General features: G+C 64.0%; 99 protein-coding genes, 1 tRNA gene, 1 other RNA gene and 5 pseudogenes (2 of these 106 cut by a window edge). 38 read left to right on the top strand and 68 right to left on the bottom strand.

Going from position 1 to position 115343, the window contains the following annotated elements; all coding sequences use genetic code 11:
• A protein-coding gene (locus XH88_RS17090) for a hypothetical protein (protein ID WP_271669456.1) crosses the window boundary here: on the top strand, positions 1 to 826 show its 3' portion. The gene continues 701 nt to the left of window position 1, outside the view; only the last 826 of its 1527 coding nucleotides appear in the window; its start codon lies beyond the left edge, outside the window; it ends in the stop codon at positions 824 to 826.
• A 229-nt stretch (positions 827 to 1055) separates the two neighbouring features.
• Here XH88_RS17090 and XH88_RS17085 read toward each other — a convergent pair.
• The 5 genes from XH88_RS17085 to XH88_RS17065 form a co-directional block, all read right to left on the bottom strand.
• Positions 1056 to 1131, bottom strand: a tRNA-Lys gene (locus tag XH88_RS17085).
• A 167-nt stretch (positions 1132 to 1298) separates the two neighbouring features.
• Positions 1299 to 1883: a Spy/CpxP family protein refolding chaperone gene (locus XH88_RS17080; RefSeq protein WP_271669455.1), complete on the bottom strand. Its 585-nt coding sequence runs from the start codon at positions 1881 to 1883 to the stop codon at positions 1299 to 1301.
• Positions 1884 to 2076: 193 nt separating this feature from the next.
• Entirely contained in the window at positions 2077 to 3078 is a 1002-nt protein-coding gene (locus XH88_RS17075; protein WP_271669454.1) for a TRAP transporter substrate-binding protein, read from the bottom strand.
• Between the two features lie 203 nt (positions 3079 to 3281).
• Positions 3282 to 4844 (bottom strand): 2-isopropylmalate synthase, encoded by a 1563-nt coding sequence (locus XH88_RS17070; RefSeq protein WP_271669453.1) that lies wholly within the window; start codon positions 4842 to 4844, stop codon positions 3282 to 3284.
• 548 nt (positions 4845 to 5392) lie between these two features.
• The gene (locus XH88_RS17065; protein WP_271669452.1) at positions 5393 to 5641 is read right to left on the bottom strand and encodes a hypothetical protein; all 249 of its coding nucleotides are present in this window, start codon (positions 5639 to 5641) and stop codon (positions 5393 to 5395) included.
• 317 nt (positions 5642 to 5958) lie between these two features.
• On the opposite strand from XH88_RS17065, the gene XH88_RS17060 reads away from it, so the two are divergent.
• The 9 genes from XH88_RS17060 to XH88_RS17020 all read left to right on the top strand — a co-directional run bounded on the left by XH88_RS17060 (position 5959) and on the right by XH88_RS17020 (position 15774).
• Positions 5959 to 7161 (top strand): SMP-30/gluconolactonase/LRE family protein, encoded by a 1203-nt coding sequence (locus tag XH88_RS17060; RefSeq protein WP_271669451.1) that lies wholly within the window; start codon positions 5959 to 5961, stop codon positions 7159 to 7161.
• 93 nt (positions 7162 to 7254) lie between these two features.
• Positions 7255 to 7998 (top strand): 3-deoxy-manno-octulosonate cytidylyltransferase, encoded by a 744-nt coding sequence (locus XH88_RS17055; RefSeq protein ID WP_271669450.1) that lies wholly within the window; start codon positions 7255 to 7257, stop codon positions 7996 to 7998.
• The gene (locus XH88_RS17050; protein ID WP_271669449.1) at positions 7995 to 8609 is read left to right on the top strand and encodes a glutathione S-transferase family protein; all 615 of its coding nucleotides are present in this window, start codon (positions 7995 to 7997) and stop codon (positions 8607 to 8609) included. Before XH88_RS17055 ends, XH88_RS17050 begins: the two co-directional genes overlap by 4 nt.
• A gap of 208 nt (positions 8610 to 8817) precedes the next feature.
• Entirely contained in the window at positions 8818 to 10062 is a 1245-nt protein-coding gene (locus XH88_RS17045; protein ID WP_271669448.1) for an ABC transporter substrate-binding protein, read from the top strand.
• A gap of 86 nt (positions 10063 to 10148) precedes the next feature.
• On the top strand, positions 10149 to 11024 hold the full coding sequence (locus XH88_RS17040) for a branched-chain amino acid ABC transporter permease (RefSeq protein ID WP_271669447.1): 876 nt from the start codon (positions 10149 to 10151) through the stop codon (positions 11022 to 11024).
• A 1-nt stretch (position 11025) separates the two neighbouring features.
• Positions 11026 to 11952, top strand: a complete 927-nt coding sequence (locus tag XH88_RS17035) for a branched-chain amino acid ABC transporter permease (RefSeq protein WP_092299436.1) — start codon at positions 11026 to 11028, stop codon at positions 11950 to 11952.
• Positions 11952 to 13433 (top strand): ATP-binding cassette domain-containing protein, encoded by a 1482-nt coding sequence (locus tag XH88_RS17030; RefSeq protein WP_271669446.1) that lies wholly within the window; start codon positions 11952 to 11954, stop codon positions 13431 to 13433. Before XH88_RS17035 ends, XH88_RS17030 begins: the two co-directional genes overlap by 1 nt.
• A 40-nt stretch (positions 13434 to 13473) precedes the next feature.
• Complete coding sequence (locus tag XH88_RS17025; protein ID WP_271669445.1) at positions 13474 to 14709, top strand: ABC transporter substrate-binding protein; 1236 nt, start codon at positions 13474 to 13476, stop codon at positions 14707 to 14709.
• Between the two features lie 165 nt (positions 14710 to 14874).
• On the top strand, positions 14875 to 15774 hold the full coding sequence (locus XH88_RS17020; protein ID WP_271669444.1) for an SMP-30/gluconolactonase/LRE family protein: 900 nt from the start codon (positions 14875 to 14877) through the stop codon (positions 15772 to 15774).
• Here XH88_RS17020 and XH88_RS17015 read toward each other — a convergent pair.
• The 4 genes from XH88_RS17015 to XH88_RS17000 form a co-directional block, all read right to left on the bottom strand.
• Entirely contained in the window at positions 15771 to 16730 is a 960-nt protein-coding gene (locus XH88_RS17015; protein ID WP_271669443.1) for an ABC transporter permease, read from the bottom strand. The two genes, XH88_RS17020 and XH88_RS17015, sit on opposite strands and share 4 nt — an antisense overlap.
• Positions 16727 to 17839: an ABC transporter permease gene (locus XH88_RS17010; RefSeq protein ID WP_271669442.1), complete on the bottom strand. Its 1113-nt coding sequence runs from the start codon at positions 17837 to 17839 to the stop codon at positions 16727 to 16729. The genes XH88_RS17015 and XH88_RS17010 overlap by 4 nt, the downstream gene beginning before the upstream one ends.
• Positions 17832 to 19379: a sugar ABC transporter ATP-binding protein gene (locus XH88_RS17005; RefSeq protein ID WP_271669441.1), complete on the bottom strand. Its 1548-nt coding sequence runs from the start codon at positions 19377 to 19379 to the stop codon at positions 17832 to 17834. The genes XH88_RS17010 and XH88_RS17005 overlap by 8 nt, the downstream gene beginning before the upstream one ends.
• A gap of 65 nt (positions 19380 to 19444) precedes the next feature.
• Positions 19445 to 20575, bottom strand: a complete 1131-nt coding sequence (locus tag XH88_RS17000) for a sugar ABC transporter substrate-binding protein (RefSeq protein WP_271669440.1) — start codon at positions 20573 to 20575, stop codon at positions 19445 to 19447.
• Between the two features lie 453 nt (positions 20576 to 21028).
• Between XH88_RS17000 and XH88_RS16995 the strand changes: the two genes are divergently transcribed.
• Complete coding sequence (locus XH88_RS16995) at positions 21029 to 22339, top strand: ABC transporter substrate-binding protein (protein WP_271669439.1); 1311 nt, start codon at positions 21029 to 21031, stop codon at positions 22337 to 22339.
• 136 nt (positions 22340 to 22475) lie between these two features.
• Here the strand turns inward: XH88_RS16995 and XH88_RS16990 are convergent, their stop codons facing one another.
• The 4 genes from XH88_RS16990 to XH88_RS16975 form a co-directional block, all read right to left on the bottom strand.
• The gene (locus tag XH88_RS16990; protein ID WP_271669438.1) at positions 22476 to 23645 is read right to left on the bottom strand and encodes a Gfo/Idh/MocA family protein; all 1170 of its coding nucleotides are present in this window, start codon (positions 23643 to 23645) and stop codon (positions 22476 to 22478) included.
• 42 nt (positions 23646 to 23687) lie between these two features.
• Entirely contained in the window at positions 23688 to 24002 is a 315-nt protein-coding gene (locus XH88_RS16985; protein ID WP_271670366.1) for a septal ring lytic transglycosylase RlpA family protein, read from the bottom strand.
• 101 nt (positions 24003 to 24103) lie between these two features.
• Positions 24104 to 24949, bottom strand: a complete 846-nt coding sequence (locus XH88_RS16980) for a CmcJ/NvfI family oxidoreductase (protein ID WP_271669437.1) — start codon at positions 24947 to 24949, stop codon at positions 24104 to 24106.
• Positions 24950 to 25291: 342 nt separating this feature from the next.
• Positions 25292 to 25696, bottom strand: a complete 405-nt coding sequence (locus tag XH88_RS16975; protein WP_271669436.1) for a hypothetical protein — start codon at positions 25694 to 25696, stop codon at positions 25292 to 25294.
• A 363-nt stretch (positions 25697 to 26059) separates the two neighbouring features.
• Between XH88_RS16975 and glgC the strand changes: the two genes are divergently transcribed.
• Genes glgC through XH88_RS16960 form a run of 3 tightly spaced genes read left to right on the top strand, consistent with a single transcriptional unit; the run spans position 26060 to position 29067 of the window.
• Positions 26060 to 27322: a glucose-1-phosphate adenylyltransferase gene (gene glgC, locus XH88_RS16970; RefSeq protein WP_271669435.1), complete on the top strand. Its 1263-nt coding sequence runs from the start codon at positions 26060 to 26062 to the stop codon at positions 27320 to 27322.
• Entirely contained in the window at positions 27319 to 28770 is a 1452-nt protein-coding gene (glgA, locus tag XH88_RS16965; RefSeq protein ID WP_271669434.1) for a glycogen synthase GlgA, read from the top strand. The genes glgC and glgA overlap by 4 nt, the downstream gene beginning before the upstream one ends.
• Positions 28771 to 28806: 36 nt before the next feature.
• Positions 28807 to 29067: a SemiSWEET transporter gene (locus tag XH88_RS16960; protein ID WP_271669433.1), complete on the top strand. Its 261-nt coding sequence runs from the start codon at positions 28807 to 28809 to the stop codon at positions 29065 to 29067.
• A gap of 47 nt (positions 29068 to 29114) precedes the next feature.
• Here XH88_RS16960 and XH88_RS16955 read toward each other — a convergent pair whose 3' ends face one another.
• Positions 29115 to 29909, bottom strand: coding sequence for a DODA-type extradiol aromatic ring-opening family dioxygenase (locus XH88_RS16955; RefSeq protein WP_271669432.1), 795 nt, complete (start codon positions 29907 to 29909; stop codon positions 29115 to 29117).
• A 157-nt stretch (positions 29910 to 30066) separates the two neighbouring features.
• Here XH88_RS16955 and XH88_RS16950 point away from each other — a divergent pair, with 157 nt between their 5' ends.
• Entirely contained in the window at positions 30067 to 30246 is a 180-nt protein-coding gene (locus XH88_RS16950) for a hypothetical protein (protein WP_092299540.1), read from the top strand.
• Positions 30247 to 30253: 7 nt separating this feature from the next.
• On the opposite strand, the gene XH88_RS16945 is transcribed toward XH88_RS16950, so the two are convergent.
• Together XH88_RS16945 and XH88_RS16940 are read right to left on the bottom strand one after the other, a co-directional pair.
• A complete protein-coding gene (locus XH88_RS16945; RefSeq protein ID WP_271669431.1) occupies positions 30254 to 31723 on the bottom strand; it encodes a carboxylesterase/lipase family protein in 1470 nt (489 codons plus the stop codon).
• Between the two features lie 97 nt (positions 31724 to 31820).
• The gene (locus XH88_RS16940; protein ID WP_333909251.1) at positions 31821 to 32069 is read right to left on the bottom strand and encodes a hypothetical protein; all 249 of its coding nucleotides are present in this window, start codon (positions 32067 to 32069) and stop codon (positions 31821 to 31823) included.
• A gap of 190 nt (positions 32070 to 32259) precedes the next feature.
• Between XH88_RS16940 and XH88_RS16935 the strand changes: the two genes are divergently transcribed.
• From XH88_RS16935 to XH88_RS16925, 3 genes are all read left to right on the top strand, one after another.
• Entirely contained in the window at positions 32260 to 34947 is a 2688-nt protein-coding gene (locus tag XH88_RS16935; protein ID WP_271669429.1) for a flavin-containing monooxygenase, read from the top strand.
• 133 nt (positions 34948 to 35080) lie between these two features.
• Complete coding sequence (locus XH88_RS16930) at positions 35081 to 35356, top strand: hypothetical protein (protein WP_271669428.1); 276 nt, start codon at positions 35081 to 35083, stop codon at positions 35354 to 35356.
• Positions 35357 to 35484: 128 nt separating this feature from the next.
• The gene (locus XH88_RS16925) at positions 35485 to 35790 is read left to right on the top strand and encodes a hypothetical protein (protein WP_271669427.1); all 306 of its coding nucleotides are present in this window, start codon (positions 35485 to 35487) and stop codon (positions 35788 to 35790) included.
• Between the two features lie 269 nt (positions 35791 to 36059).
• Here XH88_RS16925 and XH88_RS16920 read toward each other — a convergent pair whose 3' ends face one another.
• The 4 genes from XH88_RS16920 to XH88_RS16905 all read right to left on the bottom strand — a co-directional run bounded on the left by XH88_RS16920 (position 36060) and on the right by XH88_RS16905 (position 39530).
• On the bottom strand, positions 36060 to 36215 hold the full coding sequence (locus XH88_RS16920) for a hypothetical protein (RefSeq protein WP_271669426.1): 156 nt from the start codon (positions 36213 to 36215) through the stop codon (positions 36060 to 36062).
• A gap of 91 nt (positions 36216 to 36306) precedes the next feature.
• Positions 36307 to 36831: a septal ring lytic transglycosylase RlpA family protein gene (locus XH88_RS16915; RefSeq protein WP_271669425.1), complete on the bottom strand. Its 525-nt coding sequence runs from the start codon at positions 36829 to 36831 to the stop codon at positions 36307 to 36309.
• Between the two features lie 604 nt (positions 36832 to 37435).
• Positions 37436 to 37828: a BlaI/MecI/CopY family transcriptional regulator gene (locus XH88_RS16910; protein WP_271669424.1), complete on the bottom strand. Its 393-nt coding sequence runs from the start codon at positions 37826 to 37828 to the stop codon at positions 37436 to 37438.
• Positions 37829 to 37994: 166 nt separating this feature from the next.
• Complete coding sequence (locus tag XH88_RS16905) at positions 37995 to 39530, bottom strand: winged helix-turn-helix domain-containing tetratricopeptide repeat protein (RefSeq protein WP_271669423.1); 1536 nt, start codon at positions 39528 to 39530, stop codon at positions 37995 to 37997.
• A 121-nt stretch (positions 39531 to 39651) separates the two neighbouring features.
• Here XH88_RS16905 and XH88_RS16900 point away from each other — a divergent pair, with 121 nt between their 5' ends.
• Positions 39652 to 40098, top strand: coding sequence for a cupin domain-containing protein (locus XH88_RS16900; protein ID WP_271669422.1), 447 nt, complete (start codon positions 39652 to 39654; stop codon positions 40096 to 40098).
• 229 nt (positions 40099 to 40327) lie between these two features.
• On the opposite strand, the gene XH88_RS16895 is transcribed toward XH88_RS16900, so the two are convergent.
• The 10 genes and pseudogenes from XH88_RS16895 to XH88_RS16850 all read right to left on the bottom strand — a co-directional run bounded on the left by XH88_RS16895 (position 40328) and on the right by XH88_RS16850 (position 51798).
• Complete coding sequence (locus XH88_RS16895) at positions 40328 to 41980, bottom strand: NAD-dependent malic enzyme (RefSeq protein WP_271669421.1); 1653 nt, start codon at positions 41978 to 41980, stop codon at positions 40328 to 40330.
• Between the two features lie 266 nt (positions 41981 to 42246).
• A pseudogene (locus tag XH88_RS16890) lies at positions 42247 to 42615 on the bottom strand (tripartite tricarboxylate transporter substrate-binding protein); the annotation flags it as partial.
• A 12-nt stretch (positions 42616 to 42627) separates the two neighbouring features.
• Positions 42628 to 44958 carry a mechanosensitive ion channel domain-containing protein gene (locus XH88_RS16885; RefSeq protein ID WP_271669420.1) on the bottom strand — a complete coding sequence of 777 codons (2331 nt, stop codon included), beginning with the start codon at positions 44956 to 44958 and terminating at the stop codon, positions 42628 to 42630.
• Between the two features lie 559 nt (positions 44959 to 45517).
• A complete protein-coding gene (locus XH88_RS16880) occupies positions 45518 to 46477 on the bottom strand; it encodes a polyphosphate kinase 2 family protein (protein ID WP_271669419.1) in 960 nt (319 codons plus the stop codon).
• Positions 46437 to 47456, bottom strand: coding sequence for a branched-chain amino acid ABC transporter permease (locus XH88_RS16875; RefSeq protein WP_271669418.1), 1020 nt, complete (start codon positions 47454 to 47456; stop codon positions 46437 to 46439). The genes XH88_RS16880 and XH88_RS16875 overlap by 41 nt, the downstream gene beginning before the upstream one ends.
• Positions 47453 to 48334, bottom strand: coding sequence for a branched-chain amino acid ABC transporter permease (locus XH88_RS16870; RefSeq protein WP_271669417.1), 882 nt, complete (start codon positions 48332 to 48334; stop codon positions 47453 to 47455). Before XH88_RS16870 ends, XH88_RS16875 begins: the two co-directional genes overlap by 4 nt.
• A 4-nt stretch (positions 48335 to 48338) precedes the next feature.
• Positions 48339 to 49043, bottom strand: a complete 705-nt coding sequence (locus XH88_RS16865; RefSeq protein WP_271669416.1) for an ABC transporter ATP-binding protein — start codon at positions 49041 to 49043, stop codon at positions 48339 to 48341.
• Entirely contained in the window at positions 49043 to 49816 is a 774-nt protein-coding gene (locus XH88_RS16860) for an ABC transporter ATP-binding protein (protein WP_271669415.1), read from the bottom strand. The genes XH88_RS16865 and XH88_RS16860 overlap by 1 nt, the downstream gene beginning before the upstream one ends.
• 222 nt (positions 49817 to 50038) lie before the next feature.
• Positions 50039 to 50743 carry an NUDIX hydrolase gene (locus tag XH88_RS16855; protein WP_271669414.1) on the bottom strand — a complete coding sequence of 235 codons (705 nt, stop codon included), beginning with the start codon at positions 50741 to 50743 and terminating at the stop codon, positions 50039 to 50041.
• A gap of 29 nt (positions 50744 to 50772) precedes the next feature.
• A complete protein-coding gene (locus XH88_RS16850) occupies positions 50773 to 51798 on the bottom strand; it encodes an ABC transporter substrate-binding protein (protein WP_271669413.1) in 1026 nt (341 codons plus the stop codon).
• 139 nt (positions 51799 to 51937) lie between these two features.
• On the opposite strand from XH88_RS16850, the gene XH88_RS16845 reads away from it, so the two are divergent.
• On the top strand, positions 51938 to 52387 hold the full coding sequence (locus XH88_RS16845; RefSeq protein WP_271669412.1) for a cupin domain-containing protein: 450 nt from the start codon (positions 51938 to 51940) through the stop codon (positions 52385 to 52387).
• Between the two features lie 45 nt (positions 52388 to 52432).
• Here XH88_RS16845 and XH88_RS16840 read toward each other — a convergent pair whose 3' ends face one another.
• Both XH88_RS16840 and XH88_RS16835 read right to left on the bottom strand, forming a co-directional pair.
• A complete protein-coding gene (locus tag XH88_RS16840) occupies positions 52433 to 53218 on the bottom strand; it encodes an ABC transporter permease (protein ID WP_271669411.1) in 786 nt (261 codons plus the stop codon).
• On the bottom strand, positions 53218 to 54036 hold the full coding sequence (locus XH88_RS16835) for an ABC transporter ATP-binding protein (RefSeq protein WP_271669410.1): 819 nt from the start codon (positions 54034 to 54036) through the stop codon (positions 53218 to 53220). The genes XH88_RS16840 and XH88_RS16835 overlap by 1 nt, the downstream gene beginning before the upstream one ends.
• A gap of 134 nt (positions 54037 to 54170) precedes the next feature.
• On the opposite strand from XH88_RS16835, the gene XH88_RS16830 reads away from it, so the two are divergent.
• Both XH88_RS16830 and XH88_RS16825 read left to right on the top strand, forming a co-directional pair.
• On the top strand, positions 54171 to 54953 hold the full coding sequence (locus tag XH88_RS16830) for an ATP-binding cassette domain-containing protein (RefSeq protein WP_271669409.1): 783 nt from the start codon (positions 54171 to 54173) through the stop codon (positions 54951 to 54953).
• Positions 54950 to 56509, top strand: coding sequence for an ABC transporter permease/substrate-binding protein (locus tag XH88_RS16825; RefSeq protein ID WP_271669408.1), 1560 nt, complete (start codon positions 54950 to 54952; stop codon positions 56507 to 56509). The genes XH88_RS16830 and XH88_RS16825 overlap by 4 nt, the downstream gene beginning before the upstream one ends.
• Before the next feature lie 87 nt (positions 56510 to 56596).
• Here XH88_RS16825 and XH88_RS16820 read toward each other — a convergent pair whose 3' ends face one another.
• The 5 genes from XH88_RS16820 to XH88_RS16800 form a co-directional block, all read right to left on the bottom strand.
• The gene (locus tag XH88_RS16820) at positions 56597 to 57559 is read right to left on the bottom strand and encodes an ABC transporter permease (RefSeq protein WP_271669407.1); all 963 of its coding nucleotides are present in this window, start codon (positions 57557 to 57559) and stop codon (positions 56597 to 56599) included.
• Positions 57549 to 58535 (bottom strand): ABC transporter ATP-binding protein, encoded by a 987-nt coding sequence (locus tag XH88_RS16815; protein ID WP_271669406.1) that lies wholly within the window; start codon positions 58533 to 58535, stop codon positions 57549 to 57551. Before XH88_RS16815 ends, XH88_RS16820 begins: the two co-directional genes overlap by 11 nt.
• Complete coding sequence (locus tag XH88_RS16810; protein WP_271669405.1) at positions 58532 to 59698, bottom strand: COG1470 family protein; 1167 nt, start codon at positions 59696 to 59698, stop codon at positions 58532 to 58534. The genes XH88_RS16815 and XH88_RS16810 overlap by 4 nt, the downstream gene beginning before the upstream one ends.
• Positions 59699 to 59921: 223 nt before the next feature.
• On the bottom strand, positions 59922 to 61634 hold the full coding sequence (locus tag XH88_RS16805; protein ID WP_271669404.1) for a sulfatase-like hydrolase/transferase: 1713 nt from the start codon (positions 61632 to 61634) through the stop codon (positions 59922 to 59924).
• Between the two features lie 195 nt (positions 61635 to 61829).
• Entirely contained in the window at positions 61830 to 62399 is a 570-nt protein-coding gene (locus XH88_RS16800) for a TetR/AcrR family transcriptional regulator (RefSeq protein WP_271669403.1), read from the bottom strand.
• Between the two features lie 191 nt (positions 62400 to 62590).
• Here XH88_RS16800 and XH88_RS16795 point away from each other — a divergent pair, with 191 nt between their 5' ends.
• Positions 62591 to 63211 (top strand): hypothetical protein, encoded by a 621-nt coding sequence (locus tag XH88_RS16795; protein ID WP_271669402.1) that lies wholly within the window; start codon positions 62591 to 62593, stop codon positions 63209 to 63211.
• Positions 63212 to 63682: 471 nt separating this feature from the next.
• Here XH88_RS16795 and ilvC read toward each other — a convergent pair whose 3' ends face one another.
• The 7 genes from ilvC to miaA all read right to left on the bottom strand — a co-directional run bounded on the left by ilvC (position 63683) and on the right by miaA (position 70680).
• Entirely contained in the window at positions 63683 to 64702 is a 1020-nt protein-coding gene (gene ilvC / locus XH88_RS16790; RefSeq protein WP_014493068.1) for a ketol-acid reductoisomerase, read from the bottom strand.
• A gap of 132 nt (positions 64703 to 64834) precedes the next feature.
• Positions 64835 to 65437 carry a LysE family translocator gene (locus tag XH88_RS16785; protein WP_271669401.1) on the bottom strand — a complete coding sequence of 201 codons (603 nt, stop codon included), beginning with the start codon at positions 65435 to 65437 and terminating at the stop codon, positions 64835 to 64837.
• A 7-nt stretch (positions 65438 to 65444) separates the two neighbouring features.
• Positions 65445 to 66320, bottom strand: coding sequence for an EamA family transporter (locus XH88_RS16780; RefSeq protein WP_271669400.1), 876 nt, complete (start codon positions 66318 to 66320; stop codon positions 65445 to 65447).
• A gap of 46 nt (positions 66321 to 66366) precedes the next feature.
• The gene (locus XH88_RS16775) at positions 66367 to 67062 is read right to left on the bottom strand and encodes a class I SAM-dependent methyltransferase (RefSeq protein WP_271669399.1); all 696 of its coding nucleotides are present in this window, start codon (positions 67060 to 67062) and stop codon (positions 66367 to 66369) included.
• A gap of 3 nt (positions 67063 to 67065) precedes the next feature.
• A complete protein-coding gene (ilvN, locus tag XH88_RS16770) occupies positions 67066 to 67608 on the bottom strand; it encodes an acetolactate synthase small subunit (RefSeq protein ID WP_271669398.1) in 543 nt (180 codons plus the stop codon).
• 25 nt (positions 67609 to 67633) lie between these two features.
• Positions 67634 to 69409, bottom strand: a complete 1776-nt coding sequence (locus XH88_RS16765; RefSeq protein WP_271669397.1) for an acetolactate synthase 3 large subunit — start codon at positions 69407 to 69409, stop codon at positions 67634 to 67636.
• Positions 69410 to 69738: 329 nt separating this feature from the next.
• Positions 69739 to 70680, bottom strand: coding sequence for a tRNA (adenosine(37)-N6)-dimethylallyltransferase MiaA (gene miaA / locus XH88_RS16760; RefSeq protein ID WP_271669396.1), 942 nt, complete (start codon positions 70678 to 70680; stop codon positions 69739 to 69741).
• Positions 70681 to 70691: 11 nt separating this feature from the next.
• Here miaA and serB point away from each other — a divergent pair, with 11 nt between their 5' ends.
• Positions 70692 to 71597, top strand: a complete 906-nt coding sequence (gene serB / locus XH88_RS16755; protein WP_271669395.1) for a phosphoserine phosphatase SerB — start codon at positions 70692 to 70694, stop codon at positions 71595 to 71597.
• Between the two features lie 140 nt (positions 71598 to 71737).
• Here the strand turns inward: serB and XH88_RS16750 are convergent, their stop codons facing one another.
• From XH88_RS16750 to XH88_RS16700, 11 genes and pseudogenes are all read right to left on the bottom strand, one after another.
• Positions 71738 to 73243 carry a Do family serine endopeptidase gene (locus tag XH88_RS16750; protein ID WP_271669394.1) on the bottom strand — a complete coding sequence of 502 codons (1506 nt, stop codon included), beginning with the start codon at positions 73241 to 73243 and terminating at the stop codon, positions 71738 to 71740.
• Between the two features lie 144 nt (positions 73244 to 73387).
• Positions 73388 to 73594, bottom strand: coding sequence for a DUF2065 domain-containing protein (locus XH88_RS16745; protein WP_271669393.1), 207 nt, complete (start codon positions 73592 to 73594; stop codon positions 73388 to 73390).
• A 71-nt stretch (positions 73595 to 73665) separates the two neighbouring features.
• Positions 73666 to 74562 carry a protease modulator HflC gene (hflC, locus tag XH88_RS16740; protein WP_271669392.1) on the bottom strand — a complete coding sequence of 299 codons (897 nt, stop codon included), beginning with the start codon at positions 74560 to 74562 and terminating at the stop codon, positions 73666 to 73668.
• Positions 74559 to 75695, bottom strand: a complete 1137-nt coding sequence (gene hflK, locus XH88_RS16735; RefSeq protein WP_271669391.1) for an FtsH protease activity modulator HflK — start codon at positions 75693 to 75695, stop codon at positions 74559 to 74561. The genes hflC and hflK overlap by 4 nt, the downstream gene beginning before the upstream one ends.
• Before the next feature lie 160 nt (positions 75696 to 75855).
• Entirely contained in the window at positions 75856 to 76371 is a 516-nt protein-coding gene (locus XH88_RS16730; RefSeq protein ID WP_271669390.1) for a dihydrofolate reductase, read from the bottom strand.
• Complete coding sequence (locus XH88_RS16725; protein WP_271669389.1) at positions 76371 to 76856, bottom strand: GNAT family N-acetyltransferase; 486 nt, start codon at positions 76854 to 76856, stop codon at positions 76371 to 76373. The genes XH88_RS16730 and XH88_RS16725 overlap by 1 nt, the downstream gene beginning before the upstream one ends.
• Positions 76857 to 76861: 5 nt before the next feature.
• Entirely contained in the window at positions 76862 to 77656 is a 795-nt protein-coding gene (locus XH88_RS16720) for a thymidylate synthase (protein WP_271669388.1), read from the bottom strand.
• Positions 77657 to 77866: 210 nt separating this feature from the next.
• Entirely contained in the window at positions 77867 to 79381 is a 1515-nt protein-coding gene (locus tag XH88_RS16715) for a tripartite tricarboxylate transporter permease (protein WP_271669387.1), read from the bottom strand.
• Between the two features lie 7 nt (positions 79382 to 79388).
• Complete coding sequence (locus XH88_RS16710) at positions 79389 to 80150, bottom strand: tripartite tricarboxylate transporter TctB family protein (RefSeq protein ID WP_271669386.1); 762 nt, start codon at positions 80148 to 80150, stop codon at positions 79389 to 79391.
• Between the two features lie 94 nt (positions 80151 to 80244).
• Positions 80245 to 80774: pseudogene (locus XH88_RS16705) on the bottom strand (chromate transporter).
• Positions 80771 to 81384 (bottom strand): annotated as a pseudogene (locus XH88_RS16700) (chromate transporter). Before XH88_RS16700 ends, XH88_RS16705 begins: the two co-directional pseudogenes overlap by 4 nt.
• A gap of 96 nt (positions 81385 to 81480) precedes the next feature.
• On the opposite strand from XH88_RS16700, the gene ssrA reads away from it, so the two are divergent.
• The 10 genes from ssrA (at position 81481) to XH88_RS16650 (ending at position 88632) form a co-directional block, all read left to right on the top strand.
• Positions 81481 to 81847: a transfer-messenger RNA gene (ssrA, locus tag XH88_RS16695) on the top strand.
• A 115-nt stretch (positions 81848 to 81962) separates the two neighbouring features.
• The gene (locus tag XH88_RS16690; RefSeq protein ID WP_271669385.1) at positions 81963 to 82481 is read left to right on the top strand and encodes an SspB family protein; all 519 of its coding nucleotides are present in this window, start codon (positions 81963 to 81965) and stop codon (positions 82479 to 82481) included.
• 89 nt (positions 82482 to 82570) lie between these two features.
• Positions 82571 to 84001: a class II fumarate hydratase gene (fumC, locus tag XH88_RS16685; RefSeq protein ID WP_271669384.1), complete on the top strand. Its 1431-nt coding sequence runs from the start codon at positions 82571 to 82573 to the stop codon at positions 83999 to 84001.
• A 280-nt stretch (positions 84002 to 84281) separates the two neighbouring features.
• A complete protein-coding gene (locus XH88_RS16680) occupies positions 84282 to 84470 on the top strand; it encodes a DUF4169 family protein (RefSeq protein WP_271669383.1) in 189 nt (62 codons plus the stop codon).
• Positions 84467 to 84721 carry a ribbon-helix-helix domain-containing protein gene (locus XH88_RS16675; protein ID WP_254141780.1) on the top strand — a complete coding sequence of 85 codons (255 nt, stop codon included), beginning with the start codon at positions 84467 to 84469 and terminating at the stop codon, positions 84719 to 84721. Before XH88_RS16680 ends, XH88_RS16675 begins: the two co-directional genes overlap by 4 nt.
• Positions 84722 to 84834: 113 nt before the next feature.
• On the top strand, positions 84835 to 85110 hold the full coding sequence (locus XH88_RS16670; RefSeq protein WP_271669382.1) for a FeoA family protein: 276 nt from the start codon (positions 84835 to 84837) through the stop codon (positions 85108 to 85110).
• A gap of 23 nt (positions 85111 to 85133) precedes the next feature.
• The gene (feoB, locus tag XH88_RS16665) at positions 85134 to 87005 is read left to right on the top strand and encodes a ferrous iron transporter B (RefSeq protein ID WP_271669381.1); all 1872 of its coding nucleotides are present in this window, start codon (positions 85134 to 85136) and stop codon (positions 87003 to 87005) included.
• A 216-nt stretch (positions 87006 to 87221) separates the two neighbouring features.
• Positions 87222 to 87725: a GNAT family N-acetyltransferase gene (locus XH88_RS16660; protein ID WP_271670365.1), complete on the top strand. Its 504-nt coding sequence runs from the start codon at positions 87222 to 87224 to the stop codon at positions 87723 to 87725.
• A gap of 192 nt (positions 87726 to 87917) precedes the next feature.
• Positions 87918 to 88148: a hypothetical protein gene (locus XH88_RS16655; RefSeq protein WP_271669380.1), complete on the top strand. Its 231-nt coding sequence runs from the start codon at positions 87918 to 87920 to the stop codon at positions 88146 to 88148.
• Positions 88149 to 88269: 121 nt separating this feature from the next.
• Positions 88270 to 88632, top strand: a complete 363-nt coding sequence (locus XH88_RS16650) for a hypothetical protein (RefSeq protein ID WP_271669379.1) — start codon at positions 88270 to 88272, stop codon at positions 88630 to 88632.
• A gap of 154 nt (positions 88633 to 88786) precedes the next feature.
• Here XH88_RS16650 and XH88_RS16645 read toward each other — a convergent pair whose 3' ends face one another.
• The gene (locus XH88_RS16645) at positions 88787 to 89323 is read right to left on the bottom strand and encodes a sterol desaturase family protein (RefSeq protein ID WP_271669378.1); all 537 of its coding nucleotides are present in this window, start codon (positions 89321 to 89323) and stop codon (positions 88787 to 88789) included.
• The gene (locus tag XH88_RS16640) at positions 89314 to 92688 is read right to left on the bottom strand and encodes an AAA family ATPase (RefSeq protein WP_271669377.1); all 3375 of its coding nucleotides are present in this window, start codon (positions 92686 to 92688) and stop codon (positions 89314 to 89316) included. Before XH88_RS16640 ends, XH88_RS16645 begins: the two co-directional genes overlap by 10 nt.
• Before the next feature lie 160 nt (positions 92689 to 92848).
• Between XH88_RS16640 and XH88_RS16635 the strand changes: the two genes are divergently transcribed.
• Positions 92849 to 93688, top strand: a complete 840-nt coding sequence (locus XH88_RS16635) for a class I SAM-dependent methyltransferase (protein WP_271669376.1) — start codon at positions 92849 to 92851, stop codon at positions 93686 to 93688.
• A gap of 9 nt (positions 93689 to 93697) precedes the next feature.
• On the opposite strand, the gene XH88_RS16630 is transcribed toward XH88_RS16635, so the two are convergent.
• From XH88_RS16630 to XH88_RS16610, 5 genes are all read right to left on the bottom strand, one after another.
• Positions 93698 to 95317 carry a di-heme-cytochrome C peroxidase gene (locus XH88_RS16630; RefSeq protein ID WP_271669375.1) on the bottom strand — a complete coding sequence of 540 codons (1620 nt, stop codon included), beginning with the start codon at positions 95315 to 95317 and terminating at the stop codon, positions 93698 to 93700.
• 443 nt (positions 95318 to 95760) lie between these two features.
• The gene (locus XH88_RS16625; RefSeq protein ID WP_271669374.1) at positions 95761 to 96006 is read right to left on the bottom strand and encodes a hypothetical protein; all 246 of its coding nucleotides are present in this window, start codon (positions 96004 to 96006) and stop codon (positions 95761 to 95763) included.
• A 25-nt stretch (positions 96007 to 96031) separates the two neighbouring features.
• Positions 96032 to 97156 (bottom strand): DUF2336 domain-containing protein, encoded by a 1125-nt coding sequence (locus XH88_RS16620; protein ID WP_271669373.1) that lies wholly within the window; start codon positions 97154 to 97156, stop codon positions 96032 to 96034.
• Between the two features lie 228 nt (positions 97157 to 97384).
• Positions 97385 to 101011 (bottom strand): AsmA family protein, encoded by a 3627-nt coding sequence (locus tag XH88_RS16615; RefSeq protein ID WP_271669372.1) that lies wholly within the window; start codon positions 101009 to 101011, stop codon positions 97385 to 97387.
• Between the two features lie 143 nt (positions 101012 to 101154).
• Positions 101155 to 102384: a cytochrome P450 gene (locus tag XH88_RS16610; protein ID WP_271669371.1), complete on the bottom strand. Its 1230-nt coding sequence runs from the start codon at positions 102382 to 102384 to the stop codon at positions 101155 to 101157.
• A gap of 131 nt (positions 102385 to 102515) precedes the next feature.
• Here XH88_RS16610 and XH88_RS16605 point away from each other — a divergent pair, with 131 nt between their 5' ends.
• Together XH88_RS16605 and XH88_RS16600 are read left to right on the top strand one after the other, a co-directional pair.
• Positions 102516 to 103127, top strand: a complete 612-nt coding sequence (locus XH88_RS16605; RefSeq protein WP_271669370.1) for a TetR/AcrR family transcriptional regulator — start codon at positions 102516 to 102518, stop codon at positions 103125 to 103127.
• Positions 103128 to 103225: 98 nt separating this feature from the next.
• Positions 103226 to 103675, top strand: a complete 450-nt coding sequence (locus XH88_RS16600) for an ester cyclase (protein ID WP_271669369.1) — start codon at positions 103226 to 103228, stop codon at positions 103673 to 103675.
• 88 nt (positions 103676 to 103763) lie between these two features.
• On the opposite strand, the pseudogene XH88_RS16595 reads toward XH88_RS16600, so the two are convergent.
• From XH88_RS16595 to XH88_RS16585, 3 genes and pseudogenes are all read right to left on the bottom strand, one after another.
• Positions 103764 to 106348, bottom strand: a pseudogene (locus tag XH88_RS16595) (EAL domain-containing protein).
• A 158-nt stretch (positions 106349 to 106506) separates the two neighbouring features.
• Entirely contained in the window at positions 106507 to 107799 is a 1293-nt protein-coding gene (locus XH88_RS16590; RefSeq protein WP_271669368.1) for an MFS transporter, read from the bottom strand.
• 120 nt (positions 107800 to 107919) lie between these two features.
• Positions 107920 to 110349, bottom strand: coding sequence for a bifunctional diguanylate cyclase/phosphodiesterase (locus tag XH88_RS16585; RefSeq protein ID WP_271669367.1), 2430 nt, complete (start codon positions 110347 to 110349; stop codon positions 107920 to 107922).
• A 281-nt stretch (positions 110350 to 110630) separates the two neighbouring features.
• Here XH88_RS16585 and XH88_RS16580 point away from each other — a divergent pair, with 281 nt between their 5' ends.
• A complete protein-coding gene (locus XH88_RS16580) occupies positions 110631 to 111797 on the top strand; it encodes an ABC transporter substrate-binding protein (protein WP_271669366.1) in 1167 nt (388 codons plus the stop codon).
• A 7-nt stretch (positions 111798 to 111804) separates the two neighbouring features.
• On the opposite strand, the gene XH88_RS16575 is transcribed toward XH88_RS16580, so the two are convergent.
• The 3 genes and pseudogenes from XH88_RS16575 to dctP all read right to left on the bottom strand — a co-directional run.
• Positions 111805 to 112782, bottom strand: coding sequence for an NAD(P)-dependent oxidoreductase (locus XH88_RS16575; RefSeq protein WP_271669365.1), 978 nt, complete (start codon positions 112780 to 112782; stop codon positions 111805 to 111807).
• A gap of 12 nt (positions 112783 to 112794) precedes the next feature.
• Entirely contained in the window at positions 112795 to 114648 is a 1854-nt protein-coding gene (locus XH88_RS16570) for a TRAP transporter large permease (RefSeq protein ID WP_271670364.1), read from the bottom strand.
• A gap of 22 nt (positions 114649 to 114670) precedes the next feature.
• Positions 114671 to 115343: pseudogene (gene dctP, locus XH88_RS39065) on the bottom strand (TRAP transporter substrate-binding protein DctP); it runs 351 nt beyond the window's last position.

The raw sequence follows: 115343 nt of genomic DNA, 5'->3' as shown, positions 1-115343 counted from the left end.
TGCAGCCGATGCAATCGAACGGCCTTCGATTGGTGACAGCTTCTATCTTGCCCTGTTCACCGGGCAGCGCCAGACCGATCGTCTGATCATGCGTGACGAGGGTGACGTCGAGGGACGGCACGCGTTCCGGCAAAGCAAGACTGGCGAACTCGTCGACATCAAGGAGGCGCCACAACTTAGCGCAAGGCTAAGCGCTTCGCGCGCCAGGATAAAGGCGCTCAAGCTGCGGCTTCAGCTTGAGACAGTACCGCTCGAACTTGTCATCAACGAGGACAATGGCGAGCCATATGACGAGAGCACCTATCGCCATTGGGTATCAACCGCGCGGGCCGTCGCCGTCTTCGGCTTTCTCGCAAGTCATACCGCGCGTCAGGCGGTCGTCCGCGCTGAGCGGCTGACCTCCGAACTGATCAATACCGTCGACACACTGTTCGCGCCTTTCTCACTCGATTCAGAAAACAAAGCGAAACGGGCCCGCGCGGTCGATCAGCGCGCGGGTGCATTGGCGCGATGGCTGGATGCGCAGGCAACGCGCGACAGCAATGGGGAGACGGCGGCGTGGCGCCTGAAGCCCTGCCCGTCGCTAATGTTTGTCAATGTGGCCGGCGAACTCGACCAGAAACACGACCAGGACCTGCGCGATACTTGTGTGATGCTGCTTGATCGCGCCGGCTGCGACCTGCTGACCATCTGCGACATCACCGGGCACTCGTATCGAAGCGCGCAAACCATCGTGAAGCATTACCGCGCCCGAAATGCCGATCGCGCCGACGCCGGCATCGACCGGCTCGAATTGCAGGTACGCAAGGAAGGGATGAAGGGCTGACTGCGGGACCGGCCGAACCTCGTTCGGCGACAGCCCGTGTGCTCTGTTTATGTCGGTGATACCCTCGCCGGTTGCAACCGTCTCCTACAAAGTGCCACAAAGAACATTCAGAGAACGATACAGACTCGTCGCACGGCGTGCGACGTGCGACCACAAAAAGCGTCGCACGAGACCCGGTTTGTTCTGTCGTAAAAATGAAAAAAGCCCTTGCGGGCCAATCCCTTGAGAGTGGTGGGCGCACCAGGGCTCGAACCTGGGACCCGCTGATTAAGAGTCAGCTGCTCTACCAACTGAGCTATGCGCCCGAAAGGCGGTCAATGCCTTGCGAGGCCGGTCGTTTAGCAAAGCGATCCGGGTCTGGCAAGCGATGTGGCGCATGTTTTCCAAGGTTCTTCCACAGCCCCGGAAATGCGAAAAGCCGCTGGATTCCAGCGGCTTCTCCAGGGTTGATACCTGCAAAATCCCGGGCGGCTCAAAGCCGCCCCTCCCGATCCGGGCCGTCATCGCGGTCGCCGCCGCGGAAGTGGTCCATGCCACGCTCCATCATGCGGTCCATGCCGCGCTCCATGAAGTGGTGGCGCGGGCCGTCCTCGCCGTCGCCGAACGGGCCGCGGTGGCGGGTCAGCACCGCGAGACGGCGCTTCTGGCCGTCATCGAGGGTCTTGTAGAGCGGGTCGGCGGCGTCCGCGATCTTCTTCAGCGCCGCTGAGCTCGCAGCCATGTCGTCGGCACGCTGGCGCAGGCGGGCGACCGGATCGTCAGGCTTGTCGGCGTCAGCAGGAGCGACGTTCATCCGCGCATTGGCACGGTCGATGCGCAGCTTGGCGAAATCACGCACGGCGGCTTCGACCGGCGGCCACAGCTTCTCCTGATCGGCGTTGAGCTTCAGCCCGGCATGGACGGCGGCGATCCGCGCGTCGACGAAGGCGGCGCGGTCTTCCGGGTTCATCCGCATGTGGTGGAAGTGCTCCATCCACGGACGATGAAATTGGGCGTAGACCGCGCCCGAGCCGGCGATGCTGAGCACGGCAATGGCGGCGATGGTGAACTTCCTCATGAGAACCTCCTCTGGAAGGATGTTCCGAAGATGGGCGCCGGCGGGCTGACGTGCAACTTACAACTTGGACAGACAGGACGATCTTACGAAGATGTAACGCTCGATTTTACCTCCAGCCGCAACCGGAAATCATTCGCAACAAAAAAGCTTCCGTGCAGCCCGCGCGGAAGCCTTCATTCATCGTCCGTAAAGATCAGTTCGTCGTGCTTTTGGCTTGCTTCTGGAATTCGTCGATCAGCGGCTGGCCGACGCGGCTTGCGGCGTCCTTGTAGACCGGCTCCATCGCCTTGCGCATCGCCTCGTCCTGCTCCGGCGTGAGCTTGATGATCTCGCTCTTGCCGCTCTTCTTGATCTCGGCGAGCGCGTCCTCGTTCTCCTTCTGCGACTGCGCGTTGTTGAAGTCGGTCGCTTCCTTCATCGCCTTCGACAGCTCGTCGCGGATGTCGGCCGGCAGATCGTCCCAGAACTTCTTGTTCACGATCACGACGTAGCCGATGTAGCCGTGATTGGTCTCGGTGATGTACTTCTGCACCTCGTGCATCTTCTGGGTATAGATGTTCGACCAGGTGTTCTCCTGGCCATCGACCACCCCGGTCTGCAGCGCCTGGTAGACCTCAGAGAACGCCATCACCTGCGGCAGCGAGCCGAGCGCCTTGAACTGCGCCTGCAGCACGCGCGAGGACTGGATGCGGAATTTGACACCCTGGTAGTCGGCTGGCGCGATCAGCTTCTTGTTGGCGCTCATCTGCTTGAAGCCGTTGTCCCAATAGGCGAGCCCGGTGATGCCCTTCGGTTCGAGCAGCTTGAGCAGCCTGGCCCCAAGCGGGCCTTCCGTGACCTTCCGCAGCGTCTTCAAATCAGGGAGGATGTAGGGCAGATCGAACACCTCGAACTCGCGAATGCCGAGCGGACCGAATTTCGAGTTGGACGGCGCCAGCATCTGCACGCTGCCGAGCTGCAACGCCTCGAGCTCTTCCTTGTCCTTGTACAGCGTCGAGTTCGGATAGACCTCGACCTTGACCCTGCCGTTCGTGTACTTCTCGGCGAGCTCCTTGAATTTCTCGGACGCCTTGCCCTTCGGCGTGTCGGTCGCGACGACATGGCTGAATTTGATGATGATCGGGTCGGCGCTGGCTGGGCCGGCAAGGCCAAATGCCAGTGCGGCGACGGACGCCGCGATCGCGAAGGTGCGCATGATGTCTCCCTTGTTGTTGTTTTGGGCAGCCCAACACGGCCGCCTATCCTCTAGCCGGAAACATCAATAGCGGCTCACGCATCGAGCCGCTATCGGTCGTTAGCAGGGCAGCTATTCATGTGAACGCCGCTGCGCTCCTCTCCCGCTCTTGTCCGCTGAAGCCTTGGCGAAGGCGGATGCGGGAGAGGCGAAGCAGGCAACCGTCAGCTCGCCGCAGCGGTCGTCACGGTGTCGCGCTGGCGCTTCATGACGATCTTGTTGAGCGCGCCGAGATAGGCTTTTGCCGAGGCGACCAGCGTATCCGGATCCGCCGCGCGGGCCGTCATCGAACGGCCGTCCTGCGACAGCCGCACCGACACTTCCGCCTGCGCGTCGGTGCCTTCGGTGACCGCATGGACCTGGTACAGCTCGAGCTTGGCCTCGTGCGGGACGAGGCGCTTGATGCAGTTGAACACCGCATCCACTGGACCGTTGCCCTCGGCCTCCTCGATCTTGGTCTGGCCGTCGACGTCGAGCTTCATGGTCGCGCGCTGCGGGCCATGGGTGCCGGCGATCACGGTCAGCGAGGTCAGCTTGATGCGGTCGTGCGAGGCCGCCATCTCCTCGTCGACCAGCGCCTCGATGTCCTCGTCGTAGATGTCCTTCTTGCGGTCGGCGAGCGCCTTCATCCGCGTAAACGCATCTTCCAGCTGATTCGGACCGAGCTTGTAGCCCATCTCCTCCAGCTTGTGCACGAAGGCATGGCGGCCGGAATGCTTGCCCAGCACCAGCGAGGACTGCTTCAGCCCGACCATCTCCGGCCGCATGATCTCGTAGGTCGAAGCATCCTTCAGCACGCCGTCCTGGTGGATGCCGCTCTCATGCGCGAACGCATTCCGGCCGACGATGGCCTTGTTGTACTGAACGGGAAACGAGGTCGCCGCCGATACCAGCTTCGAGGCGCGGGTCAGCTGCGTGGTGTCGATCCTGTTCCAGTACGGAAATTTGTCGTTGCGCACGTTGATCGCCATCACGATCTCTTCGAGCGCGGCGTTGCCGGCGCGCTCGCCGATGCCGTTGATGGTGCACTCGACCTGGCGCGCGCCACCGACGACGCCCGCCAGAGAGTTCGCAACGGCCATGCCGAGGTCGTTATGGCAGTGCACGGAGAACACGGCCTTGTCGGAGTTCGGCACCCGCTCGATCAGCGTCTTCATGAAATGGGTGTATTCCTCCGGCACCGTGTAGCCGACGGTGTCGGGGATGTTCACCGTGGTGGCGCCGGCCTTGATGACGGCCTCGACGATGCGGCACAGATAGTCCATCTCGCTGCGGGTACCGTCCTCGGCCGACCACTCGACGTCGTCGATCTGGTTGCGGGCGCGCGCGACCATGGCGACCGAGGTCTCGATCACCTGCTCCGGGGTCTTGTTCAGCTTCACCCGCATGTGCAGCGGCGAGGTCGCGATCACGGTGTGGACGCGGCCGCGCTTGGCGAACTTCACGGCTTCGGCGCAGCGGTCGATGTCGGCCGGGTGGGCCCGTGACAGGCCGGCGATGATCGAGTTCTTGGAGCGGCGGGCGATCTCGCTCACCGCCTGGAAGTCGCCTTCGGAGGTGATCGGGAAGCCGGCCTCGATGACGTCCACGCCCATATCGTCCAGGAGTTCGGCGACCTCGAGCTTCTCCTCGAAGGTCATGGTGGCGCCGGGGCACTGTTCGCCGTCGCGCAGCGTGGTGTCGAAAATGATGACGCGGTCCTTATCGGACTTGTTCGCGGGGGCCATTATCAGATTTCCTTTTGAGCTTTCGCGCCGTCAGTCTTAAGGGCGCTTGAGGTGTCCGGTGATCTCGACCAACCCCTGAGTGCCCAGGCGCGTGGCGCCCAGCCGGCCCTCAGGGGCAAGTAAGAAGAAGGCCGCCAAGAAGGAGGGTGGGCAACAGCGCGGCCGGGATCGTGGCGGCGGCCAGAGCCACCTCCCCCGAAATCCCATCGATTTGGCCGCGAATCAGCATTACCAGACCCTTTTGAGCCCCAAATCCTCGGTCAAAACCGTTGACGGTTGGTTGCCGGGAAGGCTCAGCGCGTCGTTTCTAGACGAGAAACGGCCGCAACCGCAACGCCAAAAGATGGTCAGAGGGGCTGACCTGATTGGCGTGCGGCACGCCCTCCCGCTTCGCCGGATCAGGATGGACGAGCCACGCGACAATCCAGATTTCGGGAAAGTGGAAATGTCTTGCGACGAAGCGACTGACCTTGCGGGTGGGTGTTCTGCCCGTCGGCAATGCAAGGGATTGTGCCGCTCGCAGCCGGGTCACGAAGGATCGAGACCGCCTACCCCGCGCGACGCAAGCGCGCTCTACTTTCCCAGCGATCCAGCATCTGGCCGAGTTCACCGACGGCGCGGGATGGCGTCTCATTGGTGTTGGCGGGGACCGTAGGGCTGAGCCAGTCCGGCTGGGTGTAGCCGCTTGAGCGGCGCGCCGCGGCACGCCGTCTGCGCGACTTCAGATCGCGCGTCAAATAGCCGGCCGCATAGGCGATCCCGAGCAACACGATCAATGTGATGATGCCTTGTACCATTGGCAGCAACCTCTCTCCCAGGTTTTCTGCGCAGCAATAGGGGCAAGGTCAAGGCTTGACAGGGTCTAAAGTGGGGCCCGGTTAAACCTCGCCGAACGAGGCGAATTGTCGCCTCATGCACAGCTGAACAGCCATGCGCAAATGTCCCGACATCATACGTGACATCACTCAGCTGGCGCAGAACGAATTTGGCAACATCAAGGAAATCGCGCGGAGAGGCTGCAAGTCTAGCGCTCGCAACCAGCCGCAGACCGGACTAACCTTTGCTTTGCTCGGCCGGATCAACCGGCCAGCCGAACAAGACTGGGAGGACGCGAATGACACGCCAACAGCAGCGTGAGCAGGAGCTTGCGCTTTCACGACGGACGCTGGTTCAGGGCCTCGCGCTCGGTGCCGCAGCGACGATGGCCGGAACGGGCACCGCGCTGGCCCAGACCGGTCCCGCTGCGCCACCGACGACGATCACGACACCCCCGCGCGACTTCAGTCCGCGCGGCGCGCCGACCACCTATTTCTGGGACCCCGACATCATCGCCGTCGATCCTTCCTTCAACAATCTTGCCCAGCCCAACACCGCGATCAAGCGGCTCTACACCGGCGTGCTCTGGGCCGAAGGTCCGGCATGGAGCGCACAAGGCCGCTATCTCTTGTGGAGCGACATTCCCAACAACAGGCAGATGCGCTGGAGCGAGGATGATGGCCACGTCAGCGTGTTCCGCGCGCCGTCGAACTACAGCAACGGCAATTCATTCGACTTCCAGGGCCGCCAGCTCTCCTGCGAGCATCTGACGCGGCGGGTGACACGCTACGAGAACGACGGTACCGCCACCGTGTTGTGCGACAATTACAACGGCAAGAAGCTGAACTCGCCGAACGACGTCGTCGCGCATCCCGACGGCAGCTATTGGTTCACCGATCCGCCCTATGGCGGGCAGCTCTACGAAGGCGAGCCCGATTCGGGCGGCAAGCTCAATCCCAGGATGGGGCAGCCGGCCGACTTCATGCCGAAGAAGCGCGAACTGCCGACCAATTGCTATCGCATCGACCCCTCGGGCCGCGTCGATCTCGTCGTCAGCGAGGACCAGGTGCCCGACCCGAACGGCCTGTGCTTCTCGCCTGACTACAAGAAGCTGTACGTCGTCTCGACCGGCAAGGGCCCGGGCGACACCGGCCCCGGCGGCAAGGGCGATGTCTTCGTGTTCGATGTCGGCAGCGACAACAAGCTATCGAACCAGAAGAGGTTCAGCGACTTCATGATCGACGGCGTGAAGTGCGGGCCTGACGGCGTGCGCTGCGACGTCAACGGCAATGTCTGGGCATCCAGCAATGCCGGCCGCGCCGTCGGCTATAATGGCGTGACGGTTTGGTCGCCGGAGGGCAAACTGCTCGGCCGCATTCGCCTGCCGGAAGTCTGCGGCAACATCACCTTCGGCGGCCCCAAGCGCAACCGCCTGTTCATGGCCGCGAGCCAGTCGCTCTACGCAGTGTACACCGCGACGCAGGGGGCGGGTCCGGGCTGAGCGGCCCGCGATCGAATTGCGACGAGGCGCCAGCGTGTCCCGCTGGCGCCTTTGACTTGCCAGCCAAACCGGCTCTTCACGAAGAGGGTTCCAATGCGTCCGATCGTCATCATACCGACCCGGCTGGGTTCGACCAGGCTCCCAGGCAAGGCGCTGACGGAGATCAACGGTCAGCCAATGATCGCCCACGTTTGGCGAAGCGGTCTCGAGGCCGACATCGGCCCCGTCGTCGTCGCCTGTGGAGATCAGGCGATCGTGGATGTCATAGCCGGCCTGGGCGGCCACGCGGTCCTGACTGACCCGAACCTCCCGACGGGGTCCGATCGCGCGTACGCGGCGTTGCAGCGGACCGACGCGGACGCGGCATATGATGTCGTCATCGTACTTCAGGGCGACCTGCCGACCATCGATCCGGCGACCATACGGGCGACGATGGAGCCGTTGTCCCGGCATGCCGATTGTTCGATCGCGACGCTCGCCACCGAGATCGAGGATCCCATCGAGCTCCAGGCACCCAGCGTCGTGAAGATCGCCCTTGCGATCCAGCCGGGAGAGACCGTCGGTCGCGCGGTCTATTTCAGCAGGGCCGTGATCCCCTCGGGCGTCGGCAAGCACTATCATCACGTCGGCATGTACACCTATCGCCGTGAGGCGCTGGCGAAATATGTCGACTTGCCGCGGGGCGTCCTCGAGCAGCGCGAAAGCCTCGAACAGCTCCGAGCAATCGAGCACGGCATGCGGATGGACGCCAAGGTGATCGAGACCGAGCCGCTCGGGGTGGACACGCTGGCCGATCTCGAGCGCGCCCGCGAGCTTTTGGCGGCGAGAGTGCCATGAAACTGTACTACGCGCCGGGCACGATATCGCTTATGCCCCATGTCGCCTTGCTTGAGAGCGGCCTTTGCTTTGTCGCCGTAAGAGTCGATGAGGCCAGCAAGAAGATGGCGGATGGTGGAGACTACAGGGCCATCAACCCGCTGGGCTACGTGCCGGCTTTACTGCTCGATGACGGCAGCTTGCTTCTGGAGGCCGCTGCAATCGCGCAGTACATCGCGGACCGCGACTCGACCGGAGGCCTCGCGCCACCGCCTGGAACCATCGAGCGGGCAAGACTTCAAGCCTGGTTGAACTTCCTGTCCAGCGAGCTACACAAGGGAGGCCTTGGTCCATTGTTTTACGCAGGACTGGACGAACCAGCGAAGAATGTTTTCCGGGAACGCCTGAAGGAACGCTTCGCCTTCATCGAGCAGCATCTGTCGACACGTGAATATCTGCTGGGCAAGGACTACTCGATTGCCGACGTCGGCTTGTATGCGATGATGGGCTGGACGTCTCGTGTCGGGTTCGATATGCGCGCCTACCCGCACCTGATCACACATCACGCGCGGATCGCGGATCGCGATGCCGTCCGTGAAGTTCATCGGGTTGAATGCTCGATTCCGGCGTGAACACGCTCCTGGCAGATCGGCCCTGTTCCAAGAGCCAGTGCATGCCTGACCTGCCGAAATAAACCAGCACTGCCCGGTCTTTGCGCAAGCGCTAGACTTTAGTCCCCATCGTACAATCCTGAATACAGTTTTGCTTGCCGAGGATTCTCTCCCCGTTATAGTCGCGGCCCAATAGCTCAAAGAAGCTTGGTTCAAGGGAGAGAACAAAATGATTAAACCACTCTCTGGTGTATTGCGAATTGCGTTTGGTGCGGCCGCGACGGCCGTATCGCTGGCAGCCTCAGGTGCGGCCTTTGCCGCCGATCCGCTTCGGATCGGCGTGATCGCGGAAGCGCAGGCGATTGCCGGCGCGTCGATCCCTCAAGCGGCTCAGCTCGCCGCTGACGAGATCAATGCCGCCGGCGGCGTCGATGGCCGCAAGATCGAGATCATCTCCTACGACAACCACTCCTCCTCCGCCGACTCGGTGCGCGCCTTCCAGCGCGCGGTGAACGAGGACAAGGTCAATGCGGTTATCGCCAGCTACATCAGCGAGGTGGTGCTGGCGCTGGAGCCCTGGGCGGCGCGGCTGAAGACGCCGTTCGTGACGCCGGGTGCGGCCTCCAACGAGATCAGCAAGAGCGTCCATGCCGACTACGAGAAGAACAAGTACACCTTCCACGGCTACCTGACCTCGGCGGCGCTGGCGCTTTCGGTCTGCGATGCCGCAAAGGACCTCCTCGTCGACAAGCTGCACATGAAGTCGGCCGTGATCATGAGCGAGGACGCCGCCTGGACCAAGCCGCTCGACATCGGCTACGAGGAATGCCTCCCCAAGATCGGGCTGAAGGTGCTGGACCACATCCGCTTCTCGCCCGACACCACCGACTTCACCCCGATCTTCAACAAGATCGAGGGTGCCAAGCCCGACGTGATCATCACCGGCATCTCCCATGTCGGCGTGCAGCCGACGGTGCAGTGGAAGAACCAGCAGGTGCCGATCCCGATGTTCGGCATCTCCTCGCAGGCCACCAACGAGACCTTCGGCAAGGACACCAACCAGGCCGCCGAAGGCGTGCTCTATCAGGGCGTCTCGGGACCCGGCGTCGCGGTCACGCCGAAGTCGGTGCCGTTCGCCGAAAATTTCAGAAAGAAGTTCGGTAACTACCCGTCCTATGCCGGCTACACCGCCTATGACGAGGTCTATTACATCGCCGACGCGGTGAAGCGCGCCGGCTCGAGCGATGCCGACAAGCTGGTCGATGCGCTGGAGAAGACCGACTGGGAAGGTACGATCGGGCGCGTCCAGTTCTACGGCAAGGACGATCCGTTCACGCACTCGCTCAAATACGGCAAGGGCCTGATCACCGGGCTGATGCTGCAATGGCAGGACGGCAAGCAGAGCGCGGTCTGGCCCAAGGACGTCGCCAAGGTCGAGATCAAGTTCCCGAGCTTCATCAAGCTCTCGAACTAGCCGGAACAACTCCCGGGACCACCTCCCGGGAGTTTCCGCATGCGGCGTACGCAGCACCTTCCCTCACAGCGGCAGTCCCGACATAGATGCGAGCTTTCCAGATTCTGATCGATGGCTTTGCCATCAGCGCTCTCTACGCTCTCGGCGCCACCGGCTTCACGCTGATCTTCGGCGTCTCCGGGGTGCTCAACCTTTCCCACGGTGCCATCATGGTGGCGGCGGCGGTGGCGGCCTGGGCCGCCGCCAGCATCCTTGGCGTCGGCACCTACGCCGGCGCGTTGATCGGCGTCGGGGTTGCGCTACTCACGGCGTTTGCCACTTACTTCGCGGTGGTGAAGCCGATCCAGGACTCGCGGCGCATCCCGAATGAGGAGAAGGAGATCTTCGTCCTGACGGGAACGCTGCTCTGGGGCATCATGATCCAGGAGCTGATCGCCTATTTCTTCACCAACAACGCCAAGACGGTGCTGCCGATCGTCGAGGGCGTGGTCGACATCCTCGGCGTCCGCACGCCGAGCAACGAGATTTTTACTGCGATCGTGTGCTGCCTCGTGATCGCACTGCTATGGCTGCTGGTGAACCGCACCCGCACCGGCAAGGCGGTGCTGGCGGCCTCGATGAACCCGCGCGGCGTGACGCTGCTCGGGCTCGAGCTTACCAACATCTATATCGTTGTGTGGGCGATCTACGGCATTCTGGCCGGCATCGCCGGCGTGCTGCTCGGCATGTTCCTTGGCGTCAGCTCCTACAGCGTCGGGCCGCTGACCGCGAGCGCGTTCTCGATCGTGGTGCTCGGCGGGCTCGGCAGTGTCTCCGGCTCGCTGATTGCGGCCTTCGTGGTCGGCTATTTGGAAACACTGACGGCCTATCTGGTCTCGCCGGCCTATCGCACCATTCCAGCGCTGCTGCTGCTCGTGTTCGTGATGTATATCCGGCCGCAGGGCCTGCTGGGGAGGCGCTGAGATGGCCGGTTTCTTCACCTCGCGCCTGTTCTTCGTCTCGCTGGCGCTCGTCATCATCGCAGCGACGCTGCCGCTTTATGTCTCCGGCTATGTGCTCGGGCTCCTCACCGTCGCCTTCTATTTCGGCGTGTTCGCGATGGCCTGGGACCTCTTGTTCGGCTTTGCGGGCGAAGTGAATTTCGGCCCGACCTTCCTGATCGGCGTCGGCGCCTATACCGCCGGCATCCTCAATGCCCAGTTCGGCTGGTCGGTCTATCTCTGCATCGTGCTCGGCGCGCTCGCCTCCGTCATCGCGGGGCTCGTGCTGGCGCTCCCGGCGCTACGCGTACGGGGGCCTTACTTCGGCCTGACCACGCTGGTCGCGGTGCTGATGCTGCAGAACTTCGTGGTCGTGTTCGCTGATCTGACCGGCGGCGAGATCGGCCTCACCATCCCCGACGTCATCACCATCAATGCCGGCGCCAATTACTGGATCGCGCTCGGCTTCATGACGATCTCGGCCGCGATCCTTTACGGCCTGTCGCAATCGCCCGTCGGCCTCGTGCTGCAGGCGAGCGGCCAGGATCCCGTGCAGGCCGGCGCGCTCGGTTTCAACATCGTCAAGCATAAGCTTGCCGCTTTCATCGTCAGCGCGTTCTTCTCGGGGCTGTCAGGTGCGCTGCTGGTGTTCTACTTCGGCACCGCTTCGGTCGGCACCGTCGTCGACGTAGCAGTCGGCGTCAACGTCATCGTCTCGGCCGTGCTCGGTGGCCGGCGCACCGTGCTCGGCGCCGCGCTGGGCGCGATCTTCCTGATCGTGGCCGGCGAATTCCTGCGCCCGACCGGCGAGCTTGCGACCTTCATCGTCTCGGCGGTCGCCCTCCTCGTCGTCCTGTTCTTCCCCGGCGGCTTCTTAGGGGCGGCCCTCTCGCGCGAGGCTCGCTCGTAATGGATCAGCGGCTTTCAAACCGGCCCGTGCTCGAAGTCCGCGGCCTGACCAAGCGCTTTGGCGGCTTGACCGCGGTGAAGAATCTCGGGTTCGACGTCAATGGCGGCGAGATCTTCGGCCTGATCGGGCCGAACGGCTCGGGCAAGTCCACCGCGATGAAGAGCGTGATGGGCATCGAGCGCCCGACCGCGGGCGAAGTCGTCTTCGAGGGCGAGAATGTCGCGGGCCTTCCCGCGCACAAGATCGCGCGCAAGGGCTTTGGCATGGTGTTCCAGCACTCGCGGCCGCTGAACCGGCAGACCGTGCTGGAGAACATCATGGTGGCGCTGCTGCCGGACAGCCTGTTCATGCTGTTTCCGGACAAGGCGCTGGTCGAGCGCGCCAAATGGATCGCCGACCGCGTCGGCCTCGGCAGCGTCATGAACCGCCGCCCGCCGACGCTGCCCTTCGCCGATTTGCGCCGACTCGAGCTTGCCAAGGCGATCGCGCGCGATCCGAAAGTCGTGCTGGTGGACGAGCCTTTCGCCGGCCTCACCCGCGCCGAGGTCGACGTCTTCTCCGACCTGATCCGCAGCTTCCGCGACGAGGGCCGGGCGGTGATGCTGGTCGATCACAACGTCAAGAGCGTCGCCGCCCTGGTCGACCGCGTGCTTGCCATGTATCTCGGCGAGGAGATCGTCACCGGCAAAGCCGACGAAGTCATGAAGAACGAGACCGTGCGGCGGGTCTATCTCGGCGGCGCTATCGAGACCCATGCGCGGCCCGAGACCAGCTTCAAGGACAAGGTGCCGCTGCTCCAGGTCGAGAATGTCAGCGTGCACTATGGCAAGGCACAGGCGCTGGAGAACGTCTCGATCCACATCCATGAGGGCGAGTTCGTCTCCATCGTCGGCCTCAACGGCGCCGGCAAGACCACGCTGTTCAACACCATCTCCGGCTTCCTGCCTTACACCGGCGAGATCATGCGCGGCGGCAAAAAGCTGCGTGGCACGAGCCCTGCCAAGATCGCCCGCAGCGGCATCGTGCAGTGTCCGGAATCGCGCGAGCTGTTCGGCGAGATGACGGTGCGGGAAAACCTCGATCTCGGCGGCCAGCATCTCGATGACGACAAGCGCGCCACGCAGCTCACCTGGCTGTTCGAGCTGTTTCCGATCCTGAAAGAGCGGCAGGGACAGTTGGCGCAGACGCTGTCCGGCGGCGAACAGCAGATGCTGGCGATCGGGCGCGCCCTGATGATGCAGCCGCAGATCCTGATCCTGGACGAGCCGACGCTGGGGCTTGCGCCCGTCATTCTCGAACTGCTCTCCAACGCGCTGGAAAAGCTGCGCCAGACCACCTCGATCACGGTGCTGCTCGGCGAGCAGAACGTCACTTTCGCGCTGCCGCATGCCGACCGCGTCTATGTGCTGGAGCACGCCAGGATCGTCTGGGAAGGCGACCCGGCCCGCTTCGCTAGCGAAGCCGGCGCCGATTTTCTGTGAGTCCATAAAAGCAACAACAAGCATAGAAAGGGAAACGACCATGCGACCTTCAGTTCTCAGCGGCAGCTTCCTCGCCTCCGCGCTGGCGCTCTGCCTCGCCGCGCCCGCCTGCGCGCAGTCGAACGACCCGATCAAGATCGGCGTCATCGCCGAGGTGCAGTCGATCGCAGGTGCGGCAACCCCGGGCGGCGCACAGATCGCCGCCGATGAGATCAACGCCAAGGGCGGCATTCTCGGCCGCAAGGTCGAGATCGTCACCTATGACAACAAGAGCTCCTCGGCCGATTCCGTGCGGGCCTTCCAGCGCGCCGTGAGCGAGGACAAGGTCTCCGCGGTGATCGCGAGCTACATCTCCGAGGTCGTGCTGGCGCTCGAGCCCTGGGCGGCGCGGCTGAAGATGCCGCTGATCACGCCCGGCGCCGCCTCCAACGAGATCACGAAGGCGATCCACAACGACTATGAGAAGAACAAATACACATTCCACGGCTACCTGACCTCGGCCGCACAGGCTCAGCTCGTCTGCGACGCGGCCAAGGATCTCCTCGTCGACAAGCTCAAGTTCAAGACGGTTGCGATCATGAGCGAGGACGCGGCCTGGACCAAGCCGCTCGACGTCGGTTACGAGGCCTGCCTGCCCAAGGCGGGCCTCAAGGTCGTCGAGCACGTGCGCTTCTCACCTGACACCACCGACTTCACGCCGATCTTCAACAACATCGAAGGCAAGAAGCCCGACGTGATCGTCACCGGCATCTCCCATGTCGGCGTGCAACCGACGGTGCAGTGGAAGAACCAGCAGGTGCCGGTGCCGATGTTCGGCATCAGCGCGCAAGCGCTGAGCCCGACCTTCTGGAAGGACACCAACGGGGCGGCCGACGGCGTGCCCTCGCTCGCCGTCGCGACGCCCGACGTTGCCGTGACCTCGAAGACCAAGCCGTTCGCCGCCGCGTTCAAGGCCAAGTTCGGCACGCCGCCGGCCTATACCGGCTACACCGCCTATGACGACGTCTACATCATTACCGACGCCATCAAGCGCGCCGGCTCGACCGACCCCGACAAGATGGTCACTGAACTCGAGAAGACCGACTACGAGGGCACGATCGGCAAGATTCAGTTCTACGGCAAAAACGACGAGTTCACCCATGGCATCAAGTCCGGCCCCGGCTTCGTCACCGGGCTCGTCTTCCAGTGGCAGGACGAGAAGCAGGTCGTGGTCTGGCCCGCGAAGATTGCGGAAGGCAAGCTGAAGTTTCCGAACTTCGTGAAGCTGTCGCAGTAAGAAGCGGAAATACACCGTCGCAAAACGTGTGTGATGCCCGGGCCCGTCCCGGGCATTTCGCTTTGCACCCTTGAAGCGAAGCACGCTTGCAAATCCGGCAGGGTTGATCACAGTAGGGATCGCACGCAGGCAGCTCCAAGAATCTGCGGCCATCACGGAGGACGCATGCTCCCCTATGTCGTTCACGACCCCCGCTTCGAGCGGTTGGTCATCGGCCATGTCAATCTCGAAAAGCTCTTCACCGGCTGCCGCTGGGCCGAAGGTCCCGCCTATTTTCCGGCCGGGCGCTACCTCATCTGGTCCGACATCCCGAACAACCGGATGATGCGCTTCGACGAGACCGACGGATCGGTGTCTGTGTTCCGCTCGCCGAGTTTCAATTCCAACGGCAACACCACCGACCGCCAGGGACGACTGGTCAGTTGCGAGCATTTCATGCGGCGCGTCACCCGCACCGAGCATGACGGCTCGATCACCGTACTGGCGGATGCGTTCGAGGGTCGGCGGCTGAATTCGCCCAATGACGTCGTGGTCAAATCGGACAATTCGATCTGGTTCTCGGATCCGACCTACGGCATCGACAGCGACTATGAGGGGCAGCAAAGCCCGTCCGAGATCGGCGCCTCCAACGTCTACCGCATCGACGGCAGCACCAAGGCGATCACGCGCGTCGTATCCGACCGGGTGCAGCCCAACGGGCTCGCCTTCTCGCCTGACGAAACCAGGCTCTACGTCGCCGACACCGGCGCGACGCATGTCCGCGGGCTGCCGCCGACGATCTGGTCCTATGAGGTCAAGGGACAATCCGTCGGGGAAGCCTCGCTGTTCGCGACGTGCCCGGACGGGCTCTACGACGGCTTTCGCGTCGACGTCCATGGCAACATCTGGACGTCGGCGGGCCGCAGCGTATTCTGCTACGCGCCCGACGGCACGCATCTCGGCACGGTCCCGATCGGCGAGATCGTCGCCAATGTCTGCTTCGGCGGTCCACGGCGCAACCGCCTCTACATCTGCGGGCAGACCTCGCTGTATTCGATCTATCTCAACACGCGCGCGGCGGTTTAGCTCGTCACGCGCTCGCCGCGGCCGTAGACCAGCAGCATGAAGATGATGACGAGGCCATAGATCACCTGACGGCCAGCCTCGGGCATGTCCATGATCGAGAGCACGCTGTTGAGCAGCACGATCAGCACGACGCCGATCAGCGTGCCGAGATAGCGGCCGCGGCCGCCGAGGATGTTGGTGCCGCCGATCACGACCGCCGCGATCGACGGCAGCAGATAGGCATCGCCCATGCCCTGATACGCCTTGGTGGAATAACCTGCGAGCAGGACGCCCGCGAGCGCGGCGGCGAGACCGCACAGGACGAAACAGATCACGGTGATACGACGCGTATCGACGCCCGCCAGGTACGCCGCTGCCTCCTTGTTGCCGATGGCATAGATGTAGCGGCCGAGCGCGGTGCGCTGGAGCATGACAGCGACCAGCACCGACACGGCAGCCCACACGAACAGGGCGTTGGGGATGCCGAGCGTGCGATCGCCGGCAAGCATCCGCATCAGGTCGGTGGCGGCGGTCTGCGGCGCATAGCCGCCGGTGTGCGCGACCATCAGGCCGCGCATCACCGCGTTGACGCCGAGGGTGAAGATCATCGAGGGTACGCGCAGATACGCGACTCCGATGCCATTGATGAGACCGACCAAGAGGCCAACGCCGAGCCCGACCGGAATAGCGAGCGGTCCGCCGACCGAGGTTGCCATCATGGCGGCCGCGGCGAGCGTCCACGGCACCGACAGGTCGATCTGGGCGATCAGGATCACCATCATCATCCCGGCGGCGACGATGCCGAGGAACGCGCCGATCTGAAGCTGTTGCAACAAATAGGTCGGCGACAACAGCGGTGCGCTGCCGAAGCGGGCAAAGGTATAGATCGTGCCGGCAACGAGGATGACGAGGATGAACAGGGCGGCGATCAGGATCGGGCGGTCGTCGCGCGAGAGGCTGAGGGAGGCCGAACTCATCGAAACAGCTCCAGCGTATTCTTGACGCGCAGCACGCCGAGCGCGCCGATGCTGACCGCCGCCAGCAGGATCAGCCCCTCGAACAACGGCTGCAACAGCGGCGCGATGTCGAAGATGCGGAAGAAGAACGAGATGACGCGCAGCACCATGGCGCCGAAGATCGAGCCGATCGCGCTGCCGGTGCCCCCTAGCAGCGATGTTCCGCCGATGACGACGGAGGCGATGGAGTTGAGCGTGTAGGCGCCGGCCTGCGGGATGTCGGCATTGCCTGAGGAGGTCTGGATGGCGAGGAACAGGCCGCCACAGCCGGCAAAGAAGCCGGCGAGCGTGAAGGCCGCGATCTTGGCGCGGTCGATCGGCAGGCCCGACATGTAGGCGGCGCCCTCGGCCGAACCGACCGCATAGACGGCGCGGCCGAGCACCGAGCGGCGGAACGGCACCCAGACCAGCAGCGCGATCAGGATGAGCAGCACGAACGGCACCGGGATCCAGGCCACTGGCGCAAACCAGCTCGCGGCGCCGTCATCGAAGATATGAACGGTCGCGGCAAAGTCTCCGAGCGAATTGGTCATCGCCCAGTTGAGATCCTCGTCGATCTTGCCGCCCGGCGTCGGCCGCAGGAACAGCGCGATGCCGATATAGACCGCGCCGGTCGCGAGCGTCGCGATGATCGGCTGGATGCGTCCATAGACGACGATGCAGCCATTGATGAAGCCGGCCAGCGTGCCGGTCGCAAGGCACACGACGATCCCGAGCAGGATGCCGCTCACCCCACCCGGAAAGGAGCCAAGGCCGAGTTGCAGGCCGAAGATGTCGAGATGCAGCGGCGTGCCGTCTGCGGCCCCCGTGAGCAGATAGCTCGCGAAACACCCCACCATGGTCATGACGGCGCCGACGGAGAGATCAAGGCCCGACGCCAGCACCGGAACGGTCTGGGCCATCGCCAGCATGGCGAGCGCGAAGATCTCGTCGCCGTTCTGCACCAGAACCGCCGACGAGAAGCCCCTGGGGTGGGCGAAATTGTAGAGCAGATAGAGAATGGAAAACAGCAGAACAGCGGTGACGATGCCGATGTTCTGGCGAAGCCTGATGGCGATATCGTCAAGCATGGGCGGCTCCGGGAGCGTCCGCCGTCGCCGCGTCGATGTTCAGCGCGCTCGCGATGATGTTGGTCTCGGTCAGCTCGTCACCTTCAAGCTCGCGCACGATGCGGCCGTCATACATGATCGCCACCCTGTCGCAGCAGCCGATGAGCTCGTCATAGTCCGTCGAGTAGAACAGGATGGCGGCGCCCTGGTCGGCGAGCTCGCGCATCAAGCGGTACAGCTCCTGCTTGGTGCCGACGTCGATGCCGCGCGTGGGATCGTTGAGCAGGATGATCCGTGGATCGGTCATCAGCCATTTGGCGAGAACGACCTTCTGCTGGTTGCCGCCGGAGAGCGTGGAGACCGCGTCGCCCGGCGCGCCGATCTTGATCTGCAGCCGCGCGATGGCGCGCTTGATCGCCTCGTTCTCGCGCGCGCGGTCGACCAGAGGTCCCCTCGAGATCGCGTCGAGCGAGGCGATCACCAGATTGTCCGCGATCGACATCGGCAGCATCAGGCCCTCGGTCTTGCGGTCCTCCGGCACCAGCGCGATGCCGACCGATTTCGCCGCCGCGGGCGAAGCCGGGCGAATCTCACGGCCTTCGACCGTGATTTGCCCGGAGACGCCGCGCAACACGCCGAACAGCGCCAGCAGCAGCGACTTTTGCCCCTGGCCGTCGAGCCCGCCGAGGCCGACGATCTCGCCGGCGCTGACGCGCAGCGAGATCCGATCGAGGCGCCTGTCCCAGCTCAGATTCTCGATGGCGAGCATCGGCCTCAGTGATCCGCGCGCGGGCTTGGGCGGGTACTGGGCCGCGATATCGCGCCCGATCATGAGCTGAACGATATCGGCGGTCGAGCGCCGGCCCTTGTCGAACGTCTCGATATGGCGTCCGTTGCGAAACACGGAGGCGCGGTCGGCGAGCGCCTCGACCTCGTGCATCCGGTGCGAGATGTAGAGAATGGCAACGCCCTCGGCCTTGAGCCGCGCCAGCATCGCGTACACCTTCTCGACGTCCGCGCTGGTGAGCGCCGATGTGGCTTCGTCGAGGATCAGAAGCTGCGGCTTCTTGCCGAGCGCCTTGGCGATCTCCACCACCTGGCGGCGCGACAGCGGCAGGTCGCGCACGCGCATCAGCGGGTTGACGTCCTCGCAACCGATCTCGGCCAGCAGCTGCTCGGCACGGCGACGTTGCGCCCGCGCGTCGATGAGGCCGAAGCGACGCGGCGGCGCGGCGATCGAGATGTTGTCCGCGACCGAGAGGTCGGGCATCAGCGAGAGCTCCTGGAAGATGCAGACCACGCCGGCGGCATTGGCCGCCGACGGCGTTGCGAAGCTCACCTGGCTTCCGCCGAGGCGCATGGTGCCGCTATCGGGCTGGACGACGCCGGCGATGATCTTGATCAGCGTCGACTTGCCGGCGCCGTTCTCGCCCAGCACCGCATGGATCTTGCCGCGCTCGCAGGCGAAGTCGACGCCTTCGAGCGCGCGCACGCCGGCGTAGCGCTTGGAAATTCCTGACAGCGTGAGGAAGGCAGATCGAGTCAGGGCAGCATCCGGCATGGCGGGGGCTCACGCAGCGGCGGCCCGGCCAAGGCCGGGCCGCAATCGGGACATCCGAAGTGTGGTCACTGCGTATTCTTTTCGCTCTGCGACATGATCTCCGGTGCCGTGAAGTTGACGCCGCAGGGCGTGAACTGGTTCGGCGCAAAGAAGTTTGCGTTGAGGTCCGGCCAGTAATTGACGCCGGGCTTCAGGTCCTTGTAGGTCGCAACCGGAATCGGGATCGAGATGAGCTGCGGCATGACGTTGCCCTGCAACGCAGAAATCGCCGCCTTGGTGGCGATCGCGACCAGCGCCGGCGACTGGCCGTAGGACATCCCCTTGAGGCCGTCCTTGGCGTGATCGGCGATCTGCTTGCGGTACTCGTTCTCGCCCTCGCCCGACATCGGCACAAAGGGGTGCTTCGCCGCCATCAAGGCCTGGACCGTGCCATCGGAGCCGCCCTGCGTGAAGATGCCGTCGAAATGGCCGTGCACGGCGAGCGCGTCCGCCGTCACCTTCTGCGAGGTGCCGGTGTCCCAATTGCCGACCACTTCGGTGATCTTGAAGCTGTTGCCCGGCGCCTCCATGACCTCGCGGAAGCCGAGATGCCGGTCGCGATCGACCGAATTGCCGGGCAGGCCTCGGACCTCGAGGATGTCGCCGCTCTTCTTGCCGCTCTCGTCGATGAGCCACTTCGCCGACATCCGGCCCATTTCCTTCTGGTCCTCGTTGACCATCATCACCTTGTCGGTATCGAGGATGTTGTCGAAGGGCACCACGACGACATTGTTCTTGTCGGCGAGGCGGATGATGCGGTCGAAGCCATCGGGCGCCACCGCGATGGTGACGATGGCGTCAAAGCCCTGATTGATGAAGTCCTCCATCGCACCGAGTTGCGCTGCAACATCGGTGCCGGTCGACACGACCTTGAACTCCTTGATGTTCTCCTTGATGCCCGGCTGCGCGGCGAAGGCCTTGGCTGTCTTCACCATCTGGATGCGCCAGGTGTTGCCGACGAAACCGTTGACGAGCGCAATCTTGTAAGGGCCGGCCTTCTTGGGCCACTGGAAGAACTTGGTCTGGGACGACCAGGGCTTGAAGCATGCGGGATCGGCGCCCGGGCCGGACACGACCTTCGGCCCGGCCAGGGCACAGACCGGAGACAGCAACAGGCCGACGCAAGCCAGCCCCGCCAAACGAAGCGTCCACACCATATCTCTTCTCCTGAGCTCTTGTGTTCCACCCTTAACGCGGCGCGATCGCCAAGCCGGGAATTGGGCTTCCCGTGCAATTTGCCCGGCTAGGATGGCACGCGGCCTCTGATGCGCACAAGCCGAATTCGGGTGTACGTCCGACCTGCAGCGAACGCTGAGGGAGCAAAACCATCACAATTGCGGGAGACGATGTGGCGTCGCGATGAGAGCCGAAAACATACGCGTCACAAGCGGATGTTCGCGTCCGGCCTGATGCAGGGCGATCGAATGATTGCGAACCAAGGGACCGGCAGCGCAAAAAAATGAGACTCAGGGAAAAATGCCGATGCGACCATGGACGGCTGCGCGTCCGAATTGCCTGGTGCGGCGCATGTTGACTTTCATGCACGGCCTCCAAATACTCGCCGAAAAAATAAGGCCAGTCGCAAACGACCGTTCGGAGGGAGGGATAGGATGCCGACTTCACGCAGGCAGCTGCTGAAGGGTACGGCGGCTGCCGCCGCCACATTCAGCCTCGATTGGACCCGGGCCCAGGCGCAAGCCGAGAATTTGCGCATCGGCCTGATCTACGATCTCACCGGACCATTCGCGGCGGGCGGTTCGGTCGCCTCCTCGGTCGGCGCGCAGATCGCCATCGATCTCGTCAACGAGAAGGGCGGCATCGGCGGCAAGACCAAGATCGTGCCCGTCGCCGCCGACTCCCAGAGCAAGGCGGATGTCGCCATCAACGAGGCCGAGCGGCTGATCAGCCAGGAAAAGATCGACATCATCGACGGGGTCTATTCCAGCGCCCATGCAGTGCCGATGGCGGCGAAGGTCGAGCAGCAGAAGAAGATCCTCTGGATCACGACCGCGGTGTCGACCGCCGTGTTCAAGGACAAGAACCTGCAATATGTGTTTCGCGCGCAGATCCACTCGGATCAATACGGACAGGCGTTCGCCGGCTTCCTCACCGAGCACGCGAAGGCCAAGCTCGGCACGGAGCCCAAGGACGTCAAGGTCGCGCTGATCCACGAGGATGGCCCCTATGGCGTCGGCGTCGCCGCGGCCGACGAGGCCTATGCCAAGGAGGCCGGCATCCAGGTCGTGCTGCGCGAGGGCTATTCGGCCTCCGCGCCCGATCTTTCCGTGCTTGTGACCAAGCTCAAGCGCGCCAAGGTCGATGTGATCTCGCACGCCGGCTACAATCCCGACATCACCCTGTTCCTGCGCCAGGCGCGCGAGAGCGGACTTCGGTTCAAGATGCTGTTCGGCGCCGGCGCCGGCTACAGCCAACTCGACAAGTTGCGCGCGACCTTCGGCGCCGACATCGACCATTTCTGCAATATCGATCCGGTCCCGGCGCAGCTGCTCGATCCGTCCAAGCTCGCGCCCGGTATGGGCGATCTGATCAACGCGATGGTCACGCGCTACAAGGCCAGGACCGGGGCGACCGACGTGCCGCCGCACTGCTCGATGGGCTTCAACCAGACCTGGGTGCTGCTCAACAACGTGCTGCCGGTGGCCAAGGAGAAGTACGGCAGCTTCGAGCCGGACGCCATTCGCAAGGCCGCACTCGACGTCGACATCCCCGCGGGCGGCACCATCCAGGGCTACGGCGTGAAGTTCTTCCCGCCGGGCACGCCGCTCTCCGGCCAGAACGAACGTTCGACGCCGGTGGTGATGCAGAACGCTGGCGAGCACATCTCGGTGGTGTGGCCGACCAACATCCGCACGCAGGATCCGGTGTTTCCGCTGCCGAAGGGATCGACCTACGGGGCGTGAGGCGCGGTTCTTCGCCCCGCTTGTGGACTCTCCGCAAACTCCCCTGTCACCAACCCAGCGGAGACTCCTCCCTCACCCCAACCCTCTCTCCGCAAGCGGGGCGAGCGCTGAAGCAGCTCATCTGCGACTCTGGCCACTACAGCACTACCCTTCGCCCCTCTTCCGCCGCCCAGTATCCGGCGTAATTGACCTTGATCGTCTCGCAAGCGAGCGCAAGGTCCGACAGCGGCTGCCGTCCGGTCGCGGCGCATTCCATGAAATCCTGAATCTCCTGCAGATAGCCGCGCGTCCACTCCTCCTCGAGGCAGACATATTGCCACCCGGTTTTGCGGTCGACCTTCTCAGTGATGTAGACCGGAGCCAGTTTCTCCTCGCTCGTCTGGTAGCTCATCAGATGATTGTTCGGGGTAATATTGGCGAACAACGAGCCACCTGAGGTATAGGTCTCGATCAGATTGCGCACACCGCCCATGATCATGTCGCCGGAGAACACGGTGGCCTTGGTGCCGTCGGAGAAGGTTGCAGTCAGCGTGCCCCAGTCCTCGACGTCGACAGGATTGGCCTTGATGTAGCTGCGCTCCTCCGGCTTGAGGCAGGCGGTGACGTTGCCGACATCGCCGGTGACGCTGGCGACATGGATCCTCTCCCCTCGCGCGCGCGCCTCGACCTGCTTGAGATAGAGCACGGCCGAGAGCGGATGGCAGCCCATTCGGATCAACGAGCCACCGCCGGTCATCGCCCATTGCGCGGCGTGCGCCGCATGCGAGCCGGAATGGCTCTCCTCGCCCTTCATGAACAGGATCTTGTCTTTCGTCGCCTTGAGGATCTCGGCGGTCTTGGTCACCGCTGGCGCGTAAATCCAGTCCTCGGCATACATGAAGAGCTTTCCGGTGCGCTCGATTGCGGCGCGGGTGGCGTCCATCTCCTCGAGCACGCGTTCGTACATCAGCGCCTTCGGCACGTGCTTGCCGATCGGCTGCCCGTCGCCGTGACGGCCGAAATAGCCGGCAAAGGGCTTTTCACAGATGACGTGCTTGCCGGCCTGCATGGCTGCCACGATCATCTCGGCATGCAGATTGGGCGGCGTGCAGATGTCGACGACGTCAAGCGCGCCGTCGGCGATCAGTTCAGCGAAGCTGCGATAGACGCGCGGGATGCCATGCCGGGCGGCGAATTCGACCACGTGCTCGCCGCGCGCGGCAACAGCCGCAACCTCGACGTCCACGCCGTAGACGCGCCGCAACGCATACATATGCAGCTCCGACACGAAGCCGCAGCCGACGAGTCCGACCCTGATCCTGGCCATAGCGCCCCCTTCTTTTGAGGGCACTATAGCGCGGCGACGGAGCTATTCCACCGAGACGCGCACCACGCCGGCGCTCATCATACCGAGCGCGCGGGCGGCGGGCACCGAGAGATCGACGATGCGGCCGCGGATGAAGGGACCGCGATCATTGACGCGACATTGGATCGAGCGCCCGCCGTAGGAGACTTTCAGAACACTGCCGAACGGTCGCGTTCGGTGGGCGCAGGTCATCCCGCCGCCTTTGCCGGCTTTGCCGTATCCATAATATGAAGCAAGTCCGCTTTCAGCGTTGGCGACAGAAATTGCAGAAAGCGAGAAACTGGTCAGACAAAACAAGAGTGTCCGCTGCGCTCGCACGGCACCGCTCCCCGGTTGGCCCTGCCCGCGCTGCAACGTCGCTGGTTCCCTTTGGTTCCCGCGCACTGCCGGGCAATGCCCGGCTGTGCCATCACACATTGTTACTGTTTGTGAAAAACCAGCGTGCGGACCTCGATGCTCTCGCGCGGCTGCGCATCGGGAGGCGTGGTTGGATCGACGAAGGCCGTGTGAGGCCCGAAGCGCGTGCGGCCGTCGGTTGCCGAGTCATAGCATTTGATCAGCAGAGCCTCGTCCCGCGTCATCTCCGGGAAATAGAACCAGCGATGATCAGGATTGTATTTCACCGAGTAGGTCTCGCCGCGACGATTGGGATAGATCAGGTCGGAGGCGACGAGATCCTCGGGCGCGACCGTCGTGCCGTCGGCCATGGCGAGCGGCGAGTCCTGCAGGGGACCGCGGATCGGCCGCCAGAGATTGATGACCTGAACGCGGCCCTTGAGCAGCTCATCCGCCTCGTCGGGCAGATGCTCGCGCACGCGGTTGGCGCCCGAGACAGCGGTCTGGTCGACATGCACGCGCGTCGCAGGCTGACGGGGCCCTGCGCCGCGAATGTCGGCGGCACCCTCGACGCGCTTGCGCACGGTGTGGTCGAAGATGACGACACGATCGGCCTTCAGCGTCGCGCGCAGGAAAGCTTCGACGGCGGGATAGTAGACGGAGCGGATTTCCGCGTCGTTGTAAAAGTCCTTCACCCTGATGGGATGACGCACCAGCGCAAAGCCTTCGCGGTCGAGCGAGAAGTTCTGGGCGATCAATCGCGCATCAAAAATCGGCACCAGATGCGGCTCCGGCAGCGAGGTGCTCTTGGCCTCACCCGGCGGTGGATCGAAGGCGTAGGTGCGCGGTTTGCCCGACATCGGCGCGAGATAGTTGAGTTCAGCGGTGACGAAGGGAAGCGATTCGATTCTTTTTTCTTGCAGGCCCATGGCCGGTCTCCCGATGTGCTCGTCGGGATGATTTTTGAGGGGACGGGACACGCCGCAAGGGAGGCGAGGTAAATAGCAACAGGATTACCGAGCCAGGCGCGATACGGGGAAGGACGTTTTCCAACACGCCGATCGTGACAGCAGCATCCTTCTCATGTCACGGATCGAGAACTCGTGAGGTCACGTGCTCCGCCCGTCACACTATCACGGTCTCGATGCGGGCGCATGACGGCGACAAGAGGCGCCAGCGTGGTCTTGAAGCTGGCGCGCCGCATCTCGCCGCGAGGCTGCGCGCGTCACGCCTGCGCGCGCCTGATCATACGACTTTCGCTTGGCCCGAGATCACCAGTAGCCGCGGTAATACGGCCGATAGTAGCCGTAATACGGGCGGTAATGCCGATAGTAATGACGATAGCCATAGTAGCGGGGATATGCATAGGGCCCGTAGCCATAATAGGAAGGCGCATAGCCGTAACCGTAGCCATATGGTCCGCCGTAATACGGTCCGCCATAATAGCCGTACGGTGCGCCGGCGATGGCGCTGCCGATGAGGGCGCCGGCCGCGAAGCCGCCCAGCCCCCATCCCCAACCGCCGCCGCGCCAATGCACCTGCGTGACGTCCCCGCCGGCCGCGGTCTTCATCGTCGCAACATTGGTCGGCATCGGCGCCGCTGCCACCTGTCCGATTTGGCCGGCCATGACCCCGACCGTCAGCGAGCAGGCAATTGCCATTTTCCAGATACTCATCGTGCTACTCCTTGTCTGACGTTGCGTTCAAAAGAGCATCGCAGGCGTATGATCGGCCATCCTTGCGCCAAGTCAAAGGCTCGAATTAGCGTGCAGCGCACAAGACATCTCGCATGCCTCAATTGTGATCAGCCGAGGACGTCTCTCGCCCACACCGATGTGACGTTATGATAACGGCACGGGAGGGCCCGCGCGCCGCGCCAAACCGTTAAGCTTCCCATCCGTTCGCAACCAACAAGCATCTTCCCGATTTACTATTCGTACCGTTACTATCGGTTCCAATGGTGCGCGGCCGGAAGGCACTTCGCGAAGACGTTGGTTGATGCCAGAATTTGGCTTGCGCCGGACAAGTGGGAGGATGACATGAGTGCCGCCGGAAATGAGCCGCTTGCCCGCCAGGCTTTGGCATTTGTCCTGGCCGGCGGTCGCGGCAGCCGGCTGCTGGAGCTGACCGACCGGCGCGCCAAGCCGGCGGTCTATTTCGGCGGCAAATCCCGTATCATCGATTTCGCGCTGTCCAACGCGGTGAACTCCGGCATCCGCCGCATCGCGGTCGCCACCCAGTACAAGGCGCACAGCCTGATCCGGCATCTGCAGATGGGCTGGAATTTCTTCCGTCCCGAACGTAACGAGAGCTTCGATATCCTGCCTGCAAGCCAGCGCGTCTCGGAGAACATGTGGTATGTCGGCACGGCGGATGCGATCTACCAGAACATCGACATCATCGAGTCGCATGCCTGCCGCTTCATCGTCGTGCTCGCCGGCGACCACATCTACAAGATGGACTACGAGGTGATGCTGCGGCAGCACGTCGACAGCGGCGCCGACGTCACGGTCGGCTGTCTCGAAATGCCGCGCGCGGAGTCTTCGGGCTTCGGCATCATGCATGTCGACGAGAACGGCTGGATCCAGCAATTCCTGGAGAAGCCCAAGGATCCGCCGCCGATGCCCGGCAAGCCTGATGTCTCGCTCGCCAGCATGGGCATCTATGTGTTCAACGCGAAATTCCTGTTCGACGAGCTCAAGCGCGACGCGGAAGATCCCCACTCCAACCACGATTTCGGCAAGGACATCATTCCCTATATCGTCAAGAACGGCCGCGCCATCGCGCATCAGTTCTCGACCTCCTGCGTGCGCTCGGGCAGCGACTCCCCCGCCTATTGGCGCGATGCCGGTACGGTGGACGCCTACTGGGCCGCCAATATCGATCTCACCGACGTGGTGCCGGAGCTCGATCTGTTCGACCGCGCCTGGCCGATCTGGTCCTATGCGGAAATCACGCCGCCCGCCAAGTTCGTCCACGACGAGGAGAGCCGGCGCGGCCAGGCCGTGAGCTCCTTGGTCTCGGGCGGCTGCATCATCTCCGGCGCGTCGCTGCGCCGCTCGCTGCTGTTCACCGGCGTGCGCATCAACTCCTATGCCAATGTCGAGAACGCGGTGATCATGCCTTACGTCAATGTCGGACGCGGCGCACGGCTGAAGAACGTCGTGATCGATCGCGGCGTCGAGATCCCCGAAGGCCTCGTGGTCGGCGAGGATCCGGAGCTCGATGCCAAGCGCTTCCGCACCACCGAGCAGGGTATCTCGCTGATCACCCAGCCGATGCTCGACAGGCTCAATTCATGACGCCTGTTCGCGTCCTGGCGGTCGCTTCTGAAGTCTACCCCATCGTCAAGACAGGCGGCCTCGCGGATGTCGCCGGCGCGCTGCCGATTGCGCTGAAGACGCACGGCGTCGAGATGCGCACGCTGATGCCGGGCTATCCTGAGGTGATGCGGCGGCTCGCGGGTGCGGATGAGATCCGGAGCTGGCCGGATTATTTCGGTGGCCCAGGCCGCCTGCTCGCCGGCTCCCACGACGGGCTCGACCTGTTCGTGCTCGACGTGCCCCATCTCTACGCACGGCCCGGCAATCCCTACGTCACCGCCAAGAACCTCGACTGGCCGGACAATGGCGTACGCTTCGCGGCGTTGTCGCGCGTGGCGGCGGACATCGGCCGCAGCCTCGTCCCGGCTTTCGTGCCCGACGTGGTGCATGCCCATGACTGGCAGGCCGGGCTCGCGCCGGCCTATCTGCACTACGACGGCGGACCAAGACCGGGCACGGTCATGACCATTCACAACATGGCCTATCAGGGCAAGTTCGACCGCGGGCTGGCGGACGCGATCGGCCTGCCCCGGAATGCCACGTTCGACGTCCACGGTCTGGAATATTTCGGCGGCATCAGTTTTCTGAAGGCCGGCCTGCAGTTGGCCGATCGCATCACCACGGTTTCGCCGACCTACGCGCATGAAATCCAGAGCGATGAAGGCGGCATGGGGCTCGGCGGCCTGTTGCGCGAGCGCTCAAGCGTGCTGAGCGGCATCCTCAATGGCATCGACGTCGAGGTGTGGAATCCGCAAACCGATCCACACATCGCCTATCGTTTCAGCAGCGAAGACCTGGCGTTCCGGGCCGCGAACAAGGCGGTGCTTCAGCAGCAGTTCAATCTCGATTCCTCCGACGAAGCGCCACTGCTTGGCGTCATCAGCCGGCTGTCCTGGCAGAAGGGGCTCGACCTCCTGCTCGCGGCGATCCCGACGATCCTGGATCAGGGCATGCAACTGGCGCTGCTCGGCAGCGGCGACCGCGATCTCCAGGACCGCTATCAGGCCGCCGCGCGCGCCAATCCGGGCCGGATCGGCATCATGATCGGCTATGACGAAGTGCTGGCGCATCTGATCCAGGCCGGCTCCGACGCGCTGCTCGTACCCTCCAGGTTCGAGCCGTGCGGGCTGACCCAGCTCTGCGCCCTGCGCTATGGCGCGATCCCCATCGTCTCCCGCGTCGGCGGTCTCGAGGACACCATCGTCGATGTCGGCGAAGCCGGAGGTGAGGCCACCGGCTTCAAATTCGGTCCGGTGACGGCCGACGCTCTCGCCGGCACCTTGCGCAAGGCCAACGCCGCCTTCCGCGACAAGGCGACCTGGCGACGGCTGCAAAGAAACGGCCTGGCCAGCGACGTGTCCTGGCGCAATCGCGCGGGCCAATACGCCGCACTGTATCGCGACCTGATGGCATCCCGCCGCGCGTGAAGATGACGGCCCTCGAATCCATGTTATAGAGCGGCCATGGAACCCCTCGCAATCAAGCTGATCGGCTTTGCCGCCGCCGCCTGCACCACCGTGGCCTACGCGCCGCAAGCCATCAAGGTCTGGAAGACGCGCTCCACCGGCGACATCTCGCTCGGCATGTTCCTGGTCATGGTCCTCGGCCTGGCGCTCTGGCTCATCTACGGCCTGCTCTCGGGCGATGGCCCGCTGATCGCCTCGAACGCCGTCACCATGCTGCTCGCGGGCGGCATTCTGGTGATGAAACTGCGATACGGATGAGGCTTTCCTGGCCTCTCCCCGCAAGCGGGGAGAGAAAGAAGAGACGATCACCCAAACACATACGACGCCATCGCGACGCTCGCGACCTCGTCGACGAAAACACGCTTGCCCACGTCGTTACCGGCCGCGCCGGCCGCGACCATCAGCGGCAGCAGATGATCTTCGCGTGGATGGGCGAGACGCGCGCTCGGCGCGTTCTCCCAGTCGACGAGCATCGTGTTGCGGCGCGCCGCATCCGGGTTGCTGATCGCCTCGTTGAGATAGGCCTCGAAATCGTAGGAGACGGGCTTTGATTCCGCACGGCCGAAGCCGCGCATGTTGTGATAGGTGAGCCCGCTGCCGACGATCAGAACGTCCTCGTCGCGGAGCGAGGCGATCGCCTGTCCGACCTTGATGTGCTCGGCCGCGTCGTAGCTCGACTTCAGCGACAGCAGCACGATCGGCATGTCGGCGTTCGGATACATCAGGCCGAGCGGCACGAAGGTGCCGTGGTCAAAGCCCTGATTGGGATCCTCGCGGCAGTCGAACCCGGCGTGCGCGAGCCGCGCCTTCACTTCTGCTGCGAGCGCCGGCTGGCCGGGCGCCGGATATTGGATGTGGTAGGTATGCTCGGGGAAACCGTAATAGTCGTACACCATCGGCGGATGCGCCGAGGTCGACACGGTGAAAGCATCGGCTTCCCAATGCCCGGTGATGACGAGAACCGCCTTCGGCCGCGCGGGCAGAAGCTGCGGCAGCCGTGCGAACTCCGCGGCGGTCTTGGCATATTGCACCCGCCGGTCCTCCATGAAGGGCCAGGGGCCGCCGCCATGGGACAGGAACAGGGTCGGAAATCGCGTCATATGTGCCGGCTCGTCTCAAAGACAACATGCGCGGCTTAAACGCCCGCGCTTCGCGGCGAGCATAGGCAAACCGGCATGGTTAGCAAGTCGTTAACGATTTGCCGCCCAAAATCCCGATGTGGCCGAAGAATCGGCCAGAAGACAAGCGGGTTGTGAGATGAAGAAGTTTGCGCTGGGGGACGTCGTCAATAGTGACAAGGGCCGCCGCGGCGTCGTTCGCGCCGCCTACCGGTCGAAGGAAGGCCAGCAGTTCTACGCCGTCGAGAAGGACGGCGCGATGGACTATCTGGAGGAAGAGCGCCTGACGCTGGCGCCGCGCGTCGAACTCGCGGCCTAATCCCAACTCATTTCCCGCCCTTTGGCGCGAGTCGGTCCAGGTGCGCCGCGAAGGGATCGTCGCCACTCGCGATGTGATCATTCCCGATCAGCAACAAATGGTCGCGGTCCGCAGTCGCGTCCCAATGGGGCAGCTCTGCGCCGTTGGGATCGCCGCCCCGAGCGAAGTTGATCCAGTAGGCTCGCAGACTGTTTGCGACCTCGCGATCCCGCCGCGAGAAGATGCCGGCGCCTGGTATCCCCTCTGCGCCGAAGATGAACTGCAACTCGCGCCCGTGGCCCTCGTCGGGATTGGCGCGGCTTGATTCCGGCACATAGGCAAAGCGATAGCGGAAGGTCGGCGCGCCGGTTGCGGCATGAAGGCGGGCAAGCATTCGCACCGGCTCGGAGAAGACCTTGTCGGTGTAGAAGCGCGCTGCAAGATCAGCCGCCCTTGCGGCATCAGGATAGAGTTTGCGCAGCTCGTCGATGCTCTCACCCGATGATGACAGCGCCTCCTTGACCTCCAGCTCGCTGTCGAAGCGGGTCTCATCGTCATTCGAGCCGATGATCAGGGGAATACGGCTCTCGTGTCCCACGGCAAATCCCGCTGCGATGTCTTCGGTGACCAGGTTTCCGTCCACCGCCGGCGCAAACCTGCCCGGAGATCGTTCCAGCAGGCGCTTTTCAGCGGCGAGCAGACGCGCAGGCGCGACGGCGCGCAAATCCGCCGCCTGCCCGAGGGTGGCGACGAACTGCTGGCCCATGGCTTCCGCCTCCTGCGATGAGAGCAGGCGCGCGCGGCCGGGCACCGATTGCAGAATCGCTTTCTGGAAGAGATCGCGTGATTGGCTGCACAGCATCAGAAGCGCGATCGATGTCGCGCCGGCCCCGTTGCCGAACAGCGTGACGTTGTTCGCATCGCCGCCGAAGGCCGCGATGTTGTCATGAACCCAGCGCAGCGCTGCGATCTGGTCCATCAGGCCAAAATTGCCGGAGCCGTCGTCCGACAGCGCGGGATGACTGAGCCAGCCGAGCGCGCCCAGCCGATAGTTCACGGTGACCACGATGAGTCCGGCCAGCGCGAGCCTTGCCCCGTCGAACAACGGATCGTTGGCCGTGCCCGCGACAAAGCCGCCGCCAGGGATGAACACCATCACCGGCAACGGCCCGTCGACGCCGAAGGGACGAAATACGTTGAGCGTGAGGCAATCCTCGCGCGCGACCGGCAGCGACGGCTGGAGGCATGGCGCGCCATACTCATAGGCCGTGCTCATCTCCGAACTCTCGGGCAAGGCCTGCGGCGGACGCCAGCGCAGGCCGCCGACCGGCGGCGCTGCATAGGCCAGCCCCTTGAAGGATGCCACCTCGCCTTCGACGGCGCCGAGCATCTGGCCTTCGCGCGTCAGTGCAAACGGGTACTGGCCGACCGCCTGCGCGACGGCGGCACCAGTGCAGAGCAAAACAAAAGCTGCAATGAGTGCAAGCAGGGATCGCATCTTCGGGAGATCTCGATGCGCGAAAATGTTCCCCTGCAGGTTACGACCGCGACGCGCAGCGAGGCAAGCGACCTCTTACCTCGCCCCGCGTGGAGAACTAGCTGCCTTTGGCGACGATCTCCGCCAGTGCACGCCGCGCGATGATGCCGAGCTCGCCGAGCGTGGAGTGGCCGGCCCTCGCGGCCTCGATCAGACGCTCGGCAATGAACCTGCGGCTGTCGTGGTTGCCGCCATGCGGCAATTGGCGACACGTCTCCTCCAGGACGACGTCCATGTTGGCTTTGGTTCGCTCACTCAACTCTATCATGACGCCGGGCCGGTACGCGTGGCTTGTAGCCGCAAGCATACACAGACGGATCGGACATGATTAGCCCGGGTAATCACGGCCATTGTGCGTCGCCATGCGTGTAGCGCCCCAAGATTCACCTGGCCACGATGCCGCCGCAAACGACTACCGAAGATTGCATATGCTCTAATGACAAGCTGAACCTGCGGCGATAGCCTGCCGGCAAAACAAAACATACGGGAGGAATACCATGCCTGACGCAATGGTTGCCACACGTGTCTCCGATCAACCCGGAACCGCTCAGCAGGTCGACGTCGCCGTGGTCGGCGCCGGATTTGCCGGCCTCTATCTGCTCCATCGCCTGCGCAAGGCCGGCCTCTCGGCCGTCGGGATCGAAGAAGCCGGCGACGTCGGCGGCACCTGGTACTGGAACCGCTATCCCGGCGCGCGCTGCGATATCCAGACCATCGACTACAGCTATACGTTCGATCCGGAACTCGACACGGCCTGGACCTGGTCGGAGAAATACGCGACCCAGCCGGAAATCCTGCGCTATCTCGGCTTCGTCGCGGACCGCTACGATCTGCGCCGCGACATCCGCTTCAAGACCAAGGTCACCGAAGCCAAATGGAACGAGACAGCCCAACGGTGGCTGCTCACCACTGACAATGGTGCGCCGGTCTCCTGCCGCCATTACATCATGGCTACCGGCTGTCTCTCCGCGCCGAAGCCGCCGGAGATCGATGGCGTCAAGGACTTCGCGGGCGAGGTCTATTTCACCGGGCGCTGGCCGCATGATGGCGTCGATCTCGCCGGCAAACGCGTCGCCGTGATCGGGACCGGCTCGTCGGGCATCCAGTCGATCCCGCTGATCGCCGAGCAGGCTGCGCATCTGACCGTGTTCCAGCGCACGCCGAATTTCGCCCTGCCAGCGCACAACGGCCCCTCGCCGTCCGATCGCAGGGAGCTGTTCCAGAGCGACCGCGCCGCCTATCGCGCGCAGGCGCGCCAATCCATGGCTGGCGTGCCCTATCCGCAGCAGACCGCCGTGAGCTGGCAGCTCAGCGATGCCGAGCGGCGTGAGCGGTTCGAACGCGCCTGGGCAGCCGGCGACCTCGTCCACATCCTGTCGCAGCTCTGGGCCGACCAGGCGGTCGACCTCGACGGCAACAGGATCGTCCAGGACCTGATCCGCGAAAAGATCCGCGCGGCCGTCAACGATCCCGAGACGGCGGCGGCGCTGATGCCGGACGACCATCCGTTCGGTGCCAAGCGCCCCTGCCTCGAAACTAACTACTACGCGACCTACAACCGGCCCAACGTCACGCTGGTCAATCTGCGCCAGGAGCCGATCAAGGCGATCACGGCAAGCGGCATCACCACCGGCAAGCGCAACTTTGATGTCGACGTCATCGTGTTCGCGACCGGCTTCGACGCCATGACCGGCGCGATCCGCGCCGTGCATCCGATCACCGGGCGCGGCGGCAAATCGCTCAGCGATGTCTGGGCGCAGGGGCCGCAGAGCTATCTCGGCCTCACGGTCGAGGGCTTTCCGAACTTCTTCATGATCACCGGGCCCGGCAGCCCGTCGGTGCTGTCGAACATGGCGGTCTCGATCGAGCAGCATGTCGACTGGGTGGTGGATCGCCTCAAAGCGCTGCGCGATGCCGGTTTCACCACGATCGAGCCGACCGAGACGGCGCAGGCCGGCTGGAACAGGCACATGGCGGATTGTTCGATGCTGACGCTGCATCGGCTCGCCAACACCTGGTACACGGGCGCCAACGTGCCCGGCAAGGTGCAGGGCTTGATGCCCTATACCGGCGGCGTCGGCCCCTATCGCAGCATCTGCGACGAGGTGGTCCGCCGCGGCATGCTCGGCTTCAGGCTGAGCGGCCCCGACGTCGCAACGCAATGCAATGACGGCGAGGTGGTGCGGCTGCAGCCGGACGTACGGCTGGTGCTGAGCCTGCTGGCCTCGCTGAACCTGCCGCCGATCGAGTCGATGGGAGCGGCAGGCGCGCGCGCTTTCGTCAACGAGTTCAACAAGGCCCGTCCGGCAGGGCGGCCGATCGGCGACATCGTGGACGGCACCCTGCCCGGCGCCAACGGGCCGCTGCCGTACCGCGTCTACAAGCCGGCCACACCGGGACCGCATCCCGTCGTGGTCTATTTCCACGGCGGCGGCTGGGTACTCGGCGACGAGCAGTCGGACGAGCCATTCTGCCGCGACATGGTGCGGCGGACCGGCATGATGTTCGTCAGCGTCGGCTATCGCCACGCGCCGGAGCATCGCTTCCCGGCGGCGGCGGAGGACGGTTATGCAGCGACGCGCTGGATCTCGGAGCATCTCGCCGAACTCGGCGGCATCCAGGGCCCGGTGCTGGTCGCGGGCTGGAGCGCCGGCGGCAACGTCGCCGCCGTGACCTGCCAGCTCGCGCGCGACCGTGGCGGGCCCGAGATATCAGGCCAGCTGCTGGTCTGTCCGGTCACCGACTGCAGCTTCGATCGTCCGTCCTACAACGACAACGCCACCGGCTACTTCCTGACGCGGTCGCTGATGTACTGGTTCTGGGACCTCTACTGCTCGCCTGATGACCGCACCGACCCGCGCGTCTCGCCGCTGCGCGGCAAGGTCGCCGGCCTGCCGCCGGCCTTCGTGGTCACCTGCGAGTTCGATCCGTTGCGCGACGAAGGCATCGCCTATGCCGAAGCGATGGCCGCCGCCGGCGTCCCGGTCGAGCAATTGAAGGCGCACGGCCATTTCCATTCGTCCTTCACGATGGTCGACGTGGTGATCACCGGGGTCCAGGGTCGGGTTCAGATGGCCGGAGCCTTGCGGCGTTTTGCAGGAATTCCGCCGGAGGTCAGCCGCGGCGACGAGACCAGCCAAGGCCTTGCCAGCTCCGGACACAAGATCGCAGCGGCTGCGAGTTAGCCGGCGATCGGCCGGGAACCTCTTGCCGGCCGCTGCGTTAGCGAGCCGTGGCATTGAGATGCAGCGATGGCTATGGGCCCTGGCACGCAGGCCTTTGCGTGCCGGGGTTCTGTTTGCGTGAGGCAGGAACGATATGGGCGACGCAACTGCTACCGATTCAAAGGTCGATTTCGGCGCGCCCGCAGTGCTGCAGAAATGGCCGTCGCTCGGAAATCAGCGTCGGCCGGACCGCGCACCCTATCAGGTCAGCGAAGGCACGCTCGACGCCTGCATCTCGGCTTTCATGGAAAAACCCGCGCCATCAAGGCATCTCTACGAGATCCGCACGGCGGCGCAACCGCCACTGGTCACGGACATCCTCTCGCCGGAGCACATCATCGAGCTGTCGCGGCTGAGAGACTTTCTCTGATGGCGATTGCACGCAACTGCCGAACCACAAAGCTGTGACTTCGGGCTCGCCAACTTGACAGGAACCTTCTTCCGAATTTTCCCGTTAACAGGACGACAAGAGTTAATACCAAGACGTGAGCTTCTCACATGCTTGATGCTGGCGTGCCATCCCCGGTCGTGCCCTATGGCGCCGACCAGACCATGTTCGTGGTGATCGATCGCCTCGACGAGGCAACCGAAATCCGCATCGAACGAAACGATCTCGACACCGCAATCAGCGAAATGGTTGCGGGCTGTTTCAACGACCCGGTCAAAGTGATCTCGTTCAACACGCTCGAACACTGGATGCACGACATTTCGACCGATGTCGCGGACGAGATCCAGGCGCGCTGCGATATCGATGGCGTGACATTGCCCGACTACCTCAGCGATTTCGTGGAGAGCCACAGCTGATCTCGCATCGCCGTCGCGGCGGGTCGAGTCGCAGGCAACAAAAAAGCGCCGCCTCCGCGGCGCTTTTTGTGTCACGCGCTCAGTGGTGCCAGAACAACGCCAACAGCAGGATCACCGGCAGCGGCACGCCAAGCAGCCAAAGCAAAGCACCTCGTCAAAAACCCATAATGTCCTTCCTCCTCTTGCATCGCGGGTGTGACGCCCGGAAAAAAGAGAAGTTCCGCGCCTCGCAGCGAGGGCGAATGCAATCAGGACATGGAACGCGGGGCTTAGTTGCGACGCCGGCCGCCTGAAATGACCTCGATCTCGCGGCGGCGGTCGCCGGCGAAGGTCAGGAGCTTTTCGATCGTCGGCGTATCCGTGATCCGTTTGGCAAGCCGCTCGGCGCGCGCAGCCTGATCTTCGAGATACTGGATCGTGTTCAACCGCCGTCTCCCCCAAAGTCCGGAATTGCCGGACGCTCATAGTGCGGGAGAGCCGCTAACAGCCGGTTAAGCGCAGGGCGCCGATATCGCTCTATTGCACGACGTCGAGCCGGACATTGGCGACACCCTTGTCGCGCATGCCGAGCGCCTCGGCCGCCGACGGCGAGACGTCGACCACGCGTCCGCGCACGAAGGGTCCGCGATCGTTGACCCTGACGGTCACGAAGCGGCCGGAGGACACGTCAGTGACGCGCAGCTTGGTGCCGAATGGCAGCGTCGGATGAGCCGCGGTCATCTCGTCCTTGTCGAACCTCTCCCCGCTCGCAGTCTCGGTGTCCGAGTAGAAACTCGCCACACCGTGCAAGGCCGTCGGCCTGGCGTCGGCGGTCTCATCGGGGGCACGCGACCGGCTGACGGGATGCGGATGGAGCGCCGCCACGCGGTGCGGCCGCTCGATTGCCGCCTGCCGGCTGGTGGCGGCAAGATCGGCCCTCTGGCGGCCAACCGGTGATTGCGCGCAGGCGGCGAGCGAAGCGGCACCGGTGATGGCAAGCAGCAACCGGCTTGAGGTTGCCAGCGACATCAGGGCACTTTCGGCACGTGCGAAGCGAGACATGATACGCCCTCCGAACAACCCCAAGTTTCGGTGGTCAATGAGGGCAGAACCTTGGCTGAACAAAAGCGGCCTTGCGGCCAGCTTCGTTTCGCGCCGGGTGTGATGAATCCATCACACTCACGTGTCCTGAATCGACACAGAATAGCGAAAAATCAGCTGGATACGACACACCAGACGATCGGCGCATCTCGGGCCCGCGCGTCTCTGATTTCGGCGTCACCCCCTGACGAGCGGTATCAGTTCACGCCGATAGAGCAGCCGCCACCCGGTTTTCAGGCTGGCGAGAAAGTCGAGCTCCGTTTGCGTCGGCTGGCGTCGCAGCTGACACGCACATCAGCGCGATCGGCAAGGACGGTTGTAGCCGCTCCAGCATCGAAATGTCGGCCGGCCAGGACTCGTCCGGCCCCGGCACGGACAAGGGCCGCCGGTCGATGGTGGGCGTCGGCCAATGCATCACGACGGCATCGCCAGCGATGCCAGCAGCGCGACGATCCACGCCGTCATATGACGTGCGGATTGCGCACGCGAAACAAACAGGCTGAGACCGATCCAGACGACGCCTCCCAGCGCGAAGGAGCGTAACGCCGCCTCAGCCAGAGGACGATCATCCCTTGTTCACTCCCCTCGCCTTTTTCGCCTTGGCCACCTGGTCGGCCAGCGTGCGCAATTGCTGCTGGTCGAGCATCGCAGTGTCCACCATACCGACGAGGACCTCCTCCATCGAGCCGTTGCAGAACCAGTCGACGATGCGCTGCACCGCCTTGGCGGCAACGCGGGCGCGCGCCTCAGTGGCATGGTAGACGTAGGTACGCCCGTCCACGGTGTGGCGAGCATAGCCCTTTTCTTCCAGCCGGCGCAGCACCGTGCGCACCGTCGATTCCTTCAGATGCCGCGACAGCCGCTCGCGCACGATTTCGGCGGTCACCGGCCCATGGGCCCATACCAGTTGCATGACCTCGTGCTCGAGATCGCCCAGGCCGCGCAAACGATCGTCCATGGCGGCTTACCTGTTGAGGTTCTAGTAACGCTACAGAGCGTCGCACATGAGGCCGTGCCGAGCAACGGCGATTGAATCGGACATGACGCTGGGTTGGGGAGGCCTGGGAGTCGGGCGGACTTTATAATCTGGCCCGCAGCCCTGGACCAACAGCTGCACGCCGCGGCTACTCGTTAGCTTTTCGCAGAATATCGCTCATTTGCCCTGTCCAGTTCGGATTCTTCGCCCTTAGAACGGCCAGGACATCTCCCGGTTGCTTGTCGACTTTCCTCATATTGCTGGCGCAGTCGCGTGCTTCGTCCCATCTATCCAGCTCAGCATAACAACAAACGAGAATCTCCAAGGTGGTCCACCAGTCCGGTCGAACCTGAAGAGCTCGGATTGCAGCTTCAAGCGCCGCTTCTGGCCTTCCGGCAAAAAGACGGGCCAAAGCAAGCATATTGAACCATACGAAGTTTTGCGGATCGTAAGGGCTAAGTCGCAACCCGTGTTCAAGGGGAGAGATCGCCTCTGACGCGCGTCCATTGAAAAGGAGGGCCATTCCCAAACCGAGATGCCCGAGCGCAAAGCTCGGACTGATTTCGATGGCCTTGCGAGCTGCTCGGATCGCTTGCTCGAGTTGTCCTGAGAAGATGCTGACGATTGCGAAGGCGTAGTGCGAGTAGGGATTGCGCTCATCGAGATAGATAGCCTTGAGCGCGGCCTGCAACCCCTCCTGCAGCTCAAGGCCAGGATTTTCCGCCCAACCATAAGGAACGACGCCGCCACTGACGCGGGCGAGCCAGATATGCGCCTCCGGCAGCTCGGGATCGAGCCTGCAGGCCTCGCGAAACAGTTCCCGTGCTCTGAGATGGTTCTCGCGGGTGACCTGATGGAAATGCCAGGTGCCGCGACGCACCAGATGCCAAGCCGTCATATTGCCGGTGTGACGAGCCGCGGCCTGGACTCCTTCGGTCTTGAGCAGCTCCGGTTCGATCGCGCCCGCGACACGCTCTGCAATCTCATCCTGAATGGCGAAAAGCTCTGTCAATTCGAGGTCGTATCGTTCCGCCCAGATATGACTGCCCGTCGTGGCATCGACCAACTGCGCGGAAATCCGCACGCGCGGGCCTGACTTGCGGATGCTTCCTTCGAGTACGTATCGGACGCCAAGCTCACGTGCGACCTGCTTTGTGTCGACCGATCTCTCTTTGTAGGCAAAGCTGGAATTGCGCGCGATCACGAAGAACCACCGAAAGCGCGTCAAGGCAGTGATGATATCTTCGGTAATGCCGTCCGCGAGATACTCCTGTTCTTTGTCGCCACCCAGATTGATAAATGGCAATGCCACGATTGATGGGCGGTGCTCCTGCTCGGTCTTCGGCGCATTGCCTCCGTCGGCGCCAGCTTGTGCAGCAATGCTACCGATGAACCGATATCCGACACGCGGGATCGTTGCGATCCAGTCCCCTCCATCAGGCGACGGACCCAGTTGTTTCCTAAGCGCTGCAATCTGAACTGAGAGATTGCTTTCCTCGACCGCAGCATCTGACCAGGCGGCCCGCATCAGATCGGCTTTGGATATCACCTGGCCGGGGGCCCGAAGAAGCGTTAGCAACAGCTGCAGGCCCTTGCTGCTCAGGGCAATTGGACGGCCTTCACGGACAAGCGTTCCGCGATCCACGTCGAGGACGAACGGACCAAAGGCGATCTTGGTAGACATTCGCGCAGTTTAGCTAAGTTCGCAAGATTTCGGAAGTTTTCGGCGATCCATTCAAGACTTTTAGTGAGCGGCTCAGCGATCCTGTGCTCGTTGTTTCCATGACACCGAACAGGAGGATTTCATGGCATCGGTAAGCGAAATCACCAGGTCAGAAGGCATGCGGGTCGGGGCCGCCCAGAAGGCGTCCGTGGTCAGGTCAGGTGCCAAATACAGGTCGGAACAGGGATCTGACTACGAACCGGGCGTGAGCGCGGAGACCGTCGGCTCGAAGGTCCTGTTTCTCGGAATCGTGACGCTTCCGGCAAGTGCGCGAACCAAAGCGCACGTGCATGAGCGCCACGAGACTGCGCTCTATCTGCTCAACGGCGAACTCGAGGTATGGACCGGAGATCAGCTACAGCATCGCGAGTTGGTGGGGCCGGGCGACTACATCTACATTCCGGCCAACGTGCTGCATGTTGCCGTGAACCGGGGAGAGAAACCTGCGGTCTGTATCGGTACACGCAACGAACCCACTGCACAGGAAAGTGTGGTTCTGTATCCCGAGATGGATGCCAGAGTGCCGTAAATCGGCGGCCGATCGTCGTTCTTGAAAGTGCCAACTCCCGTCGAGCTGCTCGACGGGAGTGCTTTCATTAGAGATGTCGTCCGGTTTTCCCCTATTCGCCGGAAGAGCGGACCTTCCGATATCGACACGATGGGCCAAAACCGGCAATGCTCTGCTTGACCAAACATTTCTGCTTAGATCCCAGCCCGGACGTCTGCGCCTTTACGAGTCCACGCCAGAATCGCGAGCCTCAATACATCGGCTCGTACATTTGCGATTGGACCAAGGCCTTGACGTCGTTGGGCGCAGGTCCGTCGGCGAGCCCGCGCTGAAAGGCGACGTCCGCGACGGCAGCCGCAATGCGCACCGACACCTCGCGGATGCGGGGCAGCGCCGGATAGAGGCTGCCCTGATCCAGGTCCTCCCTGCCGACGCAATTGGCCAGCGTATGGGCCGCCGCCATGAACATCTCGTCGGTCACGAGCCGCGATCCGCTCGCGATCACGCCGAGACCGACGCCGGGGAAGATGTACGAGTTGTTGCCCTGGCGCGGCACGAAGATGCGGCCGTCCAGCTTGACCGGATCATAGGGACTGCCGCACGCAAACAATGCGCGGCCCTCGGTGTAGCGATAAGCATCCTCTGCCGAGCATTCGGCCTTCGAGGTCGGATTGGACAGGGCGAACACGATCGGCCGCTCATTGAGCTCCGCCATCATCTTGAGTACATCAGGCGTGAAGGCGCCGCCGACCGCGGCAACGCCGATGATCGCCGTCGGCTTCAGCGTCTTGATCGCGGTCAGGAAGTCGGCGATCGGAGCCTGGTCCGTATGCGCATAACGGAGCTTGTGACCGGAGAGTCCCTCGCGGCCGCTGACGACCAGGCCGCGGGAATCCACCAGCCAGTTGCGGCGAAGCGCCTCGGCTTCCGTCGCGCCCTCCGCCATCATGGCCGACACGACCAGATCGGCGATGCCGGTCGCCGCCTCGCCCGCGCCGAGGAACAGGATGCGCTGGTCCCGGAGCTTGCCGCCACTCACCTTCAGCGCCGAGAACAGGCCGGCGAGCGCGACCGCCGCGGTGCCCTGGATGTCGTCGTTGAAGACGCAAGTCTCGTCCCGGTATTTGTGCAGCAGCTTGAACGCGGAATGATTGGCGAAATCCTCGAACTGGATCAGCACGCCGGGAAAGGTCTTTCGCGCGGCGGTCATGAATTCGTCGACGAAGCTGTCATAAGCGTCCCCGGTGAGGCGTCGCTCGCGCAGGCCGAGATAATAGGGATCGCTCAGCAGCTCTTCGTTGTTGGTGCCGACGTCGAGCACGATAGGCAGGCACTGTTCGGGATGCACACCGGCGCAGGCCGAATAGAGCGAGAGCTTTCCGACCGGAATGCCCATGCCATTTGCGCCGAGATCGCCGAGGCCGAGAATGCGTTCACCATCCGTCACGACGATCAGCTTGGCTGGATAAGGCCAGTTCTTCAGGATGTCGGCGATCTGACCGCGATCGCGCGAGGAAATGAACATGCCGCGTGGACGCTGGAAGATCAGGCCGTATTTCTGGCAGGCGAGCCCGACCGTCGGCGTGTAGATAATCGGCTGGATCTCGTCGAGATTGTCGACGACGACGCGGAAGAACAGCGCCTCGTTGCGGTCATGCAACGCATTCAGAGCGACGTATTTTTCAAGGTCGGTCGGCAGCGCGCGCAGATTGGTCAGCACGCGCTGAGCTTGCGTCTCCATCGTCAGCACGCAAGGCGGCAGCAGACCGCGCAGGCCGAACTTGGCGCGCTCCGCCTCGGTGAAGGCCGTGCCCCTGTTGAGCAAGGGATCGCGCAGCAGCGTCATGCCACGTGCAGAATCGGACAAGGTCGGTTGGGCAAGGACGCGGGCAGGTCTATTCACGAATTCCCCCAGGAAGCTTCACATTGAACCACAACATTGTCGGCCACCGCTCAATTGAGATCAAGGACCGAGCGAGGCGCGGGATGATTGTGATCTCGCACCGCAGCGAGATTTTCGCGCGCGGCAAAAGGTTAACTCTTACTCCTCATGGTGAGGAGGCGCGTCAGCGCCATCTCGAACCATGAAAGGCCCCTATTTCTCCTGTGGCGCATCCTTCGAGACGCCCGCTTCGCGGGAGGATGAGGGATTGATATGCCGCAACAGCGTCATTCCGGCTTGATATCCGCCGCCTTCACGACGGGCCACCATTTCTCGATCTCGGCCTTCTGAAAAGCACCGAGCGCGGCTGGTGCTTGCTGGTCCGCCGGCGGAATCTCCTGGCCCAGCTCGGCAAAGCGCTGCTTCACGAACGGGTCGGCAAGAGCCGAGACGATCGCCGCATTGAGCTTTGTGACGATCTCCTTCGGCGTGTTCTTCGGTGCCCAGATGCCGTGCCAATAGGAAATATAAAGCCCGGGCAGGCCCGCCTCATCAACGGTCGGGATGTCGGGCGCAAGGCGCGTCGGCGAGGTCATGATATCGATCTGTCCGGCGACGAGATCGATGATGGCAGGATCCGCGCCGCGGCAAGGCAGTTGACCGGACCGCTATCCGGCGGCCCGCCGCGGCGTGAGGCTTGCGGCATGATCTGCCGGCGGCGCGACGTGCAACAAGATGGTCTGGGTCGCGGACGCGACCTCGATGCCGTGCTGCTGGAAGCGTTGCTTCATGCGGCGGTTGAACTCGCGCTGCACCGGCCAGCGGCCCGCCTCGGTGCAGCGGATCTGGCCGACGATCGACACCATCGCACCGTCGACCTTGTCGATGCCCCAGAGCTCGAGATCGCCGCGGATCAGCGGGCGGAATTCCGTCTCGCGGCGCATCTCCTCGACGATCTCCTTGAGGATCTGGCCGGCGCGGTCGGTATCTTCCTTGTAGGCGACATTGACACTCACCGACGCATTGCCGGCGCCGCGGCTGGCATTGGTGATGGTCGTCACCGCGCTGAACGGCACGATGTGCACGGCGCCGTCCCCGGCGCGCAGGCGGATGGTGCGGATCGAGACGTTCTCGACCACACCTGACAGCCCCGACACGCTGACGGTGTCGCCGACCTGGACCGTGTTCTCCAGCAGCAGGAACAGACCGGTGATGAGATCCTGCACCAGCTTCTGCGAGCCGAAGCCGATGGCGATGCCGACGATGCCGGCACCTGCGAGCAGCGGCGCGACATTGACACCGATCTCGCTCAGCGCCGTGAGGCCGACCACGGTGGCGATCAGGCACAGCAGCGCGGTTCGCAGCATCGGCTGGAAGGTGCGCAGGCGTGCCGCCCGGGCATAATGTCCATCGCGCGACAGCGTATTGATCTGCCGGTCCAGCAGCGCATTGCTGGCCTCCCAGATTGCAGCAGCGATCACCGCGGCGACGCCGATCGTCGCCACGGCCGAAAGCAGGCGGCTGCCGATCTGACCACCATAGAACCACACAATGGCGTCGATGCCCCAGACCTCGAGCACGGCAACGAAGCCGATGAACGCGATCACTGAGGAGACGATCTTGCGCAGCAGCGGCAGATAGCGATTGGCGCGGACCTCCAGTCCCGGAAAGCGCTGGAGGATCTCCGGCTGGATCCGGAAGCCGCGGTCGATCAGGCTCAGCGTCACCATGATGACCACCCGCGTGATCAGGACGACCGCGATGGTGCCGACGAAATACTGCAACAGCAGCGAGTAGCCGTTATGGATGTTCAGCGCCCAGACCGCCCACAGCGCCAGATCGAGCGCGATGGCCAGATAATGCCAGCCACCGGCAATGCGGTTGCGCAGGCGCGCGGCCATGCCCTGCCGTTCCGCCGGCGCGCGGATGGCATCGGCGACCTGGCGGCGGCATTGCAGGATGATGACGACGACGAACAAATGCACCACCAGCATCACCATGCGCACCAGCGCAGCGTAACCGGCGCGATGCAGGCCGAGCAGCAGCGCCACATTGGCAAAGGCGATGCCTGATACGGCGACGCCGACGATGCGGCGCGCCCAGATCTCGATATAAGCGGCCGTCTCGGCGCGCACCGGAAACAAGCCGAACGGCCCGGCCAGCGCACGGACCACGCAAATGAGCCCGCGAGAGAATGCATAGGCGTTGACCACCGCGAGGATGACGAGACGAACCGTGGCGGGCTCGCCGATTTCCGTGCCGAGCAAAGCGGTCGCGAGACCGACGAAAACGATGACCGGGAGCAGCTCGAGCAACAGCCGTCCCAGGACAAAGGGCAGCCGCAGCAACAGCTGCCAGACGCGCGCGAGACTGTGCCGGTGCTTGTGCAATTCAGGCTCGGGGGTGACATCCACGACCGAGGGCGGCGGATCGGCAATGGGCAGCGTCCGCGCCGCCAGCCGTGCGCTCTGCGGCACGTGCCCTTCAAGAAAAGCGACCGGACGCCGGATCAGGCGGACGCCAACCCATTCGGCCGCGAGCGCGCAGCCGAACACCAGCGCCAGCTTCCAGGCGATCTCGATCAGGAGATTAGAGGCCTCGGGATCATTGGCGGTCCGTACGATCCAGTAATAGAACGCCCAAAAATGCGTAAGCGTCCGCGCCATGTCCGCGACATCGCGCGAAATTTCGCCGATCTCCTCCGACACCGTGAGCAAAAGCTGCGCGCCGAGGCCATCAGCCGACAGCGGGATCGGCGATTTCTGTTCGGGCACAGGCTGCTGCGGACCCGACGCATTCGCGATCGCGCGCAGCGTGTCGATCATCCGTGCGCGCTTCTGGTCGTCCTGAAGCGTTTCCAGTGCGCGCCTGGCCTCGTCAGGCGAGAGCGCGGCAGCGCTGTTGGCGACCGGCGCAGGCGGCTCTGCGTGGGCTGAAGAGAATGACGAAATGGCCAGAAAGAAGACAGCGAGAAACGCCGAGGCAAGCTTATGCGACACGCGGATTCCCCAAAAGTAAATGAAATGCGCCGGCGGAATCGTGACCGCGCGAAGCACTGCGTCATGTCGGATCGGCGCTATTCGCCCCGATCCTGTGTCGGAAGTTTGCCGACCAGACGACAATGTCTTGGCATTTGCCGCTTTGGGGGGTCCCAAACGCACAGCGCCGGGCAGGTAGGGGCTTTGCCTCACTGATGCAGCCCTCTAAACCTTGACCCGGCGTGCCGTTCGCGGTTTCCGCCGCTATGCGATAGTCCGAACGAGCTCCATCGCAATTAACGCGGCTGGATTTGCGGAGGTGGTGTCATAGACCTCCCCTTGCTCTTGAGTGGACGTTACGCGTCGCTTGGTTGCGACCGCACGCATGGTCCTCCCCCGACACAAAACTGTCAAGCGCGGATCAATGGGCTGCCGCATCACATTTGCACGCCTGTTCCGCGACAGTCGCCATCACGACACGTGCGGATGTTGGCATTATGCTTCTGTTTTGCCCGACGCGTCAACCAAATTTCATAAAATCCGAATAGTCGGAACAAGCGGTTGATTCTGCTGCCGCCGGCTACTGTGCATGGGGTTGTTTTCGCGTTTTTCCTTTCGCCCGCTTCTTGCTCCCCTGCCCTTCTTGCTCCAGTGCCTTGCGCACGTTGTCGAACTCCGCCAGCGAGGCCTTGTCCGCGCGCGGAAAGCGCAGGTCCAGCTTTTCCAGCGCTGCGACGATCACCGAGCCGATCACGACGCGGGCGAACCATTTGTGGTCGGCCGGCACGACATACCAGGGCGCATGAGGCGTAGCAGTATGCCGCACGATGTCCTGATAGACCGCCTGATAGCGCGGCCACAAGGCGCGCTCCTTGATGTCGTCCATGGAGAACTTCCACTGCTTGGCCGGCTCCTCCAGCCGGTCGAGGAAACGCTGGCGCTGCTCTTCCTTGGAAACGTTGAGGAAGAACTTCAGCACCACGGTGCCGTTGCGGCAGAGATAGCGCTCGAATGCGCTGATGTCCTCGAACCGCTCCTTCCAGATGTTCTTGGTGACCAGCCTTGGCGGCAGCTTCTCCTTGGCGAGGATCTCCGGGTGCACGCGCGTCACCAGGCATTCCTCGTAATGGGAGCGATTGAAGATGCCGATCCGGCCGCGCTCCGGCAGCGCGACGACATGGCGCCAGAGGAAGTCGTGGTCGAGTTCCTTGCTGCTCGGTGCCTTGAAGGCCATGACTTCGCAGCCCTGCGGGTTGATCCCCTCGAAAATCGCCTTGATCGCACTGTCCTTGCCGGCGGCATCCATCGCCTGGAAGACGATCAGGAGCGACCAGCGGTCCTGAGCGTAGAGCTTCTCCTGAAACGTGATCAGGCGCTTCTTGTTGGCGTCGAGAATCTCCTGCGCCGTCTCCTTGTCCAGATCGCCCCTCTCGTTGGTCTTGTAGTCCTTCAGGTGAAACTTGCCGGCTCCATCGTGCCGAAATGGCGTGATGTAGCGGTCAAGCTCCTGGGCGAGCGATTTGGACGGCTTTTTGCTCATGAGCGCGGGACACCTTGCGTTGCGGCTTCAATCGGTCGAGCAGGCTACCAAGGATGCCCTTGGGAAGGAATATGATGAAAAGCACCAGCAGCACGCCGTAAACGAGATTGTCCCAGCCGACCGCGTTGGTGCCGAAGCCGATGCGCAAGGTTTCCGCGAGCAGGATGGTGATGACGGCACCGACGGTCGGACCGAGCGAGACGAACAGGCCGCCGACGATGGCCGCGAACACCATCTGGAGCGACACCGCAATGCCGCTGACCGTGTCGGGCGTGATGAACATCTGGTACTGGCAATAGATCGCACCCGCCAGCGCCGTCATCACGGCGCTGATCAGGGTGATCTTGAGTTTCTCCGCGGTGACGTTGACGCCGGCGGCTGCCGCAGCGTCCTCGTCCTCAGAGATCGCCTCCAGCGCGTAGCGGCTCATGCCGCGATCGATCAGGTGCCAGACGACGATGCCGACGAGCCAGACCCCGAGCGCGATCAGATACCAGGTGGTCTTGTCGTCGAATTGGAGAGCCAGAAGCTTGTTGCCGGAGGCGCGGTTCGGCGTGTAGCCCAGCGAGCCGCCGGTGTAGTCGCGTGTCGCCGTGATGACCTGGAGCACGATGCCAGACAGCGCCAGCGTCACCAGCACGAAATAGTGCCCGGTGATACGGAAGCGAAAACAGGGATAGCCGACGATCAATGCGAGCGCACCGGCTGCGACCATGCTGACAGGAATCCCGACCCACGGCGACAGACCGAGATGGTTCCACATTAATGCCGTGACATAGGCGCCGATCCCCATGAAGCCGCCATGGCCGAGCGAGACCAGGCCGAACCGCCCCATCATCGACCACGATGTGTAGGCGAACGACCAGATCAGGATCAGCACCAGGATGTGCAGATGATAGGGATCGCGATAGACGAACGGCAGCGCGACGAGTGCCGCCAGTCCTGCTCCCGAAGCGACGACCCGGCCGCGCCCTGTCATCGGCGCCTCGCCAGCAGGCCCGCAGGCCGGATGAACATCATGACGATGAAGAAAGCGAACGCGAGCACATAGCCCCATTCGAGATCGGAGAACAGGCCGCCGAGCGAGATGATCTCGGCGAAGACGAAGGCGGCGATGAAGCCGCCGATGAAATTGCCGAGCCCGCCAAGCACGCAGATCAGGAAAGTGATCGGCCCGAACGAGAGGCCGACGAAGGGGTGCACGTCATATTGCAGCACCAGCAGGCAGGCGGCGAGCCCGGCCAGCCCACCGCCAATGGCTGAGGTGATGAGATAGATGCGCTTGGTGTCGACGCCCATCAGCGCCATGATCTGCCGGTCTTGCGAGATGGCGCGGATCGCAGTGCCGGTAAAGGTCCGGGTCATGAACAGATAGACCGCAACCATGCCGACCAGCGCCGCCAGAAACGACAGCAATCGCGCGTAACTGAAGTTCATGTCACCAAGGGCGAGCACCGGCAGGCGAATGCCGAGGTTGCGGAAGTCAATCCCGAAGGCGACGGTGGCAAAGCTCTGCAATACGAACAGCACCCCGCCGGTCGCAAGCAACTGGTTGACCGGCGGTGCGGCGAGCAGCGGCGCGATCACCAGATAGTGCAGGAGGGCGCCGAGGATCGCGACCAGCAGGATGGTCAGCGGCGCCGCGATGAAATAGCTGATGCCGTAATACTGGACCAAGAAATACATCGCGTACATGCCGATCATGACGAGCTCGGCGTAGCAGATCCAGGTCACGTCGATGACGCCGAATATCAGGTTCAGCCCGAGCGCGAGCAGCGCCAGGACGCCGCCGAGCAGGATGCCGTTGATGACGGCCTCCAGCAGATAGATGTCGAAAATGTCCAGGAACGCCTGCATCCACTCACACCCCGAGATAAGCTTCCTTGACCGTGTCGCTCGCGAGCATCTCGGCCGAGGTGCCTGAGGCACGGATCGTTCCGGCCTCGATCAGATAGGCGCGGTCAACCACGCGCAGCACCTGCTGCACGTTCTGCTCGACGATCAGCACCGTCAGCCCCCTGGCGCGAATCCGCTTCACGAGCTCGAACACCTGCTGCACCACCACCGGCGCCAGACCCGCCGAGGGCTCGTCGAGCAGGAGCAGCTTGGGATTGGACATCAGTGCGCGGCCGATCGCGCACATCTGCTGCTCTCCGCCCGACATGGTGCCGGCCATCTGATGGCGGCGTTCCTTCAGCCGCGGAAACAGGTCGAACACGACCTCCAGCCGCTCGGCATAATGAGCGCGCGCCTCCTTCATGAATGCACCCATTTTGAGATTGTCGTCGACCGAGAGCTGCGGAAACAGTCGTCGGTTCTCCGGTACATGCGCGATCCCGAGGCTGACGATCTTATGCGCTGGCGTCGCCAGGACGTCGGCGCCTTCCATCCGGATCGATCCGCGCGAAGGACGGATCAGGCCGGAGATGACCCGCATCAAGGTGGTCTTGCCGGCGCCGTTCGGCCCGATGACGCCGACGGCCTCACCGGCCTTGACGTCGAGATCGACGTCGAACAGCGCCTGGAAGGTGCCGTAACCGGCATTGACGCCGCGAAGCTCCAGCATCATTGGCCTCCCGCGCGGCGGCGCGCTTCGGCGGCCGCAGCCTGCGTGGTCTCGGCATCGGTGCCGAGATAGACCTCGATCACGCGCGGATCGGCGGCGACGGCGCTCGGCAATCCTTCCGAGATCTTCTCGCCATGGTCGAGCACCATGACGCGGTCGACGACGCGCATCAACACGCCCATGATGTGCTCGACCCAGATGATGGTGATGCCGAGTTCGTCGCGGATGTTGCGCAGCATGTCCGCAGCCTGGTCCATCTCGGCCTCGTCGAGACCGCCGAGGCTTTCGTCGGCGAGCAGCAGCTTTGGCGCGGTGGCGAGCGCCTTCGCAAGTTCGAGCTTCTTCAAGCCGGCGGCGCCCAAGCCGTCCACGTTGGCGTGGCGATCAGTCGGCAGGCCGACCATCGCAAGCGCGCGCTCGGCCGCCTCCTCGGCCCTGATTCGGCTATGGCGACCCTGACCATAGAAGCCGGCGAGCGCGACGTTCTCGAAAATGGTCAACCGGCGGAACGGCCGCGGAATCTGAAAGGTGCGGCCGATGCCGCGGTTGATGATCCGGTGCGGCGCCAGCCCCGCAATCTCGGAACCATCGAGCATGATCGAGCCGCCGCTCGGCGAAAGCGTGCCGGAGAGCATGTTGAAGATCGTGCTCTTGCCCGATCCGTTGGGGCCGATCAGGCCGAGGATCTCGCCTTGATTGACGGTGAACGAGACGTTGTTGACGGCAGTGAAGCCGCCGCCGAACCGTTTCACCAGCCCGCTGACCTCCAGCACCGCCCCGCTCCGCTAGCTGCCTTCCTCGGGTGACAGGATGGACTCGCGCCACACCCAAGCGGCCGAACGTATCGCTGCAATCGCGATCAACAGCCCGCATACCAAGTGGGCAGCCATGCGCAGGCGCATTTGAACCTCCCCGGACGATTGTGCATTGCAGTTTTTTTGCTTTTCTTTCCACCCATCACATGGGCTGGACCGCGCGATGTCAAGCCTTGCGCGTCAGCGCGAGGCGAACTGCTGCGCGACGAAGGCCGTGACAAATCGCGGCATGGTCGGCGTGAGATCATCCATTCTGCGAACGAGATGGATCGCCGAGAGTTCCGGCTCGTCCTGATCAGCCAGATTGGCCTCTATCCTCGCGCGAACTGCCTCGCCGGGCATATCCAGGTTCAGGATCTGCATCATTGCTATCGAATGGCTGGTGACGACACAGTGCCAGTCCGTCTCGGCCGAATAATCGGCTGGCGACAGGCCAGTCTCCTCGCCGATCTCGCGCACGACACTGCCGGGGATATCGAGCGTACCGTCCTTGACGTCGTCCAGGTCGGGCGTGCCCGACGGGAAATAAATGCGCCCTGAATTGGCTGTGTGATGCGCCATCTCGCCCATCACGAAGGCGCCATCGGAAGCGCGTAGCGCTCCCATGCCGAAACCGTTGAACACGGCCGGATCGGGAAAGCCCCAGTCGCGCCAAGCCAGGAAGCTGGCGAAATCCGTCTCGAAATAGGTGGCAGCGAGACGACCGTCCGTGAAGGCGGCATCGCGCCCGAGCAGAACACGGCCGTTCCAGAGCTTCGGCCGCGCGCGCTGTTGCTCGGCGAAATGCGCGGCGATCTCAGCGCGCCGCTCCTCGGCAAAGGGCCAGACGACGGGGCGTACGGCAAGGTCAAGCGTCGTGACGCGATGAATGCTCGATGAGGTCATGACGACTGACTACCAAGCCTCCGCGCCAACTATTTGGCGCTCCCCGTGGGCTTCCTGGCCTGTTCGACGAACTTATTGGTGAAAGTCTTGCTGACGTCGATCTTGGCGTTGGCCACCTCGGGTGAGCCGATACTGAACACGGCGAGCACGGCGTCCGCGCCCTTCGGATCCATCTTGCCGGTCTCGGAGAACATCGGGATCGTGTTCTTCAGCGCCGCGAGATAGAGGTCCTTGTTCTTGCCGACCATCTCGTCGGGCATCTTCGCCATGATCTCCTCGGGTGAGTGCGAATGGATCCAGGCGATCGTGGCGAGCATCGCGTTGGTCAGCGCCTGCGTTTCCTTCTCGTGTCCGTTGATCCAGGCTACAGTCGAGTACAGCGCACCGCCAGGATATTCGCCGCCGAAGGTCTCGAGCGTGTCCTTTTGCGTGCGGGTGTCGCTGAGGATGCGCAGATCCTTGTGGCTGCCCTGAAGCACGGTGACGGAGGGATCGAGCATCACCGCGGCATCGATCTGCCCCTGCTCCATCGCGGCCACCGCCGTGGCGCCGAGGCCGACGCCGATCACGGCGGTGCCGGCGGGATCGAGCCCGTTCTTCTTCAGGAGATATTTCAGAAAGAAATCGGTGGAAGAGCCCGGCGCACTAACGCCGACCTTCTTGCCGGCCAGATCCTTGATCGACTTGATGTCACCTGTATGCGAGGGTGCAACCACCAGCACGAGGCCGGGATAGCGGTCGTAGACCACGAAGGCCTGCAGCTCCTGCTTCTTCGCGGCCAGATTGACGCAATGGTCGAAATAGCCTGAGACCACGTCGGCGCTGCCGCCGAGCACGGCCTTGAGCGCGTCCGAACCGCCCTTGAGGTCAACCAGATCGACATTGAGGCCAGCCTTCTCGTACTCGCCAAGCTGCTTGGCCAGCACTGTCGGCAAATAGCACAGGCAGGCGCCGCCTCCCACCGCAATGGTCACCTTGCTTTGCGCCGTGGCAAGCGAGGTGCTGAGCGCCAGTGCGAGCAGCGCGCCAGCGAGCCTGGCAATCGTGTTCTTCATTAGTTTCCTCCGTTCGGCTGGCGGCACCATAGAGCAGCGGGACTGGCTTGAGAAGCACGGCTTAAGGGGCACTGGCCATTGGCCTTTCGGAGCAATAGCATGGGTGGACAACAACAATTCCTGACGGGGAGGATCGTCCATGAATCGCCTTGCAGCCGGGCTGTCGATGACAGCCGCTTTTGTCGCCGGATGCGGCGCGACCTATCTGTTCGGACCGGCGCTGGCCGCCGAAAGCAGCACCGCTCAGATCATCCATACCGGCGAAATGGAAGGCGACGCGCTCGGCCCCGCCAACAAGGTCGGCTACCGCTCCAAGACTTTCATGACCGCCGACGGCGCCACCGTCTCGATCCAGGTCGGCAATGTGCCGAAGCATTCGCATCCCAACACCAACGAGATCCAGTACATCCTGGACGGCACCGGCACGATCTGGCTCGGCGACAAGCAAGTGACTGTGAAGCCCGGCGACCTCGTCATCATTCCGAAGGGCACGCCGCACGGCGGCACCAAGCCGATCAGCGGGCTGGTCAAGGCGATCGCGATCAAGACGCCGCCCCAGGCACCGGACGACGTCAAGCTGCTGGATTGAGATCAAGCGATCAGGGCACGCGCCCATACGCGGGCCGTTTTTCCGCTAGCTGTGCCCATCTACCGCCGGCCGCCACACCAGCAGACGCCGCTCCACCAGCGTCACGCCAAAATCGATCAGGATGACGAAGGCCGACAGCACGAACATGCCGGCGAACACGCCGGCGACGTCGAACACGCCTTCGGCCTGCTGGATCAGATAGCCGAGCCCCGCCGCCGATCCCAGATATTCGCCCACGACGGCGCCGACGACCGCAAAGCCGACCGAGGTGTGGAGCGAGGAGAACATCCACGACAGCGCCGACGGCCAATAAACATGCCGCATCAATTGCCGCTCACTCATCCCGAGCATGCGGCCATTGTCGAGCACAGTGCGGCTGACCTCCTTCACCCCCTGATAGACGTTGAAGAACACGATGAAGAACACCAGCGTCACGCCGAGCGCGACCTTGGACCAGATGCCGAGGCCGAGCCAGAGCGCGAAGATCGGCGCGAGCACGACGCGCGGCAGCGCATTGGCCATCTTGACGTAGGGATCGAACACCGCAGCGACCAGCGGCTGCCGTGCGAACCAGAATCCGACCAGCACGCCGCTGAGCGAGCCGATCGCGAAAGCGAGGATGGATTCCCAGAGCGTGATTGCCAGATGCTTCCAGATGACCCCGCTCGCGAACCATTTCACGATCTGACTGAACACGTCGACGGGATTTGAGAAGAAGAACGGCGGCAGCAAAATCTTGCCGAACACAGGGACGCTCGAAAAAAATTGCCACAGCGCAAGGCAGACGACGGCGACCAGTACCTGTAGCGCCAACAGCGTGACACGCGACATCACACGGCCTCCGCCGGCTGGATGGATTGCGCGTACCCCTTCATCACCTCGTCCTTGAGCACGCTCCAGATCTCGCGATGCAGCGCATGGAATTCCTTGTCAAGCCGCACCTCGAAAATATCGCGAGGACGGGCAAGGTGCACGCGCCAATCGCCGATGATGCGGGAGGACGGCCCCGCCGACATGATCACGACGCGGTCGGCGAGCGCGATGGCCTCTTCGAGATCATGGGTCACGAAAAGCACGGCCTTGCGATCGGCGTTCCACAGATCTAGCAGAAGATTGCCCATCACTTGGCGCGTCTGCGCATCGAGCGGCCCGAATGGCTCGTCCATCAAGAGGATCTTAGGATTCCGGATCAGCACCTGCGCGAGCGCGACGCGCTTGCGCTGGCCGCCGGAAAGCATGTGCGGATAGCGGCCCGCGAAGGCGCCGAGGCCGACGGAGGTGAGCCATTTTTGCGCCTGCGGCAGCGCCTCACCGCGCGGCGTGCCCTTGATCTCGAGCCCAATTGCGACATTGTCGAGCGCGGTCTTCCAGGGGAACAGCGCATCGGCCTGGAACAGGTAACCGGCGTCCCGGTTCAGCCCCGCAAGCGGCCGGTCGAATATCCTGACGCTACCGGCGGCGGGCTTGAGCAGCCCGGCGGCGACATTGAGCAGTGTCGATTTCCCGCATCCGGTCGGACCGACGATGGCGACGAACTCGCCTTGCGCGACCGTTAGATGGGCCTTCTCCACCGCCGTATAGACCCGGCCGTCCCCCAGCCGGAACGCAACCCTGGCATCTTCCAGCGCCACTGCCGTGGGCGTTGTCATGTGTTTCCTCCGAACTTGGCTTGATGCCTTAGCCGCTCGCGCGGCCAAGTTCAATCAACCGGCCAAGCGTGCTACGCATGGGCCTCGACCATCCACCCTCCCTCTGGAGGGCAAGCGAGCTGAGTGCACGTCTGATGCCTTCCAGACCGATGATTGGCTACACCCACGTCACCAAGAGCTTCGGCCCCCTCAGGGCCGTCGACGATTTGTCGCTCGACATCGCCGAAGGCGAGTTTCTGGCCATTGTCGGCGGGTCGGGATCTGGCAAGACGACGCTGCTGCGGCTCTCCAACCGGCTGATCGAGGTCGACGGCGGCACCATCACGGTCGAGGGCGAGGACGTCCAAAACATCGATCCGGTCGCGCTGCGCCGCCGGATCGGCTACGTCTTCCAGAGCGGCGGGCTGTTTCCGCATTTGAGCGTCGCGGACAACATCGGAATCACGCCAAAGCTGCTCGGCGCGCCCTCGGCCGAGATTGCCGCGCGCGTCGACGAGCTGATCGAACTCGTGCAACTCGACCGGGCCTCGCATCGCGACCGGCTGCCCGGGGCGCTCTCCGGCGGCCAGCGCCAGCGCGTCGGCGTGGCGCGGGCGCTCGCTGCCAAGCCTCGCATCCTGCTGATGGACGAGCCGTTCGGCGCGCTCGATCCCCTCACCCGCGACGCGCTCGGCGACGACTACCGCTCGCTGCATCGCCGCCTCGGGCTGACCACCGTGATGATTACGCATGACATGACGGAGGCGATCCTACTCGCCGATCGCATCGCGGTGATGCGCGGCGGACAGTTGCTGGCGCAAGGTTCGCCGGCGGAGCTCTCGAAGAGCAGCGATGCTTATGTGCTGGAGTTGTTGCGCACGCCCCGGCGCCAGGTCGAACGACTGAACTTGCTGCTGCCACAGGGCGGTGCGGCATGAGCCTCTTCAAGGATCCGCGCTGGGGCGAGGCGCTGTCGCATTTGCCCGACTATCTGGGCAATCATGTGCGGGTGAGCCTGGCCGCACTCGCGCTGGGCCTCGCCGTCAGCCTGCCGCTGGCGATCGTCACGCGTAATCGCCCGGCACCGCGCGCCATCCTGCTCGCGCTCGCTTCCATCGTGCAGACCGTGCCGGGGCTGGCCCTGCTCGCGCTGTTCTATCCGCTGCTGCTGCTCGGTGCATCCCTGACGCTTGCCTGGTTCGGCGTCTCCTTCTCCGCGTTCGGCTTCCTGCCGGCGATGCTCGCCCTGGCCCTCTATTCGATGCTGCCGGTGCTGCGCAACGGCATCACCGGGCTGAACGGCATCGATCCTGCGCTGATCGAAGCTGCCAAGGGAGTCGGCATGACGCCGCGACAGTCGCTGCTCATGGTCGAGCTGCCGCTGGCGCTGCCGGTGATGATGGCCGGCATCCGTACCGCCGCGGTGTGGGTGATCGGCACTGCGACACTGTCGACGCCGATCGGGCAGACTAGTCTCGGCAACTACATTTTTGCAGGGCTGCAGACCCAGAACTGGGTGTTCGTGCTGTTCGGCTGTTTTGCCTCAGCCCTGCTCGCGCTCGCTGTCGATCAGCTGCTTGGGCTGATCGAGAGTGGGCTGCGCCGCCGCAATCGCCTGCGCGCCGGACTCGGTGCGATCGGTATTGCGGCACTGGTTGCGGCGACGCTGATCCCGACCATGGGGCGTTCGTCATCCGGCTATGTGGTAGGCGCCAAGACCTTTGCGGAGCAATATGTGCTGTCGGCGCTGCTGCGCGACCGCCTCCAGGCGGCCGGCCTTTCCGCGACAGCACGATCGGGTCTCGGCTCGAGCGTGATCTTCGAGGCCCTGAAGGCCGGCGACATCGACCTCTATGTCGACTATTCCGGCACGCTCTGGACCAACCAGCTGCACCGCACCGACATCAAGCCGCGCGCGGAGCTGGTGGCGGAGTTGAAGACGTCCCTCGCGAAGGACAACATCACCCTGCTCGGCGAGCTCGGATTCGAGAATGCCTATGCGCTGGTGATGCCGAAAAAGCGCGCCGACGCGCTCGGCATCCACACCATCGCAGACCTCGCCGCGCACGCTTCGACGCTGTCGATCGCCGGCGACTACGAGTTCTTCTCGCGGCCGGAATGGGCGGCGCTGCAAAAGGCCTACGGTCTTCAGTTCAGCGCCCAGCGCCAGATGCAGCCGGACTTCATGTATGCGGCGGTCGCAAGCGGCGAGGTCGACGTCATCGCCGGCTACACCAGCGACGGCCTGATCGCGAAATACGATCTGGTGGCGCTCGACGATCCCAAGCAGGCGATCCCGCCTTATGACGCCATCCTGCTGCTGGCGCCGAAGCGCGCCGGCGACAAGCAGCTAAAGGCGGCGCTAAGCCCGCTGCTCGGCAAGATCGATATTGCCACCATGCGTGAGGCCAATTTGCGCGCCAGCGGTAATGACGCGAATTCATCGCCGGATGCGGTGGCAAAGTGGTTGTGGGGCAAGGTCGGACGACCGTAGAAGAGTTGAGGGGGTTAGCCGCAGGGGACGTCCGGCTACCCCCTCCTGCCCGTCTCTGGAGGCCGAGATGGGCAAAACGCAATCAATTCACGCCCGCACCTCCTGCCGCTGGAACAGCACATAGCTGAACGCGAACAGAATGATGGTGCCGGCGACCAGGCCGACGGTCTGCGGCCAAGCAATCATGATGCTTTCGCCGAACGGCAGCGGCGCGCCCATGACGGCGCCACGAAGCTGATCGAGAAACACCGGTCCGAGCGTACGGGTCGTCGGTGACAGCACCGCCAGCATCGCTTCCCCGAACAGGTCGTTCGGCGACAGCCGGAGCAGCTCCTGCGTCCAGATCGCGGTGGCCGGATCGTTCAGGCCGAGCAGCACGTAGCGCGGGTCTGCAGGTGCGATCGCCTGCGCCAGCGCCGGAGCCAGCATCGGCCAGAGCACCGTCAGGAACAGCCAAATGCCCAGCGCGACCAGCGCTGCGGTGGCTGCCGACCGGAACACGGTGGACAGCAACATCGCCAGAGACAACCAGACGCCGGCGTAGAAGATCGCCACGATCAGGAACACCGCCGATCGCGCGATCTCCTCGCCTCCGGGCGGCACGCCGAGGAAGATCAGTCCGAGGCCGATCACCAGCAGCCACAAGGCGGCAAGGCTGATCCCGATGGTGGCGAGGGCTGCAAGGAACTTGCCCATCAACAGCGCATCACGATAGATCGGCTGCGCCAGGATACGCGACATCGTCCGCCTGTTGTGCTCGCTGTTGACGGCATCGAAACCCAGCCCGATTGCCATCAATGGAATGAGAAAGCCGAGGATGGCGACAAAGGACGGCAAAGGCGCCTGGTCGATGGTGAACAATCGCAGCAGGAGAAACGGATCTTCCGCGGTGTTCTGCCTGAGGCTGCTGATCGCTTCATAGAGCGCGGCAAGCGCCGTGGAGACGATCAGCAGCTCCAGCATCAGCATCCGAATGCTGGAGACATGGTCGGAGAGCTCCTTGACGAACACGGTCGACAAGCCCTGGAACGGTGATCCCTCACGCCGCATGACGAACGTCCCCCGTGGGCTGTGCCTGGAAGTAGCGCGCATAGATCGTCTCGAGACTCGGCTCGTCGACCGACAACCGTCGCAGCGCCCCGTCGCCCGCAACGACGGCGCGCGCCGCATCCGGCCGCACGTCGCGCTCGGCCGTCATGCGGAAACGATCGGCGGCAAGGGTCTCCACCTGGGTCACCCCCGGGATCATCGCCAGCCGCCGGGCGATGCCGGGCCCTTCGGCTTCGACCTCGACCACGAAGCCCGCACCGAGCACCTTGACGGCAAGCTCCGGCACCGCGCCCATGAGCACGATGCGGCCGCCCCGGAACAGCGCGACCCGGTCGCAGACGCGCTGGACCTGGTCGAGCATATGGGACGACAGCAGCACGGTGACGCCCTCGGCTTTCAACTCGCGGATCAATCCGAGGAATTCCTGCGTCGCTTGCGGATCAAGGCCAGATGTCGGCTCGTCGAGGATTGCGATCTCGGCGCGCTTCATGATGATCTCGGCCAGACCCAGCCGCTGCCGCATGCCGCGCGAGAAGGTCGCGACACGCTTCTCGGCCACCTCGGCAAGGCCAACGCGGGCGAGCGCCGACTCGATCCGGGCCGCCCGCTCGGCGCGGGCGAGTCCCATCAGCTTGGCGGTGTAGGCCAGATTTTCCGTAGCCGTAAGCTGGTCGTAGAAGCCGACGGCATCGGGCAGATAGCCGACGCGCTGCTTGACCTTCAGCGGCTCGCGGGCCGGATCGAAGCCGAGCACGCTGACCTCGCCCGACGATATCTCGGTCAGTCCGAGCATCATCAGGATGGTGGTGGTCTTGCCGGCGCCGTTCGGGCCGAGCAGGCCGAATACCTCACCGCGGGCGATGCCAAAATCGATGGAATCGACGGCGATCGATTTTCCGTAGTGCCTGGTAAGGCCGCGCGCGCTGATGACGAGATCGCGGGGCGCGCTGTTGACCTCGGTCTGCTGCTCGCTCATCGGCGTCCGTACCTCGCGACTGCACCAAGCATCAACAACAGCGCGACGCCGATGACGCCGGCGCCCGCCACGCCCCACACCGTCGAGGTGGCGACAGTGATGCGGAACTGGCTCGAGGCGCTTTCACCGCGCGAGGAGGCGCGGATGGTGGTCTGATAGTCGCCGGCCAGCGACTTGTCGCTGGGAGTGAGCAGCGCCTGCACCTCACTGTCCTTGCCGGGCACGAGACGATCGATCGTCGCCGGCTCGAACGTCACCTTCCACCCGTTCGGCGCGGTGCCCGCCAGCGCGATGTTCTCGGCCGGCGCAGTGCCGGTGTTGGTCACGACGATCGGAATCGAACTTTGCTTGCCCGCAACGGCGCGGGCGCTCAAGAGGCCGTCGCGTCCGGAGATCTGGAGCTGCGGCTGCCCGACGACATCGAGCGCGAGCTCGGTGGAGGCCGAGGCGTCCTCTGCCTTCACGGTCACCTTCACCGGGAAATGTCCGGCATCGATCGTGGTAGGCGGACGCACCTTCAGCTTGACGTCCTTGGACTGGCCGGCATCGATCGGGATCGAGGAGAGCTCCTGCGTGCCATAGGCCTCGGTGAAGGAGGTCTCGAAATTGGCCGGCGCTTCGGCGGCAAAACTGGCGGTGAGATTGCGGCCTGAATCGTTCTTGATCGAGAGCGTGTAATCGAAATTGGACTTGGGGCTGCCACGCAGGGACGGCAGGCTCGATTTGACCGTGAGTTTTGCCGGCAGCTCCTTGGCGAGCGACACGGCGATCGGAAGCTCCGCACTGCTGCCCTGGCCCTCGGCCTTCACCGTGAGCGTGTGCGCGCTGAGATCGTTGCCGGCGGGAACATCGAGCCTGAGCTGAAGTGCGACGCTGCCATCGGGGGCCGGCATCGCCGCCGCGACGGGCTGGCCGCCGCCGAGCAGGGTCGCAGTCCAGCCGCTCGGCACGCCCGCGACCGAAAGCTGGTAGCGCTGAGGCGACAGATCATAGTTCTGCAGGCGCAGGGAGATGTTGCTGGTCGTGCCGGGGCGCACGGTGACCGCCGGATAGTCGGTCATGAGAAAGAGGCCCTTGATGTCGTGCGCCGGTTCGAGGGCATGAGCAGCTGGACTCAGCAGCATGAGGGCGAATGCAAGGCGCGCGGCATCAAGCGCTCGCATGGATGTTCTCCTGCAAGAAGGGGGATCGGGGATCGGCAACATTACCGCCGGAAAGACCATGGTGGCGGCGTGTGGGATGATGGGACCAATCGTGACAAAGTTTGGGAAGCGAGACGCCGCACCAATTACAAGTCGGTGATTTCAGGCGTTTTTCGGCTCAGACTTTAGTTTGAGGGGTTCACGCCGGAAAGATTAATATATCGTAACACGACAAGCAGGATCGCTAGAGGCCGTGAATCATCCCTGCATTGATCAGCAGCCGGTTCAGCCGCCGCGCCTCCGCACCGCCCCTGCAGCCGTAGAAGATACCCTTGCAGCGGAGCATGATCTTCTTCTGCTCGGCAAAGGACGGATCGAGCGGAATGCCGGCGGCCTCCTGGATCACCAGCGGCAGATAGGCACCGTCGATCGTGTCCATCACGGCGTCGCTTTTCACAGGCTCGAAATTGACGGCATCGATTGCATAATACGTCGCGTAGAGGCGCGGGTCGTAAGCATCCAGCTTCCTGCCGATCGCGCCTTCGTCGAGGCCGGGCTCGAGGATAGCAGGAGCGAATTCGGGCTGATGATCGCCGTAGCGCACGATCAGGAAGGGCTCGCCCGGAAAAGTCTTCTTCAAGCCTGCGATGAAGCCCTTGTATTGCTCAGCGCTCATCGCCTGCCGGCGCAGATATTCGTCGATGGACGGCACGTTGCCCGGCGCGCGCCAGTTCGGCATCAGATCGGGGCGGAAGCGCGTCTCCCAGGGGAAATGATTGGCGCCGAGGTAGATGAAGGTGAACAGCGGCTTGTTCGGCGCCCGCTCGCCCATCAACCGCAACGCTCTTTCATAGAAGAAACTGTCGGGCTCGACGTCCCTGGCGCCGAGATCATGAGCGTCGAGAAAACGCTCGATGCCGGTCGTGATCTGGAAGCTGCGCGCACCCATGAATCCGCCATAGGCAGGATAGAGCGACATCGTTTCGTAGCCGCAGCGGCGCAACGCCAGCGGCAGACCGCGCTCGACGCGGCCCGACGCGATGCGTGTCACGAAATAGGCGAAGCGACCGAACGAACGCGAGGAGAGACCGGCCAGCACGTTGTATTCGGTGAACCAGCTCGGCCCGCCATTGCTCTCGGCCAGGAACGTGCGCTCCTTGCCGTCCCAGGACTTGAAGTGGCTGCCGTAACCCGGCGGCACCTTGATGCCCTGCGCGGCGCGGATATCGAAGCTCGATTCATCATGGATCATGACGATGTTCGGCCGGCGGCCGGCAGGATGGCAGGCATCGATCAGTGGCAGGTTGAGCCGCTCGTCGGTCGAAACAGCCGACTCCATGAAGCCGTATTGCACGAAATCGGACACCGCGGTGACGCCGGAGCGGAAGAATTTCGAGAGGTAGCCGTCGTCGTAATAGCCGCGCCAAGCCTCGTCCGGATGGTAGAGCGAATAGAAGACCAGCGCGGCGAGGCAGGCGAGCTTGCAGGTGAGCGCCGGCAGGCGGCGGATGCGAAATGGATCGAGCCACCACAGCGCATACATCAGCGGCAGCGTGAGCAGACCCGCCCCGATCACCGACCAGCGCAAGTTCGGGAAGATCGTGAACAGGAACGCGACCGTATCCCGGTCGATCATCATCAGGTCGATGAAGTTGACCGTCATCTGCGCAACGTCGTGCTTGAGCCGCGACAGCAGCACCAGCACCACGACCATGGTCAGCGACAGCGCCCCCGACAGGGCGGGCCGGCCCAACAGCGCGATCCAGAAGAAGTTGAGAATTCCCCAGGCGAGCAGGAAGGAAAGGCGCGAGGCGAAATCGGTCTCGGTCTCGTACATCAGCGATAGCGCTGCGACGTGCGGCGCGGCCACCGCAAGCAGCCGCCAGATGCCGAGCGCGGCGACGTTCGCCAGAACGGCGGTGGTGGCGGAAGGACCTGGATTGGGCGCGGACGCCATCGAGGACACGCTGAACACGTTCCGGCACGATGATGCCAAGCCGTCTGGCCGGCCTCAAGACGGCCAGGGCGTCCGGCGCAGCCGGCTGCACCGTGTCACAAATCTGTAATGGAACGATCGCGCGCAGGCAACGCGATCCGGCGTCCGACCTTCGCTTAATGTTAGCGGGCGGCGAAGAGCCTTTTTCGGACAACGCTAGGGCTTCGAGATCCCGCTGATGAACAGGTCGATCACACCTTCCGCCATCTGTTCAACTTCGGCCTCCTCCACGCCCCAACGCGGGAAATGGCCGTCGAGGTTCATCCGGGCGAAACCGTAGATCAGGGCGCGACCAGCGATCAGGACGCGCCTTAGATCCGTCGACCGCAGCAGGCCCTGAGCGGCCGCCTCAGCGAGCCTCCCTTCGGTCAGCGCGACCAGCTCGGCGTTGTCGCGCGTCAGCTCGGCCGAACTGCCGTGGGCGAAATAGCGCCCCGTCGAGATGATCTCGAAATGCGCGGGGTTGCGCATGGCCCATCGCACATAGGCGAGGCCGAAGGCGCGGAAGCGTGCCAGGGCGTCGGTGGGCGAAGCATCTGCCAGCGCGGTTTCGATCTCGACCCGAAAGCGCCGCTGCGCCTCCTCGGCCACGGCAGCCATCAAGGCGTCGCGGCTGGGAAAATGTCGGAATGGGGCTCCCGGCGACACCGCAGCCCGGCGCGCGGCCTCGCGCACTGAGACCTCTGCACCTTCGGCAGCCAGCTGCAACGCAGCATCGATCAGCACGCGACGAAGGTCGCCGTGATGATACGGCCGGGCTTCGGATGTCTGGCGAGCGCGAGGTTTGGATGTCTGACGGGGAGACATGGCGCCTTCTAGCATCACTCCAACGTGAATGTAAGCAGCGATTACACCATTGACGACCACGCCACATCTCAATGTAATCGTTGATTACATAACTAATAAAGGAGACCACCATGCCGCAACGTCAAAGCTGGCTTGAGGGATGGCGGCTGCTCGCCGCCCTCACGCTGAGTCTGATCGCCTTAAGCCTCTGGATCGCATCGATGCGGGGGTTTGAGGTTGATGGCATTCGCATGGTGATCCGCTTCACGGCGCGTAGCTCGTTCCTGCTGTTTTGCCTGACCTTCAGTGCAGCGGCGCTGGCGCGGCTGTGGCCCAATGCCTGGACGCGCTGGCAGCGCCGCAACCGACGCTATCTGGGCATGAGCTTTGCCGCCTCCCACACCATCCACGCGATCGCGATTGTCGTCTTCGCCAACATGGACCCGGAGGGCTTTGCGCAGGCGACCTCACGGGCCTCCTACGTCTTCGGCGGCATCGGCTATGCCGTGATCATCGCCATGAGTGCGACCTCGCTCGACCGCACGGCCGCGCTGATCGGCCCGCGCGCCTGGCGCGCGCTGCACCTCGTGGGTGGTTATTATCTCTGGTTCCAGTTCATGGTGTCATTCGGCAAGCGCGTACCGCACATGCCGGCCTATGCGGCATTCCTGCTTCCGCTGCTTGCGACGATGGCGCTGCGGCTGATCGCAATGGCTCGCCACCCGCGCGGGCAAGCCATCGCGGCGAGCTAAGCAGGGCTCGCAAGAAGGCGCATCGAGTGTCTGTTCTTAAGATGAAGCAGTGCGCGAGCGTCGCAAATGGCGATTGACGATGCCTTGAGAGTACGGATGAAGAGCCGAATCCTAGACTCTGAACGCACTGCGCTTTTGGGCGATCACGGTCTTTGAAAAAATCTGGAAATCGAGGCGAAGACAAGAATGTGGTTTAAGCGTCAGTTCTTGGCTCTCTAGGAGCACTTCAACGCGCGAAGAATTTGAATGAAGCAGCAATGCTTCGCGCGAGATGAAAGGAGCGAGCTCGCTGTGTGCGATCTCGCCCAGATGTAGCCGCGAAGATTTAAGAATTGGTTTTGGCGAGCGGAGCTCTTTGTTTTCGCTCTTGCCCCCGACAAGCGCAGCGCAGAGCCGGGACCAAGGCGGCAATGGCCCCGGATCAGCAGCGCACCGCTTGAGCGCTGCGCTGCATCCGGGGCACGCAAGCCGTCAGTTCTTCGACTTGTCGACCAGCGCGCCCTTCTTGATCCAGGGCATCATGTCGCGCAGCTTCGCGCCGACTTCCTCGATCGGGTGTGCAGCGAGCTTGGCGCGGGTCGCCTTGAACGAGGTCTGGTTGACCTTGTTCTCGAGCATCCAGTCGCGGGCGAACTTGCCGCCCTGGATGTCGGCGAGAACGCGCTTCATCTCGGCCTTGGTCTCCGCAGTGACGATGCGCGGACCGGTGACGTACTCGCCGTACTCCGCGGTGTTGGAGATCGAGTAGTTCATGTTGGCGATGCCGCCTTCATAGATCAGGTCGACGATCAGCTTCACTTCGTGCAGGCACTCGAAATAAGCCATTTCCGGTGCGTAGCCGGCTTCCACCAGGGTCTCGTAGCCGCCCTTGATCAGCTCGACCAAGCCGCCACAGAGCACGACCTGCTCGCCGAACAGGTCGGTCTCGCATTCTTCCTTGAAGGTGGTCTCGATGATGCCGGCGCGGCCACCGCCGACGGCCGAGGCGTAGGACAGGCCGAGGTCGTGGGCGTTACCCGAGACGTCCTTGGCGATCGCGATCAGGCAGGGCACGCCGCCGCCGCGCTGATATTCCGAACGCACGGTGTGGCCGGGGCCCTTCGGCGCGATCATCAGCACGTCGAGGTCGGCGCGCGGGTCGAGCAGGTTGAAGTGGACGTTGAGGCCGTGTGCGAACACGAGAGCGGCGCCCTTCTTCATGTTGTCGTGCAGGTGCTCGCGATAGATGTCGCCCTGGAGCTCGTCCGGGGTCAGCATCATGACGAGGTCGGCCCATTTGGCAGCTTCGGCGACTTCCATCACCTTGAAGCCGGCGGCTTCCGCCTTCTTGACCGAGCCCGAGTCCTTGCGCAGCGCAATCGCCACTTCCTTGACGCCGGAGTCCTTCAGGTTGAGCGCATGGGCGTGGCCCTGGCTGCCATAGCCGACGATGGCGACCTTCTTCCCCTTGATCAGGTTCAGGTCGGCGTCGCGATCGTAATAAACACGCATAGTCGTTTCCTCGTTGAGGGCCAAAATCGGCCGATGGTCAGTGTCCGAAGGGTGGAATTTGCGGATTTCGGGGGCTGTCTAGAGCATTTTCAGCCCTGAGGGAAACCCGTTTCTGCATGGAAATCCGCGACATCATGCATCCATGAAAACGGGGTAAAGGGAGGCGAGCAGCAGGAGCGCCATCAGGATATTGAAGGCGCGAACCAGCCGCTCCGAGGTCAGCACCGGTCGTAGTGCAGTGCCGAAGAAAGCCCAGACCACGGTCGAGGCGGTGCCGACCACTAGGCTGATCAGGGTCTGAATCGCGATGTTCAGGGGAAACTGGGCGATCGCCGCATAGGCTGTGATGGTGCCGATCACGATCACCCAGCCCTTGGCGTTGATCCACTGGAACATCGCCGCGCCCCAGAACGTCATTGGGCCGCGGCCATCCTCATCGCCCGGCTTGGCCGGGCCTGAAAAGGCGATCACGACGGCAAGATAAATCAAATAGGCGGCGCCGGCATATTTGAGGATGGTCTGGAGGATCGGATAGGCCAGAAAGATGGTGCCGAGCCCGAGGCCGACAGTCGCGACCATGAAAGCAAAGCCGAGGACGATACCGACGATGTGCGGAATGGTGCGGCGGAAGCCGTAAGTCAGTCCTGAGGACAACAGCATGATGTTGTTCGGCCCAGGCGTGAAATACATCACCACCATGAAAGCGAGGAAGGCATAGAAGAGCGAGTAGGCCATAGTCACCTCACGCGGTCTTTGGCAGGACTTGCGGGCGCTTCGCCAGCACCATCACCGCGATGCCGCCGATCACGGTCAGCATGCCGGCGAGGCGCAATGGCCCGAACCGCTCACCAAACACGACGCTGGAGGCGGCGGAGCCAACGAACGGCACCAGCAGCGCGAACGGCACCACCTGAGCCGCCGGATAGTCGCGCAAGAGGCGGCCCCACAGCCAATAAGCGATGCTGGTAGAAATGCCGCCGAGCATCAGCATGCAGAGCGCTGATCTCAGCGACATGTGCGTCAGCGACGTCCAGGTCGGCGCCGGCCCGTTGGCGATCAGCGCCAGCACGAACAACGGCACGGCCGCGGCGAGGCACAGCCAGGCAAACAGGTTGAACATCGGCACGCCGCGGGCGCCGCGGAGCAGCAGATTGCCGACGGCAAAGCTGACCGGCGAGATCATCAGCACGGCGAAAGCGCCAACGCTGAAATCATAGCCGACGGTGCCGCAGATCATCAGCAGCCCGACTGCTGCGATGACGATGCCCACCGTCTGCGCCGGCGTCGAACGCTCGCCGAAGGCGACCGCGGCAAAACCGACGGTGAACAGCGCCTGGCTCTGTACAACGACCGAGGTCAGGCCTACCGGCACGCCATGGGCAATGCCGTAGGCCTGCGACAGGAATTGCCCAAGAAACAGCGTGAAGCTGATCGCGACCAGAAGCGACCAGGCGATCTTCGGCTTGGGAATGAGCAGGCAAGGTAGCGCGGCAATCGAAAAGCGCATTGCCGTCATCAGTTCCGGCGAAAACTCGTCGAGCGCGATCCGGCTCGCCACAAAGGCACCCCCCCAGATGATCGCTACCATGAGGGCGATAAGGATGTCGGCCGGCTTCATTGTTCCCGGTTCTGCCCTGTCGTGCAGCCCTGCTTGTTCTTCTCGTCTAGCCTTGCTCGCCGGCTTTCGGTTTGCGGAGGAGATAGGTGGCGTGCATCGGCGCGTGATAATCGGCGGAGACCAGCGTGAAGCCGACATCGGTCAGCATCCGCTCCATCACCCAGCCGAAGGTGGAATATTCGTCGCGCATATGCGTCACCACGCCCCCGCGTGAAAAATCGTGATTTTTGATCTGGTAGTCGGCCCATTGCTCGATGTCGCGCTCGATCGCATCGGGCATCGACGCATAGACGATGTCGCGCAGGTAGAAGCTCGCACCGGGCTTCAGCGCACGAAATATCCGCGACATCGCCACCACTTTCCAAAAGTCCGGCAGATGATGCAGCGTGAACTCGCTGACGATCAAATCGTAGGATTCGGGCCGGTAGGCAAAGCTGAGCAGGCCGGCGGATTGGGTGCGCACGGGCGCCTTGCGGTCGCGCGCATAGATCTCGGCGAGCGCCAGCATCGCCGGCGAGATGTCGATGGCATCCACCTCGGCACCCATCAACGCGGCTTCGGTGGCGAGCACGCCGTTGCCGCAGCCGATATCGGCGATGCGCCAACCGCGCTGGACTCCGAGCATCCTCAGTGCGGCGCGCGCCCGCAGATCGGCATCGTCGTGGGCGTCGTAGATCGACGCCACCGCGGGCTCGATGCCCATTCGGTTCCGCTCGTTATAGTACCAGTCGCGCGCCAGCATGGCTCACATCCCTTCAGGCCCGCGACCGATCGCGGCAACGCCGGTGCGCGACACCTCGACAAGGCCGAGCGGGCGCATCAGGTCGATAAACTGATTGATCTTGTCGGTATTGCCTGTGAGCTCGAACACGAAACTCTCGGTGGTGGCGTCGATCACGCGGGCACGAAAAGCATCCGCCAGCCGCAGCGCCTCTACCCTATGCTCGCCCTGCCCGCGCACCTTCACCATCGCCAGTTCGCGCTCGATCGAGCGTCGGGTCTGCGTCATGTCGACGACCTGGTAGACCGGAACCATGCGGTCGAGCTGATGCTTGATCTGCGCGATTACCATCGGCGTGCCCGTGGTGACGATGGTGATGCGCGACAGATGCTTCTGCGCCTCGGTCTCCGACACCGTGAGACTCTCGATGTTGTAGCCGCGGCCGGAGAACAGGCCGATGACCCGTGCGAGCACGCCCGGCTCGTTCTGCACGAGCACGGCAAGCGTGTGCGTCTCGTTGGGATCGTGGCGTTCTTCGATGAAGTACGCGGATGCGGGCTGGTTCATTGTCGTCCCCTCAAATCTATCGCAATCACACCAGCGCCTTGCCGCCAGCGAATGCTCTTGCGGTCGCCTCGTCGTTGGCCTGCTCCGGCAGCAGCATCTCGTTGTGCGCCTTGCCGGACGGAATCATCGGGAAGCAGTTTTCCAGCGCCGCGACACGGCAGTCGAATAGCACCGGGCGCTTCACCGCGATCATCTCCTTGATGGCACCATCGAGATCGGCAGGCTTGGTGACCTGGAGACCGACCGCGCCATAGGCCTCTGCAAGCTTGACGAAATCCGGCAGCGCCTCGGAGTAGGAATGCGACAGGCGGTTGCCGTGGAGCAGCTGCTGCCATTGCCGCACCATGCCCATGTACTGGTTGTTCAGGATGAAGATCTTGATCGGCAGCTCGTACTGAACCGCCGTCGACATCTCCTGGATCGTCATCTGCACCGAGGCGTCGCCCGCGATATCGATGACGAGGCTGTCAGGGTGCGCCACCTGCACGCCGACCGCGGCCGGCAGGCCGTAGCCCATTGTGCCGAGACCACCGGACGTCATCCAGCGATGCGGCTCCTCAAAGCCGTAGAACTGCGCCGCCCACATCTGGTGCTGACCGACCTCGGTCGTGATGTAGGTGTCTTTGCCGCGCGTCGCCTCGAACAGGCTCTGGATCGCGTGCTGCGGCAGGATGACGTCGTTGCTCTTCTTGTAATAGAGCGAGTTGCGCGCGCGCCACTGCGCGATCTGCTGCCACCACGCCTTGATGTCGGGCTTCTTCGCCTCCGCCTTGAACACCTGGAGGATGTCGCCGAGGATGTTGCCGCAATCGCCGATGATCGGGACGTCGACGCGGATGTTCTTGTTGATCGAGGACGGATCGATGTCGATGTGGATCTTCTTCGAACCCGGCGAGAATGCATCGACGCGGCCGGTGATGCGGTCGTCGAAGCGCGCGCCGACGCACAGCATGACATCGCAATCATGCATGGTCATGTTGGCTTCGTAAGTGCCGTGCATGCCGAGCATGCCGAGCCAGTTCTTGCCCGAGGCCGGATACGCACCGAGGCCCATCAGCGTGGAGGTGATCGGGAATCCGGTGACCTCAACCAGTTCGCGCAACAGCTTGGTCGCTTCGGGGCCGGAATTGATCACGCCACCGCCGCTGTAGATCACGGGGCGCTTGGCACTGGCGAGCAGCGACACGGCCTTGCGGATCTGGGTTGCATCGCCTTTGACGCGCGGCGCGTAGGAGCGATGCACGTCGGATTTGCGCGGCGGATGATAGGTGCCGGTTGCAAACTGCACGTCCTTGGGAACGTCGACCAACACCGGGCCCGGACGGCCCGTGGTTGCGACGTAGAAGGCCTCGTGCAGGACCTTTGCGAGATCGTTGACGTCGCGCACCAGCCAGTTGTGCTTGGTGCAGGGGCGCGTGATGCCGACGGTGTCGCATTCCTGGAACGCGTCGTTGCCGATCAGATGCGTCGGCACCTGGCCGGAGATGCAGACCAGCGGGATCGAGTCCATCAGCGCATCGGTCAACGGCGTCACCATGTTGGTCGCGCCGGGACCCGAGGTCACAAGCGCAACGCCGGGCTTGCCGGTCGATCGGGCATAGCCTTCCGCAGCATGGCCCGCGCCCTGCTCGTGGCGGACCAGGATGTGCTGGACCTCGCTCTGCTGGAAGATCTCGTCATAGATCGGAAGCACGGCGCCGCCGGGATAGCCGAAAATATCGGTCACGCCGTGATCGATGAGCGCGCGGACGATCATCGCGGCGCCGGTCATCTGGTTCGGATCGTGGCTCTTGTCGCTCATTGGCTTGCTCCGGATGCGCTGCTGTCAGCGGCTTCGTTCGTGTCGGTTTCGGGAAATAAAAAAGGCCCCGAAGAGGGACCCTGCACACCGCCTGTCATGTGGATGGCAGCTAGCCACCCCCGGCGGTGTGCCTGGGTACGACGGCGATAAGGAGTACGGTAATAATGTTGCGCACGGTAGACGCTCGGCTTCCCAAAGGTTGCGCGAAACATAACGACCAAAGCCTCGATGTCAAGGCGAAGCGGCCGCTTCCGCGCGATTTAGGCAGTGTAGCGGTGTTCCCAGGGTTCGGCGAGAGGTAAAATCGGGAACCCGGGCACAAAAGTGCGTCAGCTGGAGTGCTGCTCTGCACTCATGGCCGCTGCAAGCCATCCCCCCGCCTCTCCCGGCTTCACCCATTCGAACTCTGGCAGTTGATGCCGGAACCAGGTGAATTGCCGCTTGGCATAGTGGCGCGTATCGGCGCGGCCGATGGCGGCGGCCTCCTCCAGGCTGAGTTCACCGCGCAAATGACGGATCAGGGCCGGCACGCCATGGGCCTTCATCGCCGGCAGCAGCGGGTCGAGGCCGCGGGCAGCGAGCCGCTCGACCTCATCAAGGGCGCCGGCGCCCAGCATGGCGTCGAATCGGGCGTCGATGCGGGCATAGAGCTCGTCGCGTTCGGGGGCGAGAAACACCGCGCGAAAGCTTTCCTTCCGCAACAGCGGCGGCTGCCCCTCATGGTGCCAGTCGAGCAGCGAGCGGCCGGTCGCCTCGATCACCTCGAGCGCACGCGCGATCCGGGTGCGATCGCGCAAGTTCAGCCGCTCGGCCGCACCCGGATCGCGGCGAGCCAGTTCCGCATGCAGCGCTTCGACGCCGTTCCGCTCCAGTCGCGCGCGGACGGCTTCGCGCACCTCCGCTGGGATCGGCGGGACCGCCGAGAGGCCGGCTGTCAGGGTCTTGAAATACAGTCCGGTGCCGCCGACGAAGATCGGCAGGGGGCCTCCCGCCTTCACCTCTTCCAGCGCTTTCGCGGCATCAGCCATCCAGGCCCCCGCCGAGAAATTCACGGCAGCATCGACATGGCCATAGAGGCGGTGCGGCACGCGCGCTTCCTCATCCGGCATGGGACGCGCGGTGATGATGCGGAGGTCGCGATAGACCTGCATGGAATCGGCATTAATGACGATTCCGCCCGCGTTCAGCGCAAGCTCCAGCGCCAGCGCCGACTTGCCGCTGGCGGTCGGGCCTGCGATAAGCACGGCCTTGATCGGATACCCCTCGCTCACGAAAACCTCAAATGTCCCTCGTCGCCACGCTGATCTGCAATCCCGCCAATCCCGCGCTCGACTCTACCATCGTCGATGGCGCCCGCGCCGTGTTGCCGAAGGCGCAACCGGCACACTGGCTGTTCGACGGGGTTGCAGTCGACATTCCCTTTGGCGCCGACAGTAACCTCGAAAGCGACCGCCACGCTATCGAACAGCGGCTCCGCGAGCTTCGGGGCGACCTGCCGATCGACATCGTCGTGCAGCCTGTCGGCTTCCGGCGCAAGAAGCTTTTTCTCGCCGACATGGATTCCACCATGATTGGCCAGGAATGCATCGACGAGCTCGCCGACCTGGTCGGGATGAAGGCCCATGTGGCCGCCATCACCGAACGCGCGATGCGCGGCGAGATCGAGTTCGAGCCGGCATTGCGCGAACGCGTCGCGCTGCTGAAAGGCCTGCCCGCCAGCGTCGTCGACGAAGTGCTGGCCAAGCGCATCACGCTGACCCCGGGCGGCCGCGAATTGGTCGCGACCATGCGCGGCCACGGCGCCTATACCTGCCTGGTCTCCGGCGGCTTCACGCTGTTCACCAGCGCGGTCGCCGCCAAGATCGGTTTTCAGGAGAACCGCGCCAACGAGCTCGTCGTGCGCGACGGCAAATTCACCGGCGAGGTGAAGGAGCCGATCCTGGGGCGCGCGGCCAAGCTCGCAACGCTGGTGGATCTGATGGAATCGTTCGATCTCGACGACGTCGACTCCGTCGTCGTCGGCGACGGCGCCAATGATCTGGCGATGATCCAGGCGGCGGGGCTCGGCGTGGCGTATCACGCCAAGCCGTCGGTTGCTGCGGCAGCGGCCGCACGGATCGATCATGGAGATCTCACCGCGCTGCTGTATGCGCAGGGGTATCGGCGGGACGAGTTCGTGGAGGGGTAGCCTCCTTCTGCTGTCATCACCCGCGAAAGCGGGTGAGCCAGTATCCCAGAGGCGGCAGTGCTTGAACCGAGAGGCCGCGGCGTACTGGATGCGCCGGTCAAGCCGGCGCATGACAGTGAGTGCTGGACTGAGAATGCGACCTACTGCACGCTCAGCGCCACAAACCGAAGCTCACCGTCACCGTTCGACACCAGCAGCAGCGCGGACTTCTTGCCGTCCTTCTTGATCTGGTCGATCCGCTTCTGGACGTCGGCGCCGCTCGAGACGGCCTCCTGCGCGACTTCAACGATGACGTCACCGGCGGAGAGGCGCTTCTCGGCAGCATCCGAATTGGCGTCGACATTGGTGACGACCACGCCCTTGACGCTGTCCTTGATCTTGTAGCGCGTACGCAGATCCTTGTTCAGCACGGCGAGATCGAGGCCGAGCGCCTTCTGCGTCACCGGCTTCTCCGGCGGAGGCTCATCGGTCTTCACCGCGGCCTGCACCTTGTCCGGATCCTGCAGTCGGCCGAGCGTGACCTTCTTGGTCTGCTCCTCGCCCTTGCGGATGATGACGACGTCGACCTCCTTGCCGACCGCGGTATCGGCAACGACGCGGGACAGGTCCTTCGGATCCTTGACGTCCTTGCCGTCGAACTTGACGACCACGTCGCCAGGCTCGATGCCGGCGGGCTTGGCCGGACCCTTGTCGTCGACACCCGCCACCAGCGCGCCGCGCGCCGGCTTGACGTTGAGGCTTTCGGCGATTTCGTCGGTGACGCTCTGGATGCGCACGCCGAGCCAGCCGCGACGCAACTCGCCGAACTGGCGGAGCTGATCGACGACGCCTGCGACCGTCTTCGAGGGCACGGCGAAGCCGATGCCGATCGAGCCGCCGGAGGGCGAGATGATCAGGGTGTTGACGCCGATGACGTCCCCTTCGAGGTTGAACAGCGGGCCGCCGGAATTGCCGCGATTGATGGCGGCATCGGTCTGGATGTAGCTGTCATAAGGCCCCGAGGAGATGTCGCGGTTCTTGGCCGATACGATGCCCGCGGTCACGGTGCCGCCCAGGCTGAAGGGGTTGCCGATCGCGACCACCCAATCCCCCAAACGCAGCTTGTCGGAATCGCCGAACTTGACCGCAATCAGCGGCTTCGGCGGCTTGAACTTCAACACGGCGAGGTCAGTCTTCTTGTCGACACCGACGAGCTCGGCTTTGATCTTGGTGCCATCGTTGAGAATGACGTTGATCTCGTCGGCATCGGCGATGACGTGATTGTTGGTCACGACAATGCCTGATGTGTCGATGATGAAGCCTGACCCGAGCGAGTTGGTCTTGCGCGGCGGGCCATTGTCGCCGCCCTTGCTGCCGCCGCCGGGACCCTTGCGGTTCTTGAAGAAGTCGTCGAAGAACTCCTCGAACGGCGAGCCAGGCGGCAGTTGCGGCATGGTGTTGCTGCCGCTGCCCTTGGCCTCGACAGTCTGCGACGTCGAGATGTTGACGACCGCGTCGATCACTTTCTCGGCGACGTCGGCAATGCCCTCCGGTCCGCGTGCATGTGCCGGCGAGCCGAACACGCTGAAAGCACTGAGCGCGAGCGCGGCCAGCCCAAATCGCGCGTATTGGCGCAAACGGGTCGGGACAATGGTGGCAGCGGTCATTGTGGTCTCCAGAGAAAAGGATTCGGCGCCAAGACTGCGCTCGAAGGGGGGCACGGTGCAAGCGCGGAGCTTAACGGCCCTCAAGTCCCCGATAATACGGCGAAAACGCGTCCCCCGCCTTCACTTTGGCGTTGGGCGCCGCGCTTAAAGCGGACGTCGTATAACCCAGATCAGGATCAGGCCGGCCACGGCCGATCCGATTCCGACCGCCCGGAGGATATTGTCCGGCGTGGCAATGGCGCTCTTCATGGCCTTGCGCATCCAGGCCGGACTTGCCGCGAACATCAAGCCTTCGAGCACGAACAGGATGCCTAAGCCGATGAGGAAGTCGGCGAACGCAATGGACCTCATCGGATTGGAACCTCCCGTGGTGCTGTTCTTTGTTTGGACAAGGGCGGCCAAGGCCGCCGCCCCTGTCTAGCTTACGGTTTCGCCGGCGTCTCGGCTGGCGTCTTGCCGGACGGGTTACCAAAATACCGGAAGAAATCCGAGTCCGGCCGCAGCAGGTAGCGGGTGTCGTCTTTCTTTAGCCCGTTCTCATAGGCGGTCATGGACCGGTAGAAAGCGAAGAAGTCAGCATCCTTGCCATAGGCTTCCGCGAACAGGCGGTTGCGCTCGGCATCGCCGACGCCGCGCGTCTGTTCGGCCTGAGAGTTCGCGTCGGCGATAATCACAGTCACATCGCGGTCGGCCTTGGAGCGGATTTCCTGCGCCTTCTGGCCACCCTGCGCGCGGAACTCGGCCGCTTCGCGCTGGCGCTCGGACTTCATCCGGTCGTACACCGCCTGACTGTTCTGCTCCGGCAGGTCGGCGCGGCGAATGCGGACGTCGACCACTTCGATGCCGTAACCGTCGGCCTCGCGGTCGAGTTGGTCGCGGATGCGCCCCATCAGCTTCTCGCGCTCATCACGCACCACCGTAATGAAATTGACCTCACCCAGCACGCGACGGAGAGCCGCGTTCAACAGCGAGGTGAGCTGGAGGTTGGCCGCCTGGATCGAGCCGACGCTCTGATAGAAGCGCAGCGCGTCCTTGATGCGGTAGCGGGCAAAGGCATCGACCACGAGCCGCTTCTGGTCGGAGGCAATCACCTCCTGCGACGGGTTCTCGAGATCGAGAATCCGCTTGTCTATGTTGATCACCGAGTTCCAGGGCGCCTTGAAGTGCAGCCCGGGATCGGTGACGACATCCACCGGCTTACCGAATTGCAGCACGATGGTCTGCTCGGTCTGCTGCACCGTGAACAGCGACATGTAGCCGACGATCACGACCAGAAGCGCCGCAAGCAGCGCGACGATGCCTGTAACCGGAGACCTCATCGGGTACCTCCGCTCGGCTGCTGGCCGGTCATCGTGGGCTTCTTGGCCGACAATTCATTGAGCGGCAGATAGGGCACGACGCCCTGGCCCGATGAACTTCCGTCATAAATCAGCTTGTCTGAGCCGCCGAGCACGCGCTCCATCGTCTCCAGATAGATCCGTTCACGCGTCACGTCGGGCGCCTTCTTGTATTCCTCGTACACTTTCAGGAAGCGCGCGCTCTGGCCCTTGGCCTCGGCCACCGCCTGCTCCTTGTAGCCTTCGGCGTCTTGCAGGATCTTGGCAGCGCGGCCGCGGGCTTCCGGGACGACCTTGTTGGCATAGGTCTGCGCCTCGTTCTGCAACTGCTCGAGATTGGCGCGGGCCGCCTGCACGTCGCGGAACGCATCGATCACCTGCGCCGGCGGATCGACCTTCTGCATCTGCACCTGGGTGATCTGGATGCCGGCGCCGTAGCCGTCGAGTGTCTTCTGCATCAAATCCTGCACGGTGGTCTCGGTCTGCGTCCGCGCCCCGGTCAGGATCGGCTGGATGTTGGAACGGCCGATCACCTCGCGCATCGCGCTTTCGGCGACCGCCTTCACGGTGCCTTCGGGATTCTGGATGTTGAACAGGAAGTTGCCGACGCCGTTGGGCTTGATGCGCCACAACACGGTGAAGTCGACGTCGACGATGTTCTCGTCGCCGGTCAGCATCAGGCTCTCTTCCGGCACGTCACGGATCGAGCGGCCGCGCCGGGCCGGATCATCGATCAAAGTCATGCCGATGGAAATGGTGGAGACGCGCAGGGCTTTCGGGAGCAGCACGGTCTCGATCGGATAGGGCAGATGGTAGTTCAAGCCGGGGTCGACGGTGCGCACATGCTTGCCGAACCGCAAGACGACGCCCTGCTCTTCGGACTGCACCCGGAAGAAGCCCGACAGCAGCCAGAGCGCGACGATGATCAGCAGGATCAGCGTGATGCCGACGCCGGAGAAATAGCCGCCCGGCATGATCTGCTGGAGCCGGTCCTGGCCGCGCCGCAGAAGGTCCTCCAGATCCGGCGGCCTCGGCCCGACCGGTTGCGGGCCTGTGCCCCATGGTCCTTTCGGACCCGAGCCCCACGGACCACCGCCCTGATTCTTCCACGGCATTCGACGCTCTCCTCGGCAGACCGGGACTAGAACTTCAGCCGGCCCGCATTGTCCGGTCCGGCTTTATAGGGGACCGAAAGGACCCTTACAACGCAAGCCTGACCGCCCTCCGAGCTAAGCTTGGGGGTAGAAAAGTCAATGTTAACATTGGCGAATGCAGTTAATGGGAGGGCCGCCGACGATATGTCACATAGGAGAAGTCGGCGCTGTCGTCCGGCCCGGCCGGATGGCGGACGCGCTCCGTCTCGTCCCATTGCGCCTTGTCGATGTCGAAATGCGTGTCGCCGTCGGGCCGCGCATGCACTTCGGTGATTTCGAGGCGATCGGCGCGGTCGAGCCATTGCCGGTAGATTTCTGCCCCGCCGATCACCGCGATCTCGGCGACCGAACGCCGCAGGGCATCGCCGCGCGCAACCGAAGCTGCGTCCGCCGACGATGTCGTGACGATGGCTCCGGCGGCGCGATAGTCCGCATCGCGCGTGATGACGATGTTGGTGCGGTTCGGAAGCGGCCGGCGCCCGGGCAGGGATTCGAAGGTCTTGCGGCCCATGATCACCGGCTTGCCGATGGTGAGCGCCTTGAAGCGCGCCATATCGGATTTCAACCGCCAGGGGATCGCATTACCGGCGCCGATGACGCCGTTCTCCGCGACCGCCACGACGAACACGATCTCCATCAGGACGCACTCCCCGCAAGCCGCGTCAATGCTGAACCACTCACGCGGCACAGCGTCCAGTCATCCATCATCACGGCACCGAGCGATTTGTAGAACGCGATCGAGGGCGCGTTCCAGTCGAGCACCGCCCATTGCAGGCGCGGCCAGCCATTGTCGACGCATTCCTTGGCCAGATAGACCAGCAGCGCCTTGCCGAGACCCTTGCCGCGGTGCGACGGCCGCACGTACAAGTCTTCGAGATAGATGCCGTAGCGGCCGCTGAAGGTGGAGAAATTCAGGAACCACACCGCGAAACCGACCGGCTCGCCGTCCCAGCAGGCGATCGCACAATACAGCCTGGGATCGCTGCCGAACAACGCATCTGCAATATCAGCTTCGCTCGCCTCGACTTCATGCGAGAGCTTTTCGTACGCGGCAAGCTCGCGGACGAAATCAAGGACGAGCCCGGCTTCGCCAGAACGTGCGCGGCGGATGTTCAACGCCATGCGCGTCAGACCGCGACGTCCGCCTTGATGTGCGGATGCGGATCGTAACCGACGAGTTCGAAATCCTCATAGCGGAAGGAGAAGATGTCCTTCACACCAGGGTTGATCCGCATCACCGGCAACGCGCGCGGCGCGCGGGTGAGCTGGAGCCGCGCCTGTTCCAGATGATTGGAATAGAGATGGGTGTCGCCGAACGAATGCACGAAATCGCCGGGCTTCAGGCCAGTGACCTGCGCGACCATCATGGTGAGCAGAGCGTATGAAGCAATGTTGAAGGGCACGCCGAGGAACACGTCGGCCGAGCGCTGATAGAGCTGGCACGACAGCTTGCCGTTGGCGACGTAGAACTGGAACAGGCAATGGCAAGGCGGCAGCGCCATCTTGTCGACCTCGGCCGGGTTCCAGGCCGAGACGATCAGTCGGCGCGAGTCCGGATTGCGCTTGATCATGTCGATAACGTTGGCGATCTGGTCGATGCTGCGTCCGTCCGGCGCCGGCCAGGAGCGCCATTGATGGCCGTAGACCGGACCGAGATCACCGTTCGCATCGGCCCACTCATCCCAGATGGTGACGCCGTTATCGCGCAGATATTTGATGTTGGTGTCGCCCTTCAGGAACCACAGGAGCTCATGGACGATTGCCTTCAGCGGCAGCCGCTTGGTCGTCAACATCGGGAAGCCGGCGGACAGATTGAAGCGCATCTGATGGCCGAACACCGACAGAGTGCCGGTGCCGGTCCGATCGGTCTTCTCGGCGCCGTCTGAAAGAATCCGCTCGAGCAGGTCCTGATATTGGTGCATGTGCCAATGAGCCCTTGGGGAGGCGGCGAACTTAACGGCCACCCCCGCACTGCGACAGCGGCGATTCGCTGCCTCCCTCGATTATACCCGGAAAAGTGAGAGCTCCCGACGCAAACGGCAAGGGGCGGAACTCGCGTCCCGCCCCTTTCCTATCGCGTTGAAAATACTAGCCAAGTTGCTTTGGGCCACGGCGCGCGATGCAACGCACGCTCAGTTCTCGGATTCGGTGAACACCTCATCGCGCTTGGCGCGCAGCATCGGCAGCAGCGTCAGCACCAGCAGGAAGGCCGCGATCGCGAGCAACACCGCCGAGAGCGGTCGCGTCAGGAATACGCTCCAGTCACCGCGCGAGATCAGCAGCGCGCGCCGCAGGTTCTCTTCCATCAGCGGTCCGAGCACCATGCCGAGCAGCAGCGGCGCCGGCTCGAAATCGTGCTTGATCAGCCAGTAGCCGACCAGACCGAACACGCCGGCGAGGATGACGTCGACCGGTGCGTTGTTCACCGAGTAGATGCCGATCGCGCAGAAGATCACGATCGAGGGGAACATCAGCCGGTACGGAACGCGCAGCAGGCGGACCCAGATTCCGACCAGCGGCAGGTTGATGATGATCAGCATCAGATTGCCGATCCACATCGAGGCGATCATGCCCCAAACCAGGTCCGGCTGCTTCTGCATCACCTGCGGGCCCGGCACGATGCCATGAATGGTCATCGCCCCCACCATCAGCGCCATCACCGCATTCGGCGGGATGCCGAGGGTGAGCAGCGGGATGAAAGAGGTCTGTGCTGCGGCATTGTTGGCACTTTCCGGTGCCGCTACGCCCTCGATCGCACCGCGGCCGAACCGCGACGGATTCTTGGCGAGCTTCTTCTCGAGCGTGTAGGCCGCGAACGAGGCGATCACCGCGCCGCCGCCCGGCAGGATGCCGAGGATCGAGCCGAGCACGGTGCCGCGTCCGATGGCGGGCGCCGAGTCGATCAGATCCTTCCTCGTCGGCATCAGACCGGTGATCTTCTGCTGCACGAGATCGCGGTTCATCTCGGCGCCGGCGTCGAGATTGCGGATGATCTCGGCAAAGCCGAACACGCCCATCGCCACCGTCGCGAATCCGAGACCGTCGGCAAGCTCCGGAATGTTGAAGGCCATGCGCGAGGCACCGGTCTCGATGTCCGAGCCCACCATCGACAGCAGCAGGCCGAACACGATCATCGCGATCGCCTTCAGCACCGAACCCTTGGCAAGCACGACCGCGAAGATCAGGCCGAGCACCATCAGCGAGAAGTATTCCGCCGGACCAAACGCGAGCGCCAACTTGGTCAGCGGCGCGCCGAGCACTGCGATGAGCACGGTCGCGACGCAGCCGGCGAAGAAGGAGCCGATCGCGGCGATCGCCAGCGCCGGGCCAGCACGGCCCTGCTTGGCCATCGCATGGCCGTCGATGGCGGTGACGACCGATGTCGCTTCGCCTGGGATGTTCACAAGGATCGAGGTGGTCGAGCCGCCATACTGGGCACCATAATAGATGCCGGCGAGCATGATCAGCGCACCGACCGGCGGCAGTCCGAAGGTGATCGGCAGCAGCATCGCGACGGTGGCGATTGTGCCGATGCCCGGCAGCACGCCGACCAGCGTGCCGACGAGCGCGCCGATCAGGCACATCAGAAGGTTGATCGGAGAGAAAGCGACGGCGAAACCGTGAGCGAGGTTGGCAAAGAGCTCCATGACAGCCTCACTGAGCCAGGAAACGCGGAAACATCGGCATCGGCAAACCGAGCACGTAGGGGAAGAGCAGCGCGCAGCCGACCGTCAGACAGATGCCGACGAGGGCGGCCTCCAGCCAGCGTGTCTCATGCGATCCGAGCGCGGCGATCATGAAGCTGACGAACGCCGAGACCACGAGGCCAAGCGGGCGGATCGCCAGAGCGAAGAACAAGATCGCGCACATCACGAACAGCGGCCCGCGCCAGGAGTAATGTGCGAGCGCCGGCCCCTCGTTCAAAAGGCCGGTCAAGGCGATGCCGGCGGACAACGCCACGAGCAGTCCGCCGAACATGCGCGGTGCGGTGCCTGCACCGAAGGAGAAGCCGCGCATGCCCTGCAAATCGCTTGAGGCCCATAGCGCGAACAGCGCAAGCGCCATCAGGATGACGCCGCCGATATAGTCCTGGCCCGACCTGATCGTCATGAACAGCGTGACGATCGCGACCGCAAACAGCGGATAGGAATAGATCAGCGCCAGCAGAACGTCCGAGGACGTCTTCTTGGTCTCACCGCCGACTGCGCCGAGCAGTGCGGCGGGACCACCGACAACCAGCGCCGTCGCGTGGCTGATCAGGACCGTGGCCGGACCGCGTCCGGCACCCCAGCCAAAGAGGGTCCCGATCGACCAGATGAATTCGAAAATCTGCGGCGCGAGCGCCAATAGGCAGAAGCCGAGCGCCACCGAGGTGTTTCGGCTGGCCGCCGCTGAGTGGCCCATCGCATCGGCCATGCTTGTCTCCTCCGCGACCCGCAAGTCACGAGCACTGTTGTTCTAAATCGGCTGGAACTGGATACCCGCCCGGATCACTGCGTAGCGATTTTCGTCACACAATGCCAGCAAAACCCAACAGACCTCTTGCGAGCAGAAGCCACAAGGATTAACGCGCGAGATCGAGGCGATCAGCGCAACCATCACGATCAGAACCAGCGCACCAATGGTGCGATCTGTCGACTGGGCCAGGATCAGAGCGCTGGCTGCCATCAATCCGAATCGAGAGCGGAACCAGTGCAGCCTGAATCAGGCCAGGCCAGCGGGACTGGCTCGGCCGGTTCAACAGACGGCTGACACAATAGGCAAGCAGCGCAGTCGGCAGACACATCGCCAGCGTTGCCGCCAGCGCGCCAGCAATGCCGGCCACGGCATAGCCAATTAACGTGACGATAAGTACGTTCGGACCGGCGAGAGTTGCGCGATCGCATAGGCGTCGGTGAACTGCTTGTCGGTCATCCAGTGGTGCACATCCACGGCGATGCGATGCATCTCCGGCACAGCAGCCGCTGCGCCGCCAACCGCAAACAACGACATCAGACCAAAGGTGGATATCAGCGCCCAGATCGGCTTCTCGGTGATCATACTGCTACTTTCCGTCGCACTCCATAGGTGACGCCGATGCTGAGCGGGATCGCGACCAGCAGCACCGCCTGCAGCGGCAGGCGCAGTACGCCGATGGCCAGGAACACGCCCAGCATCAAGATGAGCACGACGATGTCCCTTCGCTTGAGCAGCTGGCGTCATCATCCGGAAGACAACCGCGATCAGGAGGCCAACCGCGGTGCAGGAGACGCCCGCAAGACTACGACGCAGCACCTCCACGTCGCCGAACCGGGGCGTAGATGATCGCAAGCACGGTCATGATCAGCGTCGGCGGCAGCAACAGGCCGGTGAAGGCGGCAATGCCGCCGGCGATACCCCGCAGCCGCGATCCGAACACCATCAACAAATTTACGATGTTGGGCCCCGGCAGGAATTGGCAGAGCGCAAAACTCTCGTTGAATTCGTCCGCCGTCATCCAGCGGCGCTGCTCCACGATGGCGTGCCGGGCAAAGACCAGGACACCGCCAAACCCGGCCAGCGACATCCGAGCAAAGGCCAGGAACAGGGCGAGCAGGCCGGGCGAGGCGGCGGCCGCCACATCTGGCCCGTGATCCGGCTCCTGGACGGCCGGTGCTGAATCCGGGGACATGTCAGGAGCTTAGAACGCGGCCCGCGATGCGTCCAAGACCGGGCCTTCCACCATCCCCGACCTATCCAAAGGGAACCGTGCGTTACCCACTCGAAACCTCTGTTTTTTGAAACCTTTGCCCCCTATATTGGGGATGCCGGTTCGCCGGCTATGGAAATAAACGGTCGTCGCAATAAACCATTCGGACCCGGGGGCGGTACCCGGCGCCTCCACCAAAGCCCACCAATGGCAGACCCTGGAAGGGGGCTTTGGCGGGGGCGAAATAGGATCGACGAGGGCGTAAAGGGCGTACTTTTTCCCGGTATTGTTCCGCCGTTATCGGGCTACTGCAATAGTTGCCAACGACAACTTTGCTCCGGTTGCTCAGGCTGCGTAACGCAGTTTGAAAGACCACTTTAAAGTCCTAACGGGTTAAGCTCCGTTAGGCGGGGTTCGGAGGCACCTGGCAACAGAAGCCTCCACTTTGCTTTTTATTTCCTCCCCGGCGGGGACTCCTGCTGACCCGTCAGGCGCGGTACTATTGCAGCTTGCCGAGTCGGGCCGGCAGGGCCCGTCTCCTGGAATGCAACAGGACCACCATGGCGACCGATCATATCCGATACGATGTGCTGGCCCGCGACGCGCTGCGCGGCGTGCTGCGCAAAGTGCTGACCGATGCCGCAGCCCATGGCCTGCCGGGCGAGCATCATTTCTTCATCACCTTCGTATCGAAGGCCGAGGGCGTGAAGCTGTCGCCGCGGCTGCTGGCCCAATATCCGGAAGAGATGACGATCATCCTCCAGCATCAGTTCTGGGACCTGACCGTGCTCGATGATCGTTTCGAGGTCGGCCTGTCCTTTGGCGGCATTCCCGAACGGCTGGTCGTTCCGTTCAGCGCCATCAAGAGCTTCCTCGACCCGTCCGTGAAATTCGGCCTCCAGTTCGACACCTCGGATGTCGCCGAGGTCGCGGACGAGAATTTGCCGACGACCCCTGCCCCGTCTGCCGTCGCAGTGCCTGCGCCGGCGACTGAAGCCGTAGCGACCGCGGACGAGCCGACTCCGCCGAACCAGGGCGGCGCCGAAGTCGTTCGGCTCGACCGATTCCGCAAGAAATGATCTAGGTTGGGCGCGAAGGCATCGCGGCCGACCAAACTGCCTGTATAGAGAAGCATATCAAAAAGCCGCGCGGCGTTTCGTGCGGCAGAATGGATGTGCTCATGGCCAAAACCGCCCGCCCCCCGCGCAGCTCCGCAACCCGTATCGAGACCGACAGCTTTGGTCCCATCGAGGTCCCTGCCGATCGCTATTGGGGAGCGCAGACCGAACGCTCGCGGCAGAATTTCCGCATCGGCACGGACCGCATGCCGATCTCGCTCGTGCACGCGCTCGGCATCGTCAAGCTTGCGGCCGCACAGTCCAATCTCGAGCTCGGCCTGCTCGACAAGCGCCGCGCTGGCGCCATCATCCGCGCCGCGCACGAGGTGATCGAGGGCAAGCTCGACGATCACTTTCCACTGGTGGTGTGGCAGACCGGCTCGGGCACCCAGACCAACATGAACCTCAACGAGGTCATCGCCAACCGCGCCAACGAGCTGCTCGGCGGCGAGCTCGGTGCCAAGAAGCCGGTGCATCCCAACGACCACGTCAACATGAGCCAGTCGTCGAACGACTCCTTCCCCACGGCAATGCATATCGCGGCCGCAAGCCGCATCACCGCCGATCTCGTTCCCGCTCTCGGCGAGCTGCACCGCGCGCTGCGCAAGAAGGAGAAGGAGTTTGCTGACATCGTGAAGATCGGCCGCACCCACACCCAGGATGCGACGCCGCTGACGCTCGGCCAGGAATTTTCCGGCTATGCCGCCCAGGTCGAAAGCGGCATCGCGCGACTGAAGGTCGCGGTGAAGGACCTCTATCCGCTGGCGCAGGGCGGCACCGCCGTCGGCACCGGCCTCAACTCCAAGCCGCGCTTCGCCAAGCTGTTCGCCAAGCACGTCGCCAAGATCGCGAGGCTGCCCTTTACCAGCGCCGCCAACAAATTCGAGGCGCTGGCATCGAACGACGCCTATGTGCTGGCGCACGGCGCCATCAATTCCGTCGCGACGGGCCTGTTCAAGATCGCCAACGACATCCGCCTGCTCGGATCGGGCCCACGCTCGGGCCTCGGCGAGTTGATCCTGCCGGAGAACGAGCCGGGCTCATCGATCATGCCGGGCAAGGTCAATCCGACGCAATGCGAAGCGATGACCATGGTGTGCTGCCAGGTGTTCGGCAATCACACCGCGATCACGGTCGCCGGCAGCCAGGGCCATTTCGAGCTCAACGTCTACAAGCCCGTTCTCGCCTACAACATGCTGCACTCGATCCGCCTGATGGCGGACGCCGCGCGCTCCTTCACCGAACACTGCGTCAGCGGCATCCGCGCCGACCAGAAGCACATCAAGGAGCTGATGGAGCGCTCGCTGATGCTGGTGACTGCGCTGGCGCCGAAGATCGGCTACGACAATGCAGCCAAGGTCGCCAAGACCGCGCATGCCAACGGCACCACGCTGAAGGAGGAGGCGCTGCGGCTCGGCTTCGTCTCCGCCGGAGAATTCGACCGCCTGGTGCAGCCGGAAAAGATGACGCGGCCCGGATAAAATTCCGAATTCCGATAGTCATCCGTAATGATACGGAGCCCCAAAAGCTCATAATTATAAGGTTTAGAGGACAGGATTTGATTACCGTCAAAGTGGCGGCCGGGGCGCGTGCTACGCAAAGCCCCTCTGCCCCTTGACGGGGCGAATTCATCGTTTGATGGCCCTGAGGCCGATTGACGAGGACGAGCTAATGACGATCAAGTCTTGTGGGGTGCAACGCGGCACCCAGTTTCTGAATGTTTCATCCTGCCTGGAAAGGATCGGATGATGGAGACGCGGCATGGGGAACGTCATCAACCTGAATCGTTTCAGGAAGCGCGCCGAGCGGGAAGCCTCGGCGAAGCAGGCGGGCGCCAACCGAACGAAGTTCGGCCGCACGAAGGCCGAGCGATCGGCGGAGGAGAAGCAGGCGGACCAGGCGAAGGCGCATCTGGACCAGCATCGGATCGATCGCGAGGACCAGCCATGAAGTCGCCCGTCGTGAAGCGTTCGATCGTGGTCGCCGGCCACAAGACGAGCGTCAGCCTGGAAGAGGCGTTCTGGAACGGCATGAAGGAGATCTCGGGCCTGCGCAACATGACGCTGTCCGAGCTCGTCGGCGAGATCGACGGCGCGCGCCAGCAGGGCAATTTGTCCTCGGCGATCCGGCTGTTCGTGCTCGATTACTTCAAGAGCCGCGCCATGGCCGCCATGCAGCCGGAAAAGGTCCCGGCGCAGTAGCGCCGGGGCGCGCCGCCCACGGCTTCGTGATCTGCACTTTAAAATCACTCTAAGGTGCAGTTTCAGCAGGGGTGCGCGCTTGACCTCCATGCCCTGCATTGAAAATACAGGGCATGACCGAGACCCATGACATGCGCCGCGAGATGCCGCTGGGCCTGGCCCAGCGCGGCTATACCGGCGTCATTCAACACCTGTCCGCCAAGGATGCGGGATCGGCGCTCTCGGACATCGAGCTTGAGAGCCGGCTGATCGAACTCGGCTTCGTCGAGGGCGCCCGGGTCGAGGTCCTGCACGAGGGGCTGGTCAGGCGCGATCCGATCGCCGTGCGGGTCGACAACATCACCATCGCGGTGCGCCGCCGCGAGGCCATGGCCATCATCGTCGCCTGACATCGCGGCCGGATATTTGATCCATGGAATTACCTCTTCTGCATCTCGCCCTGGTAGGCACGCCAAACAGCGGCAAGACGTCGCTGTTCAATGCTCTGACCGGCAGCCGGCAGAAGGTCGCGAACTATCCTGGCGTCACCGTCGAGCGCAAGGAAGGTTTTTTCGTCACGCCCCTGGGACGCCAGGTCTCGGTCGTCGACTTGCCCGGCACCTATTCCCTGCGCGGCCGCAGCCCGGACGAGGAGATCACCCGCGACTTCGTGCTCGGCAAAGCCTCCGGCGAGATCCTGCCCGATCTCGTGCTGTGCGTGGCCGATTCCACCAATCTGCGGCTGACCATCCGCCTGCTGCTGGAGCTGAAGCGCACCGGCCGGCCGATGATCCTCGTGCTCAACATGTTCGACATCGCGAGCCGCCGCGGCGTCTCGGTCGACGTCAACAGGCTCGCCAAGGAGCTCGGCGTGCCCGTCGTCACCTCGATCGCGGTGCGCAAGGGCGGCACGGCCGATCTGCTGGCACTGACCGACGAGATCTCGGCCAAGATCCCCGCTGAGCCTTCCGAGAACACCTGGCGCGCGCTCAGCGTCGCCGAGCTGCGCGCCGCCCAGCGCGAGGCCGACCGCATCATCGCCGATTGCGTCAGCCTGCCTGCTAGGCCCGACACGCTGACCTCGCGCATCGATGCCGTGGTGCTGCATCCGGTCGGCGGGCTGATCGTGCTCGCGGCGATCCTGTTCGTGATGTTCCAGGCGGTGTTCGCCTGGGCGCAGCCGCTGATGGAGCTGCTGCAATCGGGCTTCGATGCGCTCGGCGACTTCGTGCATGCCACCCTGCCCGCCGGCCTGCTGCAGAGCTTCCTTCAGAACGGCGTGATCTCGGGCGTCGGCAGCGTCATCGTGTTCCTGCCGCAGATCATCATCATCTTCCTCTTCATCCTGCTGCTGGAAGATTTCGGCTACATGGCGCGCGCCGCGTTCCTGATGGACCGCATCATGGGCGGCGCCGGCCTGCACGGCCGCGCCTTCATTCCGCTGCTGTCGAGCTTTGCCTGCGCCATTCCCGGCATCATGGCGACGCGCGTGATCGACAACAAGCGCGACCGGCTGACCACGATCCTGATCGCGCCGCTGATGACCTGCTCGGCGCGCATTCCGGTCTACACGCTGATCATCTCGGCCTTCATTCCGGCCAAGGATATCGGGGGCTTCATCAACTTGCAGGGCCTCGTGATGTTCGGCCTCTACGCGGCCGGCATCACCAGCGCGCTCGTGGTCTCGTTCCTGATCAAGTTCTTCATGCTGCGCGACTATGCGCCGGCGCCGTTCATGCTGGAGCTGCCGGACTACAAGGTGCCCAGGCTGAAATCGATTGCGATCGGCATCTACACCCGCGCAAAAATGTTCCTGCAGCGCGCCGGCACCACGATCTTCTCGATGATGGTGCTGATCTGGTTCCTGGCCTCGTTCCCGCAACCGCCGGCGGGCACGACCGAGCCGGCCATCGATTTCAGCCTCGCCGCCATCATCGGCAAGGCGATCGCGCCCCTGCTCGCCCCGGTCGGCTTCAACTGGCAGATCGCGGTCGCGCTGATCCCGGGCATGGCGGCGCGCGAGGTCGCGGTCGCAGCGCTCGGCACCGTCTATGCGATCGAGGGCGGCAAGGAAGCGGCCGAGCAGATCGGTCAGGTGCTGGCAACCAAATGGTCGCTCGCCACCGCCCTGTCGATGCTGGCCTGGTACATCTTCGCCCCGCAATGCGCCTCCACGCTCGCCGTCATCAGGCGCGAGACCGGAAGCTGGACCTGGATGGCCGTGACCTTCAGCTATATGCTGGTGCTGGCCTACGCGGCGAGCCTTTTGACCTACAATGTCGCGGTCGCGCTCGGGGCCGGCTAACCTCTCTCGAAACCAAAATAGCGAAAACAACCCCATGCACAGTAGACGGGGGCTGTGAGATCAAGGGTTTAGCATCCGCAAAATCCATGCGACGCTGACCCCGCACGTCAAACTTCGGAAAATCCGTTGACCCGTCGGGCAAAACACTGGCATGATGGCATCATCAACGCTTGCGGCATCAAGATCGCAACCAGTTCCAACGCGGCCACCGTGTTCATCGATCACTTCAGCACCGACAGACTCGCCGCCGAGCGGCTTCGCGGTGAGCACCTCGCCGATCTCACCGCGCTCCACCTCGATCCCGAAGTCTCCCGCTTTCTCGGCGGCGTGCGCTCGGCGGAGACGACGAAAACCTACCTCGCGACCAACATGGCCCATTGGGACCAGCACGGTTATGGGCTGTGGGCGTTGCGCACGAAAGACGGCACGTTTGCCGGACGCGCGGGCATCCGGCACATCCTCGTTGACGGCATCGACGAGATAGAGATTGCCTACACGTTCAAGCGTGATCTCTGGGGCCGAGGCCTTGCCGGCGAGATCGCGAGCGCGCTGACGGAGATCGGGCTGTCGCGGCTGGCGTTATCCTCGCTCATCGGTCTCGTCTCTGTCGAACATGGCGCCTCGCGCCGGGTGTTGGAAAAGGCCAACTATCTGTTCGAGAAGACCACGACTCACCATGGCGAAGCTGTCGTGATCTACCGCACCCGGCGGTCATGCTGAATGCCGGCGACTGACAACGTCATGAGCGCGGAAGCGACACCAGTGTTCCAGATGCCCGGTAAAACTCGCGTTATCCTTCTCGCTACGGAACGCCTGAAACCTGAACATCCATTCAAGAAAGTTTCTTGCCCGTTCCAGAAACAGGCCAGCGCCGCAGCAGTTGACTCCCCGACAATGCGGAAGGAGGAACAAATGAGAAAGCTGATTTACGCTCTTGCAGCGGTCACGACACTAGCCATCGGTGCCCCGACGATCGCCAATGCGGCCGGCTTCGGCGTTTATATCGGCGGAGATGACTATTATGGCCCCCGCGCACGCATCTATGAACATGACCGCGGCTGGCATCATGGCTGGTACTATCACGACCGCGACTACGACCGCGGCATCGTGATCCGCCGCCATCACTGGGATTACGACGATTAGTCGGACCAGCACCGTCAGACAAGGAGGCCTCGCTTCGGCGGGGCCTTTTTGTATCGGACACAGAACGCATCCCACCCGGATTTGAATGGCTTTCCCGCCATCGACTGTCTATGGTCTATCCATGTCGCACCTTCTGTGTCTCTTTGTTGCTGCCATTCTGTCGCTGCTGCCGGTCACCGCGCCGGCCGCGTCCGCCCACAGGAAGCCCGCGCAAGCCTGGCACGGCTACGGCTTCCTGCCGGGCTATCGCCAGCCGCTGAGCAACAGCCAACCGCTCTATGCACAGAAGAACGGGTTTCGGCGTTACGCGCGCGAGAACCAGCGTCCCTGGTATATCGATCCCGTGCCGGTCTATTACCGCTACTTCAACGGCGAATGGCATTATTTCGGCCGGCCCGGCTTCGGCGGCCCCCGCTACAATGGCGGCAGCTTCGGTCCGTGCTGGACGCGAACACCGATCGGCGCGATCTGGAATTGCGGTTGATTCGCAGGCCCGCTTTGTAGGGTGGGCAAAGGCGCAGTTGCGCCGTGCCCACGAATCCGGCGCTGCGGTGGAACGTCGTGGGCACGCTCCGCTTTGCCCGCCCTACGATGGCTACGGCCAATCGTCCCATCGCGCCTCAATCAAGCTGGGCCCGCTATTCCGGACAATACGTTCCGAATACGCGGTCCCACATGCTGGTGACCACGCCGAAATTGCACGGCGTCTTGCCGTAGTGATGGCGGGTGTGACGGCGCTTCAGGCGCCAGAGATAGCCGCCGCGCTTCAGGCTATAATGGTGAATGATGTGGTGAAGCGCACCGAAATAGATGTAGCCTAGCATCAGTCCCGCCGTGACAGTGCAGGCGGATCCGAACCCGACCAGCAGCCAGACCGGCAGCAGCGACCCCAGGCAGATCGAGCCCAGGCTCAGCCACAGCGGCGAGCCCACCAGCGCGCGCGGATCGGCGTGGTGCATGTCGTGCAGGGCGGCGAGCCAGGCCGGTCCATGCAGGGCGAAGCGGTGAATGACATATTCGGCAAGGCTCCAGAGCAACAGCCCGCACGCGAAGCCGATCGCCGCTTCGCCCCAGCGCAGCGGCTCCTTCAGCAGCAGCGCGACCGCAACCAGCGCAGCGCTTGCGAGGGGGTAGAATACGAAATCGGCAAAGTACAAGAAGGTTTTCAGTCGCATGGGATTGCGCATGGGCTTGTCTGGCTGGACCGCTCCATGGCCGCCCGTGCTTCAAGAATCTCCGGCAATTCCCCTGCATCATCGAACAGCCCGATCACCGGATCGAGCACGCTCCGCGCCTGCGCATCCGTTCCGCTCGCCCGATAAAGTCTCGCAAGCGAGAGCGCGGCACGCAGTTCGAACATCGCGGTCCGCTGCGCCCGCGCGGTCTCGATGGCCTTGGTGAAGGCCCTCTCCGCGGCGACGATATCGATGGGATCCTTGCGCAGCAGCAGCTCGCCACGCCGCCGCTGCATCTCCGGGGTGAACCACTCCTGTCCCGTCCGCTCCACCTCGACGAGCTGTTCGTCGAGGATCGCGAGCGCCTCGTCGAACCGGCCTTGATCAGCCTTTGCCTCTGCAAGCAGCGTCCAGGTCAAGGGCACGTAAAGTCCCGTCGCCATCTTTCCGACCAGCGGCAGCGCGATGGACTCCTCCATTTCCTGAAGCCCCGCCGCCGGCTCGCCGAGATGGCAGCGGATCCATCCGTTCCAGAACTTGCCGGCCCGCGTGTAGAGCAGAAGGCCGTGCTCGCGGCTGAGCTCGATGACGGCATCGACATGGGGCCTCGCGCCCTCAGGGTTGCCCCGCATGGCCTCGAGCACGACCTTATGGAAATGCGCGTAGACCATCGTCGCGATATGGCCGCTGTCGGCGGCGCGGCGGATCGCCTCCTGCGCCAGCTGCTCGACACGATCGACTTCGCCGAGCGGCCACAGCACCAGCGTGAGGTAGATCGCCGCCGCGATTCCGTAATCGTGGCCGTACAGAAACGCGAGATTGCGGTCGTGCTCATCGCGGTAGATCGTGAGCGCCTGCTCCAGATGCTGCCTGGCCTCGACGAAATTGCCCTCGAACCAGCGCGTCATGCCGCAGACGCGATGGGCGATCCCCGCCTCCGGCGCGTCCGGCCGGTCGGCGGTATCGTGCAGGAACGCCTGCGCGAGCTCCTGCATGGATCCGAGCTCGCTGCGCACCAGGCTTCCGACCCACAGGCCGTAAGTGGCGGCGAACCGTTCGGGTGCGCCCTTGAGCCCGGAGGCAAGTTCGCGCGCGCGGGCGAAAGCTACCGACGTCTCCGGCGCGCCGTAGCCGCGCGTGGCGATCAGCGCGTTACCATAGGCGATCTGCAACTGCAGCCGGCGGCTCTGCCCCGCCGGACTTTCAGTCAGCCCTTCTGCAAGGCCGATGGCCTTGGTCAGATGCGCGATCGCTTCGGGATAGGCTGAGCTGCGCAAGGATCGATCCCCGGCCTTGCCCCACCATTCGACGGCGTCCTCGACGAGACCGGCCTGCGTGAAGTGATGCGCGGCGATTTCGGGCGCCGTGGCGGCGGTCTCCGGGAACTTCTCCTGGAGTGCAGCCGCGATCCGCTCGTGCAATCGCCGCCGGCTGCTTCTGAGCAAGCTCTCGTAAGCGATGTCCTGCACCAGCGCATGCTTGAACGTATAGACCCCCTCGCCCGCGGACCTGTTGCGGAAGACCAGCTCGGCGCCTTCGAGCTGGGCAAGCCGGGCGTGGAGCTCGGCATCGTCCTTGTCGGCGATTGCGCGCAGCAGCTCGCCCGAGAACTCGCGGCCGATGACGGCGCAAATCTGCGCCACCTCCTTCGCAGGACCGAGGCGGTCGAGCCGCGCCATCAGCGAATCCTGCAGCGTCGTGGGGATCGGCAGGCCGCCGGCGATCCGGTAGCGGCCGCCAGCCCCTTTTTCGAGGACGCCCAGCTCGAGCACGGTGCGCGTCAGCTCCTCGACGAACAGCGGAATGCCGTCGGTTCGCGCCGCGATCTGCATGACCAGCTCGGATGGAACCGCGCGGCTTCCGATCACGTCGGCGATCATGCGCTGGACGTCGCTCTCCTTGAGCCGCCCGAGCTCCAGCGTCGTCAAATTCGCCGGGCCCATCCATGGCAGCGTGAAGTCGTCGCGGAACGTCAGGACGAGCAGCAGGCGAAGCTGGTCGGCCAGCCTGACCGCAAGCTGGAGCAGCTCGAGCGAGGTCGCATCCGCCCAGTGCAGGTCCTCGACGATGCAGACCACCGGCGCCTCGGCGCTGAGGCGCTGCAAGCGCTGGATCAACGCGGCAAGCGTGTTGCGCCGCAATTGCTGCGGCGTCCAGTCCAGCGGCGGATAGCGTCCGTCAGGGACGATCGACAGGAGATCGGCAAACAGCGGCACCAGAGCCGGCGTCTTCAGGTCGCTGCGCCCAAGCAGCGCTTCGAGCTTGCGCAGCCGTTGCGCGTTGCCGTCGCCGGCACCGATCTTGGCCGCGCGCTGGAGCTGCGTGATGACGGGATAGAGCGCGCTGGCGCGATGATGCGGCGAGCATTGATAGCGCAGCCGGATGTGCGGCTCCGCGCCGATCCGCTCGTTGAGGAAATGCTCTGCCAGCCGCGACTTGCCGATGCCCGGTTCGCCCGAGATCAGCACGACCTGGCCCTGGCCGCGCCAGGCCCGCTGCTTGCACTCGGCGAGGCGCGCGAGCTCGTGCTCGCGGCCGACGAAGCCCGCGAGGCCTGCGGAACGATAGGCTTCGAAGCGGCTCGAAAGTGGTGACGGACGGTCCACCGCCCAGATCTCGACCGGATCACTGAATCCCTTGACCGCGCGCGTGCCGAGCTCGCGCAGCTGGAACAGATTGCCGAGCAGCCGGCGCGTCGAGGCCGCGATGACGACGGAGCCGGATTCGGCAAAGGCCTGCATTCGCGCGGCAAGGTTCGGCGTCTCGCCGATCACCTCGAGCCGGCTGGAGGCGCCCTTTGCGATAAGATCGCCGACGACGACGAGGCCGGTAGCGATGCCGATCCGCACCTCCAGCTGCAACTCCGGCTGGATGTCGATGGCCCGGACGGCGGCGGTGATCTCGAGGCCGGCGCGGACTGCGCGCTCGGCATCGTCCTCATGCGCGGCCGGATAGCCGAAGTACGACAGAATGCCGTCGCCCACCAGGCGCGAGACGATGCCGTCATAGCTCGCGATGACCGCCGTCGCGGCCTCACGATAGGCTTGCAGGATCTCGCGCATCTCCTCGGGATCGAACTGCTGCGATAGCGCGGTCGAGCCGACGAGATCGCAGAACATGATCGTGAGTTGGCGGCGTTCGGCACCGGCATCGATCTCAGGAGCGACGAAACGCGCTTTCGGAACGTCCAGCTCGGCAATCGAACGCAGCAGCCGGCGCCGGTGCCCGAGAACCACGCCCATGGTCGCGAGATCGCGATCCGTAATCTCGGAAAGAATATCGAAATCAATGCCGTGGTCGGAAAAGGACTTCAGGTATTGAGGGAGGCCGACCTTCTCCAACCAGGCAGCAACCTGCCCAGTCATCACGCGGGTCCAGCATTATCTCTACTAAACCTAAGATACATCCCCCGTCGGAATGAAGTCAATCGTGGCAGGCAAGCGTCGCCAATGTTGACGCATCGAAAGCACTGGCCCATGCTTGATGGTGGAAGCGTTGCCCCTTTTCGCGTGAGAGTATTCATTCGTGAAGCAGGATCCGTCTCCGTCAGCGGCAAGTCCGATACATCAGGCCGTCGTAAAACTGTTCTATTCGCGCGCCGCGCGCCAACTTTTTACCAACGCCTGGTATTCCCTGCTCAGCAACCTCGACAGGGACGCCGCCATCCGATTCCTCAACTACGGCTATGCCTCGCTGAACGGCGAGCAAGTCGAGCTGCAGGCGGTCGACGAAGGGGATCGCTATGCGATCCAGCTCTACCATCACGTCGCGTCGGGGGCTGCGATCGCCGGCAAGGACGTGCTGGAGGTCGGATGCGGCCGCGGCGGCGGTGCGTCCTACATCGCGCGCTATCTCCACCCGAAGAGCTACATCGGGCTCGACATCTGCAAGCCGGCGATCCGCTTCAACAAGGCGCGCTATGCCGACCAGGGCAACCTCGCATTCCGCGTCGGCGACGCGCTCAGCCTGCCATTCGCGGACGAGAGTTTCGACGTCGTGGTCAACGTCGAGAGCGCACAGCATTATGGCGACATGGGACGCTTTCTGGACGAAGTCCACCGTGTGCTGAGACCCGGCGGCGCGTTCCTGATGGCGTGTTTCGAAGACCGGTCGAAGGACGTTTATCCGCGCGAGTCCCTGGGGAAGTCGCGCTTGCGCCTCGTGCGCGAGGACGACATCACCGCCAATGTCGCGCGCGCGCTGGAGCTGGACGGTGCGCGACGGACGGCGCTGGCGGACGAGATCGTGCCGCGGGTGCTGCTCGGCGTCTCGCACGAATTCGCAGGCATTCCAGGCACGCAATTGCATGCCTCCTTCGCGAACGGCACCTGCCCCTATTACAGCTTCACCTGCCGCAAGGACTGACCCTTCCGCTCACAGCGTCTTGAGATATTCGATCAGCGCCTTGCGGTCGTCCTCGGTCAGATCAGTTCCGTAAACGTGCCCGGCATTCGAATTGCCGCGGATGGTGGTGTCGAATTTGAATGCGCCGAGGGTCTCGCTGGCCATCGCATATCCGACGTTGACCGGATCGAACTCCCAATTGCCGACAAAGAATGTCTTCGGCCGCTGCTCCGGCGGAAGCAGGAGATCATGGAGCGACGGAACCGAACCGTTGTGCAGATAGGGCGCCATCGCCCAGACGCCGTTGAGAGGCCTTGCGCGGTACTTGAGCTCGCCGCGGTACTCATTGGGACGTCCGCAATTGATCGCCGCCGCGGCCGCCGCGTTGTCCCTGGATTTGGCGATCCATTGATCGGCGATTTTGCCGGTGACGATCTGTGCGGCCTCGTAGTTGGCAATATCGTCCGGTCCACCGATCTTCGACAGCGTGACTCTGCGCTCGGCGAACGTCGTCGCCTGCGCGGGATCGGTGCCGATCTCCTTGAGATCGTACGTCCGGATCTGAATCTCGTCACAAGCCCCGGGAGCCGCTGCCGCGGGAGCGGAATCGTGGCAGTTCGCGCACGCCCTTGCGTACAGCGACGCGCCGACTGAGGCCAGCTTCGCGTCAGGCGCATTGAAGATCTTGTCCGGCCAGCGCGGCGATCGCAGATCCATTAGCGCCCGCTGCCCCCAGATCACGTTGTCTATGTCGACCGCATGCGTCACCTGGTTCGTGATCATCGTGGCGTCATGCCTGATCGGCGCCTGGACGCCGAGCGCCTCTATCAGGTTGCGCGTCAGCGGCTGGCGGATGGAAGCATTGTAGAGCACCCAGCTGAACCGCGGCGTATCCCACAGCGGCGGATATCTCACCGGCGCGGTCCGAGGCGCATAATTCCTGGCCTCGTTCATCGGATAGGCAAGCAGCTGGTTCAGCCCTTCTCCATGCGCGTCCAATCTGCCGGCCCCCGCGGATGTCTCCGGGTTCTGCGGATCCGGCGGAAACGATGGGAGTGCCGCAAAGCATCCCAACGCCGCTCCCACTTCGGGGAGCGGATGCTGCACACGTGCGACAAAGCGCGCGAAGGCTTGCTCGTCGGTCTTGAGCGTTTGCAGAGCCCCGAAAAGCTGATTGGTCAGGCCAGCGATGTCGAGATGAGACGGCCCGCCCTCGATGCGGATCTGCTGGCCGCGGTAGCTCGCTTGCCCGGTGTGACAGCCCGCGCAGCCCAATCCGAGCCAATTGCCCTTCCAGCACCTGTGCTTGGCATCAGGGAAATCGACCTGCGTCTCGTAAAGTCCGATGGGAAGCCCGTCCGGATTGCTGGTCGGGTCCGCAGGATCAGCGAGGAAGCCGAGCCGCTGCAAGTTCGCGGGCGCACTGATCAGCTCGGTCTGCCCGGGCTGCTGACCCGGCTGCTCGAGCCCAAGAAACCATTCATACGGGAAGATCGCCGTGCCCTGCGAGATGAAGTGCCAGCGCTTGGCGGTCTCAGGGCTCCAGCCCTGCGGATAGCCCGACGGCGCCTTATCTTCCGCGGCCGCGAAAATGAAAACGCCGAGAAGGGTCATGACGGCAAGCAATGCTACGCGCACATTGAATTTCATGTTCGGCTCCAATGCTGTGAAGCGCTCAATACGGACTTCCAGCCGGCCCCCAGTGCCGCGATCAATCAGCGCGGTCTCGCGTCCGGCACCTGCAAGCAATGACGTCAATGCGTTCGCTGTGCAGGCAATCGGCAATCTCGCAGCTCTGATGCGGCTGCGCGCCCTGCACCGGAAGCCTTTCAATCATCTTCAAGCAAATGACAACCGCGACTCGCAGAGGGCCGCGTCCCGAGCGCATGCAGAATAGCCCGTAGGCACGTCCGTCCGCGTGAAACAGATCACAACGAAGGCACGCCGCCCCCTCGCGACCGCTCCAGCCCCATTGCCTGCCGGCACCTACCGGTGCCTGCAAGTAAAGGCTACATCATATCATAAATTATCGCAAAGGTAGAGAAGAGGTCGGCATATGGCCGCGACCGGGACGGGCATCAGGCCGCCGAAGCTTACCGGAAATACCCCAGCACGAGATCGGTATCCGCGCTCCCCGGCACCGTGCCGTTCAGTTCGGCGTCGATGACGCGGCGGCAGGCTTCGATCGCGGCGTGGTCACCGAGGTCGTTGGCGGCTTCCAGCACGAGCCATGCGGCGTCGACCGTGGCCTTCTCCGGAGCCGATCCGCCCGTCTCGACGACGAGGGTCTTGGTGAGGCTCTTGTTTTTGCGAACCGCGGTGCCGAATTGAGGCAACATTGCAAATACTCCCTCGATGTCCCGTTCAGTGAACCTGGAGCTCGGGCTGACGACCCGTCGCGGGATCGGCGCCGGCGCTGTTCTTGCGCGACTGGTAGAATTTCAGAATGCTGCGTGAGGTCTCGATCTTGAGCCGGCCGAAATCGCGCTCGTTGTCGTGGAGCTCGCGCGCCGTGATCAGATGATCCTTGGCGCCGAGGAACAACAGCGACATCGTCGTGTCCCAGGAAAAGTCCAGGGCCTTGCACAGCACCAGGATCATCTCGCGGTTACGGTCCATCAGCGCGCGCTCGATCACGTCGACCGGCAGCGACGACAGCAGCGACAGGCCGATCTGCACCTCGTCGAAGCGGTGCTGGCGCGCATAGTTCGAGATCGAGACCTGGTTGAGATTGCCCTCCCTGTACTGCGTCGTCACCACGCGCTTGGCGACGAAGTAGCTGCGCGAGGACGGGCCGAATTTGGACTGCAAATCGCCGGTGACCTCGGTCACCGAGCTCTGGATCTGCGACATCATCTCGGGACGCTCGGTCTCGAGCCGGCGGCGGACGTCTGCCGACGCCTTGGAGATGAGCTGCTGGAAGATGTGGCGCGGCACGTCCTTGCGCAGCCCGAGTTGTTCGGCGAGAATTGAATCGCCCTCGGCGCGGCGGACCATGTGCAGCAGGCCCGAGCCGGAGAAGCGCGCGCCCTCGTTCCTGGCGACCGAGGTGACAACCTCCTGGTTACCACGCTTGACGAGCACGTCGGTCACGGCCTCGCCGATCGCCTCGCGCTGGGAGATCGCGAGCAGATGCGCCTGGCCTTTGGTCATGGCGCTTTCGACCAGCACCTTCTCGTTGATCCGGTTCGAGTCGCGCAGCACGGGGCCGGCGACCTCGATCTCGTCGTCCAAAGCGAGCTTCTCGATCACGTTGAGCGGAGCATGATCGCAGCCCGCCATCAATTCGGAGAGCTGGGCCCGCGCGGCGACCTCGATCTCGTCGGCAAGGCGGCCGATGACCTCGCCGAACATGCTGATCTCGTCGTCGACGTAACGACCGGTGATCAGAAGGTCGGTCGCATGCCACAGCGCCTTCGCCCGGCTCTCGTCGGTGCCGCGCGCGATTGCGTCGTCCAGATCCTGCAGAAGCGTCTTTGCCCCATCCATCTCGGTAACCCCAGTTCCTGGAAGTTCTTTGCCGCCATCCTGCGTGTGCGGGCAGGACTTCGAATTCCTCTGCGACCAACGCTAGGGAACAAACGCGAGAATCCAGTAAAACCATCATATCAGTTTTGCTGTCGAGAATTCATTCAAATGCGAGCGAGTGTGGTTACCGTCGCGTAAGCTGCCACACCCCTCCCGTAGGGAGAGGTGCGCAACCGCCCCCGCGGCGCGCTACGGATTCTGCGGCGTCAGCACCAGCGGTGGCTTCGGCCGGGGCCTTGCTGGCGGCGGGCCGGGAGCGGGCCGCACGTCGATCGGCGGCGGCAGGGGCGCGGCCTGCTGGCTTGCAAGCGGCGGGCTCGGCACCGGGGGGGCGGCGAGTGGCGCCTTCGGCGTCGGAACGGCCTTGGGTCCAACCTTCGGCAGCGCGCGGCGCGGATCGCGGCCGGGGAGCGGCACGTCGGTCAGCGCCGGCTCCGGCGCGGGCTCGGGCGAGACCAGCGTCGGCAGCGCGGCGGTCGCCGGCGGTGGCTCGCCCCGCTCGATCGCGTCCAGACGGCGCGTCTCGCGATCGATCGTGCGCACCGCAAGCCACGATGACAGCGGCGTCAGATCGACGGTGCGGCTGAGCTTGTCGGGAGGGCCGGCCGCGAACAGCTGGATCTCCGGTGGCGCGCCGGAAAGGCCGGTCATGATCGGCGTCAGGCTGGCGCGGATGTCGGCCTGGTCGGCGGGAATGTCGTAACCGCCGGAGACGATGGCACGCGCGTTCTTGGCCTCCAGCGGCGTCGCGCCGACGCGCAGCCGGCCATCGCGGATCGTGAACGCGATCTGCGCCGAGGGGATCGTAATGGGAGCAGCCGACAACGCGGGCTCGACCAGCTGCCGCAGCCTGACATCATCACTGACCTGACCGCTGTCGCTGGCGCGGATGGCGATCTCGAAGGCGCGCGGATTGAGGCCGCTGATCTCGGCCGAGTCCAGCGTCACCGTGCCATTGCCGGCGAGCGCGCCTGTCAGCGCCGAGACGCTCCGGCCCTGGCTCGTCAGCGCCATCTGCACCGAGGCGCGCCCCTTGGGCAGCGCCAGACCATGGTAGCGCAGCGAGGTCGCATCGACATTGGCGAGATCGAGATGCGCGTTCAGTGCCAGACCGTTGACGCCGTTGCGCGCGTCCAGGCTTGCCGTCATCTCGCCGCCGCCGAGGCCGCCCTTGAGCGCATCGAGCGCGAGCGACTGGCCGTCGCCCCTGAGCGTGCCGCTGAAGGGATGCAGCTCGATTCCATCAGGCAGGCTGCCGCGCAAGGCCTGGAACACAACGCGCCCGCGCCAGCCGCTGACGAGCCCCGCACTGAGCGACTCGCCGCTGTCGCGCCCGGCGGCACCGACCGCGAGCGCGAGCGCCGGCATCAGATCGAGCGTGTCGAGCCCGACTTCGCCGTCAACGCTCTTCTCCTGATCGAGCGTCACGGCAAGATGGCCGCGCAGATGCGAGCCAGGGAAGGAGCTGTCGAGATCGTCAAAAGACAGGCGATTGCCTGACAGCGTGAGGCGCGAAGACAGGCTCACATTCTGCGCCGATTTGTCGGCGGGACTGGTGCCGAGCAGCGGCGCCAGATTGGCGTTGCGGACGTGCAGATTCACGCTGCCCTTCGGCTCCGCCCCCGATAGTTCGACGCTGCCCTGCGCGTCCGCGTCCAACCCGCCGCCGCTGAGCTTTGCGTTCAGCTGCAAGGGCTTCCGCCATGCACCGCTCAGCCTGCCCTCGACCTGCGAGGCGCCCTCGCCTGCGGCGACCATGCGATCGATGCCGAGCAGCGCGGTCAGCGCGGCGGCCTGCGGTGCCGACACTTTCGATTCCAGCGTGAAGTCGCTGTTGCGCAAACGGTCAATGTCGATGCCGTTGATGGCTGACACCGGCGTCTGCGCCGAGAGTGTCGCGGCGGCCTTGAGCTGCGGCGCATCGAGCTCGAACACGGCGCGCGCGTCGCTGCGATCGGCATGTTCGGCATTCTTGTCGAGGCTGAGATTGAGCGCCAGACGCGTTGCGCCGGGCAACGGGGTGATCGCATCCAAGCGTGCGCGCACCGCCGGCGCGATCGGCTCCAGCAGCGCCGTGAGATCGCGCAGCGAATTAGCCGAGGATTTCAGCGCAAGCTTGCCGGTGGCTTTGGTGCGATCGAAGCTGCCGCTCGCCTCCGTCGTGACGCCGCTGGCCTGACCGAACCGCAACTGCTCCAGCGACAGCAAGGTCGGACCGTAACCGAGCCTGGCCGCGAACGGCCGCAGTTCCTGGCCGGCCGAAATCGCCCGGCCGATATCGAGCGAGAGCTTTGCCTCCTCCGGCCATTCGCCCTGGGGACCTGCGAGCGCGCGGACAAAGCTCGCGGCGGCATCGAGGTCGAGACGGTCCGCCTTCAGGTCGGCATCGATGCGCGAGCCCTTGCTCGCGCCTGACTGCACGAAGGCGATGCGCCCCTCGAGCGCGCCGCCTTCGATGTCGGCCTTCAGCTTGTCGATGGCGAGATGGTTCGCGGCGATGGTCACCTCGCCGGCAAGGCGCAGCGGCCGCGTGCTGCGCCTGACCACCTCGTTGCGACCCTGGAGCCAGGCCACCAGCGTATCCGGATCGGACGACTCGACGCTGAGGCGGCCGCTAAAGCTGTCGGCGCCGGGCGTGGCGCCGTTGAGCGACACTTGCGTCATGCCGGGCGCACGCAGCTCTAGCCGCTGGAACGTCCAGGATCGGCCGTCCGTCTGAAGCTCGGTCGTGATGTTCTGGAGCGGACGGCCGCCCAGCATGATCTGGTCGGAGTTGAATTCGATCTGCGCCGGGATCGGCGCCTGCGGGATCGCGGCAAGGCCTGCGCGCAGGGCCGGCAAGATGCGAAGCGGCTCGGTATCGTCACGGCCCGCGAGCCTGTCGACATCGACCTGCCGCGCCGACAGCACCGCGCGCAGCAGCGGCGAGGCGCCGAACCTGAGGTCGCCGACGCCGCCGACTTTCAGCGCGGTATCTTCCGCGCCATAGCTCGCGTCGATCTGGTCGAACTTGGCACCGGCCGGATCGGCCTTGAGTTTTGCGGTGAGCTTCCACGGCGTCGGCCCCGCCTCGCCCGGCTTCTTGGTCGGCGGCACCGCCAGCGTCAGCGCACCGTCGAATTTCGGCTGGCGGTTATCGAAGGCAAGAACGCCTTCGAGATCAGCCAGGATGGCGCGCTCGCCGGGATCGATATTGAGGTGAACGCGGGTAGCACTGCCGTCGGCGCTGGGGCCGGAGGAGATGCGGAACGGATAGCGGGTGCCGGCAGCGGTGACATTGCCGTCCCCCCGCACCGAGCCCGCGAGCGAGCGGACATCGCCGGAGAAGACGATATCGTTGAGCTCCAGCGTCGAGCGGCTGGCGGCGTCATGGAGCGCGATGCGGCCGGTGAGGTTCAGCCGGTCAATGGCGAGCGACGCCAGATTGAAGGTGCCGCTCGCGGTGGAGGGCAGATCGACCCGCCCCTTGGCGTCGAGGCCGATATCCACCGCCATGCCGCCGACCGAAAGCTCGGTGGCGCGCCATTCGCCGCGCATCAGCGAGCCCAGGCTGAACTCGACGTCGAGCTTGTCGGCGCGCAGGCGGCCGAGATCGTTGTTGCCGCCGAAGGTGATCGAGCGCAGGCGCAGCGTCGGCGCCGGCAACAGCCGCGCATCCAGCTCGCCCGCCACGCGCACCGGCACGCCGATGATCCGGGTCGCCTCCGCTTCGAACTGGGGCCGAAACTGGTTCCAGTCGACGAAGTAGGGCCCGATCAGCGCGGCCAGCAGCGCTAGAATAAAGGCAATCGCCAATCCGAGCAGCGTCGTCTGCACGGGTCTCCTCTCGGCCAAGCCGGCACCGGGGTCAAACCCAAGCTGACAACCAAGCTTCAGGCGCGCCGGAACTGCCCCTTATATAGGGGCAAGTGTGGCGAAGTCACAGCGACTGTTGCGCGCGGAGGTTAACCCGTCCGGCCTCACCAGCTCGCCGGCAGCCGCTTCAGGCCGCGCAGCACGAAGGTCGGCCGCCATTCGGGGTTTTCGACGTCGTCGATGCGCAGATCAGGCAGCCGCCGCAGCAGCGTGGCGATAGCGATCTCGGCCTCGATGCGCGCCAATTGGGCGCCCAGGCAGAAATGGATGCCGCCGCCGAACGACAGCGGCCGGACGTTGGGCCTCGTGATGTCGAGCCTCTCGGGACGATCGGGATAGACCGCCGGATCACGATTGGCCGAGCCGAGCAGGCAGAGCACGGTCTCCCCCTTGGGGATGCTCTTGCCGCCGAGATCGTCGATCTGCTCCAGCGTGACGCGCCCGGTCATCTGCACGGAGGAATCGTAGCGCAGAAACTCCTCGATCGCGTTGGTGATCAGATCCGGCCGCGCCTTCAGAAGCGCAAGCTGGTCCGGATTGCGATGCAGCGCCAGAAGGCCGTTGCCGATCAGATTGACCGTGGTCTCATGTCCGGCGCCGAACAGCAGGATGATGTTGGCGGTCAGCTCCTCATTGGTCAGCTTGTTGCCGTCTTCCTCGGCCTGCACGAGCTGTGTCGTGAGATCGTCGCCGGGACTGCGCCGGCGCAGCTCGAACAGCTGCTGAAAGTACATTTGCGCCATCATGTTGGCGGCATTGCCCTTGGCGATCTCCTCTGATGTCATCGGCACCGGATCAAGCAGCCGCCCGCCGTCGCGGGAGCTCTTGTAGAAGACCTCGCGATGATCCTCGGGGATGCCGAGCATCTCGCAGATGACGGTGACGGGCAGGCGGAAGGCGAAATCCTCGATCAGGTCCATGTGGCCGCGCTCGATCACGGCATCGATCGCCTGGTCGACGATTTCCTGAATCCGCGGCCGCATATCCTCGACGCGGCGGGCGGTGAAGGCCTTCACGACGAGGCCGCGCAGGCGGGTGTGATCGGGCGGATCCGCCTGCAGCATCCAGTGACCCATGCTGCGGAACACCGGCTCCTTCATGATGTCCGGGCCATAGCGGCGCGTCGTGCGCTCGACAAAGTCCTTGCCGAAGCGCTTGTCGCGCATCACGAGGCTGACGTCGGCATGACGGCTGGCGACGAACTGGCCGAACGGCGTCACATGGATCGGATCGATCGTGCGCAGCCGGTCATAGTGCGGATAGGGATCGCGGATGAAGTCCGGCGCCAGCGGATTGAACAGCGGATCGCCTGCGGGTTGCACTTGCTCGTTCATGGTGGACCTCGCATCGGTTGCCGCATGACACGATACGCGAGGCAGCCCCGAAGCCCCGGCGTAACCATCCCTGTGATTTATCATCTCGATACATTGTTGTATCGAGTTGCATTCTGCCCTAACCTGCGCCGATGTCAAGGGTGAGAACCAGGCCGACCAGGGACGACACGCGCGAGGCGCTGTTCGAGGCGGCCGCACGCGTGTTCGAGCAGGACGGCATCGGCGGTGCCAGCATCGAGGCCATCGCGGCGGAGGCAGGCTTCACTCGCGGCGCGTTCTATTCGAATTTCAGGAGCAAGGACGAGCTGATCTTCGCCATGCTCGAGGACCATGTCGAGCAATCGATCCGGCGGAACATGGAGATCCTCGCGCGGCACGACAATCTTGACGACTTCATCGCGGCGCTCAAATCGATGGACCGCGGCCGGCAGGATCCACTGGCCCGCTCGCCGCTGCTGCATATCGAGATGATCCTGTTCGTCGCGCGCGCCGAGAAGCGCCGTCCCGAACTTGCCAAACGCCTGCGCGCCCGGCGCAAGCTGATCGCCGACATCGTCGAGGCGACGTTGAAGGGTAACGCGGGGGGCGAGAGGCTGAATCCACCCTGGATGGCCTCGGTCGTGCTCGCGCTTGAAGACGGATTTCGCCTGCATCGCCTGATCGATCCCGAGACGACACCGGCCGACAGCTTCTTGCGCGCGATCACGGATTTGCGCCGGCGGACGGGATTGGCGCCAGAGTAGGAGTGCGGCCCGTCGTCGGGAATCGGGTGGGAAGACAGCGGTGTGATGGTCATAGCTACTCGTGGTGGACATCAAAGTACACAACGGGAGAAATGATCGTGTCGATTGAAGAAGACAACAAAGCCATCGTAGGCCAGTGGTTCACGAAATTCTGGGGCGAAACTTGCGACCTCGGAATTGTCGATCAACTCGCTGCGCCGGACATGCTGCTGCAGTACTCGCTGCACGAGCCGCGCCGGGGCCACGACGACATCAAGGCGTTCATGACAGACTTTCGGAAAGCGTTCCCCGATCTCAACTTCTGGGGCGCTGCGGATCTCATCGCCGAAGGCGACTACGTCGTCGGCCGATGGGAGGGCGGAGGAACGCATACCGGGCCGGCGTTCGGCGACTTCCTGGCGGGATCGCTGCCGGCCAACACCGGCCGCAAGATGAAGTTCACCGGCACGACCGTGCTGAAGCTCAAGGACGGAAAGATCCTCGAGGAAATCGGTCTCGATGACGGAGTCACGGCCCTGCAGCAGCTCGGCCTCATCCGCGCTGCCTGAATCGCGGATGGCCCCGTGCCGGGCGCAGAGACCTGAACGAATATACCGGCGATCTTGCGGTCGCCGGTGTCATTTTGGAATCCGCGCGCTAGGCCGAGCGCTTCACGGCAGCTACGCCGGCCGGGTTGAGATCGAGCCGCCCCAGCATTGCCTTCGCCTGCTCGGCGCAATGTTCGATCAGCCAGCGCTCGAAGGCGACAGGCGCGAGCGCGGGAGCGTAGAGGAAGCCCTGCACGACGTCGCAGCCGAGCTCGGCCAGCATCTTGCGCTGGCTTTCGGTCTCGACCCCCTCGGCGACGACGGTCAGCCCGAGGCCCTGGCCGACGCGCACCACGGCGGTGGCGATCGTGAGCGCCCCGGCATTCCTGTCAATATCGCGCATGAAACTGCGGTCGATCTTCAGCTCGCGGATCGGCAGATGCGCGAGGCGGCTGAGGCTTGAGTAGCCGGTGCCGAAATCATCGACCGAAAGCCCGACGCCGAGCTCGCGGATCGCATGCATCGTCTCCAGCGCGGCAGCACCGTCCTGCATGAACGTGCCTTCGGTGATCTCGAGCATCAGCACGTGCGGCGGCAGCGCGCATTCGGTGAGGACGTCCTTGAGCCGCGCGGCCAGCGCAACATTGCGGAAATTGAGCGGCGACAAATTCACCGACACGCTGGGAATATTGAGGCCCGCGCGGCGCCAGGTCGCCATCTGCCGACAGGCCTCGCGTACCGACCACAGCCCGATCTGCTCGATCAGGCCGCACTCCTCGGCGAGCGGAATGAACTTGGCCGGCGAGACGTCGCCGAGGGCAGCATCGTGCCAACGCGCCAGCGCCTCGACGCCGTGGATGGCGCCATCGCAGCTGCGGATCTGCGGCTGATAGAACAGGCTCAGTGCGTTGTCGGCGATGGCGCGGCGCAGTGCCGCGATCATCGCCAGCCGCTGCTCGGCAAGCCCGTTCATCTCGACGCTGAACATGCAATGCGTCGACCGGCCCGCCTGCTTGGCCATGTACATGGCGGCGTCGGCCTGCTGCATCAGCGTATCGATGTCGGTGGCATGGTCGGGATAAAGGCTGATGCCGATGCTGGCCGACATCGGCATCAGCTTCGATCCGAGCCGTAGCGGCACGGCCAGCGCCTCGGTGATGCCGGCCGCGACGCGCTCGGCATCTTGCGCGTTCCGATGCGGCAGCAGGACGACGAATTCGTCGCCGCCGAGCCGGCCCAGCATGTCCTCGGGCCCGATCTGCTCGCGCAGGCGCTGCGCGAGCTGGACCAGGAGCTCGTCGCCGGCGGCGTGGCCGAGCGTGTCGTTGACATCCTTGAAATGATCGACGTCGAGGAAAGCCAGCGCGACATGGCCGCCAGTCGGACAAGCATCGATCGCGGTCGTGATCAGGTGCCGCAACTGCGCGCGGTTCGACAGCCGGTGAGGATGTCGTGATAGGCGAGCCGCGCGATCTCGGCGCGCGCCTCCTTGCGCTCGATCGCGAAAGCTCCGAGGGCGACGCAGGCCTCGACGATACGCCGGTGCCAGTTGCTCGGGGCGCGTGGCTCCCGGTAGTAGAAGGCGAAGGTGGCGATGACCCGGCCGTCCTTGGCCTTGACCGGGGTCGACCAGCAGGCGCGCAGGCCGACCGCAAGCGGCATGGCCTTGTAGGGCTGCCAGCGTGGATCGGTATCGAGATCGGTCGCCAGCACCGGCTCGCCATAGAAGGCGGCTGTGCCGCAGGAGCCGACATCGGGGCCGATAGCGATGCCTTCCAGCGCCCGGGAATAATCGTCGGGCAGGCTTGGCCCCCCGAGCGGATGGATCAGGCCGGCGGCATCGACATGCAGCAGCGAACAGACCACGTCGGGCGCGATCTCCTCGACGTGGCGGCACAGCCTGTCGGCGATTTCCGTGATCGGCAACTCATCGGCGAGCGCACCCATGATCAGTTGCTGGAGCGAGCGCAGCTGCTTGGTCTCGGTGATGTCCTCGAGCAGCGCGAAGATATGCCTGACCCGGCCCTTCTTGTCGCGGAAGGCATCGATCCGGGCGCAGACCCAAATCTCCTCGCCGGACTTGTCGTAGACCAGCACCTCGGCCTCGCCGCGCTGGCCATCATGTATCAAACGCTTGATGAGCCTCGCAACGGACTTGCGATCGGTATGGCAGCCGGCGATGAGCCCGCCGGCGCGGCGACCTTCGGCCTCGCCGCTGCTGTAGCCGAACAGCCCCGTGAAGGCCGAATTGACGTAGACGATGTTCTGTTCGACATCGGTGATGATGACCGCGCGGTTGGTCTGGTCGGAGACAGCGTTGAGCAGCCCGATCCTGACGCGGCGTTCGGCATCGGCGGTGACGTCGCGCGCGAACACGATGTGGTGGGTCGCCCCATCGATGGTCGTCGACGACAGCGCAATCCGTGCCTTGATCCGGCTACCGTCGCGTCGCATCAGGCTGATCTCGTCGCGAAAATCCGCGACCGGATCGGCCTGAAGGCATTTGAGGGTGAGAATTGCAGCGTCGCGACCTAGCACGTCGGCGCGCGCGAGCTTCCAGATCCGCTCCGCGCCGGCGTTGAAATGGGTGATGCGATGCGCGTCATCGACGATGACGATGCCGTCATTGGCGCATTCGAGCACCGCGCGCAATACGTCCGGCATATCGGTCACTGAGGCGTCGGAGGCAGACATCGTTGGACCCGGCAGCATCGGGAAGATCAGGCAATCGGCTCCAAAGCTAGCGCTTCGATGGTGTCCAAGACGTTCTTACGACTGGCGTGGGTTCCGCCAAGCCGCGACATGCTTAACATTCTTTGAAAGGCGCGAGGGTAAGCCGTTGCAGAAGGAACCTAATTTGTCGCGCGAAGCCTGTGCAGCCGGCCGGCCACCGTCCGTACCTTGCCGGGCGAGGCGCGCCAGACCGACAGCGCCGAGAGCAGGCTCACAAGAATGGCGATGGCAAAGGCGAGCGTGTAGTCGCCGGCGCGATCGTAGAGCAGGCCCGTCAACCAGGGACCGGCGGCACCGCCCGCGAGCGCCGCCAGCATGATCATGCCGAAGATGCTGCCCTGATGTCGGCCCTGGAATATCTCGAACACCACCGCCCCCATGATCGAGGTGAGGCCGTAGCCGAGCGCACCTTGCGTGAACACCATCAGCCAGACCAGCCAGAGCGAGTGCTGATATTTCAGCGCGATCAGCGCGGAAAAGCAGACTGCAAATCCGGCGCAGCTAATTGCCCAGACCCATTCCCGGCCGATCCGGTCGGAGACGTGGCCGAGCAAGATCTGGCCGGGAATGCCGAGCAGGCTGACAGCGCCGAGCGCCCAGACCGCAATGCTCGGGCTGAAGCCGATGTCGAGCAGGAACTTGGTCTGATGCACCTGCACCGCGTACCAGATGTACAGGCCGCAGAAATAGCCAAATGCGATCCACCAGAACCGGGCCGTCGCAACCGCCCGTGCGAGCGTCCAATCGGTGCTGGCCCAGGCTGGATCGACGATGTTGGAGAGCGGCTTCGCGGCGCCGGCGGCCGGCGCAGCGTCGCCGTCCGGCCGAAGGCCAATGTCTTGGGGACGTTTGTGGAGGAGCAGGTTGATCGGCGCCAGCACGATCAGGATCATCAGGCCCATCGCGGTGCAGGCGGTGCGCCAGCCGGTCTGCTCGATCACGTGCTGCACCCATGGCAGCAGCGTCATCGAACCGATGCCGACGCCGGCAAAGGCGATACCGATGGCAAAGCCGCGCTTGCGGATAAACCAGTTCGGCAGGAACAGCGACTGGCCGGAATAGCCGAGGCACACGGAGCCGGCGCCGACCATGACGCCGAGCGTCAGATAGAGATGCCAGGGCCGGCTGGTGAGCGGCGCGAGCAGCAGCCCGCCGGCCATCAGCGCGACGCCGAGCTCCATCACCGCGCGCGGGCCTGCGCGATCCATCAGCCGTCCGATCAGCGGACTGGCGATGCCCGAGGCAACGAAGCCGAAGGAGAAGGCGCCCGCGGTGACGCCGCGCTCCCAGCCGAATTCGGAGAGGATCGGCGGAAAGAACAGCGAGAAGGCGGTGCGCGCGTTGACGCCGATGGCCATGGTGACGAACGTCACGACAACCACGACCCAGCCGTAGAAGAACGGAAGCCGCATTTTTGTGTTTCATCCCTGGACGATCCTTCGGACCATCTCGGGGAACACGGGTCAAGCCGTTTTCACGAATGGCAGCTGAGCGTGGCAGACAGCTACGTCGCGGCCCATCGAGGCGCGCGCTCAGGCCGCGTCGCGCCGGGAGCCATCGGCGGACCCATCGAGTTCGATCCGGTCGATCGGCAGCGGGCGGCCGAACAGATAGCCTTGCGCAAAGTTGACGCCGAGCGCCTTCAGCCGCTCGAACTCCTCCGATGTCTCGACGCCCTCGGCGGTGACCGACATGTCGAGCCCGCGCGCCAGCGTCACGATCGAGGAGATGATGGCGGAAGAGCGCGGCTGGTGCGTGAGGTTGCGGATGAAGGATTTGTCGATCTTGATCTTGTCGAACGGGAACGCGGTGAGATAGCTGAGCGAGGAGTAGCCGGTGCCAAAATCGTCGAGCGCAAGCTCGATGCCGATGCTCTTCAACCGCTTCATGAAGGCGTGGTTTTCGGTGCCGCGCTCCAGCAGGACGGATTCGGTGATCTCGATCTCGAGCCGATGCGGCGACAGGCCGGAATCGCGCAAGGCGCTGCAGATGACATCGAACAGGTCGGCTTCCTTGAACTGGATCGGCGACAGGTTCACCGCGACCATCAGGTCGGACGGCCAGTTCTCCGCATCCGCGCAGGCGCGGCGCAGCACGAATTCACCGAGCGGCACGATCAGCCCGGTCTCCTCGGCGAGCGCGATGAACTGATCCGGCGGGATCAGCCCGCGCACCGGGTGGCGCCAGCGCACCAGCGCCTCGAAGCCGCGCCGCACCCCGGTGCCGGCATCCATGAAGGGCTGGTAGTGCACCTCGAGCTGACAGCGCGCGATAGCATCGCGCAGATCCCCCTCCAGCGTATTGCGCGCCTCGAGCTCGGCCGACATCGCCTCGTCATAGATGGTAAAGCAGTTGCGGCCGGCCGATTTCGACCGGTAGAGCGCAAGGTCGGCCTTCTTCAGCAATTGCTCCTGGTCGCTGCCGTGATCCGGCGCGATCGCAATGCCGATGCTGGTGCCGATCTCGACGCGATGTCCCGGCAGCAGAAACGGCTCGGCGACCAGCTTGGCGATCCGCGCCGCCAGCTCGGTCGAAGAGGCGCGCTGGTCATCGCAGCCTTCCTGGATGACGGCGAATTCGTCACCGCCGAGCCGCGCCAGCACATCGGTGGCGCGCAGGGCGGATTTCAGCCGCTGCGCCACCAGTCGCAGCAGCGCATCGCCGGCACCATGGCCGAGCGAGTCGTTGACGTTCTTGAAACGATCGAGATCGAGCATCAGGATCGAGAAGGTCCAGCCACCGTCCTTCAGCTGGCTGTTGATCTCGTCGAGCCGGGCGAGGAAGAATGCGCGGTTCGGCAAACCCGTGAGGACGTCGGTCTGTGCCAGCTCGAGCACGCGCCGGTTGGCCAGCGACAGGCGCCGCGAATTGCGGCTTGCAAGCATCAAATAGGTCGAAAGCGACAGCGTCAGCAGCATGCCGACGGTCAGCACGGCGCCTGCGCGGTCATAACTCGTCTCCAGCGGGCCGCCGGCGGTAGGAACCGCCCGCACCTGCCAATCGGTGTCGCCTATCCCGAGGTTGCCCGACCAGTGCCGGCCGCGCGCAACATCGCTTACCGATTGCGGCGCGGCCGTTGCGGAGGCGTAGTCGGGCAGCATGTCTTCCAGGCTGATGGTACGCGAATTGTAGGGCTGATAGACGTTCACGCTGACGGCGGGACTCGCCCCGGTCCTGACGCGAATGGCCTGCATCAACAGAGGCAGGTCGAAGATGCCGACAACGAAGCCCGTGATGTTGCGGCGGCGATCCACGATGGTGTCACGCGAGGTGCCCTTGGCGTAGACGGGTACGATCACGAGCACGTTCGGCAACTTGCTATCTTCGTTCCGGGCATAGAGCTCGGTGCGGATGGCGGCGATGTTGTCATTGTCGCGAGCACGTTCGAGCACCGCCTTGCGGTCCGGTACGCTCATATAATCCATGCCGTAAACGGGCGATGTCTTCGGCTGCGTTGAATAGAAGACGGGGAAATATTCCTCCCGTTGCGGCGCGGTAACGAAGCCGTTGCCATCCAGCGCCTTGATGCGATAGCCGGACACGCCGTCGGCAATCGCCGCAGCCTCGTATTCAGCGCGCTCCTTGCGGGTGATCCGCGGCAGCCAGCCGACGCGCAGCAAGCCGGGATAACGCTCGAACAGCCGGCCGCTGAACATCTCGAACTCGCTGCGCGTGACGCCCTCGTTGGACGATTCGAACAGGGTCCGCAGCGCCACGAGCCGGCTGATATATTCGTTCATGCCGTTCTGCATGACGATGGATTGCGTTTCGGCCGCATTCTCGAACTCGATCCTGTTGACGCGGTCTTCCCAGCGCGCCACCGCCGCGGCGCCTGCGAGCGAGAACAGCAATCCGACGGCAGCCGCGACCAGCGCAGGGCGATACAGGCCGAGCAGCGCCGCAACGCGCCAGCGTCCGGCCATACGCCTTCTGCCCGGATCGTTCTGATCGCGATCGCCCATAATTCCGCTCGTCCCCTCGGCGCGGCGGCCGAACTTAGGGTTGAGCCACCGAGGCGACTATCGGACAAGGATTGGAGTTAAAAACCGTACAACTTTGGAACCGGCCCGTCCCGCATCGCGAGATGTAGTTAACGATTGACCTTCGCGTTGCCGCAATCTGGTGGCCGATTGCCGCTTTCACCCGGAGTCATACGGAGCACTCTCTCGGCGCCGGTTAGCGGCCTGTTCAGCCTGCGGACCTATCGTTGCCGCAACTACTCCTGCATCCGGTGAGCTCTTTGATGAAACGATCGCGCACAGCGATAGGCGTCGCACTTGTCGCCGCCTTGCTGGCGATGGCAACGCTGACGGCACGCGGCGACGAGATCGGCGTCAGCGAGGGCGCAATCCTGTTCGGCCAGGCCGCGGCGCTCGAGGGCCCCTCTTCCGTGCTCGGACAACGCATGCGGCACGGCATCGTCGCGGCGTTCACCGAGATCAATGCCAGGGGCGGCGTCCACGGTCGCAAGCTCCAGCTCATCAGCCGCGACGACGGCTACGATCCCGACCGCTCGGTGGCGCAAACGCTGAAGCTCATCGAGGACGACAAGGTCTTCGCGTTGATCGGCGCCGTGGGGACCCCGACCGCGATCGCGACCATCCCCATGACAAGCGCTCGCAACATCCCCTTCATCGGACCGTTCAGTGGCGCCGAATTCCTGCGCGACCTCGAACTCTCGAATGTGGTAAACATTCGCGCCAGCTACAGCGCCGAGACGGAGACCCTCATCAAGCATCTCACCGAGGATCGTCACTTCACCCGGATCGGCATCTTCTACCAGGACGACTCCTTCGGCCGCGACGGCCTTGCCGGCGTGAAGAGCGCACTTGCCAAGCGCGGGCTCGAACTTGCCGCAGAAGGCACCTTCGAACGCAACACCCGTGCGGTCAGTGCGGCTTGGCACACCATCAAGCGCGCCGAGCCCGAGGCCATCGTCATGGTCGGCACCTACGGCCCGAGCGCCGAGTTCATCAAGCTCGCGCACCGCAGCGGCGTCTATCCCACCTTCGTCAACATCTCCTTCGTCGGCGCCACCGCGCTTGCCCGCGAGCTCGGCCCCGAAGGCGACGGCGTCATTGTCTCCCAGGTCGTGCCGTTTCCCTGGGATCGTTCGATCAAGCTCGTCGCCGATTACCAGGCGGCACAGACCGCGCTCGATCCCACGCGGGCACCCGATTTCGTGTCGCTCGAAGGCTACATCTCCGGCCGGCTCGTGGCTGCGGCGCTGGAGAAAGCCGGACCGAATCCGACGCGCGCCGGCCTGCTGGACATTATCAACGCGACCGGTCGCTTCGAAATCAGCGGCAGCCTCGTCACCGTCGGCGCACGCGCTCTCGGCTCGCCGCCAAAGGTGTTTCTGACGGTGATCCAGAAGGACGGGACGTTCAGGGCGGTGGACCGGCTGTAGCGGCCGTTCAAGGGCGTCGCGTCCAGCGCTCGGCGTTGACGGCACCCTGCGGGACCTCGCCTTTGATGATCGCCCCGACCTGCCGCACGGTTTCCAGCGACTGATCCTCGATCGCCTGCGGCGTCAATCCGCCGACATGAGGCGTTGCGACGACGTTCGACAGCTTCGCCAGCTCCGGCGTCGGCATCTGGTCGGGCGCGCGGCCGACATCCATGGCCGCACCGGCGATGCGATTCTCCAAGAGAGCTTGCGCCAGCGCGGCCTCGTCGACGAGATTGCCGCGCGAGAGATTGATGAAGACGGCATGCGTCTGCATGCGCGCCAGGGCCGCCTCTCCGATCAGCTTTTCGGTCTGCTCGTTGGCGACGGCGAGGCAGACGACGTAGTCGGAGGCCGCGAGCAGCTCATCGAGACCGACCTGCCGGATCGCGCTGTCGGTAACATCAGCGAAGGGATCGGCGACCAACACCTTCATGCGCATCACCTTGGCGATCTCGGCGAGGTAACGCCCGATGCTGCCATAGCCGATGATGCCGATGGTGCTGCCGGCGAGCTGGCGGCCCATCCGCGCCTCCGGCTTGCGGCCGGCCTGATAATCCGCCGTCGTCCGCGACACGCCGCGCGACAAATCGACCATGAATCCGACGGCGAGCTCGGCCACTGCCTGGACGAAACCGGGACCGGCGCGGGTCACCAGCACGCCGGCTTGCGAGGCCGCCTCGACATCGACGTTACGGATATCGACGGCGCAGCGAACGAGGGCACGCAGGCGCGGCAGCCGCGCGAAGATCTCGCCACGGCCTTCGGTCATGCGATCGGCGACGATGATGTCGGCATCCTCTGCCGCAGTCACGAGGCCTGCGGCATCGAGCGCCTGGTCGCCCTCGTGCAGGATCACGTCAGCAATCGCGCACAGGCCATTCAGGCTGCGATCGCCGTAATAGTTGCGGCGCATCTCCGGCGTGTGGGCGAGCAGGACTTTCACGGCAGCACTCCTTCAATAGCCGAACGCGCGCGGCAGCACCGTCGAGAGCCAGGGCACGAAGGCGATGACGAGCAGGCAAAGGAATAGCAGGCCGAGATAGCCCAGGATCGGTTTCACCGTCTGCTCGATCGGCACGTTGCCGATCAGGCAGGCGCCGTAGAGCCCGAGTCCCAGCGGCGGCGCAAACAGGCCGATGCCCATCGCGATCACTAGGACGACGCCGAAATGCAGGGGGTCGATTCCGAGCTGCACCGCGACCGGCAGCAGCAGCGGTCCGAAAATGATGAGCGCGGCTGCGCCTTCCAGCACCGAGCCCATCACGATCAGCACGGCGATCGCGAGCAGGATGAACAGCCAGACGCCCGAGGTCTTGGACAATGAAAGCATGAGATCGCCGACCGCATGCGGCACCTGCTGCAAGGTCAGCGTGAACGCCAAGGATTGCGCGGCGGCGACGATGAACAGCACGAGACCCGCGCGCGTCGCCGCCTGCACGAAACTATGCGCCGCCGATCTGAGGCTGAGCTCGCGGAACACGACGCTGCCGACCCCGAGCGCATAGGCGACCGCGAAGGCCGATATTTCGGTCGCCGTGGCAAAGCCGCTCTTGAAGCCGAAGAAGATCATGAAGATCAGGCCGAACGAGGCGATCGCGCCGCTCCACAGGCCGGACACCGCCACCTGCGGCTCGACCTCCTCGTGATTCGCCGGCTTCTTGCCGAAGATGATGGAGAAGGCGATCAGGACCGCCGCCATCAGCACCGCCGGCAAGAGGCCCGCGACGAACAGGCCGCCGATCGACAGGTTCGCGACGAACCCCAGGATGATCAGGTTGATGCAGGGTGGAATGGTCTCCGCCATCACCGCGGACGCCGCGAGCAGCGCGACGGCGCCGCCCGGATTCTGCCTCGAGCGGCGCGCGGCCGGAATCAGCACGGAGCCAACCGCGGCAACATCGGCCATCTTCGAGCCTGATATGCCGGAGAACAGCACCATCGAGGCCACCATGACGACGTTCAGGCCACCGCGCATGCGCCCGACCGCACGCTGCAGCAGCTCGATCAGGCGCATCGACATGCCGTTGGCTTCCATGAGGTAGCCGACGAGGATGAAGAACGGGATTGCGAGCAGCACGAAATTGTCGATGCCGCGCGCCATCTGCTGGGCGAAGATGACGCCCGGCAGCGCGCCCTCGACCCAGATGAAGATCAGCGCCGCCAGCGCCAGCGCGAAGCCGATCGGCAAGCCGCCGAACAACGTCGCGAAGAAGCCGATCAACATCAGCACGCCCGCCGACGGCGCCGAGGACGGCGACAGATAGTCCCAGGCGAGGTAGAGGCCGCTGACGACGGCGACTGCAACGAGGCCTCGGACGATCTCCGGCAGCGGGCGCGCGCAGAGATGATCGATCGCGAACACCGTCATGAACAGTGCGCCGATGCCCATCGGATAGAAGGTGAGCTCCAGCGGCAGGCCCGAGCCGGTGGTCTGTCCTGATGTCAGCGTGCCCAGCTTGATCGCGTTGTAGGCGACGTAGCCCGAGATCAGCACGACGAGCTCCGCACTTGCTGCATCGACCAGCGTTCGCAGCTGCTGCGGCAGCAGATCGCGGATGAAGGACACCCCGACATTCTCGCCGCGCGCGAGCGCGCTCGCCGCGCCGAAGAAGGCCGAGCCGACCATCAATCCGCGCGCGACGTCGTCCGACCATTCGACCGGCGCATTGAAGAAGAAGCGCAGCAGCACCGAGCCGCAGACGACCGCGAGATCGGCAGCCAGCAAGATGGCTGCGATCGCGTCGCTCAGGCGAAGCAATAGCGCGATGCTGCCGTGACGGCCGCCCGGGAGGGACAAGGCGCCGGTCATCGCCATCTCGGTCTTGGCCATCTCAGGCTTGCGTCGAGCGAATGATGTCGATGACCGCCTTGGATTCCGGCCGCGCCTTGATGAAGTTCTCGGTCTGCGGCGCCACGCGCTTCTTGAACGCCTCGCGGTCGCATTCGGCGACCGTCACGCCCTTCTCGGTGAGCGCTGCCAACGCCTCCTTCTCGACCGCGAGGCCGTGGGTCCGCGTGTCGGCCGCGGCCTTCTTGGCAGCGTCGAGGAAGCCTTCTTCGGATCCATCCGGTTGAAGGTCGTGTCGCTGAAATAGATCGCGAGCGGCGAGAAATTGTGCTGCGTCAGCGCGTAGAATTTTGCCTCTCGTAGAACTTGCTGGCGAGGATCGTCGGCGGATCGTGTTCGAGCCCGTCGAGCACGCCGGCCTGCAGCGCCGTGTAGATTTCGCCGAACGCCAGCGGCGTCGCGGCGGCGCCCATCAGGCGCAGGCATTCGGTGATGACGGGGTTCGGCAGCGTCCTGATCTTGAGGCCGGCGAGGTCCTCCGGCGTCTTCACCGGCTTCCTCGCAAGCACGCTGCGCGAGCCGAAATTATAGGCCCAGGCGATGATGCGGATGTTGCTGCCCTTGAGCAGCGCGTCCTCGATCGGCTTGGCAGCGCCGGCGTCGAACGCCTTGGTCTGCTGCGGGAAGCTCGAGAACAGGAAGCCGAGATCGTAGGT

Source organism: Bradyrhizobium sp. CCBAU 51627 (assembly GCF_028128765.1).
Taxonomy (GTDB): Bacteria; Pseudomonadota; Alphaproteobacteria; order Rhizobiales; family Xanthobacteraceae; genus Bradyrhizobium.
This window is presented reverse-complemented; position numbering and strand designations above follow the sequence as displayed.

Bases quoted from the DNA above. Each gene is read 5' to 3' on its own strand.
- XH88_RS17080 (WP_271669455.1), bottom strand. From the start codon at position 1,883: ATGAGGAAGTTCACCATCGCCGCCATTGCCGTGCTCAGCATCGCCGGC.
- XH88_RS17075 (WP_271669454.1), bottom strand. From the start codon at position 3,078: ATGCGCACCTTCGCGATCGCGGCGTCCGTCGCCGCACTGGCATTTGGC.
- XH88_RS17070 (WP_271669453.1), bottom strand. From the start codon at position 4,844: ATGGCCCCCGCGAACAAGTCCGATAAGGACCGCGTCATCATTTTCGAC.
- XH88_RS17065 (WP_271669452.1), bottom strand. From the start codon at position 5,641: ATGGTACAAGGCATCATCACATTGATCGTGTTGCTCGGGATCGCCTAT.
- XH88_RS17060 (WP_271669451.1), top strand. From the start codon at position 5,959: ATGACACGCCAACAGCAGCGTGAGCAGGAGCTTGCGCTTTCACGACGG.
- XH88_RS17055 (WP_271669450.1), top strand. From the start codon at position 7,255: ATGCGTCCGATCGTCATCATACCGACCCGGCTGGGTTCGACCAGGCTC.
- XH88_RS17050 (WP_271669449.1), top strand. From the start codon at position 7,995: ATGAAACTGTACTACGCGCCGGGCACGATATCGCTTATGCCCCATGTC.
- XH88_RS17045 (WP_271669448.1), top strand. From the start codon at position 8,818: ATGATTAAACCACTCTCTGGTGTATTGCGAATTGCGTTTGGTGCGGCC.
- XH88_RS17040 (WP_271669447.1), top strand. From the start codon at position 10,149: ATGCGAGCTTTCCAGATTCTGATCGATGGCTTTGCCATCAGCGCTCTC.
- XH88_RS17035 (WP_092299436.1), top strand. From the start codon at position 11,026: ATGGCCGGTTTCTTCACCTCGCGCCTGTTCTTCGTCTCGCTGGCGCTC.
- XH88_RS17030 (WP_271669446.1), top strand. From the start codon at position 11,952: ATGGATCAGCGGCTTTCAAACCGGCCCGTGCTCGAAGTCCGCGGCCTG.
- XH88_RS17025 (WP_271669445.1), top strand. From the start codon at position 13,474: ATGCGACCTTCAGTTCTCAGCGGCAGCTTCCTCGCCTCCGCGCTGGCG.
- XH88_RS17020 (WP_271669444.1), top strand. From the start codon at position 14,875: ATGCTCCCCTATGTCGTTCACGACCCCCGCTTCGAGCGGTTGGTCATC.
- XH88_RS17015 (WP_271669443.1), bottom strand. From the start codon at position 16,730: ATGAGTTCGGCCTCCCTCAGCCTCTCGCGCGACGACCGCCCGATCCTG.
- XH88_RS17010 (WP_271669442.1), bottom strand. From the start codon at position 17,839: ATGCTTGACGATATCGCCATCAGGCTTCGCCAGAACATCGGCATCGTC.
- XH88_RS17005 (WP_271669441.1), bottom strand. From the start codon at position 19,379: ATGCCGGATGCTGCCCTGACTCGATCTGCCTTCCTCACGCTGTCAGGA.
- XH88_RS17000 (WP_271669440.1), bottom strand. From the start codon at position 20,575: ATGGTGTGGACGCTTCGTTTGGCGGGGCTGGCTTGCGTCGGCCTGTTG.
- XH88_RS16995 (WP_271669439.1), top strand. From the start codon at position 21,029: ATGCCGACTTCACGCAGGCAGCTGCTGAAGGGTACGGCGGCTGCCGCC.
- XH88_RS16990 (WP_271669438.1), bottom strand. From the start codon at position 23,645: ATGGCCAGGATCAGGGTCGGACTCGTCGGCTGCGGCTTCGTGTCGGAG.
- XH88_RS16980 (WP_271669437.1), bottom strand. From the start codon at position 24,949: ATGGGCCTGCAAGAAAAAAGAATCGAATCGCTTCCCTTCGTCACCGCT.
- XH88_RS16975 (WP_271669436.1), bottom strand. From the start codon at position 25,696: ATGAGTATCTGGAAAATGGCAATTGCCTGCTCGCTGACGGTCGGGGTC.
- glgC (WP_271669435.1), top strand. From the start codon at position 26,060: ATGAGTGCCGCCGGAAATGAGCCGCTTGCCCGCCAGGCTTTGGCATTT.
- glgA (WP_271669434.1), top strand. From the start codon at position 27,319: ATGACGCCTGTTCGCGTCCTGGCGGTCGCTTCTGAAGTCTACCCCATC.
- XH88_RS16960 (WP_271669433.1), top strand. From the start codon at position 28,807: ATGGAACCCCTCGCAATCAAGCTGATCGGCTTTGCCGCCGCCGCCTGC.
- XH88_RS16955 (WP_271669432.1), bottom strand. From the start codon at position 29,909: ATGACGCGATTTCCGACCCTGTTCCTGTCCCATGGCGGCGGCCCCTGG.
- XH88_RS16950 (WP_092299540.1), top strand. From the start codon at position 30,067: ATGAAGAAGTTTGCGCTGGGGGACGTCGTCAATAGTGACAAGGGCCGC.
- XH88_RS16945 (WP_271669431.1), bottom strand. From the start codon at position 31,723: ATGCGATCCCTGCTTGCACTCATTGCAGCTTTTGTTTTGCTCTGCACT.
- XH88_RS16940 (WP_333909251.1), bottom strand. From the start codon at position 32,069: ATGCTTGCGGCTACAAGCCACGCGTACCGGCCCGGCGTCATGATAGAG.
- XH88_RS16935 (WP_271669429.1), top strand. From the start codon at position 32,260: ATGCCTGACGCAATGGTTGCCACACGTGTCTCCGATCAACCCGGAACC.
- XH88_RS16930 (WP_271669428.1), top strand. From the start codon at position 35,081: ATGGGCGACGCAACTGCTACCGATTCAAAGGTCGATTTCGGCGCGCCC.
- XH88_RS16925 (WP_271669427.1), top strand. From the start codon at position 35,485: ATGCTTGATGCTGGCGTGCCATCCCCGGTCGTGCCCTATGGCGCCGAC.
- XH88_RS16915 (WP_271669425.1), bottom strand. From the start codon at position 36,831: ATGTCTCGCTTCGCACGTGCCGAAAGTGCCCTGATGTCGCTGGCAACC.
- XH88_RS16910 (WP_271669424.1), bottom strand. From the start codon at position 37,828: ATGGACGATCGTTTGCGCGGCCTGGGCGATCTCGAGCACGAGGTCATG.
- XH88_RS16905 (WP_271669423.1), bottom strand. From the start codon at position 39,530: ATGTCTACCAAGATCGCCTTTGGTCCGTTCGTCCTCGACGTGGATCGC.
- XH88_RS16900 (WP_271669422.1), top strand. From the start codon at position 39,652: ATGGCATCGGTAAGCGAAATCACCAGGTCAGAAGGCATGCGGGTCGGG.
- XH88_RS16880 (WP_271669419.1), bottom strand. From the start codon at position 46,477: ATGAGCAAAAAGCCGTCCAAATCGCTCGCCCAGGAGCTTGACCGCTAC.
- XH88_RS16875 (WP_271669418.1), bottom strand. From the start codon at position 47,456: ATGACAGGGCGCGGCCGGGTCGTCGCTTCGGGAGCAGGACTGGCGGCA.
- XH88_RS16870 (WP_271669417.1), bottom strand. From the start codon at position 48,334: ATGCAGGCGTTCCTGGACATTTTCGACATCTATCTGCTGGAGGCCGTC.
- XH88_RS16865 (WP_271669416.1), bottom strand. From the start codon at position 49,043: ATGCTGGAGCTTCGCGGCGTCAATGCCGGTTACGGCACCTTCCAGGCG.
- XH88_RS16855 (WP_271669414.1), bottom strand. From the start codon at position 50,743: ATGACCTCATCGAGCATTCATCGCGTCACGACGCTTGACCTTGCCGTA.
- XH88_RS16850 (WP_271669413.1), bottom strand. From the start codon at position 51,798: ATGAAGAACACGATTGCCAGGCTCGCTGGCGCGCTGCTCGCACTGGCG.
- XH88_RS16845 (WP_271669412.1), top strand. From the start codon at position 51,938: ATGAATCGCCTTGCAGCCGGGCTGTCGATGACAGCCGCTTTTGTCGCC.
- XH88_RS16840 (WP_271669411.1), bottom strand. From the start codon at position 53,218: ATGTCGCGTGTCACGCTGTTGGCGCTACAGGTACTGGTCGCCGTCGTC.
- XH88_RS16835 (WP_271669410.1), bottom strand. From the start codon at position 54,036: ATGACAACGCCCACGGCAGTGGCGCTGGAAGATGCCAGGGTTGCGTTC.
- XH88_RS16830 (WP_271669409.1), top strand. From the start codon at position 54,171: ATGCCTTCCAGACCGATGATTGGCTACACCCACGTCACCAAGAGCTTC.
- XH88_RS16825 (WP_271669408.1), top strand. From the start codon at position 54,950: ATGAGCCTCTTCAAGGATCCGCGCTGGGGCGAGGCGCTGTCGCATTTG.
- XH88_RS16820 (WP_271669407.1), bottom strand. From the start codon at position 57,559: ATGCGGCGTGAGGGATCACCGTTCCAGGGCTTGTCGACCGTGTTCGTC.
- XH88_RS16815 (WP_271669406.1), bottom strand. From the start codon at position 58,535: ATGAGCGAGCAGCAGACCGAGGTCAACAGCGCGCCCCGCGATCTCGTC.
- XH88_RS16810 (WP_271669405.1), bottom strand. From the start codon at position 59,698: ATGCGAGCGCTTGATGCCGCGCGCCTTGCATTCGCCCTCATGCTGCTG.
- XH88_RS16805 (WP_271669404.1), bottom strand. From the start codon at position 61,634: ATGGCGTCCGCGCCCAATCCAGGTCCTTCCGCCACCACCGCCGTTCTG.
- XH88_RS16795 (WP_271669402.1), top strand. From the start codon at position 62,591: ATGCCGCAACGTCAAAGCTGGCTTGAGGGATGGCGGCTGCTCGCCGCC.
- ilvC (WP_014493068.1), bottom strand. From the start codon at position 64,702: ATGCGTGTTTATTACGATCGCGACGCCGACCTGAACCTGATCAAGGGG.
- XH88_RS16785 (WP_271669401.1), bottom strand. From the start codon at position 65,437: ATGGCCTACTCGCTCTTCTATGCCTTCCTCGCTTTCATGGTGGTGATG.
- XH88_RS16780 (WP_271669400.1), bottom strand. From the start codon at position 66,320: ATGAAGCCGGCCGACATCCTTATCGCCCTCATGGTAGCGATCATCTGG.
- XH88_RS16775 (WP_271669399.1), bottom strand. From the start codon at position 67,062: ATGCTGGCGCGCGACTGGTACTATAACGAGCGGAACCGAATGGGCATC.
- ilvN (WP_271669398.1), bottom strand. From the start codon at position 67,608: ATGAACCAGCCCGCATCCGCGTACTTCATCGAAGAACGCCACGATCCC.
- XH88_RS16765 (WP_271669397.1), bottom strand. From the start codon at position 69,409: ATGAGCGACAAGAGCCACGATCCGAACCAGATGACCGGCGCCGCGATG.
- serB (WP_271669395.1), top strand. From the start codon at position 70,692: ATGTCCCTCGTCGCCACGCTGATCTGCAATCCCGCCAATCCCGCGCTC.
- XH88_RS16750 (WP_271669394.1), bottom strand. From the start codon at position 73,243: ATGACCGCTGCCACCATTGTCCCGACCCGTTTGCGCCAATACGCGCGA.
- XH88_RS16745 (WP_271669393.1), bottom strand. From the start codon at position 73,594: ATGAGGTCCATTGCGTTCGCCGACTTCCTCATCGGCTTAGGCATCCTG.
- hflC (WP_271669392.1), bottom strand. From the start codon at position 74,562: ATGAGGTCTCCGGTTACAGGCATCGTCGCGCTGCTTGCGGCGCTTCTG.
- hflK (WP_271669391.1), bottom strand. From the start codon at position 75,695: ATGCCGTGGAAGAATCAGGGCGGTGGTCCGTGGGGCTCGGGTCCGAAA.
- XH88_RS16730 (WP_271669390.1), bottom strand. From the start codon at position 76,371: ATGGAGATCGTGTTCGTCGTGGCGGTCGCGGAGAACGGCGTCATCGGC.
- XH88_RS16725 (WP_271669389.1), bottom strand. From the start codon at position 76,856: ATGGCGTTGAACATCCGCCGCGCACGTTCTGGCGAAGCCGGGCTCGTC.
- XH88_RS16720 (WP_271669388.1), bottom strand. From the start codon at position 77,656: ATGCACCAATATCAGGACCTGCTCGAGCGGATTCTTTCAGACGGCGCC.
- XH88_RS16715 (WP_271669387.1), bottom strand. From the start codon at position 79,381: ATGGAGCTCTTTGCCAACCTCGCTCACGGTTTCGCCGTCGCTTTCTCT.
- XH88_RS16710 (WP_271669386.1), bottom strand. From the start codon at position 80,150: ATGGCCGATGCGATGGGCCACTCAGCGGCGGCCAGCCGAAACACCTCG.
- XH88_RS16690 (WP_271669385.1), top strand. From the start codon at position 81,963: ATGGCGACCGATCATATCCGATACGATGTGCTGGCCCGCGACGCGCTG.
- fumC (WP_271669384.1), top strand. From the start codon at position 82,571: ATGGATGTGCTCATGGCCAAAACCGCCCGCCCCCCGCGCAGCTCCGCA.
- XH88_RS16680 (WP_271669383.1), top strand. From the start codon at position 84,282: ATGGGGAACGTCATCAACCTGAATCGTTTCAGGAAGCGCGCCGAGCGG.
- XH88_RS16675 (WP_254141780.1), top strand. From the start codon at position 84,467: ATGAAGTCGCCCGTCGTGAAGCGTTCGATCGTGGTCGCCGGCCACAAG.
- XH88_RS16670 (WP_271669382.1), top strand. From the start codon at position 84,835: ATGACCGAGACCCATGACATGCGCCGCGAGATGCCGCTGGGCCTGGCC.
- feoB (WP_271669381.1), top strand. From the start codon at position 85,134: ATGGAATTACCTCTTCTGCATCTCGCCCTGGTAGGCACGCCAAACAGC.
- XH88_RS16655 (WP_271669380.1), top strand. From the start codon at position 87,918: ATGAGAAAGCTGATTTACGCTCTTGCAGCGGTCACGACACTAGCCATC.
- XH88_RS16650 (WP_271669379.1), top strand. From the start codon at position 88,270: ATGTCGCACCTTCTGTGTCTCTTTGTTGCTGCCATTCTGTCGCTGCTG.
- XH88_RS16645 (WP_271669378.1), bottom strand. From the start codon at position 89,323: ATGCGACTGAAAACCTTCTTGTACTTTGCCGATTTCGTATTCTACCCC.
- XH88_RS16640 (WP_271669377.1), bottom strand. From the start codon at position 92,688: ATGACTGGGCAGGTTGCTGCCTGGTTGGAGAAGGTCGGCCTCCCTCAA.
- XH88_RS16630 (WP_271669375.1), bottom strand. From the start codon at position 95,317: ATGAAATTCAATGTGCGCGTAGCATTGCTTGCCGTCATGACCCTTCTC.
- XH88_RS16625 (WP_271669374.1), bottom strand. From the start codon at position 96,006: ATGTTGCCTCAATTCGGCACCGCGGTTCGCAAAAACAAGAGCCTCACC.
- XH88_RS16620 (WP_271669373.1), bottom strand. From the start codon at position 97,156: ATGGATGGGGCAAAGACGCTTCTGCAGGATCTGGACGACGCAATCGCG.
- XH88_RS16610 (WP_271669371.1), bottom strand. From the start codon at position 102,384: ATGAACGAGCAAGTGCAACCCGCAGGCGATCCGCTGTTCAATCCGCTG.
- XH88_RS16605 (WP_271669370.1), top strand. From the start codon at position 102,516: ATGTCAAGGGTGAGAACCAGGCCGACCAGGGACGACACGCGCGAGGCG.
- XH88_RS16590 (WP_271669368.1), bottom strand. From the start codon at position 107,799: ATGCGGCTTCCGTTCTTCTACGGCTGGGTCGTGGTTGTCGTGACGTTC.
- XH88_RS16585 (WP_271669367.1), bottom strand. From the start codon at position 110,349: ATGGGCGATCGCGATCAGAACGATCCGGGCAGAAGGCGTATGGCCGGA.
- XH88_RS16580 (WP_271669366.1), top strand. From the start codon at position 110,631: ATGAAACGATCGCGCACAGCGATAGGCGTCGCACTTGTCGCCGCCTTG.
- XH88_RS16570 (WP_271670364.1), bottom strand. From the start codon at position 114,648: ATGACCGGCGCCTTGTCCCTCCCGGGCGGCCGTCACGGCAGCATCGCG.